Consider the following 115,343-nt stretch of genomic DNA (forward strand, 5'->3'; position numbering starts at 1 on the left):
ATGTGGCAGCAATGTCTTGAAGTACTCCGGGACGAGTTTCCGGCACAGCAGTTCAATACCTGGTTGCGTCCTTTGCAGCCAGATTTGCGTGATGGCCAATTGGTTCTTTTTGCTCCGAACCGATTTGTAATGGACTGGGTAAATGAAAAATACCTTCGCCGTATCGAAGAAATATTGAAAGAGCTGAATGGCGGCCATGCTCCCAGAGTGGGTATGAAGGTGGGTTCTGCGCCCAAAGCCGATGGTTTAGAGCGTTCCGAGCCAACAGCAACCAACGCCAGACCGTTGGTAAAAGACGATCGCGGTGAATCGGCAAACCAGCAGACTAGGCCGGCAGCGCCGGTAACCGCGCCAGCTGCTTCGCGTCCAAGAACATCGGGTACCCGTCCCGGCGCTCAGGTTGAAGGCGATATAAAGCACCAGAGCTTCCTGAACGAAACATTCACATTTCAGACCTTCGTTGAGGGCAAGTCCAACCAGTTGGCTCGCGCTGCGTCTATGCAGGTCGCAGAAAACCCTGGCGGTGCTTATAACCCACTATTTTTATACGGCGGTGTTGGCCTGGGTAAAACCCACTTGATGCACGCGGTGGGCAATGAAATTGTGCGTCGCAATCCGAATGCGAAGGTCGCCTATCTTCGTTCAGAACGTTTTGTGGCGGACATGGTAAAAGCACTGCAGTTAAACGCCATCAACGAATTTAAACGTTATTATCGCTCGGTAGATGCTCTGCTAATTGACGATATTCAGTTTTTTGCCCGAAAAGAGCGCTCTCAGGAAGAATTCTTCCACACTTTTAACGCGTTGCTTGAGGGTGGCCAACAGGTCATCGTGACCAGTGACCGATTCCCGAAAGAAATTGTGGATCTGGAAGAACGACTGAAGTCCCGCTTTGGCTGGGGTTTGACGGTGATGGTTGAACCCCCAGAGCTGGAAACACGGGTGGCGATCCTGATGAAAAAAGCTGAGCAGGTGAACGTGAAGCTCAGCAGCGAGGCGGCTTTTTTTATTGCTCAGAAAATCCGTTCCAACGTGCGCGAACTGGAAGGGGCTTTACGCCTGGTAATTGCCAACGCTCACTTCACGGGCTCGGAAATCACGCCGCCGTTTATTCGCGAAAGCCTGAAAGATTTGCTGGCACTTCATGAAAAACAGGTCAGTATTGATAATATTCAACGTACGGTCGCGGAATATTACAAAATTAAAGTGGCGGATCTGCATTCCAAGCGCCGTACACGTAATGTGACTCGTCCGCGCCAGGTGGCTATGTCATTGTCGAAAGAGCTGACGAATCACAGTTTGCCGGAGATTGGTGGTGCTTTTGGTGGCCGAGACCACACCACAGTGCTTCATGCCTGCAAAAAAATAATAGAACTGCAGGAGAGTGACCCGGGTATACGGGAAGACTACCAGAACTTTATGCGGTTATTGACCAGTTGACAGCCGCGCTACCGTGTTCTGTCTATCGGCTTTGAACCCTGACAAATTTCACCAAAAGAATGTTGAGTGCCATGAAACTGACGATCAGCCGTGAATCCCTGCTCACCCCGCTGCAAAGCATTGCCGGCGTGGTGGAAAAGAAACAGACCATGCCCGTGCTCTCCAACGTGTTGCTGGTAGCCGAGGACAACACCCTGACCCTGACCGGCACCAATATGGAAGTGGAGCTGGTAGCGCGTATCACTCCGGTTCATATAGATCAGCCTGGGCGTATAACGGTGCCGGCACGCAAGCTTGCGGATATTTGCCGCGCGTTGGGTGAGGAATCGCCCATCGAGCTGGATCAGCAAGGCGACCGCTTGCATCTGCGTTGTGGCAAAAGCCACTTTACTCTGGCGACCTTGCCGGCCGAGCATTTTCCGAATGTGGAAGACGAAGCCGAGAGTTTTCGCTTGGAGCTGCCGCAAAAAGAACTGCGGCGTATGTTTGATAGCACCGCGTTCGCCATGGCTCAGCAGGACGTTCGTTATTACTTGAACGGCTTGCTGTTGGAAGTTGCAGCAGATCACGTTCGTACCGTTGCCACCGATGGTCACCGCTTGGCGATGGCCCATCAAGATGTTGAAACCGGTTGCCCGGAGGCGCGTCAGGTGATTGTGCCGCGTAAAGGCGTGCTAGAGCTTGCGCGCTTGCTGGATGATGTGGACACACCGGTTACCCTGGTGATTGGCGATAACCACTTGCGCGCGACTGTGGGTGCTTACACGTTCACGTCCAAGCTGATCGAGGGAAAGTTCCCCGATTACAACCGGGTTATTCCCCGTGGTGGCGACAAAGTGGTGTTGGCTGACCGCATCACCCTGAAGAACACTCTGCAGCGGGCCGGTATTCTGTCCCATGAAAACATTCGCGGTGTGCGTTTGAATCTGGGCCCTAATGAACTCCAGGTGTTTGCCAACAACCCGGACCAGGAACAGGCGGAAGATGCGTTGCCGGTAGATTATCAGGGTGAAACCCTGCAAATCGGTTTCAACGTTGGCTATTTGATAGACGTCATGAACGCGTTGGATGATGACCAGGTAAAGGTCACGCTGTCGAACCCTAACAGCAGTGCGTTGATCGAGTCACAGACGGATGCCCGTTGCCTGTATGTGGTCATGCCAATGCGTTTGTAGGTTGCCGCAGGCACCCCACAAACAGTCGGGGTAGGCACTCAGCGTTATAGTTGGTGTATGCAACTTACGGATTAAAAGTGCTTCAAGGTTTTAATAACAGGAGTTCCGGGGCATGGTGACACGTTTAAAAGATGGTATAAAAGGTGTGTTTCGTATTGGCCAGACCATGAGCGTGCTCGGGCGCACTGGGTTTAACTGGGTGCGCGGTGACCGACCCCCTGCTCCGCGTTTACTGCGGCAGACCTTTGAATCCTTGGGTGCGACCTATATAAAGCTGGGGCAATTCATTGCCAGTTCACCGACTTTTTTTCCAAGAGAGTATGTGGAAGAGTTTCAGGGTTGCCTGGACAGCACCCCAAACCTGCCGTATCGGGTGATTCGAAAAATTATTGAGGAAGAGTTAGGCCGTCCGTTGGATGAGGTGTTCACCGACATAGACCCAGTAGCCCTGGCGTCGGCATCCATTGCCCAGGTGCACGTCGCGCGGTTGATCAGTGGTGAAGAAGTGGTTATTAAGGTGCAAAAACCCGGTGTACGCAATATTCTGCTCACGGACCTGAACTTTTTGTACGTATCTGCCCGAATCCTCGAAACTCTAGCTCCAAAGCTGTCGTGGACATCGTTATCCGCCATTGTTGATGAAATTCAGCGCACAATGATGGAAGAGTGCGATTTCATTAAGGAAGCCAATAACCTTGAGGTTTTCAGGCGGTTTTTACACGACACTCATAACACCGACGCCACCGTGCCGAAAGTTTATGAGCAATGTAGCTCCCGCCGCATTCTGGTAATGGAACGTTTTCACGGTGTTCCTCTGACCGATCTGGACAGTATTCGCGGATACACAGATGATCCGGAAGGAACCCTGATTACTGCCATGAACACCTGGTTTTCCAGCCTTACCCAATGTGAGTTTTTTCACGCCGATGTACACGCCGGTAATTTGATGGTGTTGCGCGACGGTCGGGTTGGGTTTATCGACTTCGGGATAGTTGGGCGTATTGCGCCCGACACCTGGCAAGCGGTGAACGATTTTATTCAGACTGTGATGGTCGGTAATTTCGATGGCATGGCCGATGCAATGATCCGCATTGGGGTTACTCGACACACGGTTGAAGCCAGTTTGCTTGCCAATGATTTGCGCACGCTTTACTCCAAAATGGATCAGATGGTGCCAGATACCGTTGCTTACACGGCGGGCCAGGCTGAAGACGACGTCAATCATCTGCTGATGGATATGGTCAAAGTAGGTGAAAATCATGGGCTGCACTTTCCGCGGGAATTTGCGCTGCTGTTGAAGCAATTTTTGTATTTTGACCGTTACGTACACATATTGGCGCCGGAAATGGATATGTTCATGGACGACCGCTTAAAGATGTTGCACTAGGGGCTTAGGCCCTTGGTTTTTTTATGGCACTGATTACACTGCAAACCGAACACTTTCGTAACCTGGCGGCAAAGCCTGTCACCTTCTCCCCTGCTTTTAACCTGATATGCGGCGCCAATGGCAGTGGTAAAACCAGTTTGCTCGAAGCCATCGGCTACCTCGGCCTGGGTCGTTCGTTTCGGGTTAGTCGCCACCAGGCTGTGGTTCAACATCAGCAGCAGCGATTTACGGTGTTTGGCGGCCTGGATGCGGGCACTCTTAATTCCAGTCTGAAGACGATACCTGAAGCCGATGCCTCAAGTTATGCGCATCGCTTGGGCATTTCCCGAGATGTTGGTCTTAAGGAGACAATTCTTAGGGTAGACGGTGAAGCCGTGCGCAATCTGTCGGCGTTAGCGCGACATCTCCCGGTATTGGTGATCGACCCGGGCGTGTTTGATATTGTGGCCGGAGGCCCGGGTAAGCGCCGGCAGTTCCTGGATTGGTCAGTGTTCCACGTGGAACCTTCTTTTGGCGGCGCTTGGCAGAAATGTCAGCGGGTAATATCACAGCGGAACCAAACGCTGAGAAATGGTAGAATAGATGAATCGTTGATGCGGGCCTGGGATGCCCAGTATGACCTGTTAAGCAACCGAGTGACGGATGACCGTCTTGCGGCGTTTGCCCTGTTTAAAGAGGCCTTCTGGTTGCTTCTCGGTGAAACCGATGCAACCTGGGCGAATCAACTTAAAATGGAGTTTTATCCTGGCTGGGATCATGCACAACCGTTGGCGGATGTGTTGATTAATCATCGGGATCAGGAACGTCGAATGGGCCACACTCTGTATGGGCCCAACCGAGCTGACATTCGTTTAAAAATACAGGGCCGGCCGGTGGCGGAAATACTGTCCCGCGGTCAGCAAAAGACATTGGTCATTTTAATGAAGATTGCCCAGGGCATGGTTTTACGTCCGTTGGGTAAGCAGGTCACGTTTTTATTGGACGACATAAACGCCGAACTGGATAGTCGACACCGGCAAATGTTGGCCGAAAAATTACGATCGCTGCAGTGTCAGGTGTTCATCACCTCTATCGAAAAGCAGACGCCCGACACCTTATGGCCGGGTACAACAACGCCGGATTTCAGAATGTTCCACGTGGAACATGGTCAGGTAACGGAAGAACATTAGCTGGCCGCCTTTTTTAATCACGCTGCGGTCATCAGCCTTCAGGAGTTTTTTTAATGAGTGAATCAACCTACAATTCCTCCAGTATCAAAGTACTCAAAGGCCTGGACGCTGTGCGCAAGCGGCCTGGCATGTACATCGGCGATACGGACGACGGCACCGGCCTGCACCACATGGTGTTCGAACTGGTAGACAACTCCATTGACGAAGCGCTAGCCGGCCACTGCACAGAAATCGGAATTCGTATTCATCCGGACGAGTCCATCAGCGTGCACGACAATGGTCGCGGTATTCCAGTTGATCTGCACGAAGGCGAAGGCATTTCTGCTGCCGAAGTTATCATGACTGTACTCCACGCCGGCGGTAAGTTTGACGACAACACCTATAAAGTGTCGGGCGGCCTTCACGGTGTGGGCGTGTCGGTTGTTAATGCTCTATCCTCAGTGTTGACGTTAACCATTCGTCGCAACGGCAAAGTATACGAGCAGACTTATAACCACGGTGTTCCAGCGGCGCCTCTGCACGAGGTCGGCAGTACTGACGCTAATGGCACCAAGGTACACTTCATTCCGTCAGAAGCTACGTTCACCAATATCAAGTTTCACTACGAAATTTTGGCAAAACGGGTACGGGAACTGGCGTTTCTGAACAGCGGTGTCCGCATTCGTCTGACCGATGAGCGCAGTGGAAAAGAAGAAATCTTTGAATATGAAGGTGGTTTGCGGGCGTTTGTAGAACACTTGAACACCAACAAAACCCCCGTCAATCGGGTGTTTCATTTTACTCATCAGCGTGAAGACGGTATTGAAGTAGAAGTGGCTATGCAGTGGAACGATGCGTTCCAGGAAAATATTTACTGTTTTACCAATAATATTCCACAGCGTGATGGCGGTACTCACCTGGTTGGATTTCGTACGGCACTGACTCGTTCATTGAATACCTACATCGAGCACGAAGGCTTGGGTAAGAAAGCCAAAGTGAGCACCTCCGGCGACGACGCCCGGGAAGGTCTGACTGCTATCATCAGTGTGAAGGTGCCAGACCCAAAGTTTTCTTCCCAAACCAAAGACAAGTTGGTGTCTTCCGAGGTGAAGACCGCTGTGGAACAGGAGCTCTATCAGAGCTTTTCAGCTTATCTTCAGGAGCAGCCCAGTGAAGCAAGGCTAATTGTCAACAAGATGATCGAGGCCGCTCGTGCCCGCGAAGCAGCACGTAAAGCCCGTGACATGACCCGCCGCAAAGGCGCTCTGGATATTGCCGGTCTGCCCGGCAAACTGGCCGACTGTCAGGAAAAGGATCCCGCTCTTTCCGAACTGTTTATAGTGGAGGGTGATTCCGCCGGCGGTAGCGCAAAGCAGGGTCGGGAACGGCGAAACCAGGCGATTCTGCCGCTGAAGGGTAAAATCCTGAACGTTGAAAAAGCCCGCTTTGACAAGATGCTGTCATCTGCAGAAGTCGGTAACCTGATTACGGCTCTGGGTTGTGGCATTGGGCGCGAAGAGTTTAACGTTGAAAAACTGCGTTATCATTCCATTATCATCATGACCGACGCCGACGTAGATGGTTCGCACATCCGCACCCTGCTGCTGACCTTCCTGTTCCGTCAGATGCGTGAAGTGATTGAGCGCGGCCACGTGTTCATTGCCATGCCACCGCTGTACAAAGTAAAGCGCGGCAAGCAAGAGCAGTATCTGAAGGATGAAAATGCCCGCGAGAGTTATTTGACCCAAACCGCATTGGAAGGCGCACAGCTGTTCGTTAACGCCGATGCGCCTGCCATCAAGGATTCTGCCCTGGAAACCATGGTGAAGGACTATCAGGCCGTGATGGCGATGATTGATCGCCTGTCGCGCGCCTACCCGTCTAAGGTGCTGGAGCAGATGCTGCACAACAACACCCTCACACCGGAACAGCTGAAAGACGAAAGCGCCGTTGCCAGCTGGGTAGGTCGCCTGGGTAGTAACCTGGAACTGGATACCCGTACTGGCACAAAGTACGTGTTCTCTGTACATCACGACACCGAGCGCGATCTGTATTTGCCCATGGTAACCGTGCATTTACACGGCATGGCTCACGAGCACGTGTTCAGCCATACGTTCTTTGAGGCGCCGTCTTACAAAGCCATCGCCCGCCTGGGTGAAACTCTGGACACTCTGGTTGAAGAAGGAGCCTTTGTTCAGCGTGGTGAGCGTAAGCAGGCTGTTTTGTCGTTTGAAGGCGCCCTCGCCTGGCTGATAAAAGAAGCCCAGCGCGGCCTGACCCTTCAGCGTTATAAGGGTCTGGGCGAGATGAACCCGGAACAACTGTGGGAAACCACCATGGACCCGGAATCTCGCCGTATGATGAAAGTGAACATTGAAGACGCTTTTGCCGCTGACCAGATGTTCACCACGCTGATGGGCGACGATGTCGAGCCGCGCCGTAACTTCATTCAGACACATGCTTTGGAAGTGACCAACCTGGATATCTGATTTTTCTAAAATTCGGGATCAAAAAAACGGCGAAGATGTAAATCTTCGCCGTTTTTTATGCTTAAAATTTACTTTATTTATCAGCCAGATGAGGCGCCATTACCTGTTCCAGTTTGTACCCGGTCAAGCGACTAATGGTGCGCCACAAGTACCAGAAAATGAGCATCATCATCACCATAGAAGGAATGGCAATCATCGGGTAGCTGACCAGCGTCATTCTCCCCAGTTCCTCGTTGAATGCTTGGGTGCCAGCGTCACTGGTCACAATCCAGCGTGCGAGCACGTAGTTCATGATCGATGAGAACAGAAAAGTAGCGGCAAAAAAGTAGCTGGCGTTCAGTAACCGGGCCTCAAACTCCGCGACTTTGCCTTTTTCTGCCAACGTTTGGTGAATCTTATCTACGTTTAGCACGTTGGGGTTGTAAAGCAATGTGCGTACCAGTGGGTAACGGGTGCGGGTAGACACCAGCACAGCCAGACCAATCACCGCAGGCACCGCGGCTTCTTTAATGGCCAGCCAGCCGGCGTCTAATTCCAGCAAGCCAATGCCGCCGGTGAGGGTCACACTGATTATCCCCAACAAGGCAATAAAGTTCTTTTTCCCATAGCGGATCAATTCAAACAGACCCCATCCCAAGGGAAACGCCAGACCAACAATCAGCGCATTTACGCTGCCCAGGTATTCATCGCCGCTGAACTTCATCAGAATAACGGAAGGAATAATGATACTGACCAGTAGGTCTATCCAGGGCCTGGGTTTGTGATCGGATACAGATTCAGTATTCGGTGACGTCATGATTATGCCTGGTTGATGAAATGGCAACGAGGCTGGCAAAGTTACGCGAGCTTCATTGGGCACTGAACGCAGTATACGAGAAATAAGGGCTGCTAGGTAAATACGCCGAGCCTGGCACGGTCGATTCAATTTCTGGTGACTAACAGACACAAAAAAGCCGGGCGCTTGGCCCGGCTTTTCAGAGAAAGCGAGTGCGGATCAGGCGCCCGCTTCCTGCAGGCAATGTTCCAAAATGGCCAAACCTTCTTCCAGTACCTCGTCTTCGATGGTAACCGGCATCAGAAAGCGCAGCGTGTTGCCGTATAAACCACAGCCAAGCACAATCAACCCTTTGGCTTTGGCGAGTTTGGTGATGGCCCCGACGAGCTCTGGCATGGGTTTGTGGGTATCTTTACTTTCTACCAATTCAAACGCGGCCATGGAGCCCAGGGTACGCACATTGTCAACGTGAACAAACTGCTCCTGCCATTGGCTGAAACGTTGGTTCAGTTTTTCGCCCAGGCGCTGACTTTTGCCCAGAATATCCTCGGTCTCGAATACTTCAAACACCGCTAGCGCAGCTGCGCAGGCTGTGGGGCTGCCGGTGTAGGTGCCACCCAGAGAGTTAGGGCCACACGAATCCATGATTTTATCGGTGCCTACAATGGCAGAAATCGGCATACCATCGGCCATGCTCTTGGCCATGGTCATCATGTCCGGTTCAACGCCTGTGTGCTCAATGGCAAACATCTTGCCGGTACGGCCAAACCCGCTTTGCACTTCATCGACAATTAATACGATGCCGTTGTCGTCGCAGATTTTGCGCAGGGCTTTCATAAAGCTGGCAGGTGCCGGGTAGAAACCACCCTCGCCCAATACCGGTTCAATAACAATGGCGGCGGTATTGTGGGCCGGAGAATCCGTTTTCATGGTCATGGCCAGGCCACGTAGAGCTTCGTCTTCGCTGACGCCGTGATAGGCCACTGGGTAGGGCGCGCGGTACACCATGCCCGGCATGGGGCCGAAGTCGGTCTGGTAGGGAGCTGCTTTGCCGTTCATCGCCATGGTCATGAAAGTACGGCCGTGATAACCGCCGTCAAAACAAATCACGTTGGTGCGACCGGTTGCTGCGCGGGCAATCTTCACCGCGTTTTCCAAGGCCTCGGCTCCGGAGTTGGCCAGCATAACTTTGGCGTGGCCGCGAACAGGTGTTACGTCGCTGAGTTTCTGTGCTAACCGCACATAACCCTCGTAGGGCATGACTGTCTGGCAAGTGTGCATCAACTTGTCCAGCTGCGCCTTTACCGCTTCCACTACTTTTGGATGGCGATGGCCAATGTTCAACACGCCAATACCACCGGCGAAGTCGATCATGCGTTTGCCATCGGCATCCCAGATTTCGGAGTTGGTGGCGTGGTCCGCAAACTGTTCGTTGGGACTTGCGGCGCCGGCTGCTACGTAGCGTTCTTTAAGGGCTTGAAGTTCTTTGTTAGTCACGTTGCTATTCTCCCTGGGTGGGTATAATTGATCGAACCTGAATTAAATGTGGCTCGATTTGTTGCAAAATTATAAGAACTACGGTAGCACAAAACAACGCTATTCTCCAGTTTGGTTGCGGAACTGGAGCTGCGCCAGGCGCTGATAGAGGCCGTTTTCCTGCATTAATTGCTGGTGGCTGCCCACCGCCAGCAAACGGCCTTGGTCAAATACGGCAATGCGGTCTGCGTCCCGCACCGTGGCGAGACGATGGGCAATCACCAGCGTGGTACGGCCGGTTGTAAGCGCCGGCATGGCCTGCTGAACCAGATTCTCGCTATGGGCGTCCAGCGCGCTGGTAGCTTCGTCCAGCAGCAGAATGGGAGCATCCGCCAATAGCGCACGGGCAATAGCCAGGCGTTGTTTCTGGCCACCGGACAGACCTAGCCCGCCATCACCCAGTCGGGTTTGGTAGCCGTCGGGTAGAGCCACGATAAACTCATGGGCGTGGGCAATGCCGGCGGCCTCTTCGACATCGGCCTGAGTCGCCTGCGGACGTGCGTAGCGAATGTTATCGGCAACTGTACCGTGGAACAGAGCAGGATTCTGTGGCACCAAGGCAAAGCAGCTGCGCAGGGCTTGCAGTGATACATCACGGGTATCCGTGCCATCAATGCGCACGCAGCCGCTGCTGGGTTGGTAAAAGTGTAGCAGCAGATCAAACAAGGTGGATTTGCCCGCCCCTGATGGCCCCACAATCGCTAACGTCTCGCCTGCCCGCACCTCTAGGCACACGTCCTGCAGGGCGGGCTGAGCAATGCGGCCCGGGTAGCTGAACGTCAGGTGTTCAAGACGTATTCCGCCTTTTACCGGCTGAGGAAACTGCTCGGGTAAATCGGCCGGGCGCTGAAACTCCGACTTGGTCTGCAATAGCTCGAATAGCCGTGCGGCTGATCCTGCCGCACGCTGCAGTTCCCCAATCACCTCACTGATGGCGCCGGCGGCAACACCTACCAATAAGCTGTAAAACACAAAGGCGGCCAGCTCGCCCGGTGTAATGCGGCCGTAAATTACATCTAAGCCACCAATCCAGATCACCACTCCTACCGCTCCCATCACCAGAGTAATGGCCATGGTGGTTAGCCAGGCGCGCTGGCGAATGCGGTCATGAGCAATATCGAAAGCGCTTTCAGACACTTCAGAAAAATGCCGGCGGTCATGGGGTTGGTGGTTAAACGCCTGCAGGGTTTTTATCTGGGTTAAATTTTCGCCCACGTAGCTGCCCACATCGGCTACCCGGTCTTGGCTCAGGCGCGATAGCTGCCGTACCCGCCGGCCGAAAATGACGATGGGTACAATTACCAGCGGAAAACCCAGCACTATTACGGACGCCAGTTTGGCGTTGGTGATAAACAACAGCAGCAAACCGCCGATCAGCATGAGCGCATTACGTAGGGCAATCGACACTGTGGAGCCAATCACTGATTGCAGCACGGTCGTATCAGCTGTAAACCGCGATTGAATTTCCAGCGCTCGGTTGCTCTCAAAAAATCCGGGGTTCAGATCAATCAGGTGATTGAACACCCGTTTACGGATATCGGCGACCACTCGCTCGCCAATCCACGACACCAGATAAAACCGGGCAAAAGAACCCGCTGCCAAGCCAAGAACCAAAACAAAAAACAGCCCCACAGCTCGTGCCAGATTGGCCGGTGACTCGGTGGCCAACCCTTGGTCCACCAGAATACGTAGCCCCTGACCTAATCCAAGGGTGATTCCCGCCGTAATAACTAGGGCGACTATCGCGCCCGCAACGGCTTTGCGATAGGGATGAATAAACCCGACAACCAGTTTCAAAGCTTCGCGATGAACGGTGTTGATAGTGCGCCTCCTGATGAGTGGGTACTGTAAACGTCTGCAGACTTACGATCTGTATTGCTAAAAGGGTTTATCATACGCCCCTCTGCTGTTTGACCATTAAGGAATCTCTGTGCGCCCCTACGCCGATAACGACTACCCCGCCAACCACAAGCCGGACTGGAAAATCATCGCCGGCCTATGGCCCTACCTGGCGGAATACCGTGGCCGGGTGATACTGGCGGTCAGCATGCTGATCATGGCGAAAATGGCCATAGTCACCACGCCGATTGCATTGAAATATATCGTCGATTATTTGGATCAAAATCGCGGCGCCGACATGGTGCTGTGGATCCCGCTAATGTTGGTGCTGGCCTATGGCGCGTTGCGTTTTGGCAGCACCCTGTTCAGCGAACTGCGTGACGCCATCTTCGCCCGTGTGGCCGAACGCGCCATGCGGCGGGTGTCGTTGCGGGTGTTTAACCACCTTCACGCTCGCGAATTAGCGTTTCATCTGGATCGCAAAACTGGCGGGCTGGCGCGGGATATAGAGCGCGGTACCAACGGCATCAGCTTCCTGCTGCGTTTCACCCTGTTCAATATTGTGCCCACCTTGTTGGAAATCGCGATGGTGGCGGGCATTCTGCTGGTGGCCTTCAACGTCAGTTACGTAATAGCGATACTGGTGTCGGTGGTGGTGTTCGTGGTTTTTTCCATTCGCGTGACCGAATGGCGTACGGCTTTTGTGCGCGAAGCCAACAACCGCGACAACCAGTCTAATTCCCGCGCCATTGACAGCCTGCTGAACTACGAAACCGTTAAATACTTTAACAACGAGCGCTTTGAAGCCGAACAATACGACGAAGATCTGGATTTGTGGGAGCAGGCGCGTCTTAAGAACCGCACGTCTATGGCGGTTTTGAATATTGGCCAGGCTTTTATTATCGGCGCTTCGATGGTGGCCATTATGGCCATGGCTGTGCGCGAAGTGGCCAGCGGGCAGATGACCCTGGGTGACTTCACCATGGTGAACGCTTATCTGATCCAGCTGTTCATTCCGCTGAACGCTCTGGGGTTTGTGTACCGTGAGATTCGCCAGTCGCTGGTGAATGTAGAGCGCCTGTTCGCTCTGCTGGGCGATAAGCCGGCGATTGAAGACGCCGCCGATGCTAAAGCATTGACCATTACCAGCGGTAAAGTGCAGTTCCGCGATGTGCGCTTCAGCTATCACCCGGAACGGCAGATTCTGAAAGGCGTAAATATCACCATACCTGCGGGCCACACCATTGCGGTGGTTGGTGCCAGCGGCGCCGGTAAATCCACCCTGGCACGGTTGTTGTTCCGGTTTTTTGATATAAACAGCGGCAGCATCACCATTGATGGGCAAGACATTCGCAACATTACCCAAGATAGCCTGCGCTCGGCGATTGGCGTTGTGCCGCAAGACACGGTTCTGTTCAATAATACTATCTACAGCAACTTGGTTTACGGCCGCCCCGGTGCCAGTGAAGCTGAGGTGCACCATGCGGCCCGCCAGGCGAACCTGGATGAGTTCATTCGCAGCCTGCCGGAGGGTTATAACACCCGGGTGGGTGAGCGCGGCCTGAAGCTTTCCGGTGGCGAAAAACAGCGGGTTGCCATTGCTCGTGTATTACTGAAAAATCCGCCGCTGCTGATTCTGGACGAAGCCACGTCATCGCTGGATTCGATCTCTGAACAAGCCATTTTGGATGCCCTTAATGCGGTGACCCAGCAGCGCACTACGTTGGTGATCGCTCACCGCCTGTCCACCGTGCGCGATGCGGATACCATTTTGGTGATGGACGAGGGCCAGATTGTGGAGAGCGGTGGGCACAGCGAATTATTGGCAAAGGATGGCTATTACGCCCGGCTGTGGTTGCAGCAACAGCATAGTGATGATGAAACATCATTAGAGAAATAAATGACAAAGAATGTGTCAGACGTCTGAGTAAGCTGACCTTCGTGTCTGAGTTCCGAAAATCGCCCACAAGTACGTCCCTGTAGGGCTCAACTGCAGCCATCCTTGGCTGCAGAAGTTTTCGGAACTCAGACACGGAGGCCGGCCGACGCATTTGCGGCGACTGAAGCTCCTCTTAATAACTTTTTCTATGTGCATGCCGGCGTCACCACCAGAGCTAAACGATCAATTTACCGAATCGCCATCAAGCACCGCACCCAATCCCGAAGCCCGCACCACTCTCTGCCCCACGCTATCGCTGAACACGCTGGCGTCACCGGTTATCAAACTGAACCAGTTCCTTGCCCGGGTAATGCCGGTGTAAATAAGTTCTCGTGTGAGCACCGGGCTTACGCGGTCCGGCAGTATCAGGCAGGTGTGGTTGAACTCCGAACCCTGGGATTTGTGTACGGTCATGGCGTACACGGTTTCCAGCTGTTGGAGCCGGCTGGGTGAAATCCAGCGGATGTCGCCGCTGCCGTCGCTGGTGGGAAAGGCCACGCGCAACACTGTCTGTGTTTGTTCGCCATCGCTTTGCGGATCTGTATCCGTGCCAGTGACCATGTTCGAGGCAACACTGAAGGTTATTCCCACGTCCCCGTTCATCAGCCCCAGGTTGTAATCGTTACCGGTAACCAGCACCGGCCGCCCGGCGTACCAGCCCTCGGCTCGAGGAATCAGCCGTTGCGCCAGCAGGTGATGGGCGATCAAGTCGTTCAGCCCTTCCACGCCCCAGGGCCCTCGGCGCAGGGCGCAGAGTATTTGAAAATCACTGAAAGCTTGCAATACCGATTTGGCCAGTTGGTCCCACTGCCCGGTTGTGCTGTTGCTGTCCAGATTGTGATCCTGCATCAGTGTTAAGTAGCGGCGGTAACCCACCGGTGGAGGAAGAGGCTGGCCGTTGCCATCAATTCGTCCTTCCCCGTTACTATTGAACGCCTGCTGGCTACCACTGACCGCATGGCCACAGATCAGCGCCTGGGTGCTCTCCAGGGATGGTTTTTTGCTGCGGCCATTCAGCCACACTACGTCCTCAAAGGTTGCGTCGCGGGCCTGCTGCAGGGTGTCGGCGCTCAGCGTGTTGGTGTTAACCGCTTCGGCGAGGTGGCGAATGCCGCTGCCTTCGGCAAATCGATAACTCTTGCGCAGCATGGCCACCGCCTGGTCCAGAGGCTGGCCGTTTGAATCCTGCAAGAACGCTGGAATGTCGGTGTCGGTGATGGTTTTCAGCCACTGCACAGTCGCTGGTAGATAGTGCCCGTCAGGCGCGCGCTGGCACAGTTCACCCAGCACCGCACCGGCGTCTACCGAGGCTAGTTGGTCTTTGTCACCTAACAGAATGAGCTGGGCGTTTGCCGGCAGTGCATCGAACACCGACGCCATCATATCCAGATCTACCATGGAGGCTTCGTCAATCACCAGAATATCCACCAACAGGGGGTTATCGCGGTTGTGGCGGAATTTGCGAGTGTCCGGACGGCTGCCAAGCAGCCGGTGCAGGGTGGTTACCTTGGTGGGTATATCCGCCAATGCGACCTGCCCCGGTAACTGTGCCAAGGGCAGCCGGCTGACAGCGCCGCCGATGGATTCGTTCAGTCGCGCCGCGGCTTTGCCTGTCGGCGCGGCCAGGCGAATGCGGTACTTTTTACCTTTCTTCCCATCCCGCCCTTCCCGCTCTGGTGACTCGCCTGCGACTGACTGCAAGGCCGCAAGCAGGTTGACCACCGTGGTGGTTTTGCCGGTGCCGGGGCCGCCGGTAATCACTGCAAAGCGGTTGCGGGCCGCCAAGGCACAGGCCAGCTTTTGGTAATCGACAGAGCTTTGGGGATTTTGCGAGTTTAAAGCGCTTTGAGAATTTTGAGAGCTTTGAGAATTTAAAGGGCCCTGCGGTTTAAACAGCACGTCCAGCGCCTGGCTCAAAGTGGCCGCCGCGGGCGATAGCGGGTCAGCCAGAGGGGACGGCTGCGCCAGGCGCTGTTGAATGCCGGCAGCAATGTACTGTTCGTAGCGCCAGAAGCGACGTAGGTACAGCCGGGTTCCACTCAGCACCAGCGGCGTGGTGTGCGAGCCATCACTGACTGCTAACGCATCGTTCAGTGCGGCAAGGCACTCCGGCACGGACACCTGTGCCAACAGGTCACTTGGCCGGGTTTGGCCAGGGTCGGTGTTTATCGGATCTGCGAAAAGCTCTTTATCAGAGCTGGCCCGGTTTGCCTTGTTCTGGCTGCTGGCGGCCGTTGCCTCTTCCGGCGGCAGTGACAATGTGGTTGCGGCATCGGCCATCAGAGTTGCAAGGTCCACGCACACGTGGCCGCGGCCCACTTGATGGGAGACCAGTGCGGCGAGGAGTAAAACCAGGGGTGCCGGTGCTTTACCCTGTTCGTCTGATAAATCCCGGATCAGCTGCGCAAAGCGAACGTCTAGCGGGCGTATCCAGCCGGCTTGTTGCCATGCGCCCAGCTGTTCTAGCAGAGCATCGGTGTGCTGTAGGGCAAGCGTGTTATCACGGAAGCTGGCGGCAACAGGTGTCGTCTCGTCCAGATCAAAGGCAAACTGGTTGTCGAAATTCCGGGTTTTGCTCATGCTGCTGCCTCCGCGGCCGTGGCTTTGCCATCAAACATGGCATCCAGTTGCTCCATCAATGCTTTCGGTGGCTTGTCGCAAAACGCCCCGGCTCCCGGCGCATGGATGCCGCGCAAAAACAGATAGACCGCACCGCCCACGTGTTGATCGTAATCGTAATCTGGCAGACGGGCTTTCAGCAGCCGGTGCAGGGCCAGCAGATAAAGTACGTATTGCAGGTCATAGCGTTTTTCCAAGATGGCTTCGCCCATGGCCTGGTTGGTGTAGGCGCTGTCGCTGTCACCCAGCACATTGGATTTATAGTCCAGCACGTAATACTGCCCGTTGTGTTCAAACACCAGATCAATAAAACCTTTCAGCATGCCATTGAAACGCCCGCCTTCCACTCGTGGGCGGTCAGCGCCATTGAGGGTATGTTGGGTAACCAGCTTGTCCAGTGCGCGGGTGCTGACGTTGCGGCTTTCAAACCAAAACTCCAGTTCCGGGCGCAGCGTTTTCAGGCTGGCCAGGCTGGTGCTGTCGCCGCTTTCACGGCTTTCACGACTATAGCCCAGCGGAAGCGGTTGGCGGATCAGCGCGAGTATCCAATGCTCCAGGGTGTCTACCCAATCGCTCCAGCCCCGTGTACTGCAGCGGCGGGTGAGCTGCTCTCGCAGCAGCGTCGGATTGTCCACAAGGTGTTGCAGGCCCTGCTGCACGCACCATTCCAGAATATCGTGCAGGAAGGTGCCGGGGCCTGCGCCCTTGGGAAAATAGTGCAGGCTGTGGCTGAGCAGAATGGCAGCGTCTTCTTCATCGCTGGTGTGCGTGCCTTCTTCGAGCAGGTTCTGGGTTTCAGCGTCTTCGAACTCGCTGGCAAACACAATGCCGGTGCCAGACAGGCCGCTGTATTCCAGGGATGAGTAGCTGGCAATCCACCAGTCTTCGCGAGCCTCGCGGGTAGACACCAATGCCGGCCCCAGGGCTGCGGGCGCGGGTTCTGAAAAACGTTCATCGGTGGCTTCCGGTAAGGATTCCACGTAGAGCTCGCCGTGGTCAGCGGCTAGTTGTTGCAGGGCGTTACCCAGCGATTGTTTGGCGGCAGGGTTACCGCTGAGCAGATACCCCAAACCGCTAAGCTGCCAGTTTTCAATTTCGGTTACGCCTACCCAGGTGGCAAACCGGGCGCGAGTCAAGGCGACGTAGAGTTTGCGGATGTCTTCGCCCAGGCGCTCTTTGTCCGCTTGTTCGACGTCATTGGGTGTGGGGTCGAACACGGTGATCAGCTGGTCGTTATCGTCGTGATAACGCACAAACGCCTGTTTTTCGTTTTCCGCGCGGTAGGCGGTGCCAAAGGGCAAAAATACCAGCGGGTATTCCAGGCCTTTGGATTTGTGAACGGTGATCACTTTTACCAGCCCGGCGTCGCTTTCCAGGCGCAGGGTGCGGTGTTCGTCTTCGTCGTCGGCGGCCCGCAGAATGGCGGTGAAGTGGTGCACCAGCGCGTGTTCGCCGTCCAGCTGCAGGCTGTCTTGTTGCAGCAGTTCGGCAATGTGCAGAATGTCGGTTAGCCGGCGCTCGCCGCCGACGCGCTGAAGCAGCCGGCCGGGTATATTAAAATCCATCAGAAAACTGCGCAGCATGGGCAGCACGCCTTGGCTTTGCCATTGCTGCTGGTAGCCCATAAAGCGCTCGATTTCGCGCTCCAAGGCCATCTCGTTGGTCAATAGCTGGTCAAGATAGGCCCAAGGCAAACCCAAGGTTGGTGTGGCCAGGGCTGCGCGTGCATAGGCCAGCTGGCGGGGTTCGGCAAACGCTTTTAGCCAGCACAGCACTTCTTTTGACTCTTGAGACGTCAATACCGAATCCCGGTCGGACAGGTACACGCTCTTTATTCCCCGCTGCCCTAGCGCATTTCGTACCGCTGCGGCTTCGTTACGGTTGTTCACCAGAATAGCGATGTCTTTGGGTTCTACCGGCTCGATGTCATTCAGATCGGTTTCCAGCGCAAAACCGGCCAAACTTTGCTGGCCTAACGTCAGCAGGCGCGCAATTTCACTGGCGCAGGTGCCGGCCACATCAAGGGTGGCGTTGCCTTTTGCCAGGCCCTTGCGATTGCCGCTTTTGTCGGTGTTTTCGCTTTCACTGGCCCATAGCGTCAAGCTGGGTTGCAGCTCGCCGTTGATGGCCCAAAGGCGCTTGGTGCCGTGGGCCTCGACAGCCTGAAATGGCAGCGCGGAGGCATCGCCTTTGCCGAACAGAAAGGCGCCTTCGGGGCTGTGTTGGTCGCCATACTCGAACACTCGGTTCACCGCCGCCACCATAGGCCGGGACGAGCGGAAGTTGCGGCCCAGTGTCCAGGTGCGGTCGTAGGCGCCGGTACGGGCGTCCAAATACGTGTAAATGTCGGCGCCGCGGAAGCCGTAAATGGCCTGTTTTGGGTCGCCGATCATCAGTAGGCAGGTATCCGGATGATTCTCTGCTACCCGGTAAATGCGGTCGAAGATTCGGTACTGAACCGGATCGGTGTCCTGAAACTCGTCTATTAGCGCGACCGGGAACTGGCGGCGAATGGTGGCCGCCAGTTGGTCACCACGGGGACCGTGTAAAGCGTCGTACAGCCGGGTGAGCAGGTCATCAAAACCCATTTCCGAGCGTTTCTGTTTTTCCGATTCCAACCGCGCCGCAATCCAATGGGTAGAGTGGCGAAGAATATCGGCCTCGGCGCTGGGCAGGTTTTCGCTGAAGGCGATCAGTTCTGCGATAACGTCAAAAGCCTGGTGATGTGGCACATCGCCATCGCCTTTGAGTTTTGTCGCAAGCACTTCTGGTGTCTGGTTCTGAAAGCCGGCTTTCTCCAGCCCGGCCGGGTAGAGTTCATCGGAGTTTACCCAATCTAGTAATGTGTCCCAGGCCGTAGTCATCGGTTTCATACTGCCGCCGTGCAGGCGTTTGCTTTTGTTCAGTGCCAGCAGCACGTCGGTTACTTCGGGCTTCCAGTCTGCCCAGGGGTGGGCTTTCAGTGTTTTTGACTGATTTTTGCGCTGGTGTGTTGTTGCCTCAATCAGCTGTTCTACATCGCCGCTAGCCGCGTCGAGGGAATCAACGGCCAAGAGCAAGTTGCGCACCGCCTTTTGCAGATGGTCCGGGGTTTTCCAGTGGTCGATAACCTCGTCCATCAGCTCCGCTGATAACGGATAGATAAACGTACGCCAGTAATCCCGCACCACTTCGTCCATCAGGCTGCTTTGGTCGGTTTCCAGGGTAAGCCGGAACAGGCTGCCGCTGTCGAATGCGTGTTCGCTGAGCATTCGGTTGCACCAGGCGTGAATGGTGGACACCGCGGCTTCGTCCATCCACTCTGCTGCCAATAGCAGTTTTTTGCGGCAGTCCGGCCAGGTGGCCGGGTCTGGATAGCTGTCATCCCGCAGCTGGTGAATCAGCGCGGTTTCTGCCGTGGACGGTGTGCTGTCGGCGACATTGGAAAACACCTCGGCGGCCTGGGTCAGGCGAATGCGAATGCGATCCCGCAGCTCTTTGGTGGCAGCGTCGGTAAAGGTCACCACCAGCAGGTTTGGCGGTACCAGGCCTGCGGCCAGGGCGCCGCCCTCCGGCTGACCGTGGCCCAGTACCAGGCGCACGTACAAAATGGCAATGGTGAAGGTTTTGCCGGTGCCTGCGCTGGCTTCAATCAGAGTGCTGCCGTTCAGGGGTAGCGCCAATGGGTCAAGATTGGGGTTTGGCTTCGCCATTAAGGGCGCTATAAAAGGTGTAGTAGCTGTCATACCTTGTCCTCAAACTGACCGGCGGCGGATTTGTCTTGCTCGGCTTCCCACAGGGGCACGTAGAGCTCGTGCAACAGGGCTTCAAATTCGCCGCTTTCCAGCAACAATTCAGCGCTTTCAAACGCGCCGCGCAAATAGCCGGTGTCGCGCTCCAGCGCGGTGGTGTAGGCCTGTTCGGCGTCGCTAATGGCGCGTTCGTGCTCACCGAGAAACTTTTTGCTTTGGTAAAAGCTGTAAATCCAGGCAAAACCGGCTTCGCAGTGCACCGGCAGCGCGCGGGTGCTGCCGTCCATCCAGCGCGCCAGTATCGCATCCAGGTGCTTGCGTGCTGTTTCTTTGGGCAGAGGCGCAAAGCGCACATTACGCTTTTCTTCTTTGCCCAGAATCAGGGTTTCAAAGGGCTGCGCTGCCATTTGCCCGGCCAGGTGAATGACCCAGTCGCGCATCAGATTGGCGTAGCGAATTTTTTTGGTATTGCCGCTGCCAGTGAGCAGGCTGGAGCCGGCGATGACCACCCGGCAGAGCTTGCCCTCTGAATTGCGGCGCAGATGGTCAATCAGATCCAGCACTTCAATCGAGCCGATGCTGTTGACCAGGCGATATTCAAACGGCAGCGGTTCGCCAACTTCCTCGGGCCATTCGGCCAGCGCGCTTTGATAACGTTCGAATAAATTTGGCAGCCGGCCAGACAGCTCGTTGCGCAGCCGGTGCTCGGTGATGCCCATGCCAAGGTCGCCGCGCCGGGCCATGCGGTCCAGAGTGGTTTCCAGATGTTGTTCCAGATCTTCTTCGTTGCTGGCTTTTAGCACGCTCTGTTCAATCAGTTCGGTGTCCAGGCGCCAGCGGTCGAGGCCGTTCAAATCAAAGTTTTCGGTGTCGGTGTCGTCGGCTTCCACGTCTTCAAAGCGCACTTGCAGGCGGCGCTGGTAAAACGTGTCTATCGGTTTTTTCAAAAAGCCGGACAGATCATTCAGGGTGATAGGTTCTTCCGGCTGCTGGTACGCCAGCGCCTGCTGTTGAGCGTCCGTCGAGACGGTGCCGTGGGCACTGCGCCATTCGTGTTCGTAGGTAAACAGGCTGCGGGCGTGTCGGGTTTGGGGAAAATAGTCTCGGCTGAACGGTTGAAGCGGGTGGCAGGTGGTCAGTGCATCCGTTATCACTACATTGGGCTGCCCTGGCAGTTGCCACAAGCCGTTCAAATGATCCTGCAATTGGCCCACCAGCACCGATGGCGGCCGTGGTGAATCGTCGCGAATGCTGCGGCCTACCCAGCTGATGTAAAACTGTTCGCGGGCGGACAGCATGGCTTCCAAAAACAGATAGCGGTCGTCTTCCCGCCGGGAACGGTCGCCTGGCCGGTAGTCTTGCGCCATCAGGTCGAAATCCACCGGTGGCCGCGAGCGTGGGTAATCACCGTCGTTCATGCCCAGCAGGCACACCGTGCGAAACGGTATGGCGCGCATGGGCATCAATGTGGCGAAGTTCACCTTGCCAGCCAAAAAACGCTGGTTCAGGCCGCCTTCATCCAGGCCATCCAGTAGCACGTCTTTTACAATGTTTAATGGTAACAGCTGTTGTTCCAGCCCCGCGGCCAGGGTGTTGTCCAGCCATTGTTCCAGCTGGCGGCGAAAGCGGTTCAGCAGCAACAAGTCATGGCTTTCTACCTTGTGGAAAAACTGTTCCAGCATGGCGGCGAACAGCGCTTCCCACTGTTGCGGTGTGCGGTTTGCCTGCAGGTCTTGCCAGAGGTTCTCCAGTCGGTAGACAAAGTCCCCAAGGCGCCCGGCCAGGCTGGCCTGCAAGCCGCCAATTTCGCCGTAGGGCTGAACGCCGGCCCAGGGTTCGTCGTCGCCCATGCCGTAACCTAAAAGCATGGAACGCAGGCCGGATTGCCAGGTGTTGCGTTCCAGATCGGCGGGCAGCTCCAGGCTTTCCCGGTGGGCACCGTGCAGGCCCCAACGAATATTGGCGCCTTCTACCCAGCGCCGCGCCAAGGGGATTTCTTCTTCGGCAATCTCGAACCGGTCACGAATGCCGGGCACTTCCAACAGGCTGATGATCTCGCTTACGCCAAAGCGGTGGCGCGGCAGCGACATCAGGGTTTCCAGAGCTATCAGCACCGGTTCGTGGTTGCGCTGGCCCTGATCGGAAATGGTGAACGGAATATGGCGCTTGCGCCCGGAGGTATAGCGGCCAAACACGGCCTGAATATGGGGCGCATACACGTTGATGTCTGGCACCATTACCATGATGTCGCGGGGGCGCAGAGTGGCGTCTGCGTTGAACGCGGCCAGCAGCTGGTCGTGCAGTATTTCCACTTCCCGTTGTGGGCTGTGGGCGTCGTGAAACACCATGGAATGGTCGTCTTGCAGATTCAGTTCGCGCTGTTCAGCGCGAATCTCCTGCAACGGGGTCAGATTGTAAATGTCGTTCTGAAGCTGATGCAGTAAGCGGATTACCTGCCCGCTACCATGCTCGAAAAAGATGTCGATTTTCTGATCCGGCGTCTGAAAGCTATGGCGGTACTCGTCGGGGTTGTCGAATTCATCCAGTAGGCGAATGTAATCCCTACCCTGTTTACCCCAGGCGGCCAACAGTGGATTGGCGTGTTGATGCAGCTGGTCAGCATCGTCTATCTGCGACAGCGTAGGGTGGCTGGCACCGCGCTTGCGCTCGGCTTTGAGCAGTTCGCGATCGCTAACAATATCGGCCCAGTAGAACCGCGAGGGATTGTGAACGCAAAGCACCACCTGACTAAAGCGGCTAAGCACGTACAGGGCCTCAAGCGCCTGGCGTGGCAACGACGATACGCCAAACACCACAATGCGTTTTGGTAAGCGGCTCGGATGGGCGGGTGCCGCAACTTGTTGGCCCTGTGTCATAAAACGGGTGTGAATCTGCGAGCGACTGGTGTGTGCTTCGGCGCCGGTGTCTTCCACCAGCTTGCGCCACAGCATTGGCTGCCAGCGGGTATCTTCCTCAATCGGTTTTTCACCATTACGAGTGCTAATCACCACATCCCGGCCCTGCTCCCAGGCCGCCAGCCAATCGGCGCGGAACACCTGGTATTGATCGAAAAGGTCCGCCACTTTTTCTGCCAGTTGAAATGCCCGCAAATCCGTGTCGCTGCCTTCTAAAAAGCGTGCCAGAGGGTTGAACGCCTCATCTGTAAGAACCAGTTCTGGTAACAGCCGGTACAATCGCCACACCAGCCGGCTTTTATCAAAGGGGGATTGCTCTGGTACGTCGCCGTCTGGCAATACAGCGCGGTAGGCCTGCCAGATAAACCGCGCCGGGAATAAAAAATCCATACCGGCGGCAATGCCCAAACCGCCTTCACTGCCATCCTCTGAGCGTTTTTCCGCCAACGCCAGTTTTAACCACTGGGCAATGCCGTTGCTTTGCACCAGAAACGTTTCGCTTTGCAGCGGCGGCAGCGGGTTTTGTTGGCAAATAAACACCACGGCCCGGCGCAGGTCTTCCAGATGGTTGGCGTGAACGGCGTGAAAACCGGGGGTAATATGTGGGTTATCACTGGTGGCATTTGTGGACGGAGCGGCCATGGTCTTCCTTGTCTGGTATGGGGTTCAATCCCGATGCGTCAGCTTAGCGTATGTGACTACAGAAGCGGACAGTCTGAAACCCTGCGCGATGGAAAATCGTCGCAAGGTAAATACCTTACTGAACGGACGATCATGAGCAGAATAGAGTGGGTCAAAAGCGCCGTAAATAAACAGTTGAACGACAGTTACGATCTGCTGGCCATGCGGCTGCTGTTCCCGCCGGAACACGTGGTTGTAAACATACAAAAGGAAATCAAGGATTTGTATGTTTATCCCGAAAGGCTTGAAAACGGTTATTGCGACGAATGGCGCGCCATTGCAACACGCGCTCTGTTCCGTAATGCCTTCGGCGAGCACTGGCGGTCAGATGAAGAAAATCTGCAGCTTTACCTGAAATATCTGCGTAGCCAGGCCATTCCGAAGTGTGTGCACCAGAACGTTGAGTTGTTCCGCATGCTCGGTGAGGCGCTGGCCATTGCCCGTTCAGACAATACCATTGCCTTTCCTGATCGGCGACGACAGGCGCTAATCAACATCATTTGGCCAGAAAAGGCCGGTCGTAAGTAAAACCGTGCTTGCACTTGGGGAGTCCGCATCACCGTTTTACCCGTATTGGTTAAAATATGGTCAATAAAGGGGTTTCAACATGGAGCAGCAACTTACCAACACTATAAAGAGCGTTGTTCTGTTTCTGATAATAAGTGTGGGGTTTGCATTTGTCTGGGCATCCCAGTCTTTTGCCAGCGATAATGACGAAGAAGTCGAAATTCAAGACACTCTCGAAATTCAAGATACGCTCAAGATTCAGGACTCTATCCTGCGCCAGATCGAAGCGTTTGCTAACAACGACGATGAGCAAGCCTGGGCCTATGCATCCGAGGGTATCAAGCGCCGCTTTGGATCGTCACAGGTGTTTGTGGATATGGTGCGCGAGGCCTATCCTGCCGTACACAATGCCACTCAGATTGAGTTCACCGAAAATGTGCCTCACGGTATTTTTCACATTCAGGTCGTAAAGCTCAAAGGCCCCGAGGGCAAATCCTGGGACGCCTACTATCGAATGGTTCAGATAGAAGGTGTGTGGAAAATTGCTGGTGTGCGCCTGCAACCGGCTGATTTAGGCATTTAAACCTTGGGCGGTTGAACTACAGGTGTTTGAAATATTGTAAAGTCTGATCGTATGTCCATAAAGAATCATCACCTGAATGACAGGCCCGCCGCGGCGAATCTTGACAACCCCCTGTACTACCTGGAAAACATGGAAACGGTGGTTGGGTGGGTGGCTCGCCATCACTCCGACCTGCTGTTGGCGCCGGAGAATACCAGGCTAAGCAAGTTCTTTGATTTGGGCCGTCCTGCCCGCGCTTTGTTGACCCGGATGGTGATGCGCAGCGGTGATCTGTTCAGAGTTGATAAACTGAATTACCCGGAGCTGGGCAGCCCTGAATCCGATGCATTGAATGAGCTGATTGCGGCGGACTGGCTGGATACTGCTCCTAGGCTGATGCTGGACGACCTGTTTCGCCTGTTCACGTTGGCCGAACTTCGCCCGGCATTTGCGCCGGTTCTGGCGCAGGCCGGTTTCGCCAAAAACCTGGCCAAAGTACAGATGCGCGAGGTGTTGCAGGGCGTTTTTTCCGATGCGCTGACCGTTGTGGGCTGGTTGGGTGATTCTGGCGCGCCGGTAGTGCGAGTGCAAACAATGGCACTGTTCGACCGCGTTCGTTTGATGTTCTTCGGCAACCTGCGCCAAAGCTGGTCGGATTTTGTGCTGGTGGAGCTGGGCCACCACCGCTATGAGCAAGTGCAATTCACCTCTGAAGCGAGAGCTTTCTCAGAGCGCAGCCAAGTGGACACTTATCTGGCCATGCACCACTGCAGGGAATGTCTGGACGCTGGGATGCCGGCTGCTGAGGTGTGGCCCCAAGTGCCGCAACCTTCCGACAATCCGTGGCTGACCAGTCGCCGCGATCGTCTCTTGTTGGAGTTGGGCCGGCAGGCGGAACGTCAGGGCGAGCGAAAATTGGCTTTGGAAGCACTGGCTGCTAGCGGTCATCGGGAAGCCCGATTGAAACAACTGCGATTGTTGGAGCGAATGAAACGTTTTGACGAAGCCTGGGCTATTGCCGCCAACTGGCAGCAGGCAGAGCTAAGCGACGCCGAGGCCCAGGGCCTGGCGCGGATTCTGAAGCGATTGGCGGCCAAAGTGAAACAGGCCGCTCCGTTGGCACCACAGCCGCCCCCGCTTCACGAGTTCACGTTGAGGCTGCCGCAAACGGGTCGCTCAGTTGAGCGGGTTGTTCGTGACCACCTGTCGAGCCCCGAAGCACCGGTGTTTTATATGGAAAATACCCTGATTAACAGTCTTTTTGGTCTGCTGTGCTGGAACACTATTTTCAAGCCGATACCCGGCGCGTTTTTTCATCCGTTTCACAGTGGCCCGGCGGACCTGCTGCGGGAAACTTTTGTCAGCCGTCGCCAGGCCGCGTTTGATCAGTGCTTTGCGGCGCTTCACGATGGAGGCTATCGCCAGAAAATGCTGGAGACTTACTCCGCCAAGCAGGGCATTACCAACCCCTTTGTGACCTGGCCTGCCCTGAACGACGAGCTGCTAACGCTGGCGCTGGACTGTATTCCAGCGTTGGATTTACACATTCTGTTTGAGCGTATTTTGCTGAATATTCGCGAACATCGCAGTGGTTTCCCCGATCTTGTCCGCTTTTACCCGGGAAACCCGCACACCAGGCCGCGATACGAAATGATTGAAGTGAAGGGCCCTGGCGATCGCCTGCAGGATCACCAGATCCGATGGCTCCAGTTTTTTGGGAGCAAGGGCATCGCCGCCAGCGTGTGTTATCTGCGCTGGGAAACCGGTGAGGCGGCGTTATGAAAGTGGCAGTTCGCACGTTGTGCGAGTTCGCTGCCCGTGAAGGTGATCTGGATTTTCGCTACACCCCGGCGCCCAGCGCCGAAGAGGGCATTGCTGGCCATCAGGCGATTCAGGCCAAGCGTGGCTACGGCTACAAAAGTGAGTACCCGGTCAGCGGCGGATGCCTGGGTCTAGCGCTGTCTGGCCGTGCCGATGTGTATAACCCGCACTCCGGACTGCTGGAAGAAATCAAAACCCACCGTGGCGACGTGTCGCGCATTCGCTCCCATCAGCGCGCGCTACACCGGGCTCAGCTGCGGGCTTACGGTGCTTTACTGTGCCGTCAGGAAAAGCGTAAAACCGTAAAGTTGGCGCTGGTGTACTTCGATATTGGCAACAACCGGGAAACGTCGATCAGCGAAACCGCCCGCGCCGACGAGCTCTGGCAAGAGCTGGAAGTGCTGTGTGATCGCTACCGGCTGTGGGCAGAAAGCGAAGCTCATCACCGGGAGCAGCGGAATATTCGCCTGTCTGGACTGCGCTTTCCGTTTGCGCAGTTTCGCCCGCGCCAACGCCAGCTTGCGGAAACCGTTTACAAAAATACTGTGAAGGGCGGCACCTTGCTGCTGGAAGCGCCAACCGGCCTGGGCAAAACTCTGGGCACTTTGTTCCCTGCACTCATGGCCATGCCGGCGGCGAATCAGGACGTGCTGTGTTACCTCACCTGCCGCAACACCGCCCGCCAGCTGGCGGTAGACGCAGTCGACCGCTTGCGGTCGGCGCAGGAAGCACCGCAAATCTGGCCGTTAAGAACCTTGGAACTGGTGTCTAAAGCCGATGCTTGCGAGTACCCAGACAAAGCCTGCCATGGCGATTCCTGCCCCTTGGCCAAAGGTTTTTTTGACCGCCTGCCAGACGCCCGTGTCGAAGCCGCTCAGGCCGATTCCACATTGACCCAGAAGGCGCTTGCAAAGATCGCCGCCGGCCATAATATTTGCCCCTACTTTCTGGCCCAGGAAATGGCGCGTTGGTGTGATCTGGTGATTGGCGATGTAAACCGGATGTTTGATCAGTCTGCCCTGATGCACGGCCTGACCCGGCAGAACCAGTGGAAAACCGCGGTGTTGGTGGACGAAGCCCACAATCTGGTGGATCGCGGCCGCGGTATGTATTCGGTGCAGCTGGATCAGCAGCGGCTTTTGAAGCTGCGTAAAACCGCGCCGAAGGTCTTGAAACCCCATCTGGACCGCACTGCCCGGGCATGGCAGGGGGTGATTCGTGACCAAGCCGAAGCCGGCACGGCGCCGGTGTTTCTGAGTACTTTGCCCGCGTCGCTGACCGGTAGCCTGCAGGGCCTGGTATCCGGGCTTACGGATTACCTGGCGGATAACGCGCCGGACCTCGCGTTGCAGGAAGTCCTGTTCGAGTCGGTTGCTTTTATGAAGCTGGCGGATTCGTTCGCCGACCATTCCCTGTGTGAATTTCGCCGCGAAGGCCGCGGCCGCGCCAGCCTGACCATTCAGAATCTGGTGCCGGCGGATTTCCTGCGTGACCGGTTTCAAACGGCGTCATCGGTATTGCTGTTTTCCGCGACCTTGAGTCCCGGCGTGTATTACCGGGATTTGCTGGGGTTGCCGGAAGACAGCTGTTTTACCTCCCTGGCCAGCCCGTTCGGCGCTGAACAGCTACAGGTGAACTTTACGCCCAGAATCAGCACCCGCCAGGCCCACCGCGAGTCGTCGGTAACGCCTATTGCCGAGCTGATCGCGCAGCAATATCGCCAGCGCCCAGGCCACTATCTGGCGTTTTTCAGCAGTTTTAAATATCTGAACGAGGTCAATGTGGCGCTGAGCAGCATCGCCGCAGATGTGCCCCAACGTTCACAGCAGCCAGGCATGAGCCCACAGCAACGCAAAGATTTTCTGGCAGGGTTCCGCGCTGAATCCGGCAGTGTGGCTTTTGCGGTTCTGGGGGGCGTGTTCAGTGAAGGTATCGATTTACCGGGGGACCAGCTGATTGGCGCCTTTGTGGCCACCCTGGGTCTGCCGCCCTTTGATGCCTGGCACGACATTTTGAAACAGCGCCTACAACAGCGCTTTGGCGCAGGTTACGACTACACCTATCTGATTCCCGGCCTGCAGAAAGTGGCGCAAGCCGCGGGACGTGTGATTCGAACGCCAGAAGACGAAGGGGTGATCTGGCTGATTGACGACCGATTTTTGCAACCGCAGATTCGCCAATTATTGCCGGGTTGGTGGTTTAACACAGAGGTCGCCAAATAGCGGCGGCCTCTGAGATTGCTAAACAGTTAGGCAGTACTTAAACGGGATTAGCCGAAGTGGTAAAAGGCCACTTTGTTGCCGTCCGGGTCTTTCGCGTAGGCGCCGTAGAACTGGTTTGGAATACGCTGCCCTGGCTCACCGTCGCAGTTTGCACCCAATTCGATGGCTTTCTGATAATAGGTATCAACTGCTTCTTTTGAGCCTGGCTGAAACGCTAGCATATTGCCGTTACCGGGGTGGTTCGGCGAACCGTCAAACGGCGTACAAACGGCCATCATGGGGGATTTCATGTCTTTACCGATAAAGGCAATGCGGCCCAAATCCAGCAGGACCTTTGCACCCATGTTACCCAGAAGATCCGTGTAGAATTTCTTGGCTTTTTCCATATCGCTGACACCTATCGTTACGTATCCAATCATGCTTTATTCTCCTGTTCTGGCTTAGCCAGGTATGTTGTCGGTGTGTCTGAAACAAGCATTACGAACGAGCGGTCTTTTTTGATCTGTCAGACCGAGCGGCGCGCCGGCTTGGCCATCCATTCGTGGCCTTTGAGCATAACATGCCAATACAGGCCCGGCAGCTGCTTGGCTTTTAGAAACCAGGCGGCTCTTGTGGCTTTGGTGCCGTCGTTTATCCAGGTCGGAAAGCTGGGTTGCAGTACCCCGCCGTAGCCAAACTCAGCCAGCACAATACGGCCGTTCTCCACGGTTAACGGGCAGGATCCATACCCGAGATAGGCCGCTGTCATGGGCCGCTTGCGCAGGCTGGAGATCAGGTTTTCGGCAACCACCGGGGCCTGTTTGCGCACAGCGGCCGCGGTTTTCGCGTTTGCCGTTCCACTCACGTCTCCCAGGCCAAAGATGTTGCTGTGGCGTTTGTGGCAAAGCGTGTCGTCTTCCAGGTCCAGCCAACCGCCGGCGTTGGCCAATGGGGATTGGCGGATAAACTCAGGAGCGCGTTGGGGCGGCACGGCGTGCAGCATGTCAAAGCCGATTTCGCGGTCTTCGGTTGTACCGTCAGCGTTTGTGCGGCGGAACGTTGCTTTGTGTGCAGGGCCGTTCACCGACACTAGATTGTTTTGGTAGTTAAGCTCAATACCGTACTTTTCAATGTAACTTTGCAGCGCTGGCACATAATCGGGAACGCCAAACAGAACCGCACCGGCGTTATGGAATTGAATGTCGATGTTGTTCAGAGCCCCGTTGCGCAGCCAGTAATCTGCTGACAAATACATGGCCTTCTGCGGCGCACCGGCACATTTGATGGGCATGGGGGGCTGGCTGAACAAAGCGCGCCCGGTTTTAAGAGTCTGGACCATTTCCCAGGTGTAGCTTGCCATGCCCTCCTGGTAGTTGGAGGTAACACCGTTTGCGCCGAGCGCTTCTTTCAGCCCGTCAATACCGGCCCAGTTCAGCTCTAATCCGGGCGCCAGCACCAAGGCCTGGTACCCGATTACAGAGCCGTCGGCCAGCGTGACCTGATTGTTCAGCTCGTCTACAGAGCGCACTGTTTGCTTGTACCATGAGGCAAACCCCGGCATAACGCTGGCCATCGGTTTTGAGGTAGTTTCCGGTTTGAAAATACCGCCACCGACCATGGTCCAACCGGGCTGATAATGGTGACTTTGCGCGGGTTCAATAATGGCGATATCCAGAGTGCCGTCTCGTTTGTGCAAGCTGGCAGCAACGGAAATGCCCGCGGCCCCGCCCCCAACAATAACCACGGTGTGCTGATTGCCCTGCTCTGCGGTGTTGGTTTGCATGCCTCGGAACCTCTTATCATTATTTGGATGGACAGATCTTCCTTGTGATATGTCAAATCTTACCAAACAATAGGTTCTATCGTTATACCTATTAAGAATACTAAAAGACTGTTCATTCTACGAACAGTCTTAAGAGGTACGGCGGTTCTTATCGAGTAAAGTGGAGGCCGGACGCTTCAGGTTTTTTTTACGGGGTTCATCAACCGTATCGTATCCGTCTTTCACTATAGTATGGATCGCGCCAAATCTTCATTTTAGAATAAGTATATAGCCATAGTATTGAACGAGATCAATAGTGACTGAAGCGGTTAGCCCAGGCATGTCCCTCGCTTTTGACGCGTGTCACTCACGTCACTAAAAGCCCCGCTATACTGATGTTAGCTTCGTTATAGTTGAACTAATTCAATTTTTTACCGGGGACGATCTATGCCTGGCTCAAGCTCTAAAGTCCGCTCGAGACTGATAATAACTCTGGCGGTTATTGCCGTGCTCGCCCTTGTCGCCTGGTACGTCGTACCAGAGAAAAACGCTCTTGCTGAGCATATCGCTTCGGGCAATGGCCGCATAGAAGCTACCCAGGTTGATATTGCCACCCGCATTCCTGGTCGCCTGCTGACCTTTTTTGCGGCCGAGGGCGATCTGATTGATGCCGGCAGCCCGGTGGCCGAAATGGACACGGCTGAAATTCAAGCCACCCTAGCCGCCGCTCAAGCCAACTTAAGCCAGGCGGTTCAGGCCGAGCGCCTGGCCGATGCCATTGTGGCCCAGCGGGAAAGTGAACGGCGCCTGGCCCGGGCCGAGCTCGGGCGGTTTGAATCTCTGGTTGCCAAGGGCCATGTGTCCCGCGAACAGTTGGACCGCGCCCGCACCACCGCAGAGACTGCAGACGCCGCATTGCAGGCGTCAAAGGCTCAGGTATTGTCAGCTCAAGCTGGCATCAACGCTGCTAAGGCCAACATCCACAAAATTGAAACCACCATTGATGACAGCCACCTGAATAGCCCGGTAGGTGGCCGCGTGCTGTATCGGCTGGCTGAACCGGGTGAAGTGCTGCCGGCTGGCGGAAAAGTGGCCACGGTGCTGGACGTAACCGACGTGTACCTCACCATTTTTCTGCCCACCACCCAGGCTGGCAAAGTGCGGGTGGGCTCCGAAGCCCGCATTGTTCTGGATGCCCTGCCCGATTTTGTCGTGCCGGCTGAGGTAAGCTTTGTGGCCGCAGAGGCCCAGTTCACGCCCAAGGCGGTGGAAACCCGCACCGAGCGCGAGAAATTGATGTTCCGGGTGCGCATTCGAATCAACCCCGAACTGCTAGACGCCTATCGCGATCGGGTGAAAACCGGCGTGCCGGGTGTTGCCTATGTTCGTCTGAATGAAAGCTTGCCTTGGCCAGAACAGCTGCAAGTAATGCTTCCTAATGGATAGGCTTCCCAGCGGCAGTTCTCTAGTCGCCAAGAAAGCTGCCAAAACCGTTGCCCAGACAAGTGCCAACCCGAGCGAAAAGGCGGTTGTGGCCCGGCTGACATCGGTAAACCACCAATACGGCACCCGCCATGCCTTGCGGGATATGAGCCTGGACCTGCCAGCCGGTTGCATGGTCGGGTTGATTGGCCCGGACGGTGTTGGCAAGTCTACCCTGCTGGGTTTGGTGGCAGGCGCCCGCCAGTTGCAGCAAGGCCAGCTTGAGGTGCTGGGTGGCGATATGGCCGATTCGCACTTTCGAAGCCAGGTAGCCCCGTGCATTGCTTATATGCCCCAAGGGCTTGGCGGCAACCTCTACCACACCCTGACGGTCGACGAGAACATCGACTTTTTTGCCGACCTGTTCGGCTTGCGCGGAAAGGCCCGCGGCGAGCAGATTGACCGCCTGTTAGACGCCACCGGCCTGCTGGAATTCCGTGACCGGCCCGCCGGCAAACTGTCTGGCGGCATGAAGCAGAAGCTGGGCCTGTGCTGCGCTTTGATCCACAACCCGGACCTGTTGATTCTGGACGAACCCACCACCGGCGTAGACCCGTTATCCCGCAAGCGGTTTTGGGATTTGATTGATACCATTCGCAGCCAGCAAGCGGGTATGAGCGTGTTGGTGGCCACCGCCTATATGGAAGAAGCCGAGCGCTACGACTGGCTGGTGGCCATGGATGACGGCGCCATACTAGCCACCGGTTCGCCCCAGGAATTAAAGCAACAAACCAAAACAGACAATCTGGACGACGCCTTTATTGCGCTGCTGCCAAAAGAGCGCCAGGAAACCGGTGGCGATGCTGCGACTACGGCTTCGGCGAGCGCGGCAACCGATAACGCCGACGTGCCTGCCATTGAAGCCCACAATCTCACCCTGCGCTTTGGCGACTTCACCGCGGTAAAAGACGTTAGCTTCACCATCCCGAAAGGCGAAATATTTGGTTTTTTAGGCTCTAACGGCTGTGGCAAAACCACCACCATGAAAATGCTCACCGGGCTGCTAACGCCGTCCGAAGGCGAGGTGTTGCTGTTTGGCGCCACTCTGGATGCCAGAGACCTGAAAACCCGCCAGCGTGTGGGCTACATGTCGCAGTCTTTCTCGCTGTACAACGAGCTGACCGTGCGCCAGAACCTGGAGCTGCACGCCAAGCTATTTCACCTGCCAGCCGAACGCATTCAGCCCAGAATGGATGAATTGACCCAAGAATTTAGTTTAGAAGACGTTATGGACCGGTTTGCTGGTGACTTGCCCCTGGGCGTGCGCCAGCGGTTGTCGCTGGCAGTAGCCGTGGTGCATTCGCCGGAACTGCTAATTTTAGACGAGCCAACCTCCGGGGTAGACCCCGGCGCCCGCAACCGCTTTTGGCAGTTGCTGCTGCGCTTGTCCCGTGAAGACGGTGTGACTATTTTTATTTCCACCCACTTTATGAACGAGGGTGAGCGCTGCGACCGAATTTCACTGATGCACGCTGGCGAAGTACTGGCCTGCGACACCCCGGCCGCACTGGCAGAGCAAGCCGGGATAGACAATCTGGAAGCCGCGTTCATGCAAACTCTTGAAGCGGTGGACAAGGAACCCGTAAGCAGCAATAGTGGAAATGTGCTGGGCGAAGACGCTAGCGACCGGCCGCGCTATCGCCGTTTCAGTTTTCAGCGCCTGATGGCCTATGGCCGCCGCGAAACCCGCGAGCTGCTGCGTGACCCTATCCGCATGGCGTTTGCGTTCATTGGATCGGCCTTGCTGATGATGATTCTGGGTTACGGCATTACCCTAGACGTGGAAGATCTGACCTTCGCGGTGCTGGACCAAGACCAGACTCCGCAAAGCCGCGATTACATCACCGCCGTATCGGGTTCTCGCTACTTCTTAGAGCAACCACCGGTGGCCACCATGGCCGAGCTGGAACAGCGGATGAAATCTGGCGAACTCAGCCTGGTTCTGGCGATACCGCCGGGCTTTGGTAAAAACCTGAAACGCGGCCGGCCTACCGAAATCGCCGTGTGGGTAGACGGCGCCATGCCTTTTCGCGGTGAGACTATACTGGGGTATATACAGGGCCTTCATTTCAGCTATCTGAAAGATCTGGCCCAGCGCACCTACGGCAGTGTGCCGGCTTTTAGCCTGGTGACCGTTGAAGCCCGCTACCGCTATAACCAGGACTTCCGCAGCCTGGACGCCATGGTGCCGGCGGTAATCCCTATATTGCTGATTTTCATACCGGCCATTCTAATGGCGCTGGGCATAGTGCGGGAAAAAGAACTGGGTTCTATTACCAACCTGTATGTAACCCCGGTGAATCGGCTCGAATTTCTGCTCGGCAAACAACTGCCCTATATCGGCTTTAGCATGGTCAGCTACGCCAGCCTGGTGGTGCTGGCGATCTTTCTGTTTGACGTGCCCATCAAAGGCGGCGTGCTTACCCTGACTTTTGGTGCACTGTTGTTTGTCACCGCCACCACCGGCCTGGGCCAGGTGATTTCGGCGTTTGCGTCTACCCAGATTGCCGCGCTGGCGGCCACCGCGATCATCACCATACTGCCCACGGTGCAGTTCTCTGGCATGACCGAGCCGGTGTCTTCTCTAGACGGCGCCGCTGCAGTCATTGGCCAGTTCTGGCCGGCCACCTGGTTCCTGCAGATCAGTCGCGGCGTGTTTACCAAGGGCCTGACCCTGGTTGATATGCAACACGCTTTCCTGGTGCTGGCGGCGTTCATCCCGGTGCTTACCCTGATGTCCGTGCTGTTACTTCGTAAACAGGGGCGCTGATGATGGAAACTCTCGGCAATATCTGGAATCTGGGTGTAAAAGAGCTGCGCAGTATCTGGCACGACAAAGTACTGCTGGCGTTTGTATTAATGGCGTTTACCTTGATGGTTTACACCGCAGGCTCTGCCGGTTCGATGGAACTGCATAACGCGCCGGTTGCGGTGGTGGATGAAGACCAGAGTGCATTGGCTGGCCACATGATCGATTCCCTGCAACCGCCCTGGTTTATGCCACCGGACCAGATTCAGTATGGCCAGATTGACGAGGTTCTGGACAAAGGCAGCCACACGTTCGTTCTGGTGATTCCCGACGGTTTCGAGCGCGACATCCGCCAGGGCCGGGTGACCAGCGTACAGTTGAATATCGACGCTACCCGCATGACCCAGGCGTTCATTGGTTCGCGCTACATCGAACAGTTGCTGACCACCGAAGTGGCGGAATTTATGCGAACCGGCAGCGCCGGCGGTGCCCTGCCCATTAATCTGGTAACCAGGGTGAGCTTTAATCCCAATCTGGATGGCACCTGGTTTGGCGGAGTGATGGAGCTGACCAACATGATCACTATGATCAGCATAATACTGACCGGCGCCGCGCTGATTCGCGAACGCGAACACGGCACCGTGGAACACCTGATGGTCATGCCCATAACGCCGTTCGAAATCATGGTCGCAAAAGTGTGGGCCAACGCCCTGGTTGTGATGCTGGCGGCCGCTCTCTCGGTAACTCTGGTGATTCAGCAGATACTGGATGTGCCGGTGCAGGGTTCAATACTGTTGTTTATGTTCGGCACCCTGATTCATCTGTTTTCCACCACCGCCATCGGCATTTTGATTGGCACCGTGGCTCGCACCATGCCCCAGTTCGGCCTGCTGCTGATACTCACCATACTGCCCCTGCAAATGCTTTCTGGCGGCATAACTCCGCGGGAAAGCATGCCCGAACTGGTGCAGAACATTATGCTGGTGGCGCCCACCACTCACTTTGTAAGCCTGGCGCAAGCCATACTGTATCGGGGCGCGGGAATGGATGTGGTGTGGCCGCAAATGCTGGCTTTGGTCGGGATTGGGGTGGTATTTTTCAGTGTGGCGCTGGCGCTGTTCAGGCGGCACTTGGCGGTTTGAAAGGGCCGCACATACAGCGCTTGCACAGGCAATCGTTGGTTTTGATGTCCAGATTCTCCGGCGGGTCTACGGCTAAGCACCAGCAAGTAGAGGGCGCCCTGCCGGCCTTTATCGCGCAGTAAGCAAGCCCGCCACAGTTCGGGCAATCGTGTGTGCTTATCTGTTGGCGTATCTGATTCAGTGTTTCAGCGTAGGGCATGGTGCTTTCCTGCTGGTGTGGCTGTATTTTACGTTTTGGCAGAAAAAACCTTGATGCGGACAAGCACGGAGACGGATTAACCCTTAATCTGTTCAAATCGCCCGGGCGGCTGAAAGCGCCAAGGCACGCGAAGAGCAGCTCCACCGATTAAACGATCAGACTGGTCCATAATAGCCGGCCACCAACGAACCATCTGATACGCTTTTTCCCAGTAACGAACTTTGCTCCAATGTTTAGCGAGGCAAAATACCGTTAATCCTGCCCGGCGAAAAGCTTGTTTTTCCAGGTCGCTTTTTTTGAATTGGTCCTGAGAAACAACCACCCAACCACCCTCAGCCTTCAAAATATTGATCCACTCAATATCGGGGGTGTCGCGAGAGAATTTTTGGCTTAAATGAATAACTGTATGACCTTCAGGCTCGGACAGCTCATGAAGAGCTCTCGCTAGCGCCGGAGGCAGGTTGTTATCCAACAAAAACTTCAAACTGCAATCCTTTGCTCAAACTGAATGGCTGCCTCCACTTCAGCTACGGGCACTTCGTAAAGCGCCGCTACACGCCTTACATCCTGCTCCTCACCGTGCCAAGCGCTGACAATGGCATCGACTGTCATGCCGCTTCCAGTGAGAACAGGTTTGCCGAAATTGCGGGCTGGGTCCAATACCACACGATTATTGCGGCTGAGGGGGTACCAGCGTTGGGCTTTATCATTGTCGTAGTCAATGCCCCGGTAGAGAGAGGCATTAATAACTTGCTTGAAGGCGTACTGTTTTTTTACCAGATCCAGAAGGCTTTCATCGCCGGTTTCCTCCAGCACGGTGACAAAAATACTGCGACCATCGGTTTGGAAACGCTTGCAGGTAAACGGATAAGGCTGGTTGTACAGTTCTCGAGCGTGAGCGGAGGCCCGACGAATGGCCTGTAAACTGACGCCATGGCGCCGGAATGCATGCACAAAGCGAATTTCCAACAAGTCGTGAAAGCTCAATGCATGCTCCGCCTTGCCCTCAAGTTGCGGCTGCCAAAGACCCGCATATTGTTTACCATCAGACGTGTAGCCGAATAGCCAACGACGGATTTGCGCTGCGGGAATACCTGTATAGGCCGCCGCTTCCGCAGGAGTGTACAGCCCCACACCTAGCAGGTTCGACTCTAACTCATTAATAATATGATGTTTTCCCACAAGTCACCTGCGTGTAACGACGAGGCTAGATACCGCTTTAAATTCTAGCATATCGTGGCGTTGCTCTCAGAATTTCGTCAGCCAGTGCCGATATTAAAACTCGCATGAAGGCGCTTGCTAATGCGCACGATAGATCTCCGCAGTGTTTGATGCGTGAGGCGATTCCCCAATACGTTGAACGTGAATAAAAACGGGAGGCCTTCCGTCAGGATGGCTTGCGCACTTGTGAGGCGTATCAGGACACAGGGCTCCACGTGACGCAAAACGAGGCCAGTGTATGGCTGGTAAAACGTGCAGAGGACGATATACAAGAGATGCCTGAGTGCCACGTCTGATCCGGCCGCTTGGATGCCTTTGCATATTCAGCCCTACGCTCAAGAAACAACTTAGTTGCCCAGCACAAACCTGGCGTTCAGCTCGCGTAGAAATTGAAAAGTATTCACGCAAGGAACGCCAAACTGGCGACAGATATTAGGTACTTTTACTTTTCGGGCGTTCGGCGCGACTGCAGATTCGTGAGTGACCACTGCGGCGCCAATCACGCTGGCTTTGGCTATAATCCACGGGTCGCCCTTAGCAAGGAAGATATCCCTATTGCCAGAATTGTAATCACCCTGCATGACAGCTTGAACGATTGATGAAAAAGCAGCTTGGGTTGCTTCATCGTCATTACTAATAAAATGTGCTGGTCGCTCACGAACCCAATCAGCAAGTTCATCTTTGCCATCTCGTAGTTCTCGTCCAATCATATTCACGCTGGCGACCAAGCCCTGCTGAAACTGCTGATCCAGCCAATCCCAGTATGCCGGGCAAATATCCATGCCGTAGTACTGATTTTTCGCCTGTATGTAGGTATTCGCGTCCAGCAAATATCTCAAATGCCCAGCTCCTCAGCAAAGCGATGTATTTTTGCAGGCTGCATTCCGCCCAAAAGCTCGCCTGCATCGCGTAACAGCATTTGGCCGCTCAGCGCTTCGCTGACGACTGCGTGAGAGAATTGCCGGCTGATCTGTGCTTTATTAGTTTTATAGTAAGTGGGCCCACCACTGCTTTCCCGCCGTCGGTAAGCCGCTTTTTGCTCGGCTATATAGTGGCTGTATTCACCTTCGGAAATAAACCCAAGTGTTAGCGCCCTTCTGGCAAGTGTCCAGGTGCTGACGTGAAAGTGGGCTTCCAGTGCAGGCAGATTGTCTTCCCAGCGGCCCACATCCTGTTGCCAAAGGCGACAAAATTCGATTTTTGGCACTAAAAATTCAGCGGCAACCGCGTTACACAAAATTTCTTCCTGGCGGTGGGTATTGGGATTACCGTCAGAGATACCGGATTGGCCGATCCATATATGACAAAGCTCATGGATCAGCGTAAACAGGCGAGCGCCGAGGGCATCGCCGTGATTTATAAATATCACCGGAGCGTATTCGTCGACAATCGCAAAGCCTCTGAACTCATCCACGTTTAAAGGGCGTGTATGGTGGCGTAGATTACTTTGGCGCATCACCATAATGCCTATGGATTCAATGCGTCCGACCAGTTCGCGATAGTAATCGTCCCATTTACCGCGTGTTGGGTGTTCTGGTACGTCAAGTAAAGCGCGCATGTCCTGAACAATGGTATCAACGCTGTCACTGGCAGAGAATCGCCCTACCATTGGATTAGGTTCAGCAAATTGTTGTTGCAGGTAGTCCCGGTACCACTCCTGCCGTTGCAGCATCAGCTTGACCAAATCCAGCAGCTCGGCACTGGGGCGCTGCACGCCTTGTCCGCCGAGCGTTCGCAGGTCCGGAATCAGCAGCTCTTCCTGCGGTGGTTCCGCTAGAAACAAATAACCAAAAGGCACGTGAGCTTTGTCAGCGTAGCGCATGGCTTGGGCGAATGTGATGGCGCGCTGGCCAGACTCCCATTCTTGTAAACGCTCTTCAGTAACAGCGCATTTTCGGGCAAATTCAGGCACACCAACGCCGGAGCGCTTGCGCGCCCAAATCAGCATATCGGTATTGATGTATGCCGTAGACATTGTGCAGCCCTGATGTGTTTGGCGAAATTATAGACGCTATAGACACAACTCTACACTGCCACATGACTGGGATGCCAACGTGATCAAAATAGATGACCGTTACTCCCTTGACCTCTAAAACAGTCGCCCGCTCGGAATAACCATTTTCGTGACGCCACGAAGATGATCATCTACCGCTAAGCCCATGCGTTGGCCTGCAGGCGCCGCCCTATGTCACGACGATACTTTTTTGTGGGTTTTTTTTACAGGCTTAATAGCCGCCCGCTCCGCTTTGATTCTTTCCAGCAGCGCCTCTGCACTGTTGTCGCCGCTGATTAGCTCGGGGTTGTCTTTGCGCCATTGCTCGGTGAGTTCGCCGCGGAAGGCTTTGGCGAGGATAGATTGGGCCAGATTGTTGACCCGCGCCAGGGCGTTGTTGGCTTGTTTTTCGATGGTGTCGGCGTAGGCGAAGAGTTGTTCTACGTGGCGGACGATTTCTGTTTGTTCAGTAACTGTTGGCAATGGTATTGGCAAGGAGTTGCAGGCTGCTTTGTTAAGATAACTAATCGTTGTCGAGGTTGATCGTGCTTCGTAAAATGTTTTGTTCGCGCGAATGCAGTAAGCAAGATATTCTGGAAGGATATAATAACTTACTTCGAAAGCATGAAGTTGCTGATTTATAACACATGGTTCCGTTATGATAGCCGACAGCCCAAGACGACCAACACACGTCATCACAACGTGCTCTTCAGGTATTATTTTAGCTTTGGAATCAATAACCTCTTGGCTACTTAGTCCGAGTTCAACACCATTATAATCAATATGAACGTCACTTTCTTTAAAATGCTGCGTTAATAACCAATGGTAGCCACCGCTAAACGACTTTGGCTTATCTCGATTCGGTACTATACAGGCACAAAGCTCACCCACTCTGATAACTGGCCATGCTTCGATGTGATTAATGATGAGGTCCAGCTCGCCATTTGTGATCTGTGATGCTCGATCTGATTTGCGTCCAAAATTACCACATGTAAAACCTTCTTCGAATAACTTATCTGCAACTTTTTTGGTGTCAATTTTAACTGGACAGTTCGTAGCCCGCCATTCCTCCGTCAACCGCCCACTAACCGCCGCAGCTAGCACGGACTGGCGGAAGCGTTTGAGGATTTTTGGGATGTGTTCGAGGCGGGCTTTGGTGTTCTCCACTTGGGCCAGCAGGGTGTCGAGTTTGTCGGCGATAATTTTTTGTTCGACGAGGGGAACCAGTATAAATGGTGCCGCCAACCCATCTTTGGTGCCCAGTCTTGGCATATTTACGCCATAACTAACTTCATTAACATAAGTCAGGAAATCTTGGGTTTTGAGCCAATGGAATAGATACCGATTAAGTACGAATGGCTCAGCATCCAAAGGAATAATTTCCGTGGTACAAACGCCGGCACTATCGGCAACGACGACTTTATTCAGATAGGGGCGCAGTTTGCCATAGAGGATATTACCTTTCTCAAACCGATTTTTTGCGCTTTTGAATGGCCGCTCTTTGGCTGTTTTCCGGCTGACTATGCGAGAGCTTTCTTTTTCAACGTCCTCAAGCTCCAGAACCCAAGTGTTATCGCTCACATCTGCGAGTATGCACTTATGGGCTTTGCCATAGGGAACGACATTGCCAAGCTGTATTTGCAGCCATTCCTTGGGTAGCCCTAGTATTGCCATTACTTTACCTCGCCCAATACTTCATGAAGAAGTACCCGTGCCCCATCTGCCTCATCCCCAGCCCCCAACTCCCGCATCAATCCATCCAGTTCCCCCAGCGCTAGCACCAACTCACTCATCGCCTCTCCCGCCAGCACGCTCGGCTCCGGCAAATTCGCCGCGTACACACTGTCGCTGTCTTTCAGCCATGAAATGTCCAGCGAGTCGCCTTTGCTGTCGGTAATCCACTGGCGCGAAAAACAGCGCCAGCGGCTGTGCAACATGCGCTCGTTCACGCCGTGGTTTTCTTCGGTGGCTTTGGTTTCCGCTGGCAGTTCGATGTTGTCGGCGTGGAAGCTCCATTCGCCTTCTGTGCGCGGGCTTTGGCCGTTGGGGTCTTCGCCATAAACGGCTTCAAAGGGTTTCAGGTGCTGCTCGCCAAAAGGCGTTCGTTTGCCGAAGCTGGGCATGTTGGTGCGCAGGTCGTACACCCACACATTTTGGGTGCAGTTCTGTTCTTGATATTTGTCTGTGGCGCTGCCTTTGGTGAAAAACAACACATTGGTTTTCACGCCCTGGGCGTAAAAGATGCCGGTGGGCAGGCGCAGTATGGTGTGCAGATTGCACTTGTGCATCAGGTCGCGGCGCACGTCGGCACCTACGCCGGCTTCAAACAGCACGTTGTCTGGCAATACAACCGCTGCACGGCCACCGGGCTTGAGATTGCGATATATGTGTTGAAGGAATACGAGTTGTTTATTGCTGGTTTTGTAAGTGAGGTCGTCACGGGTAATGCTGGCGTCGCCGCCTTTTGAGGTGCCAAACGGCGGGTTAGCCAGAATCACATCGGCTTTGGCCAAGCCCGAGCCTGTAAGGCCCAGAGCGTTGCCCAAGTGCACCACGCCTTCTTCGCTGCCCTCCAATCCGTGCAACAGGCAGTTCATCAGTGCCAGGCGGCGGGTGCCGGGCACCAGTTCTATGCCCACGTAGGCGCGGGTGGTCTGGAAGACTTTTTGTTGGTCGGTCAGATCGTACAGGTCGTCGGTTTGGTTTTTGATGTATTCGTGGGCGGTGGTCAGAAATCCTGCGGTGCCCGCGGCCGGGTCTTGGATGATTTCACCGTGCCTGGGTTTCAGGCAGCGCACCATGGAATTAATCAGCGCGCGGGGGGTGAAATACTGGCCGGCGCCGGATTTTGTTTCGTTGGCGTTTTTTTCCAGCAGGCCTTCGTAAAGGTCACCCAGGCCGTCTTTCTGGGCGCTGAACCAGTCGATCTGGTCCAGGGTTTTAATCATTTGTTCCAGGTGCCGGGGTTCGCGCAGTCGGGTTTGGGCATCGGCGTAGATGGCGCTGATGAGCGCGTCGTCATGCACCAGAGTGCCATCGCCGTCGCGGCCGGTGGACAGGCTAAGCAGGATGCGTTTGTAGTCGTTCAGCAGGTTAATGCCAGACTTACCGTTCAGGTCGCTCCAGCGGCAGCGTTCTGGCAGCGGGTGCTTTTTCAGGGTGCCGGCTTCGGTACTCTCGTGCACCATTTTCAGAAACAGCAATAACACCAGTTCGGTGACGTAATCGGAGTAGTTAATACCGTCGTCTTTTAAAACGTCGCAGAGGTTCCAGAGTTTCTGGACGATGCTGTTGTTGGTCATTGGAGCTCACTGTTTCAAGTTGGATCAGAAGTTAAATTAACGTGTCTGGTTATTTTGGTAAGGGGTGTTTATTCAGTTTGGTTCGTTAACCAGAGCCGTCTTCACAGACGTTACCGATTCATTGGATGTCTTTTCGAGAAGCGTTTTGGGGAAGAGTTGAGCATACGATTTACAGTCCGTATGGGGTCCGTTGAGAAGGGGGTGGAGCCTCCTTTTTAATGCCGTAGCGAGATCAATTCCGTCTACATTTTCACCCAAAACGTCCAGTAACGCGCCTTCCAGACAAACCGGTGCCCAGAGAATAATGCGGTAACCGTATTTTCTGGCTTTGTCGTAATCCTGTTGGCTGATCGGAATGTCTGAGTCCAGCAGAAAGAATCTGAGGTCAAAGGACCGGTGCTCATATTTTCTGGCGGCGTTGGTGATGATGTTGCCAGGTGAACCGCCGGATTGCTTTTCTATGGTTGGTTTTACGCCAGTATTGTCAGCCCGAAACTGTTGATCCATGTGTTTTATAAAGGCTTGATCGTCCGGCCCTTCCCCCACAATCAGCAGTGTGGTTTTGCTGGCTTGGCGATTCCGGTTTCGCAGTGTGCGTTTCCTTGCCATGGGGTCAAAGCTCCGGGGTGGCGCCAAGGGCCCCTGCCATATATTTTGCGTAAAGATTGTCGTCGGCGCGCAGTCCAGCCACGTCATCCAGACGCCAGGCTTCGCTGTTCTGATCGCGCTTTTCCACCAGATATACCTGATGTTTTTGCAGCAGGTTCAGCACTTCAGGCGTGTGGCAGGTGAAAATGAGTTGTGCCTGATGTGGGTTGCTGTGCTCAAACTCGAACCACTCAAGAAGGTGTGGAACCAAGTGTGGGTGTAGGTCGTTATCCAGCTCATCGATTACGGCAACTCCGCCATGCTGAAGAGTTTTCAGTATCGGGCCAAGTAACACAAAGGCGGACTGAGTCCCACTGGACTCTTCGAAGAATGGCAGCTCAAAGCTTTGCCCATTTTTAGTTTTGTGCACACCGAAGGGAACAAATATCTGCTCCTCATTGCCGTTGTCATCATGGCCTGTCAGCTTTCGTATTTCCACGTTGTTCAGGCCCAGGTCAAACTTGCTCATGGCAATGGACATCTGTTCGAGCAGCGCGGGCGCTTTCTGAAATTTTTCAGCGGCTTCTATGATGGCGCCATGCTGAAAAGGACGACGCCCTGAGCTAATAACATTCGATTCAATGGAGCTAAAAAATTCAATAAAGGGTTGTGCTTCGGATACGTCATAACTATGAGCGGCAGCTAACAGTGAGGCATTACCGCGCAGCTTTTCAGCCTGGGGCTTTGAAAAAGGAAAACCTTTCTGCTTGAAATTGTACCCATGCTCTGTTTTCTGACGTTTGAACAGATAGCTGAACTGGGAGCTGGTTTTTTCATACAGCGCTTCCGAAAGGACTTCTTTCTGGGTCAGCTCCAGTTGGTAGCGGTAATCGATACCTTTTAGCCTGAATTCCAGTTCAAAATAACTGGTTTTATCGCTGTGCAACCGGTGCGGCGCGAAAGGGATGGTGTGCTCCGGGGCTGACCCGAGAAAAGATTCAGATACAAACCAACGCAGAAATGCCAGTGGTTTAAGAAACTGGGTTTTGCCGGAACCGTTGGCCCCAACTACGGCAATGGCTTTGTTATAGCGTTCGTCTTCAACCGTTATGTCATAACCAGACGGGGTAGGCTTTTTGCCCAAACCAAAGTCTATGACTGTGTCATCAGCGAAGCTATAGAAGTTCCTGAAACTCAGATTATTTATCATATTTTCCTGAATTCAACATAATTTCGTTGATTCTGCGCTTTTGATTGGATTATATCAAGCGCGCATCGTTGTGGCATCAAGATGCTCCCAGCGTTGCTGAATTCAGTGGTAAGGCTGCAGTTCGTTGCTGTCGCTGGCCATCAGTTGCAGAAGGCGCGGGTTAAGAAACAGCTTCTCGTTGCCAGCCGTTTTTTCCTGTAACACGCCAATTTCAACGAGTTGTTTCAGGTAATTTGAGGCCGTTTGCCGTTTGGCAATGCCTTTATCAACAAGGTTGCTGATGCGGCAATAGGGCTGTTCGAAAATAGTCTGCACTAATTCGTGGCTATACAGCTTAGGCAACTGCTGTTTGACGTAATCCTCTGTTTGGGTGATCAGCCGTCGCATGGCCGCAATTTTGGCGCAGGTCCAAGTGGATACCTGCTCCACGCCCTTGAGCATGAAGATAATCCACTCCTGCCATTCTCCGGTGCGGGTAACCTGAGTCAGCAGGCGATAGTAATCGTTTTTGTGCTGAACGATGTAGCGGCTCAGGTAGAGAATGGGCAGTGTGAGTAGCTGCTGTTCGATCAGGTACAGCACATTGACGATGCGGCCTGTTCGTCCATTGCCATCGTGGAATGGGTGAATGGCTTCGAACTGGTAATGGCTGATGGCCATTTTGACCAGCGGATCCGTGTCATTGTCCGAATGCAGGTAGTTCTCCCAGTTGGTGAGCAGGTTGCGAATAACGGTCTCTCCAACGGGAGGAGTGTAGATGGTTTCACCGGTCGCCTGAGCACCAATAATGGTCCCGGGTGCTTTGCGAACATCCATGTCTACACCTTTCAGGGTGCTGCATATTTCAGTAGTGGTGCTTGAGCACAAGGGCCTCCGTTGAAGATGTATGACGCCTTCGTAAAGTGCTTTTCGGTATCGGAGTGCCTCTTTTGTGGCGGGGTCGGCTCCTTGATCTTCCTGGGAATACTGAAACAGCTTATCGGTGGTGGTAACGATGCTCTCGATCTCGGAACTGTCTTTTGCTTCTAGCAGTGACAGCAGATTTACAAGCAGCGATTGATTCGAAATAAGTTCCCCGGCCTGTTTAAGTTCAGCCAGAGCGGCCCGGGCAGGAATGCAGGCTTTTAAGATACTGAGAGTCTCCGTTGCTTCTTCGGCAGGAGGAAGAGGAGGTAACTGATTGTTAGGCAGATCCGTTCGCCAGACCATGTTCAAATTCCTTGAAAATTTCGACATAGATATGCGTTTTTGGCAGTCTATGTTTATGCGGTAAACATAGCAATTATCTATGTCGAAAAAAGCGCAAGAAATCGACACAGATTGCCGACATGTCGATGTTATATAAACACAGCCCTGTTATGCCGTGCGCTCCGGCCACATGGCGTCATTCAACTCCTCCAGCACCACGTCCAGCTGATCCCCCAGTACTTTGTCCATGCGTTTGGCGCCGCCGTCTTCGGCGAAGCGGTTGTTGACGAAGTCGCGGTCAATGATCACTTCGTGCACCAGTTGTTTGGCCAGGCGGTCCAGCCATTTGCGCTGGGCGGGGGTCCAGCTGTGGCGGGTGTAGATGTTGTCTATGGCGTGTGCCACGCGCTGTTCGAAGGGAATCAGCGCCTCGCCCAGGGCGGCACGGCGGATGTGGCCGATAATGCTGGCGGCTATGTCTTTGTTGGTCTGTTTGCGCACGGCGCTTTGCAGGTGGGCTTCGGAGTAGCCGTGGTTGTCTAGCAGCAGTTTTACTTCGCGCAGCTGCTGACGGGTGAGGTCGCGGGGTTTGTTGACGATTACGGACAGGGCCGCTGACTGGTTGAGTTGTTTGCTGATGAACTGGCTGAACTCGTCCAGGTAGTCTTCGGGGCGTTTGTGGGTGCCGTAGGTTTGGTTGCGCTCGCGGATTTCGTCTTCGTGGTGTGACAGCACCGGCATGTGTTCGCTGCCCTCCAGCATTTTCACTTCGGTTAACTGGTTTAGCAGGCCGTTGTGCTGGTTAATAAACTGCGCGGCCTGGCGCGGGCCGAGTTGTTTCAGGTGTTGGTGCAAAGATTTGGGTTCTACGCCCCAGAGCTGGTGCAGGTCGTCCAGTTTCTGTTTCAAAGCCGGGCGGTTTTCGGCTTTTTTGTCGGCTTTGCGCAGCACACGCATCAGTTTCTGGCTGAGCTGGCTTAACACCACGTCGGCCTGGGTTTCGCCTTTTTGCTCGCCAGGGCTATGCATCGCGGTTTCCAGTTTCTGCGGGTCGGTCAGCTCATCCGCAAGCTGTTCCAGGGTAATGTCGGGATTTTTCACCAAGGGCTTCATGGTGCTGACGTCTTGCAGTGCAGCGTAGATGTCCACCGGGTCGTAAATGCGGAACACGGTTTTGCCAATGTCGTCGCAGCGGCGGGTGGCGCGGCCCACCATCTGTTCGTACAGGATGCGCGAGCGCACCCGGCGCATAAACACCAGATTGCAGATTGTTGGCACGTCTATGCCGGTGGTCAGCAGGTCTACGGTAATGGCGATAGACGGATAACGTTCGTTTTTATAACGGCGAATTAGCTGATCCACTTTGTCGCTTTTGCCGGTGATTTTGGCCACCGCAGCTTGGTGGTAATCGCCGTTGTAGAGCTCTTTGAATGCGTCATCCAGCAGGCGTTTCACCATATCGGCGTGCAGGTCGGTGGCGCAGAAAATCAGGGTTTTCTCGTCGCCGAAGGGGTCCAGCTCCTGCACCAGCTGCTCGCAAATCACCCGGTTGAAGTTCTCGTTGATCACTCGGCGGTTAAAGGCGGCTACCTCGAAATTCAACTCGTCTTCCAGTTCGGTGGTGTCCACTTCGCCGGTCTGGGTGTTGATGACCTCCACCGGTTTGCCTTTTTCAAAGTGGATGCCGTTCTGGGTCAGTAGGGTTTCGTAGCGGATAGGTGGTTCGTGGTCTATCAGCCAGTCGTCGGCCACGGCTTCGCGGTAGGAATAGGTGTAAACGGGTTTGCCGAAAATGTCGCTGGTGTGTTTGGCCGGGGTTGCGGTAAGCGCGATTTTCACAGCGTCAAAATAGTCCAGCACCCGGCGGTAGCTGGAAATGTACTGGCTGGCGTCGCGGGTGGCCAGTTCGCCTTCGGTCATTTCCTGATCGAGTGTGTAACCGCGGTGGGCTTCGTCGATGATAATGCAGTCGAACTGGTCAATGGGCGGCGGCTGGTCACTCATAAAAATGCGCTTCACCATGGCCTGCACGGTGGCGACCTGAATGCGGGTTTCGGCCTCGGCCGCCATATCGCCCAGTTCGGCAACGTTGTAGATTTTGCTGAGGGTGTGGTTTTGTTCCAGCGGTGCTTCGTTGAAGGCGTCTATGGCTTGCTGGCCCAGGGCGCTGCGGTCCACCAGAAACAGAATGCGGTGGAAGCGTTCGGCTTTCAGGAAGCGGTACATCAGGCCAATAACGGTGCGGGTTTTTCCGGTGCCGGTGGCCATGGCCAGTAATGCAGAGCGCACGCCTTGGCTTAGCGCGTTTTCTGTCGCGATTATGGCTTTCTGCTGGTAGCCACGAAGTTTCAGGTAGCCGAAGGGCTCGGTTTTCAGCTGTTGTTCGGCCTGTTCCCGGTCGCGCTCCAATAAATCCAGCAGGCCGCCTGGCGTGTGAAATTTTGGCAGTGCACGGCGGGTGTTGCTGGGGTGGCGCGTATCGCGAAACCAGGTGCCACACTGCTCGGCCAGCTGCGGGATATGGGGCCGGCCGTTGCAGGAGTAAACAAAAGGCACTATGTAATGGCCGTCGTCTTCGCTGGGCCAGGCAACAGTGCGGCCGGTCAGCGCCCAGGCGCCAATCAGCGGCAGTTCTACTTTAAAGCCTTTGCTGTAGCGCTCGGCTTGGCGAATTTTGCCGGCAACGTTGGTGTTTTCTTTTTTTGCTTCAACCACGGCGATCGGCGTCAGGCCGGCGAACAGCACGTAATCGGCCCTGCCCTTGGCGCCTTGATGGCGGGTGGGCCATTCGGCGATGGCGCGGTTTACGCCAGGTTCCGGGCGCGTGCCTTTTTGGTGGGTGAGCTCCTGGCTGTCGGCTTGCCAGCCGGCTTCGTTCAGTTGTTGGTCTATTAGGATGCGGGTGAGTTCTTCGCTTAACACCAAGGTGTCGCTGGCGGCCTTTGTTTGCTTGGCCACGTGTTGGCGCTGCTGTTTGGCGCTGTTTTCACTTTGATTGGCAAGTTGCAGCTGCAGGGCGTGGATTTTTTGCTCGTATGTCTGTTGCTGCTGTTTTAGTGCGTGTTCGTGGCCCTGAGCCTGTTCCGCCAGGCCGCGGGATTCTTCATCCATCGCCAGCGCTAGCGCTTCGTATTCGGCTTTTTCCTGCTCTACCAGTTGGCTAAGCTGCTGGCTGCTGGCCAGTTCGGTGTTGGCCTGCAGTAAGTCGTGGCTGAGTTTTTCGATGCTGTTATGAAGTTGGCGCAGTTGCGCGCTGGGATCTGCGGGCGGTGCAAAAGGGCCAGGCTTAAACGCCGTGCCGGTTTTGCTGAGCGAACGGTGAAACCAGATGGCCAGTTCGCGGGCCAGCTTTAAGCCGTCCATTGCTTCTTTGTGGCGGGTGCGAAACTGATGGGTGGCCTTGTTGCCCTCAACCCGCAGGGTATGGAACAGCTCTTTAATCTGGGGTTCTAAACGAAGTTCGCGTTGCAGGCGACACAGCAAATCAGACTGGCTGGTTTGTTGGTCAAACTCGATACCGGACAGCGCAGCCAGGTGCTGGGCCAGGGCTTCGCCCAGCTGGCGCAGTTTTATCAGGGTGGTGTTGGGGTCGCTTGAGAAAGCGCGTTCGGCGGCTGTGGCAAGTTCCACAAACAAAGCGTCGTGTTCTGCCAGAAAGGCAAAGTTGCCTGACGAAGGGCTTGTTTGTGTGACTATGTCCATGTTCAACGCATTTCTCCGCGATAGCCTGAGGCCAGAACATTACCAAAGTTAACGATAGACGTTCCAATTTGATTTACTATCACGGGCTTCAATCAGTCAACAGGATGTACAGATAATGGATGTTCCGCTGAGCTGGCAGCTGGCCAAGTTGGTTATTTCGATTGGTATTGTGCTGGGGCTGTCGCTGGTGGCTGAGCGTGTGAGCGCGCGCATGGCCGGGATGCTGGCGGGCTATCCGCTGGGCACGGCCATCGCCCTGTATTTCATCGGCCTTGAGATTTCTCCGGCCTTTGCCACTGAAAGCGCGGTGCACACGCTTGCGGGGTTCTCGGCTACCCTGGCACTGAGCGGGGGCTATCTGCTGGGCGCCAGGCGCGACGGCCTGGCAGGTGTTCTCAGTGGTACAGCCCTGGGTATTCTGGCCTGGCTGTTGACCAGCCTGGTACTGACCAGTATCGACTTCAACCGAATCACCGGCACATTGACCACCTTCGTCGCCATTCTGATATTTGTTCGCCTTTATCGCCGGGTGCCTGATGTGGCGGTTGGCGCCCGCCGTAGCCTCTCATGGCCAGCGCTGGCGTTGCGTTCTGGTCTTGCTGCGGGCATCATTTTTGTGATCACGGGGCTGGCCCATGTGTTGCCCCCTGCCTGGGCCGGCGTTATGGCCGCTTTTCCGGTGACCATGTATCCCTTCCTCGTAATTCTGCACCTGACCCACGGGCGAGCCACGGTAGCCGCGGTGATCAAGCACTACCCTGCAGGCCTGGGTTCGCTTCTTTGCTACGCTTTGGTCATCTCGCTGACTTACGACAGCCTGGGCCTGAATATGGGCACACTTCTTGGTTTTGGCGTGGCGACCTTATGGCTGATGGGCTGGATGCGGGTGCAGGGCTGGCTACGCGCACGAAAAGTTGCAATGGCCGCATCAAAGTAAAGGACACAGCATTTATGTCTTTTGACACCACCGAACATAACCGCCGGCGATACTGCTTTGATGGGTTAGAGTCGGTATGGCTGTTTGGTTATGGCTCGCTTATCTACAAAGTCGACTTTCCCTTTCTGGAGCAGCGCCCGGCAGCCATTGAAGGTTGGGCTCGTCGGTTCTGGCAGGGGTCCCACGATCACCGAGGTACGCCTGATGCGCCTGGCCGCGTGGTCACCCTGATCGAAGCGCCCAACGTTTGCTGCAAAGGTATGGCTTACCGGGTCTCGCCTGACGTTTTTGCGCACCTGGATGTGCGGGAAAAAAATGGCTATCTGCGATTTGCCACTCCGATGATGTTTGCGGATGGCACTCGCGAAGATGGCTTGGTGTATATTGCCACTGAAGATAACGCCGCTTTCCTCGGCCCTGCTGACGATGCGGACATCGCCAGGCAGATCGCGGCCTCTGAAGGCCCCAGCGGTCGTAATCGTGATTATCTTCTGAACCTGGCCACCGCGTTGCGAGCACTGGGTGACGATGACCCCCATGTGTTCGCGCTTGAGAGCTACCTGCGCTGAATCGCTTCCCGTTCCCACCAGCCATAGAGCTTCGGTTTGACCCAACGGTGTTAGTCATCGCCCTATAGGAGTAATGATGAATAGCACACCCATACCCCGTTTCGGTCTCATCCTCATTGGTGACGAGCTGTTGAACGGCCGCAAGCAGGACGCCCATCTGGCCGCCATGATTACGCGGTTTGAAGAGCGCGGACTGGAGTTGTCGTGGGTGCGCACCATTGCGGATGAGGGTGAGTTGATCACCCAGACCTTGGCGCAAACCTTTGCCAGCCCGGACGTGGTGTTCAGCTTCGGCGGCATTGGTGCGACTCCAGACGATTTGACCCGCCAGTGCGCGGCCGCGGCCCTGGGGCTAGACCTTGCGCTGCATCGCGAAGCTGAGGCGGAAATCCGGTCACGGCTGGGTTCACGATTGAATTCACTGCACCTGCGCATGGGGGAGTTTCCGGTCGGCAGCCGAATTATTCCTAATCCGATCAACGGCATTCCCGGTTTCGCCATCCATCGCCATCATTTTGTGCCCGGCTTTCCCAGAATGGCCTGGCCGATGGTGGAGTGGGTGCTGGATCATGATTACATCGACTATCAGGCGGCCAATCGCACCGTGAGCCAGACCCTGGTGCTGACCGATACATCGGAAGGGCCGCTGATTCCATTGATGGAGTTACTGCTGGCGGAGTATCCGGATTTGCGCCTGGCTTGCCTGCCCCATGCGGACGGTCGGCGCGAAGTAGAGCTGAGCCTGAAGGGCGATCCTGCACGAGTGGTCGCCGGGATGAGCCGTCTGCGAGTTTTATTGCAGGAGCTGGAAGGCTGATACCGCTGCCGGAGGGGCGTCCTAAATCGTTGAACTCAAAACCACAACGCCCGCCATGTTGAATGGCGGGCGTTGTGGTTTTCAACCTGAATGGGGCTAGCCCCATTCAAAAGAGATCAACCCAACATGATGGCCGGTAAACCGGTAATCAACCAGGGGAAGATTGCCAGCAGAACACAGGCCAATATGATCAAGGCCACGAACGGAATTACCGCTTTGTACAGGTCGACAATTTCCACTCCCGGCGGTGCCACCCCCTTCAAATAGAACAAGGCGTAGCCGAATGGCGGCGTCAAGAACGAGGTTTGCAGTACCACTGCGACCATGACCACGAACCACAGCATATCCACTCCCATGGCCTCGACGATGGGCAGCATGATCGGGAAGCTGAGCAACACGATGCCGGTCCAGTCGAGAAACATGCCTAGAATGAATACTAAAAACAGCATCAGAATCAACGCTCCCGTGGTGCCGCCGGGCATGGCTAACACCAGGTCGCTGATTACGCTCATGCCGCCGCCCCGGGAGAAAACCCCGGTGAAGGCCGTGGCTCCTACCAGTACCAGCATGACCATAGTGGTGGTCTTGCTGGCATCGATTAGGGTGTTGTAGCAGGTCTTGAGTTTGCGATCCCCGAAAATCATGAACAGCAAAAAGGCAATGAATACGCCGATAGCTGAGGCTTCCGTGGCCGTTGCGATACCGGTGAACAATGCCCCTAATACGCCAAGTATCAACGCCATGGGCGGAAGAACGTACTTGAACAGCATTATGACCAGTTCTCCGGTGCTAGTCTGGGCGCGTTCTTCAGCCGGCACCTTGGGGCCGTACGAGGGCTTGAGGTGACAGATGATCAGGACGTAAAGTGCGTACATCACCCCCAAAATCAACCCCGGCACCAAGGCGCCCGCAAATAGAGCCCCTACCGACACCGGTGAGTAACTGGCCATCAGGATCAGCATGATGCTGGGCGGGATCAGTATGCCCAGGCAGCCGCTGGCCATAATAACGCCGGCACTCAGTTCCTTGTTGTAGCCATACTTGAGCATAGGCACAAGGGCGATCATGCCCATCACAGCTATCGAGGCGCCCACGATGCCGGTGGTTGCAGCCAATAGCACAGAAACTATAACCACCGTCAATGCCAGGCCGCCACGCAGATTGGCCAATAACAGGCGCATGGCATCGAACATTTTCTCGGTGACTCCCGAGTCGTTCAAAAACCTCGCCATCAATACAAATAACGGGATTGCCACCAGCACGTAATTATCCATGGCATTACCATAGATGTTGTTGATCAGCGTACCCATCACATTCAGGCCGGGCCCTACAAGGGCACCGACGACCGCCACGCCACCCAAGACAAATGCCAGGGGGTGGCCCATAAACAGGCCCACTATCAACCCGGCAAACATAACCAGGGTGAGCATTTCCGGGCTTAAATTCATGTCCGCTCCTCCCGCAGTTGTTGAATGGCCCGAATGAAGATTGCGATACCCTGCAGCAGGATCAATACCGCGGTAACGAATATGACGCCTTTAATGGGGTAAACAGGAATCGATACCATGCCATAGGTGGTTTCGCCGCGGCTGAATGAACGCATAAAGAAGCTCCAGCCTAGGCTTATCAGCATCCACATAAAAGGTGTGAAGAAAATCAAATAACCGATAACGTCTAACACTGCCTGCTTCCTGCGTGAAAGCAGCCGTTTGATCACGTCGACTTCGACGTGAACGTGATGGCGCAGCCCGTAAGCCGCCATTAACATAAAATGGGCGCCGAACAGCATCTTGGTGATGTCGAAAGCCCAATCACTGGGGCGATCGGTGAAAAAGCGCAATCCAATATCATAAAGAACGATGAGTGTGATAATCGCAATCAGTGGCGCAATGATTCGCCCGAAAACGTCATTGAGCGTATCGATCGCATTGGCAATTGCATTCATGGAGAAACTCCGCAATCAATACCAAAAAGCCGCCCCGATGCGAGGCATCGAGACGGCGGTGAATGCCTTAAAGGCAGGCTTCGATTTCTTTCAGAGAGGGCAGATTGTCGATGGTGCGGCTCATGTTGAACGGTGCGGTAAGATCACGCCAGTTAGCGTAATGCTCCATGTAGCTGATCATGGAATAGTAAACCTTGGCGTGCATCTTATCTTCACAGGCCCCGCGAACGATCACCTCATTGGTGATGTCCTGTATGCGTGCCAGGTCTTCCTCGGAGAACTGGTTGATTTCGACACCGGCTTCCTGGAACTTGATGGTGCCTTCGGTGGATCCGCGTTCGGACCAGGAAAGTGACCAGGCCAGAGTGGCGTCAGCCGCAATCTTCAGCTTCTCTTGGGTTTCTTTAGAAAGTGCGTTCCAGGCATCTTTGTTGATCATGACACCGAATACGCTGGCAGACTGGTGCCAGCCGGGTGTGGCCCAGTATTCCGCCACTTCAGCAAAGCCGGCCGCGTAGTCGACGCCCGGCGTGGAAAATTCACCGGCGTCGATCACGCCGCGCTCGATAGCCTGGTAAATCTCACCGCCGGCGAGGGTGACCTGTGAGCCGCCGAGCTCCTCCAGAACGCGCCCCTGGTCACGTCCGGAAAGACGGATGCGTTTGCCTTTGAGGTCCGCTAGGTTTTTGATGGGGGTACGACCCATGAAACCAGACTCGTTATTGGTGATCCCGTACGGCAGGTAAACCATGTTGTACTTGCCGTAAACTTCTTGGTACAGCTCGAAACCACCCCATTGTTGAATCCAGTTCAGATAATCCACGCCGTTGAACAGGCTGGTGGTGGTGGCGAGCGGCGAGAAGGCGGGGCTGCGGCCTGCCCAATAACCGGGCCAATCACCGGAGGCTTCAATGCTGCCGGTTTCGGTGGCATCAAACACTTCGGTGCCGGGCATCAAGGTGCCGCCGGCACGGAAGTTGATTTCCAACTCATCACCGATCAGCTTGTTGGCCAGCTCAACCCAATGGCGATCGATTTCGATCAGCGCCAAGTTGTCCGGCCAAGTGGTGGTCATGGTCCACTTTTCTTGGGCTTGAGCAGTAGTGGTGATGGATGCAAGAGCGATACCGGCAGTTAGACTGGCGATGGCAAATTGAATTTTTTTGTTCATGTCATATTCCCTAGTGCTTGGCTTTTGAAATTGTTGTTTTTGATTGTCGGGAAATCGAGTTTCGCAGTTGACGTAAGCTGCAAAAAAGATTTTTACAATCAGCCTTCTGCCCCGTCATGCTCAACGTTAATGAAGTTTTTATGAGAGAATTTAACTGTTAGTAAAGACTTTTTTTGCTCGATCTGGAGTAAATCATCTGCTCAGCCTCACTTTTGTTAATATTCGCAGCAATTCGCTACGCTTTGGCGTTGTTGCAAATCTAAAAATCCACTTATATTGATATAAATTTTGCCTATATAAGTGAATCATGATTGTTGACCAAGCATGCCGGCATGTCAATTAAAGCGATCCCTTCCAAACCTGCAGTCGCCGAGGACTGACGTGATCTTGCGGTAACCGAGGTTGAGAGGCGGGCGAGGATACTGAGTTCCAGATCAGGCCGTGAATCAAAATTTGTTATCGACGGGCGATGACATCTATCTCGACCAGTGCGTCCACCGCCAGTGCCGTAACACCGATGCAGGTCCGGGAAGGTAATTTCTCTTTTGGAAAATACGATGTGTAAACATCGTTCATAGGATAAAAATCGCGTTTAAATTCGGTCAGAAAAATCCGCACTGAAGCCACGTCTGAGAGGCCCATACTCATGCCCTCAAGCACCAGTATAAGGTTATCCATGACACGGCGTGTCTGCGCCTCGATGCCTTCAGGAAGCGCTGCGTTTGCATCATTAGGGTCGGTTGGCATCTGCCCGGTCAAAAACACCCATCCGTCTACTTCGGTGGCGTGACAAAACGGCCCGACGGGCGTTGGTGCCTTCTCAATCATATGAAATATGGGTGCAGTCATTTTATTTTTATCTCGCAATAGTGGGGCTGTGTACCCAGCCAGAAACGAAAAAGGGCCCACCCGAAGATGTGCCCTAAGTCGTTGAAATCATGGTCGGCGTGGCAGGATTCGAACCTGCGACCCCTTCGTCCCGAACGAAGTGCGCTACCAAGCTGCGCCACACGCCGATCAACGGCGAATATTATACGGATATGCCGTTATTTTACCAGCCTTTTCCGGATAAAAACGCATCGGTAAAGCTGCGCAAATTGTTATAAACGAACATCTGAGCAGGTGCTGGCAGTGGCCGGGTTTGCAGCTCCTGTTCGGTGTCCAGGCCGTTGCCGGTGCGCACCAAAATTGGCTGGCAGCCTGTTCGGGCGGCGGCTTCCAGGTCTTTTCGGCTATCGCCGACCATCACGGTGCCGGTCAGTGTTTTTAACTTGAAGTGGCGCTGAATTTGCTGCAGCAGACCGGGCTCAGGCTTGCGACACGCACAGTGTTCATCGGGGTGGTGGGGGCAGTAGGCAATGAAGTCTATGTGGCCGCCGGCAATTCTTAACAGGCGGCCAAGTTTGCGGTGCATGGCGTCTAGCGCATCGCGGTTGTAGTAGCCGCGGGCAATACCGGACTGGTTGGTGGCAATGGCAATCCGATGCCCTGCGCTGCACAGGCGGGCAATGGCTTTGATGCTGCCCGGAATGGGGTGCCAGTCGTCCGGCGAGCAGATGTACCCGCCTTCGTACTGGTTGATCACCCCGTCCCGGTCCAGAATGATGAGCACAGTGCTATTTCACCTCTATCCTGTTAGCTGGCGCTGGGTAGCAGGGAAATATCCGCTACCCGCAGGAACAGATTGCGCAGTCGGTTCAGCAGTGCCAAACGATTATTACGCACGGCTTCGTCGTCTGCCATCACCATCACTTCGTCGAAGAAGCAGTCCACCGGTTGGTGCAGATCGGCTAGCGAATGCAGAGCAGCTGTGTAGTCACCCTTCTCGAACAGCGGCAGCACGGTGTCGGTCTGCTGGTTAACCTGTTCGGCCAGGGCGTGTTCGGCGGCGTCTTGCAGCAGGCTGGCATCGACTGTGTCGTGCACTGTGCTATCGCTCTGCTTGGCCAGAATGTTGGACACCCGTTTGTTGGCGGCGGCCAGCGCTCCGGCCTCAGGTAGCTGGCGGAAAGCTTCTACCGCTTTTACGCGGCGGTCGAAATCCAGTGGTCGGGTGGGCCGGCGAGCATGAACGGCCAGATACACTTCAGCGCTAATGCCCTGCTCGTCATAATAGGCGCGGAAGCGTTCCAGCATGTAATCCACCACGCTGGTGGCGGGGTTTTCGGCGGGCAGGTCCGTGAACTGTTGCGCAGCCCAGTCGCAGCAGGTTTGCAGGTCTAAAGGCAACTGCCGCTCGATGATAATCCGTAGCACGCCCAAAGCAGCGCGGCGAAGGGCGAACGGGTCACGGGTGCCAGACGGTGGCTGGTTGATGCCAAACAGGCCGACCAGTGAGTCAAGCCGGTCGGCGATGGCCACGGCACAACCGGTCAGGGTGATGGGCAGGTTGTCTTTGGCAAAGCGCGGCATGTACTGCTCGTTCAGAGCGCTGGCCACGTCGGCGTGTTCGCCGTCATTGGTGGCGTAGTACTGGCCCATGATGCCTTGCAGATCGGTAAATTCCAGCACCATTTCGGTGACCAGATCGGTTTTCGCCAGCATGGCGGCACGTTCGGCCAGTGCCGGGTCGCTGCCAATGGCTTGGGCAATCTTGCCGGCCAAAGCGGCGACTCGCACAGATTTGTCGTAAACGCTGCCCAGTTTATCCTGGAATACGATGGGCTTGAGCCGGTCAATACGCTGGTCCAGGCGCTTTTTGCGGTCGGTTTCGTAGAAAAATGCTGCGTCGGACAGGCGCGGGCGAATCACCTTTTCGTTACCGGCAATCACCTGTGACGGGTCCTTGCTTTCCAGGTTGGCGACGGTGATGAAGAATGGCTGCATCTGGCCGTTGTCATCCACCAGATGAAAGTACTTCTGGTGTTCTTTCATGGAGGAAATAAGCGCTTCAGCAGGCACTTTCAGGAAGCGCTCTTCAAAGCGCCCCATCAGCGGCACCGGCCATTCGTTCAGACCGGTCACTTCGTCCAGCAGGGCTTCATCAATCACGGCAACGCAGTTCTGTTGCTGTGCCAGGGCGTTCACGCCCTTGCGAATCTGCTCCCGACGCTGGGCAAAATCAGCCAGCACGTAGCCTTCCTGACGCAGTACTACTTCGTAGTCGGCCGGGGTAGGGATGATCAACGATTTCGGGCAGTGGAAGCGGTGGCCACGGGTTTTGTTGCCGGGCTTCAGGCCCATGATCGGGTGATCAATCACCGTGCTGCCATACAGCATAACCAGCCAGTGTACCGGGCGCACAAACTCGGTGCGGTGGGCACCCCAGCGCATGCGCTTGGGAATCGGCAGCGCGGCCAGTGACTGTTCGATCAACTCTGGCATCAGCTCGGCGGTGGTCCTGCCCTGCTCTACAGTGCGGAACACCAGCCAGGCGCCTTTGTCGGTTTCCAGGGTGTCGAGCTCGTCGGGGGTAACGCCCAGCGAGGTGGCAAAACCGGTCAGTGCGCGGGTCGGGTTGCCGGCGTCGTCAAACGCGGCTTTTACGGCTGGGCCGCGCTTTTCCACCGGCTTGTCGGGTTGGGCGTGGGCCAGGTCGCGAATACGCAGGGCCAGGCGCCTTGGTGCGGCGAAAGGTTCTACCGCGCCAAATTCAATGCCGGCGGCTTGCAGGCCACTGACAATGCCTTGGGTGAACGCGTCAGACAGCGGCTTCAGGGCTTTTGGCGGCAGTTCTTCGGTGCCCAGTTCAACGAGAAAATCCTGTGTTGCCATCATCATGCCTTACCTTTTTCCTGCTGTGCCTGCTTCGCGTTTTTCGGCTTTTTACCTTTGCCGTCGGCTTTGCTGTCTGACTTGCCTTCTACCTTACCTGCGGCTTTCGCGTCGGCGGCTTCGGCCGCGGCCAATACTTCCGCACGAATGCTGTCGCTGGCCAGTGGGAAGCCGATCTTGCGGCGACTGTCGAAGTACGACTGAGCCACGGCCCGTGCCAGGGTGCGTACCCGCAGGATGTAACGCTGACGCTCGGTTACGGAAATAGCGTGGCGGGCGTCCAGCAGATTAAAGGTGTGGGAGGCTTTCAGTACTTGCTCGTAAGCAGGCAGCGGCAAGCCGGCTTCAATAAGCTTGGCACTTTCGCGCTCGTACACGTCAAAGCTGTAGAACAGGAATTCGGTGTCGGCGTATTCGAAGTTGTAGGTGGACATTTCCACCTCTTGCTGCAGGAACACGTCGCCGTAGGTCACAACGCCGTTGGGGCCTTCAGTCCACACCAGGTCGTACACGCTGTCTACGCCTTGCAGGTACATAGCAATGCGTTCAAGGCCGTAGGTCAGCTCACCAGTGACCGGGTAGCATTCCAGGCCGCCAACCTGCTGAAAGTAGGTAAATTGGGTAACTTCCATCCCGTTCAGCCAGATTTCCCAGCCTAGACCCCAGGCGCCCAGGGTGGGCGATTCCCAGTTGTCTTCCACAAAGCGGATGTCGTGAACCAGTGGGTCCAGCCCTAGTGCTCTCAACGAATCCAGGTAGAATTCCTGCAGGTTGTCTGGTGACGGCTTCAACACCACTTGAAACTGATAATAGTGCTGCAGACGGTTGGGGTTTTCGCCGTAGCGGCCATCGGTAGGTCGGCGGCTAGGTTGCACATAGGCGGCGTTCCAGCTTTCCGGGCCTATGGCGCGCAAGAACGTGGCGGGGTGAAAGGTGCCAGCGCCCACTTCCATATCCAGCGGCTGCAGAATAACGCAACCGTGCTTTGCCCAGAATGTCTGTAGCTCCAGGATCAGCCCTTGAAAGGTTTTGATGTGTGGCCTAGGGGTGTTCGTTGCCTTGTCTGTCACGACGGTTGCCTGCTGTTCGGTCTGTGTGTGGTGCCCCGGCGCCCTGTTCTGCTGATGGGCACGCTGAAAACGGGGGCATTATACGCTGGTCACGCCAGCATTTCTAAAGGCAGATCAGAAAAAGGTCAGCCCTACCTGGAACAGTTTTTCCACTTCGTTGATTCGCGACTTGTCTACCAGGAACAGGATAACGTGATCGTCTGGCTGCACGCGCAAGTGGTCGTGGGCGATCAGCACCTCGTTGTGGCGCACAATCGCTCCGATAGTCGTGCCCTGAGGCAGGTTGATTTCGTCCAGTCGCCGGCCCACCACTTTTGATGAGCGGTGGTCGCCGTGGGCAATGGCTTCAATGGCTTCGGCAGCGCCGCGGCGCAGCGAATGCACGTTCACCACGTCGCCGCGGCGAACGTGGGTGAGCAGGCTGCCGATGGTGGTTTGCTGGGGCGATATGGCAACGTCTATTTCGCCGCCCTGAATCAGATCCACATAATCCGGGTTGTTGATCAGGGTGAGTACTTTGCGAGCGCCCAGGCGTTTGGCCAACAAGGAAGCCATGATGTTGGCTTCATCGTCATTGGTGACGGCGCAGAACACGTCGGTGTTCTCGATGTTTTCTTCCAGCAGTATGTCTTTGTCGGCGGCGTTGCCTTCCAGTACCACGGTTTTGCGCAGGTTTTCCGACAGCATGATGCAGCGCTCGTGGTTGCGCTCCAGCAATTTTACCTGATAACGGCTTTCCAGGGTTTGCGCCAGGCGCTGGCCGATGTTGCCGCCACCGCAGATGAAAATGCGCTTGTAGGGTTTTTCCAGCGGTTGCAGTTCGCTCATCACCGAGCGGATGTGGTTGGCGTCGGCAATGAAGAACACTTCGTCGCCGTCTTCAATCACCGTATCGCCCTTGGGCATGATGGCGCGGTCTTTGCGGAAGATAGCGGCTACCCGGGTTTCAATGCGCGGCATGTGGGTGCGCAGGTAACCCAGTTCCTGGCCCACCAGCGGCCCGCCTTTGATGGCGCGAATAGCCACCAGCCTGGTGCGGCCTTTGGAGAACTCCAGCACCTGCAGGGCGCCGGGATTTTCAATAAGCCGGGTAATGTGGCGGGTAACCAGCTGTTCCGGGCTGATCAATACGTCAATCGGGAAGCCGTTGGAGTTTTCATTGTCTTTGCCGGAAAACAGTTCCTGATAGGCAAGATAGGAGGCGGCTCGTACCCGACAGATTTTTGTCGGTGTCTTGAACATGATGCTGGCAATCTGGCAGGCCACCATGTTGGTTTCATCGCTGTTGGTGACCGCGATCAACATGTCGGCGTCTTCGGCGTTGGCCTGCTTCAGTACTGACGGATACGAGGCCCTGCCCTGCACCGTGCGGATGTCGAGTCGGTCCTGCAATTCGCGCAGGCGCGCGCCATCGCTGTCTATTATGGTGATGTCATTGGCTTCGTTGGCGAGGTTTTCCGCCAGTGAAGCACCGACTTGTCCGGCCCCAAGAATCAGAATGTTCATTGTGCAGGTTTCTCCAGAACGGCGTAGAAAAAGCCATCGTGCCCGTCGTTCAGTGGCAGTAATTGGCGCCCGGCGGGCATGGAGCGGCCCCACAGAGCCTCAATCGTAATCAGTTCAGCGTCGGTCTGCTGTTTGCAGAAACGCTGCACAATGCGGTGGTTTTCCTGTGAAAATACCGAGCAGGTGGCGTATACAAGGCGCCCGCCCGGTTGCAGTATGCGCCACATGGCAGCCAACAGGCCCAGCTGGATTTGCGCCAACGGAACTACGTCGGATTCCCGCCGTAGTAATTTTATGTCTGGGTGGCGGCGAATCACGCCGCTGGCGCTGCAGGGTACGTCCAGCAATATGCGGTCAAACGGCTGGCCGTCCCACCATTGATCAATATCGGCAGCGTCGGCTTGCAGCAGGCTGGCGTGCAGATCCAGTCGGTCGAGATTTTCTTGCACTCGCGGCAAGCGCTGCGCGGACTCGTCAACAGCGACGACTTCGGCTGCCTGGGGGCAGCTTTCCAGTATGGCGCAGGTTTTGCCACCGGGGGCGGCGCAGGCGTCCAGAATGCGCTGGCCCGGGGCCAGGTCCAGCAGGGTAGTGCACAGCTGGGCAGCTTCGTCTTGCACGCTGACGGCGCCTTCGGCGAACCACGGCAGGGTGTCCACCGGTACCGGCCGTGCCAATTGAATGCCGTGTGGCGCAAAGCGCGTGGCGCTGGCGTTAATGCCGGCGTCTAGCAGCAGTTGCAGATATTCGTCGCGGCTGAAACGCAGCGCATTTACCCGCAGTGTCATTGGCGCCTGGGTGTTGTTGGCATCAACAATGGCCTGCCAGTCATCGGGCCAGTTGTGGCGCAGTTTTTCGATCATCCAGCCGGGGTGGCTGTAACGGCTTGTATCTTTGGCAGTCGCCGGGGCCCCTTCACGTTCGGCGCTGCGCAGTACGCCGTTCACCAGGCCGGTCAGGTGGGGTTTGTCCATGGCGCGGCAGGCTTCTACGGTCTCGTTCAGCACCGCATAAGTGGCCTGCTGGCTGAAACGCAGCTGGAACAGCGCTACCAGCATCAGGTGGTGCACCACCCGGTCGTGGCTTTTCAAGGGCTTCTTCATGCGCCCCTGAAGCTCGTCATCAAGCCGGTGAAACCAGCGGCAGGTGCCGTAACACAAAGCCTGAAGCTGCGGCCGCAGATTCAGTGGCAGGCGCAGCAGCGAAGGCGGTAAGCACTGCGACAACGACTGGCCCTGCTCTACCGACAGCAGAACCTCGGCAGCAATGGCACGTATAGGGGCGTGTGATTGCATGTTATTGCAGCTCCTGGCCGGGCAGTAGAATCTGTTTGCCACCGTTTATCAGGTCGTTCACGCTTTGCGCCCGGGCGCCGGGCAACTGCACCTGGCTGATTCTTAAAATACCACCCTCGCCACAAGCAATATCAATCCCTTCGCGCTGGCGAGCCAGCACGGTACCGGGGTTGGTTTTGTCGCCGCTCCGTTCCTGTTTATGTTCCTGGGCCAGGTGCAAGCGAATGCGTTGGTCGCCCAGATCGGTAAAGGTGCCAGGCCAGGGATTAAACGCGCGAATGAGCCGTTCAATGCTCAGGGCATTGCCGTGCCAGTCAATCTGGCCTTCCTGCTTCGCCAGTTTGTGGGCGTAACAGGCTTGTTCGTTCTGTTGTGCTTGCGGCTGCAGCGTGCCCTGCTCCAGCGATTGCAGCGCGGTTACAATGGCCTCGCCGCCCAGTTCCGCCAGCCGGTCGTGTAGGCTGCCGCCGGTGTCTTCACGCTGAATGGGTGTAGACACTTTCAACAGCATAGCGCCTGTGTCCAGGCCTTCATCCATCTGCATGATAGTAATGCCGCTTTCATCGTCGCCTGCTGCGATAGCACGCTGAATGGGCGCCGCGCCGCGCCAGCGCGGTAGCAACGATGCGTGAATATTCAAGCAGCCGTGAACCGGTATCGACAGCACAGAAGCGGGCAAAATCAAGCCGTAGGCGGCAACAATTATCACGTCTGGCTTTAAGTCGGCCAGCTGCTGGCGGGCGCCTTCCATTTTGAAGTTGTCGGGTTGAAAAACCGCGATGCCGGCATTCAGCGCCGCCTGTTTCACCGGCCCCGGGAGCAGTTTTCGGCCACGGCCTGCTGGCCGGTCTGGCTGGCTATACACGCCCACCACGCTGTATTTGGCGGCAAGTAGGGCTTTCAGGGCAGTGGCGGCGAAATCAGGGGTTCCGGCAAAAACAATACGCACAGTGTTTGGCTCTCTGTTGGACTTTTCGTCGAATTCTTAGTCGGATTCTCTGATCCATTCAATACGAAAAGACCGGGCACAAAGGCCCGGTCATCAGTTTTATGGCTGTTGTGGCACCAAGACCACCTTGGTAAATGCTGGCTCAGGCACTCGTTTTAAGCGCTCTCTAAGCACTCTTCTTCTGCAACTTTTCCAGCTTCTTGCGGATGCGTGTACGCTTTAGCGAACTCAAGTAATCCACAAACAATTTGCCGTTCAGGTGATCCATCTCGTGCTGGATGCACACCGCCAACAGCCCGCGGGCTTCTATTTCAAAAGCTTCGCCATTGCGATCCAGAGCTTTAATGAAGCAATGTTCAATGCGCTCAACATCTTCATAAAATCCTGGTACCGACAGGCAGCCTTCCTGCATGGCTTCCAGATCGCCGTCGAGTATCTCAATTTTAGGGTTGATGAAGACCCTGGGTTCGCTGTTGTCCTCCGACAGATCCATCACGATGATCTGCTGGTGCACGTTTACCTGGCTGGCCGCTAGGCCGATGCCGGGCGCATCGTACATGGTCTCGAACATGTCGTCGATTAGGGTTCGAATCTCGTCAGTTACGGTGATAACCGGCTTGGCGAGGGTTCGCAGACGTGGGTCCGGGTATTCAAGAATGTCTAAAATCATAGTGCGTTACTTTTGTAAATGCCTGCTTTGGACAGTGAATGCCAACATTCGTTCGCGTACAAAGGATGTCTGAAATGCGACCTTGTACTGCGCTTTTCAACCCCGAGGTGTTTATGATGCGGGACATACTTACCCGGCCGGGGCATTTGCGTGTTGGCTCTATGACCGTATTATCTAACAATTTGGCGATTGAGTACAAACTGATCAGTCAATTGAGAAAAACTATGGAAGATGCCTGTACGGGTGGGCAAACGTTAAAAGACCCCGGCGGTGAGCAGATAACACTGCAATTAACCGAGCTTCTTCTATAGTAACGGGAATAACAACAGATTAAGCTGAAAATAGCGGGCGAAAGCCAGCCGGACTTCGGGCGCCAGCCGACCGAATTTAAGCATCAAGGCACGGGATCAAGGACTTAAACGATGAGGAAACTGCTGTACGCTCTGGCCGCTACAACGCTGCTGTTTACCGCTTGGGCCCAAGCAGCACCGGAGCTGCGGTCGGATCATCCCGAACGTTATACCGTTGTTAAGGGCGATACCCTGTGGGATATTTCCGCCCGCTTTTTGAACAACCCCTGGTACTGGCCAGAAATCTGGCAGGTAAACCCCCAGGTAGCCAACCCTCATTTAATTTATCCCGGTGACCGCTTGGCGTTGGTGTACATTGATGGCCAGCCAAAAATCATGAAAATGGCCAACGGTGACGGTGTGATCAAACTGTCTCCGCAAGTGCGCTCCGAAGCCATTGATACGCCGATCCCGGCCATACCGCTGGACGCCATTGCCAGCTTTTTAACCGATACCCGCATTGTGACCCCGGAACAGATAGCGGCTGCGCCTTACGTGCTGGAAGGTGAGGACAGCCGAATTGTTACCGGCGCTGGCGATCGCGTTTACGCTCGCGGCCAGAAGCCTGCGAACACGGTGGGCGTTTTTCGCCGTGGTAAGGAATTTGTCGATCCGAAAACCGGTGAATTTCTGGGTCTTGAAGCCCGCAGTATTGGCACCGCCAAGGTTACTGCCACCAACGGTGATGTGTTGACGCTGCTGCTGAGCCAGTCCAACGAGGAAATTCGCATTGGTGACCGTTTGCTGGTGAATGCCAGCCGGCCCCTTTCTACCAGCTTTGTGCCCACCGCGCCGGCGAAACTCGTAAGCGGGCAGATGATGGCGGTAGATGGTGGCGTTAACCAGATTGGCCAGTACGATGTTGTTGCTATCAATCTGGGCCTGCGGGAAGGCATAGAGCCGGGCAACGTTATGGCCGTGCTGCAAAGCGGCAATCTGGTGCGCGATCCGGTCACTGGGGAAACCATTGAGCTGCCGTCTGAACGCGCCGGTCTGCTGATGGTGTTCCAAGCTTACGAAAAAATGAGCTACGGTCTTATGCTGCAAGCCAGCCGGCCGCTGGCGGTGGGTGATCAGGTAACCAACCCTTGATAACTCGATAAAAACCCGAGCCGGGCATGGAATGCCCGGCTTTTTTCTGCGCGCAAGGAAGATGCCCGTGCCCCAGGTACCCCTGTTTTCGTTCGATACGCCGCCCGGCACCGACCTGACTGACTCCGCTGTTGACCAGATATGTGATGACAGCCCGGAGCGGGCCCGGCAATGGCTGTTTCTGAGCCAACTGCCGGGTTTTGGCCTAAGAGTGCGGCGCCGGTTAGCGGCGCACGTTCCGCAACTGCCCGATCTGCTGAATATGGACAGCGCCAGCCATAAAGCTATGGGCCTGCCAGCAGAGGCTTGTGAAGCCCTTGCTGCCTGGCGCCGTGATGATCCTGCACACCCGGCACTGGTGGCCTTACGAGTTATAGAAAACGCCTGTGAGCGGAATGGTATTGGCCTTGTGCACTGGCAGTCGTCGGCCTATCCGTTACCGCTGCGCCACATTCATAACCCGCCTTTATTATTGTACATTCGTGGCGACACCAGCCTGCTCGGCCGTGACCAACTGGCGATTATTGGCAGCCGCCACGCCACTCGTGCCGGGCTGGACCACGCCCGGGGCTTTGCTGCAGCGCTTGGCGAGTGCAATCTGTTGGTTAGCAGCGGCCTGGCGCTGGGTATCGATGGTGCTGCCCACGCCGGTGCGCTGGACGCCGGCCATCCTACCTTGGCGGTGATTGGCAGCGGGCTTGATAAAATCTATCCGCGCCAACATCAGCGTCTGGGGGAGCGGGTGATTGCCAATGGTCTGCTGGTGTCCGAGTACCCGCCGGGCACCCAGGCCCGCCCCGCACATTTCCCCCAGCGTAATCGCATCATCAGCGGCTTGAGCCGGGGTGTTCTGGTGGTAGAGGCAGGTTTCAAGAGCGGCTCACTGATTACCGCCCGGCTGGCTTTAGAGCAGGGCCGCGACGTGTTCGCCATACCGGGGTCGGTACACAGCCCGGTAGCCCGTGGTTGTCACCAGCTGATTCGGCAGGGCGCTACGCTGGTAGAAAGCGTGGCCGACATTCTGCAGGAACTGGGGGGCTGGTGGAGTGAGCCGACCACACCGGGGGCAAATACAAACAGCGTCCAAAATGCTGTCACCGAGGGCCTGGACAGCCGTGAAATCGCCGTGCTGGAGGCTTTAGGGTATGATTCGCAATCAACCGATGTACTGGGTTCGCGTACCGGTCTGAGCGCTGATCAACTGATGCAGTCCCTGCTTTTATTAGAACTTCAGGGCTTAGCCACAGCGGCGCCCGGCGGATATGTCCGTATTGCCTGAACCCGGTGCCAACAGTGATTTATTCAGGCTCGACTCCCCTATGGCAACAGACCACCCGCTGACCGACTGGCAATTACACTGCGCTCGCCGCACTCTGCACCAAGGCGGTGTGCTCGCCTATCCAACGGAAGCCGTTTGGGGTCTCGGCTGTGACCCTTGGGATCAGGTTGCGGTGCAACGCATTCTGGATCTGAAACAGCGCCCCGTGCGCAAAGGCATGATTCTGGTGGCGGCTTCTGTCGAACAGATTGCTTTTTTGCTGGACCCTCTAGCGCAAGACCTTCAGCAGCGAGCGCGACAGCATTGGCCTGGTCCCGTTACCTGCCTGTTACCCGATGTGCACCAGCAGGTGCCCGAATGGGTACGCGGCGAGCACAGCTCCATTGCGGTAAGAGTGAGTGCGCATCCGGTGGTAAAAGCCCTATGCAACGCTGTAGGCAGCCCGCTGGTTTCCACCTCGTGCAACCCCGCGGGCCGCGCCCCGGCCCGTTCACCCTGGCAGGTTCAAGGCTATTTTCACGGCCAGCTGGACTGGATGGTGCCCGGTGCGCTGGGTGGAAATCGCCAACCCAGCCGTATAATTGATATCGTTACCGGCCAGCAGCTACGTTAGGAGAAAACATGCCACAGCAACCAGACCCGCAGGCGGTTAAACACTATTTGTTACAGCTGCAAGACACCATTTGCCAGCGCTTGGCTGCGGCCGACGCTGGCGGTGAATTTATTCACGACGCCTGGGATCGCCCGGAAGGCGGTGGCGGTATCAGCCGGGTGATCGGCGGCGGCAAGGTGTTTGAAAAAGGCGGTGTGAACTTTTCCCACGTGATGGGCAATACCATGCCACCTTCGGCGACGGCCCACCGCCCTCACCTGGCAGGCGCGCCTTGGCAGGCGATGGGTGTGTCACTGGTGATGCATCCCCATAACCCCCACGTGCCGACCTCCCACGCCAACGTGCGTTTTTTTATCGCTACGCCGGAAAACGCCGAACCGGTGTACTGGTTTGGCGGCGGCTATGATTTAACCCCCTATTACGGCGTTAACGAAGACTGCGAGCACTGGCACCGCACCGCTGCGAACGCCTGTGCGCCCTTTGGCGATGACGTGTACCCGCGTTACAAGCATTGGTGCGACGAGTACTTTTTTCTGAAACACCGCAACGAGCCCCGCGGCGTAGGCGGGCTGTTTTTTGACGATTACAATACCGGTGACTTCGCCCGCGATTTCGAATTTATGCGCGCCATCGGCGACAGTTACCTTGACGCTTATGAACCCATTGTACAGGCCCGCAAAAATCAGTCCTACAGCGACGCTCAGCGTCAGTTTCAGCTCTATCGCCGTGGCCGCTACGTCGAGTTCAACCTGGTGTACGACCGCGGCACCCTGTTCGGGTTGCAGTCCGGCGGCCGCACCGAATCCATTCTGATGTCGCTGCCGCCTCTGGTACGCTGGGATTATAACCAGACGCCGGTACCCGGCAGTGAAGAAGCGCGCCTGCTGGAGCACTTTCTGACCGGCCGTGACTGGCTCACAGCTTCTTGAAGGGGCAACGATGAAAAATGATCTGTATGCGGTGATTGGCCACCCCATTAGCCATAGTAAGTCGCCGCGGATTCACAGCCTGTTTGCCAGCCAGACTGGCGAAGCGCTTGAGTACACGGCGATTCAGGCGCCGCTAGATGGTTTTGAAAACACCGTAATCGAGTTCTTTGCACGGGGCGGCAAAGGCCTGAACGTGACTGTACCGTTTAAGGAAGCGGCCTGGCAGATGGCTGGCCGACACAGCGCCCGCGCGCTCACGGCCGGCGCGGCCAACACTCTATACCAGGACAACGGCGTGTTGGTGGCCGACAACACCGACGGCGCAGGCTTGGTACAAGACTTGCTGTACAATCACCAAATAGCATTAAAGGGCGCCCGTGTTTTGATATTGGGTGCTGGTGGCGCGGTACGCGGTGTTCTAGCGCCGCTGTTACTTGAACAGCCGCACACGCTGGTGATTGCTAACCGTACGCCGGCCAAAGCGCAGAACTTGGTCACGCTGTTTGCTGATGCTGCCGGTATTACCCTGTTGGATTGCAAAGCGTTCGACAGTATTGCCGGCGATTTTGATGTCATCATCAACGGCACCAGCGCTAGCCTGCAGGGCGATTTACCGCCGTTGTCTGTAGAGCTGATCGGCGCTGGTACGGTGATTTACGACATGATGTATGCGGCCACAAATACCACGTTTAACCAGTGGGCTCTGGATAACGGAGCAAAGCGCGTGTATGACGGCCTGGGCATGCTGGTAGAGCAAGCGGCCGAGGCATTTGAAGTATGGCGCGGGGTGCGGCCGCAAACTGCTCCGGTTATTGCCAGCCTGCGCACCCCTACCTCAGGCTAAACCAGGCGCAAATCAAGCGAAGCAACTGATCAACACGAAGGTTAACGCATGGACATACTAACACTGGTAGGACTGATTGCCGGAGTGCTGGTAGTTGTATTGGCCATGCTGGCTAACGCCTCCCTGCTCACCTTTCTTAACCTGCCCGGGTTGGCTATTGTGCTGGGCGGTACCTTTGCGGTAACGCTGATAAAGTTCCGCCTGAGTTCGGTGATGGGCGCTATTCGTCTTGCGTCACGCGCCGCCTTTATGGACCGTGTGGAGCGCCCCGACGAGCTGATTCGCGAAGTGGGTGCGTTGGCGATGGTGGTGCGTAAAGAAGGCATTTTGGGCCTTGAAAACCACCCGACCAGCAACGTGTTTCTGCAAAAAGCCATCAATCTGTGTGTTGATGGCCACTCGCCAGAACTGGTGGAAGAAGCCTTGCACCACGAAATCCAGCAAAGTTCTGAACGTTATGAGGTTGCGGAAAGAGTGTTCCGTGGCATCGGCGAATCGGCTCCGGCCATAGGCATGCTTGGTACCCTGGTAGGTTTGGTGCAAATGCTCAATACCCTTGATGACCCTTCCTCTATTGGCCCGGCCATGGCAATTGCCTTGCTAACCACTCTTTACGGCGCTTTTATTGCCCAGCTGATCGCCTTGCCGCTGGCGGATAAATTGCAGTTAAAAGCCGAAGACGAAATGCGCAACCAACTTCTGATTACCACGTCAATTCAAAAAATTCTGCAGGGTGAAAATCCGCGGGTAATGACGGAGTTGCTATCGTCGTTCCTGAGCCCCGAGCAGCGCGTTAGTCTGAAACGCGAGCAGGGGGCCTGAGCCTTGGCCCGCCCGGCTCTTGCAACCCTATCCAAGCGTAAAAAAGCAGGCGCCGCCGGTGCGCCCGCGTGGATTGTGACTTTTGCCGACCTTGCCACTTTGCTGCTGACGTTTTTCATATTGTTATTGTCGTTCGCCGAAATGGATATTGAAAAATACAAAGCGATGGCCGGCTCGTTGTCGGTTGCGTTCGGTTCAGGCAACCTGATCGCGGACGGTGGTGGCAGCTTACCGATCAAAATTTCTAACGAGAACAGCAGCTTGGATTCAGACAAACAGTTGCAGGCTGAGCCTGAATTGATCGACGAGCGCGTGACCAACGACCGCGTTACTCCGGTGTCTGACGGCGTCATTACTTTGGCTAGCAGTTTGATTCAGGAACTGGAAAACGAAGTGGCTAGCGGCGCCTTGAGCATCAACTACGACCAGCGCCAGGTGACTATACGTTTCTCTGACGACGCCACATTCCTGTCGGGCGACGCCACCATCAAGAAGGATATGTTGCCCATTATCGAGCGGGTAGTGGACGTGTTGAAAAATTGCCGTGGCGATGTGGTGGTGGCCGGCTATACAGACGACAGGCCCATCGCCAGCAGCCGTTACCGTTCCAACTGGGATCTTTCAGCGGCGCGGGCGGTGTCGGTGGTACATGAGTTGGTTCTGAACCGTGATGTGCCGGCCGATCGGGTGATGGCCGCCGGCCGTGCTGAAACCAACCCGCTGGTGCCCAACAACAGCCCGGAAAACCGTGCCGTGAACCGGCGAGTGGAAATTGCTGTCCGCGATCCGGTGTGCAACGCCGACATCCTCACGGAACAACTTCCAGCGGAAATTGTTCCGTGAGGGCGAGAGCGGGCATCGGCACTTTGCGCTTCAATTCCTACACATTTCTATTTTCAGGCGCTTCTATTTTTATCAGTACGGGTAATCCCCAACTTCAGCCAGATACTCGTTTTTGAGCTTTACATAATTGCTGGCGGTGTACGCAAAAAAGCTGCGTTCTTTATCGGTTAACGCCCTTGCCTGCTTACACGGCGAACCTACATAAAGATAACCGGATTCCAAACGCTTGCCTGGGGGTACCAGGCAGCCCGCTCCGATAATCACCTCGTCTTCCACCACCGCACCGTCCATGATGATACAGCCCATGCCCACCAGCACTCGGCTGCCCACGGTACAGCCATGCAGCAGTGCCTTGTGGCCGATGGTAACGTCGTCACCAATAATCAGCGGCCAACCGCCGGGGTTGAAATCACTGGCGTGAGTGATGTGCAGCACAGAGCCGTCTTGAACACTGCAGCGCGCGCCAATGCGGATTTTGTGCATGTCGCCACGCACAACCGTCATCGGCCAAATCGAACAATCTTCGCTGGTAATCACATCGCCAATCACGAGTGCGCTGGGGTCTACCCAGGTGCGTTCGCCAAATTGTGGCGTGCTACCCTTGTGAGAACGTACATTCACCATTACATAGTCCTTTAGGTGTCTTTTTTTCTGGGATACTCCCCGCATTATCGGAGTCACCTGAAATTACTCGACATTTGAACCGCTGAGAAGGGGAACCATGAATAATCCACTACTGACCAATGATCTGCTGCCGAAATTTGAACACGTGCGCACTGAGCATATGGGAGAAGCAATCGACCAAATTATCAGTGAAAATCACATGAAAATTAACAGCCTGGCGCAGAATGAAGAACCCGACTGGGACACTCTGGTGCAGCCCATGCAGTCGCTTGAGAATAAATTGAGCAACGCTTGGTCGGTCATCTCACACCTGAACGCGGTGATGAACAATGACGACCTGCGCAAAGTGTACAAAAACTGCCTGGAAAAGCTCACCGAATACAGCACCGAGCTGAGCCAGAATGCGGTTTTGTGCGAGGCCTACAAAAAGCTGGCCGCCCGCGATGATTTCAGCAAACTCAGCGAAGCCCAGCAAAAAGCAGTGAAAAACACCTTGCGGGACTTTCACTTGGGCGGCGTTGATCTGCCCGATGATCAGAAAAAGCGCTACGCCGATCTAACCCGCGAGCTTTCGGAGCTGTCCAACAGCTTCAGCGACAACGTTCTGGACGCCACCCAGCATTGGTTCAAGCAAATCACCGATAAAAGCGAGCTGGCCGGCGTGCCAAACAGTGCGCTGGAAGGCGCCCAAGCGGCGGCCAAGCAAAAAGATCTGGATGGTTATGTCATCACTCTGGATTTTCCCAGCTTCCACCCGATAATGACTTACTGCGACAACCGTGAACTGCGCCGTGAAGTGTATGAAGCCTTTGTTACCCGCGCTTCCGATATGGGGCCAGACGCAGGCACTTGGGACAACACCCCGGTAATGGCAGAAATACTCAAACGCCGCCACGCCCTGGCACAATTACTGGGCTTTAATAACTTTGCCGAGCGCTCTCTTGTCACAAAAATGGCCCGTGATACTGACGAGGTGTTGGGCTTTTTGACGGAGCTGGCGAACAAAGCCAAGCCGGTGGCCGAGCAGGAATTCGCCGAACTCAAGGCTTTTGCAAAAGATGAGCATGGTTTAAACGACTTACAGGCCTGGGACATAGGCTACTACAGCGAAAAATTGCGCCAGCAGCGCTACGATATTTCCCCGGAAGCCCTGCGCCCCTGGTTTCCGGTGGATAACGTGGTGCCTGGTTTGTTCCGCGTGACAGAAAAGCTGTTCGATATCCAGATTGAAGCCAAGCCAGAGGTAGAAACCTGGCACGAAGACGCCACCGCCTACTGCATCAGCCGTAACGGCGAGCCCATTGCCTGGTTCTATCTAGATCTGTTTGCCCGCCAAGGCAAGCGTGGCGGCGCCTGGATGGCGGATTGCCGGGTACGCTGGCGCAACCTGCGCGGCACCCTGCAGCTGCCGGTGGCTTTCCTGACCTGCAACTTCACCCCACCGGTGAACGGCAAGCCGTCGTTGCTGACTCACGATGAAGTCACCACCCTGTTCCACGAATTCGGCCACGGCCTGCATCACATGTTGACCCAGGTGGAGGTAATGGACGTATCGGGTATTAATGGTGTGGCGTGGGACGCGGTCGAACTGCCGAGTCAGTTCCTCGAAAACTGGTGCTGGAACCCGGAATCGCTGGCGTTGATTGCTGCCCACCACGAAACCGGTGAGCCGTTGCCGCAGGATATGTTGGAAAAGCTGTTAGCCGCGAAGAACTTCCAGTCGGGCATGGGGTTGGTGCGTCAGCTTGAATTTTCGCTGTTTGATTTCCGTCTGCACGCCGAGTTCGTCGACACCGCGCCAACGAATCCGCTGGATGTGCACCGTCAGGTGCGCGATGAAATAGCGGTTATTGAGTCGCCGGCGTTCAATCGCTTCCCCAATTCGTTTTCCCACATCTTCGCCGGTGGCTACGCAGCTGGTTATTACAGCTACAAATGGGCCGAAGTGCTGGCCGCGGACGCGTTTTCGTTGTTCGAGCAAAACGGCATTTTTGATCCGCAAACCGGCAAGTCGTTCTTGCAAAATATTCTGGAGAAAGGTGGTTCACAAGAACCCATGGAGTTGTTCAAGGCCTTCCGCGGCCGCGAACCCGAGGTAGACGCACTGTTGCAGCAAACCGGCATCAGCCCGCAAGTCGCCTGACTCCATTTGCCATAGGCAACCCGCCCCGCCGGCCAAGGCCGGCAGGGGACATCTAACATGGAGTTATCCAATGCCAAGCCCGAAACGTTTCATCGCCGGAGCCGTTTGCCCCCGCTGTGCGGAGATGGACAAAATCACCATGTACACCGACGACGCCGGTGAGCAAATCCGCGAATGCGTGGTTTGCGGTTTCACCGATGGCACGTCTGACATAGAAGCTCCGGCTGCCCCGGAACTGCAAACCCGCGTGAACAAGCGCAAAAACGAAGACGACCATACGGTTAAGCAGGTGGTGTTTTTCAAAGGTGGGGATTAGGTGACTAAGCACACGCTTACGGAGCCTGATACTGCGTGGAGGGTCGAGGGTGCGGGGTGTCTTTTCTTCTGGGAAAAACAACTCGCTGCGCTCAGACATATTTTTCCCGACAGAAAAGATACCCCACACCCTTCCCATTGGACTGTAGAGATAGGCTGACAAATAACACAGCCAGTTTTTTTGCAAAGGGACGGATTTCAAATCCGTCCCTAGGTTCCCCAAGTTCAAAGGGACAGATTTTAAATCTGTCCCTAATCTTTCAAACTTTAAAGAACCATCGCGGCAACCCACCCAAAACCAAGCAACGGCAAGTTGAAGTGCAAGAACGTGGGCACCACTGAATCCCAGATGTGATTGTGCTGGCCGTCGGCATTCAGGCCGGCGGTGGGCCCCAGTGTCGAGTCAGAAGCTGGCGAACCCGCGTCACCCAAGGCACCGGCAGTGCCAACCAGAGCTATGATCGCCATAGAGCTGAAACCCATTTCCAGCGCCATCGGCACATACAGCGCCGCAATGATGGGAATGGTGGAGAAGGACGAACCAATACCGAGGGTAATCATCAATCCCACTAATAGCATCAACAGGGCCGCGAGGGCTTTGTTGGCGCCGATGATGTCGACCGAGCTTTGTACCAGGGTGGTAATTTCGCCGGTTTCGCGCATGACTTCGGCAAAGCCGGAGGCGGCGATCATGATAAAACCGATCATCGCCAGCATTTTCATGCCTTCGGTGAACAGGTCGTCAGCTTCTTTCCACTTCACCACGCCGGACAGGTTGAACAGCAGAAAACCTGCCAAGGCGCCCAGAATCATGGAGCCTAGCCACAACTGCACCACAAAAGTGACCACGATGGCGGCTAACGCCATCACCAGTGTCATGGGTTTGTAGGTGGTGGTGACTTTTTCGGTGCGAGTTATGGCGTTCAGGTTGTAGTTGCGTTCGCCGCGATAGGTAATAAAAATAGCCACCAGCAGGCCGCAGAGCATACCCAGGGCAGGTAAAGCCATGGCTTTCATGACGCTCAGACCTTCGACATCGCCACCATTGGCGCTGATTTTGGCCATCAGGATTTCGTTCAGATAAATACCGCCAAAACCTACGGGTATGAACATGTACGGGGTAATCAGGCCGAAGGTAAGTGCGCAGGCCACCATGCGGCGGTCCATTTTTAGCTTGGCCATGACATACAGCAGGGGCGGAACCACCAGCGGAATAAACGCAATGTGAATTGGCAGGATGTTCTGGGACGACAGCGCAATGGCCACCAGAATGGCGATGATCATGAAGCGCACGCTGTTCACTGCAGCGCTGCTACCTTCGCTTTGCCCGACTTTGGCGAGAATTTTTTCCGCCAGTAAGTTGGCCAGGCCGGATTTGCCGATGGCTACCGCGAAGGCGCCCAGAACGGCGTACGACAGCGCCACTTTGGCGCCCCCGCCCAGGCCATTGTTAAAGGCATCAATGGTGTCATTTAGAGACATTCCTGCGATCAGTCCGCCGGAAACAGCGCCTACAATCAGGGCAACAACAACGTGAATGCGGGCCAAGCTTAATACAAGCATGATCAGCACCGCAGCAACAACGGCATTCATGGCAAACTCCGGGTACGCGTAATGGGCTATCAGGCCTTCTTGCGAAAGCTGAGATTATAAAAACGCGGTAATGTGCAGTAATTTGCCAGCTTAGTCAAAGGGCTTGTGTAACGTTTAGGGCTGGTCGATACGAGCAAAACGCGGAAGCTGCTCCCCTGCAACGTTTACAGTTTCGCGGAACATGCTGAGTGGGCGAACCCAAAGGCTGTAATCGCCGTAGAGGCAGCGGTAGACCACCAGTTTTTCCTCGGTCTCGCTGTGACGGGCAATGCCGATCACTTCGTAATCTTTGCCCTTGTAGTGCCGATAGCGGCCCGGAAGGATATCTATTTTTTTTTCAGTCATGCGGATGTCGTGCCTCGTTTTCGTTGCACTTGTCTTTGTAGTCCTTTTTGTGACTTTTTTTCACTGCGGGCTTTCAAAGGTTCCGGATATCCGGGTACATCGGTAGCAGTTTTTTAATCAGCCGGTTCTGCGCCGCTGTTGGCACATCGTTTTCTTCCATAGCGAGAATAAGGTTCTCTGCCAGGGCATTAAACTGGGTGTTTGTAATGCCCATGGCCGCGTGGGATTCACGCATCTCGCGCCCAGAATACTGGCATGGGCCGCCGCTGAGCTCACACAACTGGTCTGTCAGGTTGCGATGAAACTGCGCAACGTTTATGCCTTTGAACTGATGACTAATTCGCGTGTCATCCACGATGAGATACAGCAGATCTTCCACCACATCTGCAATGCCTGCGCGCTCGCCTAACTGAAGATAGAGGCTGTTGTCGGGTTCGCGTTGAAAGCTTTGGCAGCCCGTTAGAACAAGGCTGGCCAGAACAACAAGAGCGGCGAAGTGGGTCTTCATTGTGCCTAAGCGCATGATCAGAAACTCCCCTGCAGAGATAAATAAACACCCTGCTGGTTTTTTAGGGTTGCGACATCACCCAGATTAACGAACGCTGCCGTCACGGCCAGTCTACGGTCCGGTACCCAGGCAATAAACAGGTCCCACCAGTCGTCTTCGCGGGCAAAGCTCAGATTATCCGGCTTCTGACGGTACTCGGCGCCCAGCAGCCATTGCCGGTTAATAAAGACGCCGGCGCCGGCTTCGGCCATAAACTCATAGCTATTATTGAGGTCGCCGCCGAAACCCAGCAGTCCGCCCTGGTTGGCACGGGTTCCACGCACGGTGGCGTTTACCAGCAGGTTGCGGCCAAACACGGCGGCAAAAAACAGTTTCGAACCGGCAAAATAGACGTCGGTGCCGCTGTCGTCCCGTGCACCGATGGCTTCCGGTACCGTGAAATCGCGCTGCCGCTTATGTTGTACGCCTGCAGACCACTGGCCCCAAGGACTATAGAGAGCGTCTCCCGTCAGCCGTACTTTCACTCCAAAAATATCCTGATTGAGTTCATTCTGTTTCAGGCTGCTTAGATCCAGGGTCTGCCGAGCGAATGTAACTTCAATCCGATTGTTCCAGTTCAAACCGGCACCAACAACCGCGAGCGTGTAGTCATCCACCTCGGCGCGACTTACGGCCACAGTTCCACCCCATTCTTCATCACTAGCGTAGCTTCCAAGCAAAGCCCAAGGCACTAACCCGCCGCCGGCGCTGCCTTCTATAGTAGTGACGCCACCGGTTGCCCAAAGGCGGCTGCCAACATCCGCAAAGGCCAGGGGTGTTGCAAGAATCCCCAGCGTCAGCAAAGGCGCCCAGACTGCAGCGCCCAGTGTGTTGGAAAAACGAGTCATGGTGAATGCTCCGGCGTTGTTTTGCTCAGTTCCTGCTGGCGCTCTGCAAGGGTCGCAACCGTCTGCGCAAGGTCACCTGCAGAAACCGGGCGGCTTAAATAGAAACCTTGGCCGATGTCGCAACCCCAGGCCTGAAGTAATTTCCAGGTTTCCAGATTTTCGATACCTTCGGCAACTACCTTCAGCCCAAGCCCGTGGGCCATATCAATGGTGGATTTTACAATCAGTTGGTCCTGAGGCTCGGAATTCAGCCTGAGCACAAAGGACTTGTCTATTTTCAGTTCTTGAACGGGTAGCTTGCGCAGCTGTGATAGCGAGGAATAGCCGGTGCCAAAGTCGTCAATGGAAAGAGTTACGCCTAGGTTACGCAGGCGGTTCAGTGTCGCCATGGCTTCTTCCGGGTCCTCCATCAACGCGCCCTCTGTTACTTCCAGAGTGATGCGCTCCATGTTGTGGTGCCAGTCGCTAAAAATTCGGGCTACGCGATCGGTCAGCGCGGGCCAGGTCAGGTCCAATGCCGAAAGGTTGATTGCTACGCCGACATCCAGGCCCGCGTCGAACCAGGCGCGGGCGTCGTTGGCCACCCTCTGCAGGATATGATCCGTTAGATCATTGATCTGCCCCGACTGCTCTGCAAGAAAGATGAATTCTTCCGGTGATATAAAGCCCAACTCCGGGTGTATCCAGCGCACCAGAGCCTCCACTTGCAGTAGCTGCCCGGTGCCGTTGTCCAGCTTGGGTTGGTAGTTCATGTGCAGGCCATTGTTGCGAACAGCACTGTGCAGGTCAGAAACCAGTTTCAGCTCACGTAGATGGTCTTCATCCCGCCCACGCTCGTACCGTGTGACCGCAACGCCCTGCCGGAAGGCGTGTTCGAAGGTCAGGTTTACGCGCCTTCTCAGCTCGCTGGTATTGCTGGCGTCTGCGGGCAATTGCATGGTTATCAGATGAGTGCGCAGGGAAAACGGGGTATTTTCAATATTCCGCGGCGCTTCTACGGTGTCATGCAGAGCTTGCGCTCGCAGATCCAGCGCTTCCGGGCCGAGCTGTGGAATCAATGTCAGGAACTCTCCGCCCCCCGTGCGAGCAATTATGCCGGCATCGGGAAGTTCATCACGCAGCCGTTGTGAGAGGCCAAGCAGGACTTTGTCGCCGAATGCCAAACCGAGCGTATCGTTGATGTCCGATAGGTCGCTCACGCGCAGGCCGATCAGGCTGCAGGGTTTACCGACGTCAAAGCTATCTTTGGCCGATTGCATCAAAGCGTTGCGGTTGCCTAGCCCGGTGACTTCGTCATGGGTTGCGGCATGGCGGATTTCCCCTTCGCGCCGGATAAGCCGGGCCAAAGTGTCACGAAGCGTATCCCTGAGCTGCCTCAGCTCGCCGCCAGTGCGGATATCAGGAGCCGGAGGGTTGTCTCCGTGGCCCACTGCCCGGGCATAATCGGCAAGTTGTAATACTGGCCGGCCGAGATGCCTGGCGGTAAGGAGTGCCAGTAATATCGCCAGTGCCATGATGACAGTGACCAGCAGGGCTATTTCCAAGGCTCGGCTGTAGTAGTTTTGCCGGCTCGCTTCCCGGCTGGTCAGAAGAACCGCTTCGAATGAAATTTGCCCGAAACCTCCCAAATCCAGTATGCGGGTGAAGTAGCGATCGCTTTTGATAAAGTTCTGGTTACTCTCAGATCTGTTCAGTGCGGGGTCTTCGGTACTGTCGATATCGGAGGACGTAGCAAAGTTGATGAAACCGCCAGGGCCGTTCGGGCTCGCTCGGAAAATAACCGAACTGCCACTTAGCCGGGTGATGATGTTTGCCAGTTCCTGATCCAGTTCGAAACCGGCAACCAGCCATGCTCTTAATCCAGGCGCTTCTATGGGAATGACTAGCATCTCATAGCCACGCTGATCAATAGTCAGCAGTGAACGGGCAACACCGCTTTTACGCGCCGTAGCCAGCTGCATTTCGTTGATGTCGGGCGCCTTTTGGGTCAGCGTAGAGGCCAGTAGCTGCCCTTGGCTGTTCAGCAGCAACGCAAAATCCGCGTCTACGCGCCCGCTGTGGTTTTCAAGGGCGCTGTTTAGAGTTGCCGGATCGCCGCTGGCAATGGCAGAGCGAAAACCAAAGTCACGGACGACGACATTCAGACGGGAAAGCTCAAGATCAGTGCGGCGTTCAAGCACCTCGGTGGTAAGGCGCTCGGCGATCGTGAGCTGTTCCAGGGCGCGGCGATTTTCGTCTTCAAACAGGTACACCATCATCAGCGCACCGATCAGCAGGCTTACCAGAGCAACCAGCGCAACCATGGCCGTAACCAGGCGACCGCGAAATCCTATGCGGCTAGTCAGCCCGCCCATCAAAGGTTCTGAAATCGCTTTTGAAGATTATTCATCGGGCCTTCGAGGCTTGGCTCGGGCGTAAGCTCAATGCTGACGGTTTCGATACCGGCGCTTGTCAGGCTGGCGGCCGTAATTTCCCGAATCACCGGCTTGGTATTGTCTGGCAGGCGTGGGTGCCAGATATTCAGGTTTAGCGAGCCGGGTATCTGAGCGTCGCCGAAGTCCAGCGCGATCGTTACCTCGCCCTGCTCATTGGTTTGGCCTATTGAACGGGTGTTAGCCACGACAATAAAAGCCTGCATATAGTCGTGAATATTACAGCCAAGCTCTACAATTCCGGGCTGGTCAAACAACACCGGCGCTTCGGGCCTATTAGCATAGAGCTCAAGATTGAAGGTTTTTGCCGGCGAAAAAGAATAGACGTGATGCTGGGTGTTGTCTTGATTGGGGAAGTCCACGCTAGAGCCTACAGGCAGAATCAACACGTGGGGATGAAACATTCGGTCTTTCTGAGACACTGCTGACCGCACAGGAGATGGCTTGCTGCCGTCATTCATATACACCACAGCGCCAGCGACCGGACCAGTGCCGTCAGCAAGCTGAACCCCGACCGTCAACTCATCTGCCAGTAAAGAAGCCGGCAGAAGGCAACAGGCTAGCAGCAAAACGGTTTGATTTTTCATTTTGGCTATGAACCTTCCGGTTGGGCAAAATCTTTCGATGGAGCAGAACCTGCCAGGCGGGGTCAGGCGGGGTCAGGTACGGCCAGGTTCGCCCATGAACTTGTATACCCGCAGATTAGCACGAGTTGCTTCCATATCGACAAGCTCACCAGTCTTTACCTTTAAAGTGGTAATGGCGGTCGGATTTCAGTGAAGCTTCAGCACACACGAAATCCCTCTTTGGCACTCAGTTGCGGACGGTATAACGGCCGGAGCCGAAGAAAAAAACCGCCGCCGCACTCATCAGAAAGAAAAACTGCAGTTCTAGCTGTAATCCGCCGTTGCTACTGAGCATCATTAATTGGTGGCTGTGCACCAAGGCCAGGGCCACCAACATGTTTGCGACAATCAGCAGGGCGCCTATGCGGGTATGAAAACCCAGAATAATCATCAGCGGGGCAAGAACTTCGCCAATAATCACGCCCCAGGCAAGGAACGCCGGAAGGTTGTGGCTGACTAACTGGGCTTCAATAAAGCCCACGCCATTCATCAGTTTATCCACGCCGTGAAACAGCAGCAGACCGCCCAGGGTGAGGCGGATAATCAGTTTTCCAAGATCGGTATTGGCAAGCATGGTTTTGGTCCCGAGGCAGGTAAAAAACAGCGCACAGCTTAACCGCTTCGGCGTCAGGCGCAAGCTAGTGAATGTCATATAACAAATGTTAAAGGTAGCAGAGGCTAGCGCCGGCGACGATTGCCCAGAGTAAAGCGGATGTGATTACGCACTAGCAGGTTTTCCCAATACTGTCGCATTGAGTCCCAGGCTGCGTTGTTGGCCTGTGCCACAAACGGGTCCAAGTTAAGATCATAGTAGTCCGGGCTGCCCGCAATCTGCCGCACGGTGATGGCTACGGCATCGTCCAACTCATTGGCGAACGGCTCACCAATGAGTTCGTGTACCAGCAGATTAGCCCGCGTGGCCTCCAGATCCACCAGTTGGCTGCGGCGGAAACTGTGGTTGTTGTCGTACATGTCTTCCATCAGGCGGTGGCACAGATAGGCGCTGATTAAAAGCCCGTCAAGGCCTATATAGTGGCTAAGAAGCACCGACGGGTTGGTGAAAAAACGGACGGCAGCGTCTAGAAAGGGCGTGAATAGCCCTTCGTGGCCGGCGTCGCGGGCACAGGTGTCAACCGCGTGAATCAGCCGCGGGGCCGTTTCGATGTATTCCACCGAAAACTGGAACAGACAGCTAGTCGGTGCTCGACTGTTAAAGCTGATGCACGTTGGTAGCGCCTGGGCACGCAGCTGCAGGTGGCGCAAAAAAGCGCCTGAGCGGGCTTCCCTGCACCTTGCAGTGTCAATGATGTCCAGGACTGCTTTCGGAGTCATGTGTACGGTTGCCGGTGTCGATACGTAAAAGGATCGCAAGGCGCCTCCCGTTCATGTCACGGGTATATGGGTTGTGTAGGCAAATGGCCTGGTTAGGCGCACGGTGAAGCCTGTGATGTGAATAAAGTGTAGACGACTATTTCAGCCTTGCCGGCCAGGGCGTCAACAATTTAATCTGGCTGCGGGCAGCTGTTATGGGCCTTCGTTACTACGAAACCAGCGCCCCTGACGATTAAAATGCAGGTATACCAATCCCATACTCAAAGCTCGTGCCAGCATCAGGCTGATCATCGCAAACCACAACCCGTGATTCCCCCAGCCGGTGGTCAGCCACCACACTGGCAAATACACGCCCAGGGCGGCAAATAGCATGGTGTTCTGCATGGCTCGGGTTTGGGTGGCACCAATGAAAACGCCGTCAAATAGAAACCCCCACACCGCGGTGAAAGGCAGCAGCCACACCCAGGGCAGATACTGCCAGGCGTTAATTTGCACGGCTTCGATGTTGGTTAATAATCCGATCAACGCCTGCCCGCCCAGCACAAAAAGCGCTGTCAGGAGTAAGGCTCCCCAAATCGACCAGCGCAGGGCAGTGTCGAATACCCGCTTGAACTGGCGCCGGTTGCCACGGCCGACGGCCTCGCCGATCAGAGCTTCAGCGGCATTTGCAAAGCCATCCAGAGCGTTGGAAATAACCAGCAGAAAAGTAAACAGTACCGCGTTGGCGGCCAGAATAGCGTCGCCCTGGCGCGCGCCTTGAGCGGTAAAAAAGGCAAACGCCAGCAGCAAGGCGATGGTGCGCACCATAATAAAACGGTTTACCTGAAGTATGCGCCGGTAGTCTGCAAGAGTGCCGATCAGCGCGCGCGTCATGCGCTGGCCTTCGGGCATGCGCCGTAACACAATCGCCAAACCAATCAGCGCCGCGCTGTATTCCGCGATCACCGTAGCCATGGCGACACCGCGGCTGTTCCAGCCGAACCCGGTCACAAACAGCACATCTAGCACCAGATTCACGCCATTGGCCACCACCAGCATGATCATTGGGCCGCGGGAATACTGTGTGCCAATCAGCCAGCCCACCAAAGTGTACTGGCACAGCACCGCCGGCGCGCTCCAGATGCGTATGGCGGCGTATTCGGAGGCAAGTTCCAGCACGCCGGCGCTGGGGTTCATCAGCGCCAGGCCTGTGTGTATCAGTGGCTGTTGAAAAGTAATTAGCACCAGACCGATGGCCACCGCCAGCAACAGCGAGCGCACCAGCAGTGCCACCTGCCCGTGTTCGTCACGTTTGCCCCAGGCCTGAGCTGCCAAACCGGTGGTGCCCATTCGCATAAAGCCGAAGGTCCAGTACAGAATGCTGAACAGGTTGGCGCCTACAGCCACGGCGCCAAGATATTGCGGATCTGGCAGGTGCCCCAGCACGGCGGTGTCTACCAGACCAAGCATCGGCACGGTAAGATTGGTGAGCATCAACGGCCACGCCAACGCCCATAATCGGCGATCCAGGCGGGTTAAACGGTACAAGGGCGTCATAAACGGCTATCCAAAATAGTCACGGCGGTAAAGCGCTGGAATCATAACATTGTTGAATTTCAGCTGTTTGTTAGCCTTTTTGTCATCTATTATGCCTATAATAGAGTTCGAGATATTTGAAAGCAGTCTTTTACCCGACAATAATAATCTATGTGGAGACGCAATATGCGTGCGCACGCAAATCGGGCTTTGGCCCTATGCGGCTTGGCTCTGTTCCCGGTGATGTCCATGGCGGACTGGACCATGAACATGAGCCCCGGTGTTACCCAGACTAGCAACGACATTTACGGTTTACACATGACCATTCTGTGGATTTGTGTTGTTATCGGTGTTGTAGTGTTCGGCGTCATGTTCTGGTCGATCTTCGCCCATCGTAAGTCTCGCGGTCACAAACCCGCGAACTTCCACGAGAACACCACGGTGGAAGTGCTTTGGACCATCATTCCTTTGGTTATCCTTGTGGCTATGGCGATTCCGGCCACCGTTACGCTGATTGATATGTATGACACCACCGAAGCCGATGTGGACATCAAGATCACCGGTTATCAGTGGAAGTGGAAATACGATTACCTGGACGACGAGTTCGGTTATTTCTCCAGTTTGAGCACCCCCCGCGACCAGATTAATAACCGCCAGGCCAAAGGTGAAAATTACCTGCTGGAAGTCGATAAACCGCTGGTGGTGCCGGTCGGCCAGAAAGTGCGGTTATTGATGACTGCAAACGATGTAATTCACTCTTGGTGGGTGCCAGAGTTCGGGCTGAAAAAAGACGCGATTCCCGGTTTTATCAACGAAGCCTGGATTCGGGTGGACACGCCGGGCACCTATCGTGGTCAGTGCACCGAGTTGTGCGGTAAAGACCACGGCTTTATGCCCATTGTTGTAGAAGCGGTGCCGCAGGCCGAATACCAGATCTGGGTTGGTGAGCAGCGCGCTGCGGCCGAGAAAGAAAAAGAGCTGACTCAGAAAGAATGGACCATGGCTGATCTGATGGAGCGCGGTGAGCAAAGCTATCAAAGTGCTTGTGCAGCCTGCCATCAGGCCGATGGCAGCGGCTTGCCGCCGTCATTTCCGGCTTTGCGTGGCAGTGCTATCGCCGTCGGTGACATAGCTGGCCATATCGATATTGTAGTCAACGGCAAGCGCGGTACCGCCATGCAAGCCTTTGGCGAGCAGCTCAACGAGGTCGATATTGCGGCGATTATCACCTATGAGCGTAACGCCTGGGGTAACAACGTGGGCGACATGGTGACGCCCAAAGAAATTTTTGATTACAAAAGCCAGCAACAACAGTGACCTGTTGGCAGCGCCAAGCTGCCAACCCAGGCCCCTACAAGAATAAAACGGCGGTTACGGGAGATATTATGAGTACGGTTGCAGACGCTCACACCCCAGAGCACACCTCAGAGCACACGCACGAACATCACGGTCCGGCTAAAGGTTGGACTCGTTGGCTGTTCACGACCAACCACAAAGATATCGGGACCATGTACCTGATATTCAGTTTTGGTATGTTCCTGTTGGGCGGCACCATGGCCATGGTCATCCGCGCCGAACTGTTCCAGCCCGGGCTACAAATCGTACAGCCGGAATTTTTCAACCAGATGACCACCATGCACGGCCTTATTATGGTGTTTGGTGCGGTGATGCCGGCCTTTGTGGGTCTGGCTAACTGGATGATACCGCTGATGATTGGCGCACCGGACATGGCCTTGCCGCGGATGAACAACTGGAGCTTTTGGCTGTTGCCCTGCGCCTTCCTGATTCTGGTCTCTACTTTGTTTATGGACGGCGGCGGCCCCAACTTCGGCTGGACCTTCTACGCGCCGCTGTCGACCACTTATGGCCCACCCAGCACGACCTTCTTTATATTTGCGCTGCACATTGCCGGTGCTTCGTCGATCATGGGTGCCATCAACGTGATTGCCACCATTCTGAACATGCGTGCGCCGGGCATGACCCTGATGAAAATGCCAATGTTTGTATGGACTTGGCTGATTACCGCGTTTCTTTTGCTGGCGGTTATGCCGGTGCTGGCAGGTGTTCTAACCATGATGCTGATGGACATCAACTTCGGTACCAGTTTCTTTGACGCCTCTGGCGGCGGCGATCCGGTGCTGTTCCAGCACATATTCTGGTTCTTCGGGCACCCCGAGGTGTACATCATGATTTTGCCGGCGTTCGGCGCCGTTTCACACATAATCCCGGCGTTTTCCCGCAAGCCGCTGTTTGGCTATGCGTCTATGGTGTACGCGGTGGGCGCCATTGCACTGCTGTCGTTCCTGGTATGGGCTCACCACATGTTTACAGTGGGTATTCCCGTCGCCGGCCAATTGTTCTTCATGTACGCCACATTGCTGATCGCGGTGCCCACCGGGGTTAAGGTGTTTAACTGGGTAGCAACCATGTTCCGCGGCTCGCTGACGTTCGAGGCGCCGATGCTGTTCGCTATTGCGTTCGTTATTCTGTTCAGTGTGGGCGGGTTTTCCGGGCTTATGTTGGCCATTGCTCCGGCCGATTTCCAGTATCACGACACCTACTTTGTGGTGGCGCATTTCCATTACGTGCTGGTACCCGGTGCAATCTTTGGCATTTTTGCGTCTGCGTACTTCTGGCTGCCCAAGTGGACCGGCTACATGTATGACGAAACCCTGGCCAAAACCCATTTCTGGCTGTCGTTTGTGGGTATGAATCTGGCATTTTTCCCCATGCACTTTCTAGGATTGGCGGGTATGCCGCGGCGGATTCCAGATTACGCCCTGCAATTTGCCGATTTCAACATGGTGTCCAGCATTGGTGCGTTCCTGTTCGGGGCTACCCAGCTTCTGTTCCTGTTCATTGTAGTAAAATGCGCCCGCGGCAGCGGTGAGCCAGCGGCGGCCAAGCCTTGGGACGGCGCGGAGGGCTTGGAATGGACGGTGCCCTCACCTGCGCCCTATCACACCTTCTCCACACCACCGGAGGTGCATTAATCATGTCGGAACACCAAGAGTATTACGTACCGGAACAAAGCAAGTGGCCGATTATTGCTACTTTCGGATTGGGTACGACGCTGTTCGGTGCGGCGACCATTATGGTCGATGGCGGTCAGGGTGCCAGCACCAGTAGCGGGTGGATGATCTTTGCGGTCGGCCTGTCATTGATGACCTATATGATTTTTGGCTGGTTTGGCAACGTGGTGCGTGAAAGCCGCGCTGGCCTCTATAGCCCGCAAATGGACCGGTCTTTCCGCTGGGGCATGAGTTGGTTCATTTTTTCTGAAATCATGTTTTTTGCGGCGTTTTTTGGCGCCTTGTTTTACGCTCGGGTGTTTGCCGTTCCCTGGTTAGGGGGCGAGGGTGATCGCGGTAGCTCAAATATGCTGTGGGAAGGGTTTCAGGCGACCTGGCCGCTGATTAACACACCCGACCCCAGTTTGTATCCAGCGCCTAAGGGCATTATAGGGCCTTGGGGCTTACCGCTGATGAACACCATTTTACTGGTGAGCTCGTCATTTACTATTACCGTTGCCCATCATGCGTTAAAAGCCGATAACCGTAAAAAACTGAAGCTGTGGCTTGGCGCCACTATTATTCTGGCGCTGGTATTTGTGGGTTTGCAGGCAGAAGAATACATGCATGCCTATCAGGAGCTGAATCTGACCCTGCAGTCCGGGATTTATGGCAGTACCTTCTTTATGCTGACCGGGTTCCACGGCGCTCACGTGATTTTGGGCACCATCATGCTGACTGTAATGTTAATTCGCATCATCAAAGGTCATTTCAGCGCCGACAACCACTTCGGGTTCGAAGCGGCGGCCTGGTACTGGCATTTTGTCGACGTGGTGTGGATGATGTTGTTTGTCTTTGTGTATGTGATCTGACACCGCTCATTAGTGGTTACAGTGTTGCGGTCGGGGCTGCAGTCAGGGTGTGGGATTCAGCGTCAGGCCGCCTTGCCAGAGCGACAGCAGAATGACCAGCAGCAACAGCACGCTCAGGGCAACGCGCAGCGCTAGAGAGTTAATGACGCGATTGGTTTTTCCCCCGTCGCGGATCAGAAAAAACAGGCCGCTGAACAGGCTGGCGATCACCGCCAGTAACAGGACAACAATGAATATTTTTAACATGCACGGGTCCGTTGGGTTATCGGGTCTATATATTATAGCAAGGTATGAGTAATTCACGGCGTTACTGGCACTGGGATTGGCGTCTTATGCTGTTTAGCGGGCTGTTTTTACCGCTGTTGCTGGTTTTGGGGATATGGCAATTGCAGCGTGCCGAGTTTAAGCAGCAACAGCAGGGTCAGTGGCAACAGCAGATGTCCGAACTGGCTTGGCCGCAGCTGGTAGAGCAGGGCCTGGATGCAGGTAGGCCCGTGAAGCTTAACGGATCATACGGCGATACCACCTGGCTGCTGGACAACCGCACCCGCGATGGCATGGCCGGATACGAGGTGTTAACGGTGTTTTATCCACTCCAAGGGCCGGCGCTGGTGGTCAATCGCGGCTGGGTAATTGCTCCCCGTACCCGTCAGCAATTGCCGGATTCCTCGGTAACGCAGGAACAGGTGGAGATTTCTGGACGCTTGGCAGATTTTCCTCAACCACCTGTGCTTGCGGCCTCTGAAGCAAGCAGCGGTTGGCCAAGACGCGTACAAAGTTTGCCGCCGGAGATAGCACAAGATGCGGTGCCGGAATTGCCCAGATTGATCTTGCGCCTAGCAGACCAGAACCAGCCGGGCGCTTTACGGGCTGACTGGGCGCCAGACCGAATGGCCATTGCGACCCACTACGGTTACGCAACCCAATGGTTTGCTTTGGCGCTAATGCTAACTGTATTGACGATAGTGGCGAGTTACCGTAAAACCGCAGACTAGCCACACAGTCGTCCTGTAATAATCTTAATAACAGACCTATAACAGCCGTGACCCGTTCAGGAGCCAATAATGACAACAACGGTGGCCCAGCAGACTTCCCAGACAGCTTCGCCCAAGCCCATGAGTCCGAAGCAAATACGCAAAGGGCGTCGCATGGCGCTGCTACTTATGGCGGTGGGTTTTGGCCCGATTATTCTGGCCAGCGCGATGTTCTATGGCGGCTGGCTCAATCCGGCTGAGCACACCAACAACGGTGCTCTGGTGACGCCCCTTGTTCCGCTCAGCAGTTTGCAGTTGCAAACCGCGCAGGGCACGCCGTTGGCAGCCCGTTTCGGCCCCACGCAAACCAGCGCCACGTGGTTGCTGCTGGTGGTGGCCGACAACTGCACCGAGGTTTGCCAACAACTGCTGTACACCACCCGCCAAACCAACATTGCGCTTGGTAAATACGCCACACGGGTCAGCCGTGGCGCGGCCCTGACAAGCCTGCCACCGGCTCTGGCCCAGCGCTGGCCGGCAGACTTTGAGCGTATGGAGCGTTTTACGCCATTGCCGGCACAAACTCCCGTATGGCCGCCCGGCGTGGAGCCCTCCCAGGCGCCACAACTGCTGCTGGTAGACCCGTTAGGCAATATCATGATGCGCTACCCGGCAAGCGTGCCGGGGGGTGATGTTTTGGACGACCTGAAACATCTGCTGAAAATTTCGCGAATCGGCTAAGGCGGGTGATGATGACGAAGAATTACGCCGGGAATGCCGAATCCATAAAGATATACCGCCTGATGTTGCGGCTGGCAGTACTGGCCGTGGGACTGGCCGTGGTAGTGATCATGCTTGGCGCCTGGACCCGGCTGGTACACGCCGGCCTGGGGTGCCCGGACTGGCCTGGTTGCTACGGTTTTCTGACGGTACCGCAAGGCGAAAGCAGCATTGCCATTGCTAACGCGCGCTTTCCGGAAACGCCGGTGGATGTGGCCAAGGGCTGGCCCGAGATGATTCACCGCTATGCTGCCGGAACACTGGGTATTCTGGTGTTTACACTGGCCGCATACGCGGTACGCCAGCGCAAACTGAATGTCCCAGTAAAGCTGCCCCTGTTTATAGCCGGTTTTATTGTGCTGCAAGGCGCGTTTGGCATGTGGACCGTCACCCTGAAATTGTGGCCCCAGGTGGTGGCTTTGCATTTGCTAGGAGGCTTTACCACCCTGAGTTTGCTAGCGCTGCTGGTGTTAAGACTACGCAGCCGTGTTCGGGGTGGGTCGGCGCAAACAGCCGTGTTGAAGTCTGCCCGTTCGGGCTCGCGGCTTCGCCCCTGGCTTTATGGTGGGTTGCTGCTGGTGATTATGCAGATTGCGTTGGGTGCTTGGACAGCCGCCAACTACGCCGCCGTGGCCTGTACTGATTTACCCACCTGCGGTGGCCAGTGGTGGCCGCAGGGAATGGATTTTGCCCACGGCTTTGACATAACCCAGCACGTTGGGCCCAATTATCTGGGAGGCCAGCTTAACGCTGATGGACGGGTGGCTATTCATGTCAGCCATCGCCTGGGCGCCGCTGTTGTGCTGGTTTATTTCAGCGTGCTACTGGCGCTGCTGTGGGCCCGGCGCCGGCGCAATGGCCTAGGTCAGTCAGTAGCTGTGGTAGCGGTTGTTCTGCTGGCACAGATTGCGCTGGGCCTGGCTAATGTGATTCTCTACATTCCGTTGGCGGTCGCCGTGGCCCATAACGCCACCGGTGCGTTGTTGTTACTTAGCGTGATCCAGCTGATCTGGCATCAACGTCAGTTGTCCCAGGGCTTGCCGGCACCGCTTTCGGGTGTTAAAGGCAATAAAAACAATTTGATGAACTCAGGAAAGCATCAGGAGATAACGGCATGAGTGAGCAAGCGAACGTCTTGCCGGTACCGACCAACGCTATTGGCAACCCCGTCGACAACTCTTTGGGCAATTCGGCAGGTAACCATACCGCTGCGCACTGGCGTGACTATCTGGAGCTGACCAAGCCCAAAGTCGTCGCGATGATGATTCTCACGTCGGTCATTGGCATGCTGCTGGCGGTTTCCGGTCTGCCGTCTTTGCAGGTTCTGGTGTTTGGCAACGCTGGCATTGCGTTACTGGCCGGAGCGGCTGCGGTGATTAACCACGTGGTGGACCAGAAAGTGGACATTGTTATGGCGCGTACTCACAAGCGTCCGGTAGCCACAGGGCGGATTTCTGCTGCTGAAGGACTGTTATTCGCAGGCGTATTGGCGCTGAGCGGCATGGCAATATTGATGTTGTTGGTGAACAGCCTGACAGCTTGGCTGACATTAGCGTCGCTGGTGGGTTACGCCGGCGTGTATACGCTGTTTCTGAAACGGGCCACGCCGCAGAATATTGTGATTGGCGGGCTAGCCGGCGCCATGCCGCCGCTGCTGGGTTGGACCGCGGTAACCGGGCAGGTAGACGGCCACGCGCTGCTACTGGTGCTGATTATTTTCGCCTGGACACCACCACATTTCTGGGCATTGGCGATTCACCGTAAGGAAGAGTACGCCAAGGCCCGCATCCCCATGCTGCCGGTGACCCACGGTAATTACTACACGGAACTGCACATCCTGCTGTACACTATTATTCTGCTTGCGGTTAGCCTACTACCGTTTGTGACTGGAATGTCCGGTATGATTTATCTGGTCGGCGCCCTTGTGCTTGGCTCGCGCTTTTTGCAGTATGCGATACGCTTGCTGCGCGATGACGATCGGCGCGTAGCGCTGGACACCTTCAAATATTCCATCACCTATTTGATGGCACTGTTTGTCGTGTTACTGGTTGATCACTACGCCTTTATCTGACGCTTAAATATGGAGCCCCGATGACCCGCCAGATTCGCAAAACGTTAATCCTGCTGGTACTGGCGGTGGTGGCTGTATTCGGCCTTTCGATAGCGCGGTATCAGCTGGCGGAGCCAGCACCGGTCGAACAGCCACCGGACTTGGCCAGCGCCAATATCTATGTGTACGAGCAGCCGCGGCCAGTGATTGAATTTGAACTCACCGATGAAAACGGCCAGACCGTTACCCGTGAAAATCTCCGCGGCCATTGGACCTTTGCTTTTGTAGGCTACACCAACTGTCCGGACATCTGTCCGGTAGCCATGGCGGCCCTGCGCCAGACCAACAAGTTGCTGCCTGCGACCTTGCCCCAGCCCCGTTACCTGCTGATCAGTGCCGACCCAGAACACGACACGCCTGAAGTTCTAAAAAATTATACTGGCTTCTTTGGTGAAAATTTCCACGGTTACAGTGGTGATATAGACATAACCCGCGCCCTGGCGACCAGTTTGGGAGCGGTGTTTGTGCAGCGTGAGACAGAGGATGGTTTACTGGTGGATCACAGCGGCCATTTTGCACTGATCGGCCCCTCGGCCGAAGTGGTGGCGCTTATTCAGCCGCCCCATAAACCGCAGCAACTAGCCGATGGCTTCGAGCAGATCTACCGCTGGGCAGATCGCCGGCGTTAGACAAACAGCTCTGCTTATTAATTCAGTCCTGCTTCAACGTTTTTTATAATCACAAGTAACTCACATGACTCAAAAAACGGCCCCTTCCGCGCTTCACTCGTCGCCGGCTACTCCTCGCGAACTTTTTACCGCACTGGCCGCCGGTGCGGTGCTTCTTCTAGTGGTGCACGCCCTTGGGCGCTTCATGTACACGCCACTTTTACCGTATTTGGTGAATGACGGCCTGTTTTCCGCGGCAGACGGTGCGGCCGTGGCCACCTGGAATTATATGGGCTATCTGATGGGTGCCGTACTGGCCATCCGCTGGCACCGCATTGACCATATTCGCCGTATTTTGCCGCTGGCCGTAGTGGTGCACATTGTCACCAGTTTGCTGGTGGCGGTTGAAACCGATCTGACGGCTATTTCCACGACCCGCTGGCTTAACGGCGTTGCCAATGGTGTGGTGTTTGTGCAGGCACCAGCGCTTATTCTGGAGTGGCTGGTGTTGCGTAACCGAGCAAGCCTTAGCGGGCTGGTGTATTTTGGCGTGGGTTTTGGCCTGCTGCTGTCCGCAGGTGTGGTCAGCGGCACAGCGGACTGGCTGGAAGGCCCGGAACGCTGGTGGCCGGCGGCTATTATCTCTGTTCCGCTGGCGGCCTGGGGCACCTGGAAGCTGATGCAGCTAGATGTGCCGATGCATCCACCGGTGGCTATCAACAATATCGGTGAAGCTCTCAGCACCCGGCTGTTCGACCGTGCAAGTACGCCACTGTTCGTGGCTTACGCCGGCGCTGGCCTGGGTTATATTCTGCCGATGACGTTTCTGCCGCTGCTGGCCAATGTCGAGCTGCAACCGGGTCATTGGTTACAGGACGGCAGCTGGTTGCTGGTGGCATTGTGCACCATTCCGGCACCGTGGATCTGGAACCGTCTGGGTGCGGTTATCGGCGATATTTTGGCGCTGAAGATTAACTTCGCCATTCAGTTGGCGGGTGTTCTCGCGGCGGTGGTGATTCCGGGTGCACTGGGGTTGATTCTATGTGCCATCCTGGTGGGCGTTACTTTCCTTGGTACGGTATTGCTGACCCAGCGCATTGGACGAGCACTGCATCCGCACCAGGGGCCACGCCTGTCTGCGGCGATGGTGGCCTTGTATGGCTTTACCCAAATGGTTGGCCCCTGGTTGACCAAACAGTGGCTGGATGCCGGTGGCACTCTGGCGTCGGCATTCGGTATAGGGGTAGGGGCGCTGGCATTTGGACTTGTGTTTCTGTTTTTCGTGCCGCGGCCTAATGAGTGGCATTCTCGTGCGGTGTGAGGTTTTTGCCGGTAGAGCGTAGCCTGTTGGTTGCGGTGGATTGATCGCGGCGGCGGGGAATGTTTTTTCTTGGAAATGGAACTCGCTGCGCTCAGACACCCATTTCCGGCGAAAAAAATTCCCCACCACCCCGCTCTATGTAACAAAGTCGATATCGTTATGGAAAAGACTAAAGTGGTTTTTGGCTCATAGCTCATAGCTCATAGTAATCGTTAGCGGCTGGTGATCAAGCCTACTGATTCAGGCAATTCTTTACCGAATTAACCGAAGTCTCGTCATGCTAAGCTTTCGGCTTATCACCGGGTTCCGCAGGGTGTGGGGGTGAATTTGAATTTTTGGCCGGACAAAGGTGTCTGAGCGCAGCGAGTTCTTTTCCGGCCTAAAATTCAAATTTGCTCCCGCGCCAACTCCCAATTCGGCAGACTAAGCCCAGCCCAGCCCAGCGAACCGAACTCAACTAAAAAGCCGAAGCAACGTGCCCCCAATAGAACACATCCTCCCCCAGCTAAAACAAACCTTGGAAACCAATACCACTGCTTTGCTGCAGGCGCCACCGGGCGCTGGCAAAACCACCCGTGTGCCGCTGGCGTTGCTGGATGCACCCTGGCGTCAGGGGCGGCGGATTTTAATGTTGGAACCGCGGCGGCTGGCGGCTCGTTCGGCGGCGCGGTATATGGCCGGGCAGTTGGGAGAGCAAGCCGGGCAGACGGTGGGCTATCGCACGCGCCTGGATACCCGGGTGTCGGCGGCTACCGTGATTGAAGTGGTGACCGAGGGCATTCTTACCCGTTTGATTCAGAGCGACCCGCTGCTGGAAGACTATGCTGCGGTGCTGTTTGATGAGTTTCACGAGCGTTCGTTACAGGCCGACCTGGGGCTGGCTCTGGTGCGAGAATCCCAGCAGGTGCTGCGGGAGGACTTGAGGGTGTTGGTGATGTCGGCCACGCTGGATACGGCGCCCATTGCCCGTTTTCTGGGCGATGTACCGGTTCTGAGTAGCGAAGGGCGGGCGTTTCCAGTGGAAGTTTTGTATCGGCCTGCCGCGTCGCCGCAACGCCCGCCGCGTATGGTGGAGCAAGTGACGGGGGTGGTGCTTGAGGCCTTGGCTCAGCAGCCGGGCTCGGTGCTGGTGTTTTTGCCTGGCGCGGGTGAAATCCGGAGGGTGGCGCAAGCACTGGCGGGGCAGGTGGCGTCGGATGTGGTGATTGCGCCATTGTTTGGCAATTTGCAGGCGGCGGAGCAGGATCGTGCGATTGCTCCGGCAGCTGAGGGCACCCGCAAGGTGGTGCTGGCCACGGCGATTGCCGAGACCAGTTTAACCATTGAAGGCGTGCGGGTGGTGGTTGATAGCGGTCAGCAGCGGCGGGCGGTGTTTGATCCCGGAAGTGGCATGACGCGGTTGGTGACAGGCCGTCTATCAAAAGCGTCGGCAGAGCAACGTAAAGGCCGCGCCGGGCGAACCCAGCCCGGGGTGTGCTATCGCCTGTGGAGCGAGTCTGAGCAGTATGGTCTGGCAGATTTTACCCCGCCGGAGATTCGCGAAGCGGATCTGGCGCCGCTGGTTTTGGAGTTGGCCCAGTGGGGCGCGCGGTCGCCCGATCAGCTGCAGTGGGTTGAGCCGCCGCCGGCGGCGCATTGGCAGCAGGCGGTTGAATTGCTGCAATTGCTGGATATGCTGGGCGAAGACTGCGCCATTACTAGCCACGGTAAGGCGGCGCGGGCACTGGGCGTTCACCCGCGGTTGGCGCACATGGTACTGCTGGGCCGTTCATTGGGGCTAGGTTCCTTGGCGTCAGAATTAGCGGCACTGCTGGAAGACCGGGATCTGCTGGGGCCGGGTGCTGGCGCCGACATGCACGAGCGCGTGTGGGTACTGCATGGTGAGCGTGGCCACGCACGGGTGGATCCGGCGCGCATTCAGGCGGTCCGAAAGCAGGCCAGGCGCCTGGAACCCGCAACGTCATCGGCACACCATGCCTCTTCGGTGGCGCCCACTGCGACAGAGGTGGGGCGTTTGCTGGCGCTGGCTTATCCGGACCGTATAGCCCGCCGCCGGCCCGGTGATGCGCCCCGTTACCAGCTTAGTAATGGAAAGGGTGCGCTGCTGCGCGACGACGATGCCCTGGCCCGTTACGACTGGCTGGTGGCGGCGGATCTGGACGGTAAGGCCCGCGAAGCGCAAATTTACCTGGCGGCGCCGGTGGATTTGGCAACTCTGGAAAGTGACCTTGCCGCGCACATTCAGCAACGTGACGAAGCCGAGTGGGATGATCGGCGCGGCACCGTGGTTGCGCGCCAGGTGCGCCGCTTGGGTGCCTTGCTGCTGGCCGAAAAACCGCTGGCGAAACCGCCTGCAGAACTGATGCAGCAGGGCTTACTGGCCGCGGTGCGGCGCAAAGGGCTGGATAGCCTGCCCTGGACCGCCGGCGCCAGGCAGTGGCAAGCGCGGGTCGAGCTGCTGGCATTGCATTTCCCCGAAGACTGGCCGGATGTCAGTGACACAGCGCTGATGGATTCGCTGGAGCACTGGCTGGCGCCCTACCTGATGGGCCTGAGCCGTTGGGCCGAACTGCAAAAGCTGAATGTGCACGGCGCACTGAACGGCTTGCTGAATTACGCCGAGCAGCAACGCCTGAACGAGTTGGCGCCGACTGCGTTGACGATTCCAACCGGTAGTTTGGTGACGCTTGATTACACCGCGGAAAACGGCCCGGTGCTGGCGGCCAAGTTGCAGGCGCTGTTTGGCTGGACGCGCACGCCCACCGTCGCCGGTGGTCAGGTGCCGGTGTTAATACACCTGTTATCGCCTGCTCAGCGGCCGCTGGCGGTCACGGCGGATCTGGCCAGCTTCTGGACCAATGTGTATCCACAGGTGCGCAAAGACACTCGTGGGCGCTACCCCAAACATCCTTGGCCGGAAGATCCGCTGACCGCCGTGGCTCAGCAGGGCGTGAAACGTAAAGCTTAGCGCTTGATCGCATTTGGTTATTTGCTGGCCGACCAGCCTGAGCGTCAAATTACCTATACCGATAGTGCTTGCCAGCGGGTAAAAAACGCTTAAAATTCGAGCATTTCAACCTGTGTGAAACCCTCATGCACTGTGTCTCGTTTGATATTTTCCGCACTCTTGGTTTTCCCGATACCACCGTACTCAAGCCGGATCAGTTTTTGCGCCATAAAGAATTGCTGCGCGACGCAGACTGGGTACTGTTTCCGGAGTATTGGCAGCTGAACGCTCTGGTGCATGGCCTGAAATGTCGGGTGTTTCCCAGTATTGCCAGCTACCGCATTGGCCACGACAAGGTGGAAATGACCCGGGCGTTTCAGGCTGTTGCACCTGAGCACACGCCTTGGACGTTGATTGCCGCCAATGGCCCACAGGAGCGTGAACAGATATGGCAGGACATGGCCTTGCCCTTTGTCGCCAAGCTGCCAAAAGCGAGCATGGGCGAAGGTGTGTGGCTGATTGAAAACCGGGCCGATTGGCAGCGCTACTGCGACCGTACCGACGTGCTCTATGCCCAGGAATATCTTCCCTTGGAGCGAGACGCACGGGTGGTGATAGTGGGCGACAAAGTCGTCACCGCGTACTGGCGCACTCAGGCGGACCAGGGTTTTTACAACAACGTGGCTCGCGGCGGGCGTATCGATTACAGCCCGGTGCCGGCGGTGGTGACTGATCTGGCCCTACGCTTGGCGCGGGAGCTGGAGGTAGACCACGCCGGGTTTGATATTGCGCTGGTGGAAGGTTACCCCTTTGTACTGGAATTCAATCGCCTGTTTGGTAATCAGGGTTTGGGTCAGGGCACTGATTTGCAGGACGCGATATTGGCGTACCTGCACCAGTGCAACGAGCCCCGTAACCCGGAAGAGCCGATGATGCCCGATCCGGTATGGCCAGTGGCGGTTTGAATCGTAGCGCAGTCACTGCGCAGGTGCCGCTCGGCGCCCGTGCCTATTGCGCTAAGAATTGCTGCTACAGGTTTTTGTAGCGGTTGATGTCTAAAACACCTGCTTGTAAGGGCTTGTGTTCCCGCTGCCACTCGGTAACGTCGTGTAGAAGCTCCCAGAATCGAGGATGGGTACGGCGCACGCCCCAAGCATCTACTACCCGGTCAAAGCGCCCTTGCTGATCCAGTTTCAGGGTCTTCAGACGATTTTTGAACAGCGCCAGCTGGGATGCCGGTACGTCAAACATGAAATTCGGGTAGCTGCCAATCTGGCCCGGGTAAATGGTGAGTTTGTCGTTCTTTGGCTGGTAGCGCCAGTCTTCAGCGAACAGAAAGGCCACGCTGGTGTGGTCGCGGTCGCGGATCAGTGTGTACAGGGTGCGTTCGCCCTGTTCGTTATACACTCGCAGAAAGGTCACTTCGGGAAGATAGCGCAGCCCCGGCAGGAATTCTGCTCGGGTGGCGGCCAGCTCCGACAGAATTTGGTCAGACTGACGAATCCAGTCGGGTTTATCATCCCGGCCGCATTCGCTAGCGCCACAGCGATTAATGGGGTCGTTACGTTCAGCGTTCAGGTCGCTGAACTTCAGCAGCAAACGCGCGCCCAGTTCGGCGTTGAAGGCGCCTGTGGCAAAGGGCACTTGTGTTGGAATGGTGTCATCCATTTTGGCGTAGCTGTAACTCAGCTTCAGCGAGCCCGCCCCCTGATACCAGCTTTCCAGAACCCGGTTACGTTCACCGGGGGGTATTAACCGCAGATAATTCTGTTCGCCGCCGTTGCGGATCAGGTCGAAATACAGGCGGGTCTGGGCCTGATGGGCTACGCTGCCAAACACGTCAAAGTTCACCGCCAGTTCGTAATAGGTACGTTCAAACAGCGGGTAGTCCATCCACCAGCTGGTTAGCGGTACCTGGCCGATCAGCCCACGTTGTACCGAGGCGTTGTCGTGGTGGCGAAAAATGGTCAGCAGGGCGTTGGTGTTATCGCCGTCGCCGTCCCAGATGTGGTCAAGGGACGCGCCCGCCGGGTAAAGCATTTGGTAAGCCACATTGCGTTGTTCATGATAACGGTTGCGCTTGTCTTTGTAGTGGCTCCAGTTGTCGCCCATGTCTAGCAGGGCGCTGTCTTGCCCCGGCAGTGCCAGCAGCGGCGTAACCGCGTCACGGTACTCCGGATTGGTGATGAATAAATCGTGTTCGGGATCCTGAAACACTGTCCAGAATTGGTCGCGAATCACATCGGTGGCAACCTGGCCACGACACACCGGTCCGCGAATAAACGTGCGGGTGAAGTACTCGGCGTTATCCAGCATGAACTGGTAGCGGGCTTTGGCAGGAATGGCCGCGAAAGTGGTAAACGGATTGGCGCGGTCAGCGGCGCTGTAACCGGGTAGCGCTTTTACCTGCCAGTCGCCGCTTTCAAACAGTTCGCGGCTGCGTGCCAACAGCTCATCGCCGAAGGCAAAGGTGATATGGCGTTTGTGCACAATGCTGCCGCCTATGGGTTGCAAACGGTAGTAAAGCGGACCGTCTGGCGCATCGTTGGGCCGGCGGGTGGCGATGATGTCGATAGGCTCGCCCGGGGCCGTATACGAACGCACCAGTTCAAAAAAACGGGTGTCGCGGCCTGCATCCTCAAAATATAAATGCGCCAGATAAAGATGCTCGTACATCCAGCGGGTGATGAGCTGCTGGTGTTTATCATCGGCATTGAGCCAGTTTTCCCAGCGTTGGATCTGCTTTTGCTCGGCGGCGTTGATTTCGGTAATCAGCGGGCTGATGGCGCCGCCCTGTTGCAGCCAGCCGGCAAGGGTGGCGTATTCGTCATCACTCAGACTGGTCATGCCCAGAGGCATACCTTCATAGGGGTGATCGTCAGCGTAGTCACCGAAATCGCCGTTGCTGGTGCATTGGTTTGTGCGGGCCAGGCCCAGTTCTATGTCATCTGGCAATTTGCTGTTGGGAGCAAACTCATACTGCTTGCCCAGGCGAATCATGTTTTCAAACAGGCTGGCGGTTTGCTCGCCGCGGGCCAGCACTGAATAGAAGCCCAGATCACGTCATTCCTGCTCGTTTTGGGCGTCTATACCCAGGCGTGTGGGTGCTTGGTTTTCCAGGCGTGCGCCGTTATAGACCGGGTTTGGATTGGCGCCGCGAATCAGGCCGTCGGAATACTCCATTTTCAGCTGGCAGGGTGCGTCAAAGCAGCTGTGGCAGGCCAGGCATTTGGTTTCCAGAATCGGCCTTACATCGTTGTTAAAACTGACCGGTTGCTGGGTGGGCGTTGGCAGGGCTTGCTTGCCACTGGGCGGAATGGAGTTATCGGCGCAGCCTGCCAGTAACAATAAAAAGGTAAGCCCGGCGGCCAGCAATCGCACCATTGGTAATTCCTGTCTGATGGATTCTGAAGAGTGTTTAAAAGACTGTTTGACACAGTGTTTAGAGGTCATTTAAACGATGTTTAACGGCGGGTTTTCATTGTAGGGTTTAAATTATAAAGGGTTCAACGGCGCTGTGCCACGCCGGCGCCGCTGGAAGATGCTGCCGGCGGCTGGCATTTTGACTATTTTGTACAACAGTGCGATTCTCGCAAGGTCTGTTTTATGTGTAGATATGCTGATATGCGGACCTTAAAAAAAGCCCGATGATCGCGCTAATCAACGGGCTCTGCCGCCAAGGCGCAGAGCCTTTTTTCTACTGAATACCCTGTGGAGGGACACACCACCCATGACCGAGTTATCCAACGCCCGTATTACCGACTACTACACCGAAAGCACGTTCAACCGCATTCGGCAGTTTGCCGAAGGTAAAGAAACACCGTTTGTAGTGATTGATACCGCCACTATCGATTATCACTATGACGAACTGGTTGAGGGTTTCCCTTATGCACAGGTTTATTACGCGGTAAAAGCCAATCCGGCTCCGCAGGTACTGACTCTGCTGCGCGATAAAGGTGCCAGCTTTGACATCGCTTCGGTGTACGAGCTGGAACAGGTAATGGCGCTGGGTGTGACTGCTGAACGCATCAGTTTTGGCAATACCATCAAAAAAGCCAAAGATGTACGCACATTTTACGAGAAAGGCGTGCGCATGTTTGCCACCGATTCGGAAGCGGATCTGCGCAATATTGCCGAGGCTGCACCGGGCTCAAAAATCTACGTGCGGATTTTGACTGAAGGCACGTTAACCGCCGACTGGCCGTTGTCCCGTAAATTTGGCTGCCAGCAAGATATGGCCATGGACCTGCTGATTCTGGCTCGTGACCTGGGTCTGGTACCCTACGGTGTGTCGTTCCACGTGGGCTCGCAGCAGCGTGAAATTGGCGCCTGGGATGCAGCGCTGGGCACAGTAAAGGTGATTTTCGAGCGTTTGAAGGAAGAAGACGGTATTGAACTGAAAATGATCAATATGGGGGGTGGTTTCCCTGCCAATTACATTACCCGCGCCAATGACGTGAAAGTGTACGCAGAGGAAATTGGTCGTTTTCTGCGCGAAGACTTTGGCGACGAATTGCCGGAGATTATTATTGAGCCGGGCCGTTCGCTGATTTCTAACGCCGGTGTACTGGTGAGCGAGGTGGTGCTGATTTCCCGGAAATCCAGCACTGCCATGCACCGCTGGGTGTATACAGACGTGGGCAAGTTTTCCGGACTGATTGAAACTCTGGACGAGGCTATCAAGTTTCCGATCTGGACTGAAAAAGACGGCGAAGGTGAAGATTGCGTGATTGCCGGGCCAACTTGCGACAGTGCCGACATCATGTATGAAGACCACAAGTATCCGCTGCCGCTGAGTCTGGCGATTGGTGACCGGATGTACTGGTTCTCGACCGGCGCCTACACCACCACCTACAGCGCGGTGGGGTTCAACGGCTTTCCGCCGCTGAAAGATTACTACATTTAAAGACGGGTGATTTAGTCGGGCAAGAACAGCTGCCCGGCTGACAGATTTCAGACGACAAGGTCGCATTACAAAAACGGGGCCAGACAGGCCCCGTTTTTTATGAGCTGCGCTCCAGCTTCAGGTTGAACGCGATGGGCAGTACCAGAACGCCGTAGGCGATCATCACCCAGAAGGCGTGGCGGATGTCGCCACTGGCGTCTGACACCAAACCGCCGATCATTGGCACCACAAAGGCCACGGTGTAGCCCACCAGAAAGTTACCTGCTGACAGGCGCCCGGTTTCGGCCGAGGATACCAACAATGGCGGCACGGCCACCATCAAGATCAGCAGAAGCCCGGCGGTGAAACTCATAAACGTAGCACTCAGAATGCCGAGCCAGCCCGGCATTAGCACAGCGCCGCCAGCCCCTAGCAGGCTCAGAATCAACATCAGTATCAGAGGGCTTTTGCGCCCCACCCAAAAACGCGCCATTTTCAGCATTAGAATAGACGCTATCACTTGCGCAAAGTTGTACCAGAATAGGGCATCGGTCAGCTGGTCCAGTTCACCGCGCTGCTCCAGCAGGTTGCTCATATACGCGTTGAAACCGAAAAACAACGAGCTGGATACGCCCAGCAGCAGGCCAATCCGCAGCGTCAGCGGATTACTCCAATCTGGCAGCCAGGCCACTTTGCGGGTGGGCCGAGCCAGATCGCGCTTGGGCAAAAACAGCGCTGCCGCCACCAGCAGAGCGGGCAGCGACCAGGCAATCAAGGTGGCGCGCCAGCTCTCGCCTACCAGCGGCATAACCACCGGTAGGGTTATCCCTGCGCCGATGAATTCACCCATCAGCATGCCGTTCATGTAAATTGCCGCGCCCATGGCCATATGGTGGGGTGCCAGCCAACGCGGCAGCAGCGCCGGCAGTGCCGGTTGCATCATGGCAATACCCAAGCCCATAACGGCACCTGCAACCATTAATAAAGTGGTGTCCGGCGCCAGGCCACGGGCGGCAGAGCCTATGGTCATGATTAGAATGGCCAGCGCCAGGGTATTGCGCGGGCCGATGCGGGAAATAGCCAGGGAACCGGGCATGGCGCCGATGGCCAGCATCAGAATAGGTAAGGTAGTCAATGCGCCGGTCAGAGTTTGCGACAGCGACAGTTCGTCGGCAATGTACGGTGCTAAAGGTGGCGCAACCAGAATGGGTATGCGCAGGTAGGCACCGGCCAGCCAAAGTAAAACCGCCACCGGAAGCAGGGTAACTGCCGGTGGCGGTAAGGTGCTGCTGTGTTCAACAGCAGCGGGTGTCGAGTTAGTCTTCACTGGTATCCGGCAGGTAGGCACCGTCTTCGTCGTGTACTTCTTGTCCGGTGACCGGCGGGTTGAAGGCGCAGATCAGGCGCATGTCTTCGGTTCCACCAAACAGGATGTGCTTGTCGTGCTTGTCTAAAGCGTAAAGTGTGCCATCAGTAATTTTGTGGTTTTCACCGGTGGCAACGTCGGTGATGGAACCATTGCCAGCTACGCAATAAACCGCTTCCAGGTGATGCTTGTACCAGAATGTATGTTCGGAGCCGGCTTTGATGATGGTTTCATGGAATGAGAAGCCCATACCGTCTTTTTTTAGCAGCAAACGACGGCTGGTCCATTGCTGGGCGCTGACTTCGCGTTCGGTGCCAATAATGTCCTTAACTCGTACAATTTTCATTAGTATTCCTCACGTTAGAGTAGCGCGGCCGGGTACTTATCGGAGCGCGCTGTTATGGAATAGCCCTATAGTATAAACACCCCTGTCATATACTTTTCAACTCCCAGTCGTTGTATGCCTTCATAGCGTGGATAATCACCTGCCCCAGTTTGTGCTGATCACTAGAGTCTGCGGCCTTACCTTTGCGGGCTTTTTCCAGAGCCCGATGCAAGATGTTGCGATCCGGTTTTGACAAGCCTTCCAGCCAGTGGCTGTCGGTGGTACCAAGCGCGAGCGGCGCCCGGCCAGCATGGTTTCGGTGGCTTACATGCCACCAGTGATTCAGCGCCCTGCCAAACACCACGTAGCCAAACTGGGTGTCTGGCACCGGGCCGAAGCTGGCGGTTTTTACACCGTCGCGCAGGGGGCCTATCTTCAGTGTAGGCAATGGTAGGCGGTCGCCGTAAAAATAACTGCCAGCGGCGCCGATTATGCCGCCGATCAGGGCTCCGGTGCCAAATGACGCACCTAATGTTAGGGCATCAATACCAATACCCCCGATAGCACCAGCACCGAAACCGGCCCCCGCCAGGTAGCCTTTGTTCACGCCCCAGAGCTGGCGACTGTCTTCGGAAAACAGGTCGTGTTCACTTTGCCATTCCAGCTCGGCTTCCTGGCGCTGCAGCTGGCCGTGTTGATAAAGCTGCTGGATATCGCCCCGCAGTTGCTGTTCACGCTGGCGCTGATGCTGATACCAGTTCTTGCGAAGCTCGGAGGCAAGGGCGTCTTTGTTCTGGCTGGAGGCACTGGCAGCCAGATCTTCCGCCAAACTGCGGCTGTGGCGGTAACCCATCATCTGCTGCAGGGTTTGCGCAATCAGCGTGGCGGCGTGTTGCCTGCGTTGCTGGCGCTGCCGGTCCAGAAATCCGGTCGCGGTTTCCAGGGGTTTTTCCCAGGCGGGTTCGAGCTGGCCGAAAGCTTTTAAAAGGCTTAGATGTTGCTCGAACGGTGCGCGAACTGCATCGAACTTGCGTACAACCTGAAAGAATTGCCCCAGTGCAGCCTGCCAGGTGTCGCCGTAGTCTTCGTCACCAATGCTGTTGATCAGTGCCAGGCTGGGGCGCCCGGTCCAGCGTAATATGGTCATCTCTGCTTCGTGCTGAGGGCTGTATGGCACCGAACCGTCCACCACGTAAATAATGCCGGCGCCCTCGATTAATGGCGCCAATAGTTCGCATTCGTCGCTGAACTGCGAATTACCGCGATGCTGGGTAACAAACGCGGCTACCGTGGCAGCTCGGTCTGATGCTGAAACGCTGTGGGCTTCCAGCCACTCCAGTACCCGTCGCGGGCGTTGAAAGCCCGGGGTGTCCACCAAGGTGTAAAGCACTTGGCCGTCTACCTGTAACGGGTAGGCGTGGCTGCGGCGGGTGGTACCAGGTTCCAGGGCAATGGCGATGGCGTCATTTTGAGACAGCGTCGCCACGATCGAGGATTTGCCTTTGTTAGGGTGGCCCACCACTGCAAATACCGGAGCCTGGCTCATGAGGGCGACAATCCTGTGCTAATAGCGATATCTCCGACTGTAACAAAACCTGGCGGGCAGCGTTCTGCAAAACGTAACCAAGGTTGTAGCTGGCGGTTTGTAGCAGTTGTGGGTGGCTCCCGGGTTTCGGCCGCCAATGGCAGCAAATAAACTCGGCTGCCGGCAGGCCAGCTCTGGCGCGCGCTGGTCAAAAAGTCCAGCAGCTCTCCCGTGGGCGGCTCCCAGCTACTCACCAGCATAAGGGCGGTGACTGCATCGCTGTTGACAGACAGCTGGGCAATTGCCTGCTGATCTTGGCTGAGGCTGGCCAGGCCGCCAACATTGAGCGCCGGGCCTGGGCAAATAGCGGCCAGAGCCGCAGGCAGTGTTTGTTTGTCAGTGACGGTGCCCGCGCCGGCCCAGCTCAGCAGCAGAGCTTTTTCCGGAAGCGGCTGCAACAGGGTATTGTGCCGCGTGTTGGGCAGGTCGTTTGCGTCATTATGTCCGGCGCCGGTATCCAGCACCGGTGTTGCCATGCGTTCGCGCAGGGCGTTCAGCCCCGGGTGGCGCAGCAACAATTTGCGCGCACGCCAATGCACCAGTGCGCTTGCTAACAGGCGCAGCAGCAGGCGTGGCAACACAACCCATACCAACCACAGCATGCTGATAAACGGCCACCACTGGCCCCAGCGTGCCGGTGTGAGCAAGGTGTTTGTGCCGGCGCGAAAAAACCGGGTGGCTTCCACCAGTGCCAGATCTGGTACCGCAGCTGGCCACAACCATGCCCAAGGGGTAGCCAGGGCGCTGGTAAGTTGGTGATAACCGCTGGCGGCGGTATTCAGGGTGGTGCTCCAACCGAACGCCAGGTCTTGAATCACCACCATCGCTAATAGGGTCAGTAAAGCCGTCACCGCAAAACTGAGCCCGCCGCCCTGGGCAGCCCGCGCCATAAGAGCGGGCTGCAGTGGCTGCAAGGCCGGGCGGGGAGCAGGCATAAAGCGGTTCAGCAGTGGTCGCCAGGGTTGCCAGCCCATCACCGACTGCAGGCTGGTCAGCAGCGCCAACAGTAGTTGCAGAGCCACAAAACCAATAATCACGGTAACGTTAATGCGCTGGCCACCGTCGTAAAACAATAGGCCGGCCATGGTGACAATACCCAGCACCGCGCCCAGCGCAATAAAGCCGCTGTTAATCTGCCGCCAGCGTTGCTCTGTGGCATGGCCGGCGTCTGCCATTTGCCCGCTGCTGTTGTCAAAACGCCCGAGCCAGGCCAGCCAGTGTGCTGGGTCACTTGGGCTGTTGTGCTCTTCGCAGTTCAGCGCAAACTTGCGGTCGCGGCGATGAATAAAGCCTGATGCTTGCTGGGAATCCCGCTGAATTTGGGCGTCGAAATCCATTAACAGGCGAAGAGGCTGTTTGTTGATGGACGTCTTGGTTATTAACGGCTTTGCCGCTGACTGCTTTACCATGGAATAACCCGTTGGTGAATTCGGCGCTTCCTGCTTTGGTGCTAGGATATAGCCAAGGCCGCCATCGACCAACCCCAACGAGGTTCCATGCCCCACCATTTGATGAATTTACGTCACGTGCCCGACGACGAAGCAGACGACATTCGTGATCTGTTCGAGCACGAACACGTTCGCTATTACGAAACGCCGCCCAGTTTTTGGGGCATCAGTATGGGCGGTTTCTGGGTGCACGATGACGACGAAGCCGAGCGGGCGCGACAATTACTTGCAGGCTACCAGCGACAACGCCAAAGCCAGCAGCAGTTGGAATGGCAGCAACGTGTTGCACGTGGCGAAGCCGGCTATGGCAGTATGCTGCGGCGACACCCACTGCGCATGCTGGTAGCCATTATTGCGTTAGGGGTGATTGTAGGCGTTAGCTTGCTGCCCTACTTGCGAATGGGTTAATGCTTAATAGAGAGGTTGAACACGTCATTGGCTGGCTCTGGGCATCTGCTGGCGCGTTAAAAAACGCAGACCCTGTTCTACCGCATTGCCCCCGGTTAGAAAGCTGGTGATGTGGCCACGCAAATGCAGCTTTAGCAAGCCGCTGCTGACGCCGTTGGCCAATAAAGCCTGATGAAAACTTTCAGCCTGGGAAAACGGTACCAGTGAATCCATGCCTCCGTGGAACAGAAAAAACGGGGGTGTTTGCGGGGTTATGTGAGTGATGGGCGAAGCAATGCGATAGGTTTCGGGTATTTGCTGTTTGTCGGCACCCAGAAACTGAAACAGCAACTTGCCCGAATCAAAGCTGGTCAAGTCCGCTGGTATGCCGCCGGCGACCACCGCTTGAAGCCGTGTGTTTGCGCCGCCGTAAGGCTGATTAAGATTGCTGTCACTGCTGGCAACCACAGCCAGTAGCGCAATCAGGTGCGCACCGGATGAAAACCCGAAACCGCTGACCCGCTGGGTATCCAGACCGTAGCGCGAGCCATTAGTGGCCAGCCACTGACGGGCTACCTGCAGGTCATGCAACTGGGCGGGAAAAGTGAATTCGGGGGCAAACCGGTAAGCAATATTGAACACCGCAAAGCCGTGGCCGGCGAGTTCTTCAGCAATCCAAACCATATCCGCTGGCGAACGGCTGTTCCAACCGCCCCCGTGCACCATCAATACCACCGGGCTAAGGCCACTTTGTTGGGGCAAATATAAATCGCCGCTTAACGCCTGAGGCCAGTTTTCGGGGGTGTATACCAAACCTTCCACCACGTCATATTCGGTGGTTTTCGGCTCTGGTCCGATCAGGTTTTCCACGCTGGAGTAATGGCTACAGCCTGGCAGTGAAGCCAGTGCCGTTAGCAGGAAAATGGATGCACCCAGTATTTTTCCGGGATAACTGGCGGCGTGAGGCATGGCGTAAAAACTCCTTTCCGTAAAATAGTCAATCTGGTGCGAGCCATGGCCCGATACTTTGTTTAATACGTTATTTCAGTGTAATAGGCCATTGTGCAGGCACCATCGGGTCAGTTTGCTCCCCGCGAAAGGCGGCCATATAATCCTTCAGTGCATTTGGCACCCGAGTTTTCACCACGCACGACACGAACCCCGGCGGTACCTGCTCAATGACACAACCGTTTAGATGCAAGAACAAAAGCGGTCTGACGAGGGAGCTGATAGAAGCCCTGATTCCGATGTTTGAACAAGCCAGCGCTGGCGCGATTGCCATAGACCGAAGCGCCCGTATTACCTGGATCAACAGCAGCTATTCCGAGCTTATGGGCCTGGGCGATCCAGCCAGTGCTGTTGGCCATCCGGTACGGCAGTTGATTCCTCAGACGCGTATGCCTGAAGTGCTGGAGTCCGGAAAGCCGTTGTTGCTGGATATTATGGAGCACCAAAAACAGCAGCTGGTGGTGACGCGCTTGCCATTTTTTGACGATGCCGACGAGATTGTTGGTGTGATTGCCTTTGTGCTTTACGACGATCTTCAGCCACTGACACCTCTGGTCAGCAAGTACCGTCGCTTACATCAAGATTTGGCCGCCGCACGCAAGGCGCTGGCTCAAAATGCCCGAACTACCCGCTACAGCCTAGGTGATTTTGTCGGCGCCAGCCCGGGTGCGCTGGAGGTGAAACGTCGTGCCCGCCTGGCCGCGGGGCGCGAAATGCCGGTATTGTTGCTGGGCGAAACCGGCACCGGCAAGGAGGTTCTGGCCCAGGCGATTCACGCCGCCTCTGACCGCGCCGGGAAACCGTTTGTAGGCGTTAACGTAGCGGCCATTCCCGATAATCTACTGGAGGCCGAGTTTTTTGGTGTAGCACCCGGGGCCTTTACAGGCGCCGATCGCAAGCTGCGTGAAGGCAAGTTCCAGCACGCCGACGGTGGCACTCTTTTTCTGGACGAAGTAGGTGATATGCCGCTGGCATTGCAAGCCAAGCTGTTGCGAGCCTTGCAGGAGGGGGAAGTAGAGCCGTTGGGCTCAAACAAGGTCAGCTCTATAGACGTTCGCGTGATCGCCGCAACGAGCCGTGATCTTGTCGCCATGATTGCCGAAGGCGTCTTCCGATCGGATCTTTACTACCGTTTAAACGTGTTCGAAATTCCGATTCCACCATTGCGCCATCGGCTAGCAGACCTCGGCGTATTGTGTGAAGCGTTGTTGGAAGATATCTGCCGCGGTCAGGAACACCAGAGCGAAATGACGGATGCTGCTCTTGGCGTGTTGGCGGGCTACGACTGGCCTGGCAATATCCGCGAATTGCGTAACGTACTGGAGCGTGCACTGACCATGGGCGAAGCGGGTGTTCTGGATGCGGTAGCGATCGGCAAGATGCTGCCGCGCAGCGTAATGCCCGTGGCGGCACACCTGGCCGCGCAGCCTGTACAGCCCTTGGCACAGACATTGGCCGCCGCCGAAGCCCGCGCTATTGAACAGGCGCTCGTGGCAAGCGCGGGCAACCGCAGTAAAGCGGCACGACTTCTGGGCATTTCCCGCTCCGTGCTGTACGACAAGTTGGGCAAGATGTCCTGAATTCCGGACGCCTGTATGGTTATCCGAACAACTACGTACAAGAAATCCTTAAAACTGTTGTTTTTTTCGGACACTTTAAGTATCTGTTTGTCTAAATAAATAGTAACATATTGAATAATATGATTTTTATTTATCTGGCACGGGGAGTGCTAGAGCGGCTTGGCACGAAGAATAAAAGACAAAAATAAAAGGAATCTGAGTATGTCTATCAAGCAAAAGCTGTCTTCCCTCAGTTATGGTGTTGCTGTCGCGGCCGTTATTTCCGGCTCACTGGTCAGTAGTCAGGCTCTGGCCGCCGAAAAAGTGCGTTGGCAGGTGCCTTTGGCGTTTCCATCCCATCTGATCGGCCTGACCACGCCGGTGAAGTACCTGTCGGAAACCCTCAAAGAAGTCACCAGTGGTGATGTCCAGTTGCGCTACTACGAGCCCGGCGAGCTGGTACCGCCGTTTGAAATCATGGACGCCGTTAGCAACGGCAAGTACCCCGCCGGTTATACCTGGGTTGGCTACGACCAGGGCACCATTCCGGCCCTGCCGTTATATTCCGGTGCACCTTTTAACATGGAGCCGCCTGCTTATCTGGCTTGGTACTACCAGGGCGACGGCCGCGAACTGCTGGAAGAAATCTACGCCGAGCGCAACATTCACCCCATGCTGTGCAGCATCATCGGGCCTGAAGGCGCCGGCTGGTTTGCCAAGCCGATTGAATCTCTGGAAGACTTCAACGGCCTGAAAATCCGCTTTGCCGGTATCGGTGGTAAGGTTCTGGAAAAGCTGGGCGCCTCGGTGACCATGGTTCCTGGTGGCGAGATCTACCAAGCTCTAGAGCGTAAGATTATTGATGCTTCGGAATTTTCCCAGCCGGCCATCGACAAGATGCTAGGCCTGGACCAGGTGATCAAGAATTACATCATGCCTGGCTGGCACCAGACTCTGACCACGTCGCATCTGTTGGTGAATATGGACACCTGGAAAGGTCTAAAGCCGGAAACCCGCGCGCTGATCGAAATGGGTTGTCGTTCGGCTACCCTTACCGGCTTTGCCGAAAGCGAATGGGCACAACCGACCGCCTTGCGTGATTACCAAAAAGAAGGCGTAAACGCCATCACTCTGCCAGAGCCCGTCCTGCGTGAGCTGCAAAAAGTGACCAATGAAGTGCTGGATGAAATTGCTGCGGGAGACGACATGTTTAACCGTGTGCTAACCAGTCAACGTAACTTCATGGAACACCACTCCATCTGGCACAACAAGGGCTACCTGGCCCGTGATTTCTATAATTACGACTGAGCTCCAGGTGTAAACCGGCGGGCAACAACATGGTTGCCCGCCGCTATGTTCTGACTCTGCAAACACCGAGGTGACCGTGACGCAACCCAATGTACCCGGGGAAGCTGGATCAGCCCTGCCTATTCGTAAGGAATTACCTTTCAATGCCCTGTCTGTACGTCTGGATAGGCTGGTAGTGGCGGTTGGCCGGCTAGCTTCCTATCTCTGGCTGGTGGTGATGGGCGTTATTCTAACCAGCGTGTTTTCGCGCTATGTGTTGGCGCAAGGCTCCATTGCGCTGGAAGAAATGTCCTGGCACCTGTTTGGCGCCGCTACCATGCTCACCCTGGGTTACGCCGCTGTGCGTAATGATCACGTTCGGGTAGACGTGTTACACGAACACTTTTCACTGCGCACCCAGGCCTGGATTGACCTGTTAGGCATTGTGCTACTGGCGCTTCCCATTCTGTATCTGATGATACACACGATGGTGCCCACGGCATGGACAGCCTGGGTCTATCAGGAGCGCTCGCAGGCGCCCAGCGGCCTGCCTTATCGTTTTATATTCAAAAGCATTTTACCCCTCGGAATCGCGTTGGTGATGATCGCGCTGTTTTCCCGCGCCTTGCGTTGCAGCACATTGCTGTTTGGTTTTCCGCGGGCGACCGCATTGCCAGACGCAGATCGCGCCAGCCCGGGCCATTCCAGCCCCTGATTTCAAAGCCTGATCCCGGCCCCTAATTCAAGAGTCTCGATTATGAGTGTGGACGTTGTTCTGGTTATCGCCATGTTTGCCAGTTTTATGGGGCTTTTGCTACTGGGGTTCCCGGTGGCCTGGTCACTGGCTGGCACTGGTCTAATATTTGGCATTGTTGGCCATGTACTTGTGACCTATTTTGATTCGCCGTTGTGGTTTACCTGGCAGGGCACTATTGGCGTTCTGGACGCTCGCATATACGGCATTGTGGCCAATGAGTTAATGGTGGCGCTGCCGTTGTTTATATTCATGGGCATTATGCTGGACCGGTCTGGTATTGCTGAACGGCTGATGCACAGCTTGGTGAAAGTATTGGGTCCGTTACGCGGTGGTTACGCCATCACGGTGGTTATTGTAGGTGTGCTGCTGGCGGCGTCTACCGGCATTGTCGGCGCTTCGGTGGTGTTGCTAGGTATGTTGTCACTGGGCCCAATGATGCAGGCCAACTACAACAAGTCGCTGGCGGTAGGCACTGTCTGTTCCGTCGGTACGCTGGGCATTCTGATGCCACCGAGCATCATGCTGGTGCTGATGGCTGACCGCCTGGGCACCTCTGAGGCGTCGGTTGGCAAGCTGTTTATGGGCGCGCTGATTCCCGGCGTGATGCTGGCCGGGATGTATATTTTGTACATCCTGATTATCTCGTTTGTAAAAAAAGACATGGCACCGGCGCCGGCCAACCGCGAACCACTCACTCCCCGGGCTCTGCTGGATGTGGCAAAAGCAGTGCTACCACCGATGACCCTGATTCTTGCAGTGTTAGGCTCGATCTTTGCTGGCATTGCCACCACCACCGAAGCTTCGGCCGTGGGCGCCGGCGGCGCCATGCTGATGGCCTTTGTCAGCAAGCGCCTGGACATGGCTACCCTGAAAGATTCGCTGTACCAGACCAGTCGTACCTCGGCGTTTATCTTCGGCATCTTTATCGGTGCGACTGTGTTTGCATCGGTACTGCGGGGTTTGGGCGGCGATGAAGTGATCGAAGGCGCCATAACCGGTTTGCCGTTTGGGACCACCGGGGTGCTGCTAACGGTTCTGTTTGTGACCTTCCTGCTGGGTTTCTTCCTCGACTGGGTAGAAATTACCCTGATCATTCTGCCGCTGGTTGCGCCGGTATTGTTCAAGATGGGCGTCGATCCTGTGTGGTTCGCCATCCTGTTCGCCCTGTGTTTACAAACTTCGTTCCTGACGCCGCCGGTGGGCTTCTCTCTGTTTTATATCAAAGGCGTATGTCCGCCCGAAATCACCACTCGCGACATCTATCTGGGTGTATTGCCCTTTATTTTTCTGCAACTACTGGCTATAGCTTTGGTGTTCTGGTTTGAGCCGTTGGCAACCTGGTTGCCCAACGAAGTGTATGGTGGGCCTTGAGCCGCGCCGGTTATGTTTCGATACCTTGCGTCAATAACTTTCATCTAAAGGAGGAAGCGCCATGCGCCTGCACAATCGCATTGCCCTGATTACCGGTGCTGGCCGTGGTATTGGCCGCGCCATCGCTGAACACTATGCCCGCGAAGGCGCCCGAGTAGCCGTGGCTGATCTTGATTACGACACGGCACAGGAAGTGGCTGAAATCATTAACAACGCTGGTGGAAGTGCGATGGCGCTGGCCATGGATGTCACCGACGAACAGGCGGTGGAGCAGGGTGTAAACTCTGTAGTAGAAGCTTGGGGTGGCCTGGACATTGTGCTGGCCAACGCCGGCATACAACACATTGCGCCACTGGATCAGCTGAGCTTTAATGATTGGCGTCGGGTGATGAGTGTGCATCTGGACGGCGCCTTTCTGCTGACCCGGTCAGCTCTGCAAACCATGTACGCCAAAGGTGGCGGTACAATCCTGTATATGGGCTCGGTACACTCGTTGGAGGCGTCACCGCTGAAAGCGCCTTATGTAGCGGCCAAACACGGCATGCTTGGGCTGTGCCGCGCGGTGGCCAAAGAAGGCGCTGAACACGGTGTGCGCAGTAATATTATTTGCCCCGGCTTTGTGCGCACGCCGTTGGTCGATAAACAAATCCCCGAGCAAGCGCAGGCATTGGGTATGTCTGAAGAAGATGTGATCGCCAAGGTGATGCTGAAAAATACGGTAGACGGCGAGTTCACTACCCTTGCGGACGTATCGGAGCTGGCGGTGCACCTGGCGGCTTTCCCGTCAGCGGCGCTCACGGGGCAATCTATTGTGGTCAGCCACGGCTGGCATATGCAGTAAGAAAACGGAGCAATGGATGAATAACAACGAACAATCCCCGGTCGTCTGGTCTCCTTCTGACACGGTCCTCAACGACAGCCAGATGGGGCGCTTTCAGCACTGGTTGGAAGAACTCGGTTACGGACCCTTCGCAGATTATCACGCTCTTCACCAGTGGTCGGTGACTGATCTGGACGGCTTCTGGAAAGCCGTCTGGGATTACTGCGGACTGATCAGCCACACGCCCGCGCAACAGGTATTGGGTAAGCGTGAGATGCCCGGAGCTGAATGGTTTCCCGGCATGACCCTCAACTTCGCCGCCAATTTGCTGCGCCACGCCGAAGGCGAACAGGCGAACAGCGAAGCCATTGTTGCCTACTGCGAAACCCGCCCGGTCTTGCGTCGCACTTACACGGAATTACGCGCCGACGTGGGCGCGTTAGAAGCCTATTTGTGCAGCCAAGGCATTGCGAAAGGCGACCGGGTTGCCGGTATCGTCACCAACGGTTACGAAGCCATCGTAGGCATGCTGGCCGCCACCAGCATGGGTGCGGTGTGGAGTTCAGCGTCACCGGACTTTGGCATTGGCGCCATTCTGGACCGATTTGGCCAGATTGAACCAACCGCGTTGATTGCCGTAAATGGCTACGGTTACGGCGGCAAAGTGTTCCCGCGTCAGCAGGAATTCGCCCAATTGATTAGCGGCTTGCCCTCGTTGAAATGTGTGGTCAGTGTGCCGCAGTTACCAGACGCATCGGCCATTGAAGGCCCCTTAGTCAGCGACTGGCAGCAGGCCCTTGCGGCCGGCGCTGGCAAGCGGCCGTCTTTCATCCCGGTGGCACCAGATCATCCGGTGTATATCCTGTATTCCTCAGGCACCACCGGCAAACCTAAGTGCATCGTACACGGCACTGTGGGCCTACTGGTCAACCACGCGAAAGAGTTGATGTTGCACGGCGATGTCGGTAGTGGCGACCGCTTCATGTACTTCACCACCTGTGGCTGGATGATGTGGAACTGGCAGGCATCCGCCCTGCTGACCGGCGCGGCGGTGATCACCGTAGACGGCTCGCCGGGCTACCCCAGCCTGAACATGCTGTGGCAAACCGTAGCCGATGAAAAAGTCACCCATTTCGGCACCAGCGCCCGCTTTTTGGCCGGTTGTCGCAAAGACAGCATGACCCCCGCTAAAGATTTGGATTTAAGCGCACTCAGAATTGTGTTCTCCACCGGCTCGCCGTTGTTGCCAGAAGACTATGACTGGATGTACAGCGACGGCGCCCCGAATGCCCTGTTAGGCTCCATCGCCGGTGGCACCGACATCTGCGGCTGCTTTGTAGGCTCCACACCCTTACTGCCCGTACGCCGCGGCGAAATACAATGTCGCCTTTTGGGCGTAGATGCCGCCGCCTTTGACGACAACGGCCAATCCGTAAGCTCCGGCCGCGGTGAACTGGTGTGCCGCCAGCCCCTGCCGTCTATGCCCGTCAGTTTCTGGGACGACCCAGGCGGCGAACGCTATCGTAACGCCTACTTCGACACGTTCGCCGATTCTGCGCCCGGCGTGTGGGCCCACGGCGACTTCATCGAATTCACCGAACACGGCGGCGCCATCATCTACGGCCGCTCTGACGCCACTCTAAACCCCGGTGGCGTTCGCATCGGCACCGCAGAAATCTATCGGCAAGTAGAAACGGAAGCTGCCATAAAAGACAGCCTGGTGGTTGGCCGACAGATCGAAGGCGACGTAGAAGTGGTGTTGCTGGTGGTTCTGGCCGACGGCGAAACCCTGAACGAAGAACTGCTCAAACGCCTGAAAACCCAAATCCGCAAAGGCGCCAGCCCCCGTCATGTTCCTCGCCATATCATCCCGGTGCCAGACATCCCCCACACCCGCAGCGGCAAAAAAGTAGAACTCGCCGTAGCACGCCTGATCAACGGTTCTGCCCGCATCGACAACCGCGACGCACTGGCCAATCCGGAAGCGCTGGATGCTATTCAGGCGTGTTTGCAGGAAGCGGGGTTGCTGCCGAAGGCAGAGTAAGTGGTTTTGCCCCCAGTCTGACGGCTTGTCCGTAAGACTGGGGTTTGGCTCTTTTCAGTGCGACCCCACTCAAGATCAAAATGTACGAATGTTTCGTAAATTCCCACCCATTCCAGCCGCCACCAACGATTGCAGTCCGCACATAATTCGTTCTTATACTAAGATCTTAGCCGCAATTCCCAAAAAAATGTTATCGTAGTAGGTCTAATAAAAGCCACCAACCAGTCACAGCCAGAGCCAGAGGTGCCCAGCACAGCTGGCGGCCGTGGCCGTCCTGAATCCACCCTTTATAGCTCGAGGACGAACATGACAGAGTCAATCACCAAAATTATCTACACACTGACCGACGAAGCGCCAGCGCTTGCCACCCGGTCACTGTTGCCAATCCTGGAAACCTACGCCAAGCCAGCCGGCATTCATTTTGAAACCAGCGACATCTCATTGGCGGCCCGTATTCTGGCCAACTTCCCGGATTACCTCGCAGAAGACCAGCGAGTGCCCGATGCCCTGGCCGAACTGGGTGAATACACCAAAGACCCCAACGCCAACATCATCAAACTGCCGAACATTTCCGCCTCTATTCCCCAGCTGCGCTCCGCCATCAAAGAGCTGAACAAGCAGGGTTATAAAGTCCCGGAATACAAAGAAAACCCGCAGACCGACGAAGAAAAAGACGCCACCACCCGCTATAACAAAGTACTGGGCAGCGCTGTAAACCCGGTGTTGCGTGAAGGCAACTCCGACCGCCGTGCTCCTGCCGCGGTAAAGGCCTTTGCCCGCAAATACCCGCATTCCATGGGTGAGTGGAGCCCGGCATCACGCACCCACGTAGCGCACATG

Annotated in this window: 91 protein-coding genes, 1 tRNA gene and 1 pseudogene (1 of these 93 running past the window's edge); 46 read left to right on the forward strand and 47 right to left on the reverse strand. The window is 55.7% G+C overall.

Annotation, left to right across the window (positions count from 1 at the left end; translation table 11 throughout):
• From dnaA to gyrB, 5 genes are all read left to right on the forward strand, one after another.
• Entirely contained in the window at nucleotides 1-1,440 is a 1,440-nt protein-coding gene (dnaA, locus tag MIH19_RS00005; protein WP_249006953.1) for a chromosomal replication initiator protein DnaA, read from the forward strand.
• 71 nt (nucleotides 1,441-1,511) lie between these two features.
• A complete protein-coding gene (gene dnaN, locus MIH19_RS00010; RefSeq protein ID WP_249006954.1) occupies nucleotides 1,512-2,615 on the forward strand; it encodes a DNA polymerase III subunit beta in 1,104 nt (367 codons plus the stop codon).
• A gap of 112 nt (nucleotides 2,616-2,727) precedes the next feature.
• On the forward strand, nucleotides 2,728-4,002 hold the full coding sequence (locus MIH19_RS00015) for an AarF/ABC1/UbiB kinase family protein (RefSeq protein WP_249006955.1): 1,275 nt from the start codon (nucleotides 2,728-2,730) through the stop codon (nucleotides 4,000-4,002).
• 23 nt (nucleotides 4,003-4,025) lie between these two features.
• Complete coding sequence (recF, locus tag MIH19_RS00020) at nucleotides 4,026-5,171, forward strand: DNA replication/repair protein RecF (RefSeq protein ID WP_249006956.1); 1,146 nt, start codon at nucleotides 4,026-4,028, stop codon at nucleotides 5,169-5,171.
• 53 nt (nucleotides 5,172-5,224) lie between these two features.
• Nucleotides 5,225-7,639, forward strand: coding sequence for a DNA topoisomerase (ATP-hydrolyzing) subunit B (gene gyrB / locus MIH19_RS00025; RefSeq protein ID WP_249006957.1), 2,415 nt, complete (start codon nucleotides 5,225-5,227; stop codon nucleotides 7,637-7,639).
• A 73-nt stretch (nucleotides 7,640-7,712) separates the two neighbouring features.
• Here gyrB and MIH19_RS00030 read toward each other — a convergent pair whose 3' ends face one another.
• From MIH19_RS00030 to MIH19_RS00040, 3 genes are all read right to left on the reverse strand, one after another.
• Nucleotides 7,713-8,435 carry a VC0807 family protein gene (locus tag MIH19_RS00030; protein WP_249006958.1) on the reverse strand — a complete coding sequence of 241 codons (723 nt, stop codon included), beginning with the start codon at nucleotides 8,433-8,435 and terminating at the stop codon, nucleotides 7,713-7,715.
• 198 nt (nucleotides 8,436-8,633) lie between these two features.
• Nucleotides 8,634-9,911 carry a 4-aminobutyrate--2-oxoglutarate transaminase gene (gene gabT, locus MIH19_RS00035; protein WP_249006959.1) on the reverse strand — a complete coding sequence of 426 codons (1,278 nt, stop codon included), beginning with the start codon at nucleotides 9,909-9,911 and terminating at the stop codon, nucleotides 8,634-8,636.
• A 99-nt stretch (nucleotides 9,912-10,010) separates the two neighbouring features.
• Nucleotides 10,011-11,747, reverse strand: coding sequence for an ABC transporter transmembrane domain-containing protein (locus MIH19_RS00040; protein WP_249006960.1), 1,737 nt, complete (start codon nucleotides 11,745-11,747; stop codon nucleotides 10,011-10,013).
• A gap of 133 nt (nucleotides 11,748-11,880) precedes the next feature.
• On the opposite strand from MIH19_RS00040, the gene MIH19_RS00045 reads away from it, so the two are divergent.
• A complete protein-coding gene (locus MIH19_RS00045; RefSeq protein WP_249006961.1) occupies nucleotides 11,881-13,689 on the forward strand; it encodes an ABC transporter ATP-binding protein/permease in 1,809 nt (602 codons plus the stop codon).
• Between the two features lie 222 nt (nucleotides 13,690-13,911).
• Here the strand turns inward: MIH19_RS00045 and recD are convergent, their stop codons facing one another.
• Genes recD through recC form a run of 3 tightly spaced genes read right to left on the reverse strand, consistent with a single transcriptional unit; the run spans nucleotide 13,912 to nucleotide 23,635 of the window.
• Complete coding sequence (gene recD / locus MIH19_RS00050; RefSeq protein WP_249006962.1) at nucleotides 13,912-16,308, reverse strand: exodeoxyribonuclease V subunit alpha; 2,397 nt, start codon at nucleotides 16,306-16,308, stop codon at nucleotides 13,912-13,914.
• Entirely contained in the window at nucleotides 16,305-20,072 is a 3,768-nt protein-coding gene (recB, locus tag MIH19_RS00055; RefSeq protein ID WP_249006963.1) for an exodeoxyribonuclease V subunit beta, read from the reverse strand. Before recB ends, recD begins: the two co-directional genes overlap by 4 nt.
• Nucleotides 20,069-23,635: an exodeoxyribonuclease V subunit gamma gene (gene recC, locus MIH19_RS00060; RefSeq protein WP_249006964.1), complete on the reverse strand. Its 3,567-nt coding sequence runs from the start codon at nucleotides 23,633-23,635 to the stop codon at nucleotides 20,069-20,071. The genes recB and recC overlap by 4 nt, the downstream gene beginning before the upstream one ends.
• Between recC and MIH19_RS00065 the strand changes: the two genes are divergently transcribed.
• From MIH19_RS00065 to MIH19_RS00080, 4 genes are all read left to right on the forward strand, one after another.
• Nucleotides 23,594-24,202, forward strand: coding sequence for a hypothetical protein (locus MIH19_RS00065; protein ID WP_249006965.1), 609 nt, complete (start codon nucleotides 23,594-23,596; stop codon nucleotides 24,200-24,202). The genes recC and MIH19_RS00065 overlap by 42 nt on opposite strands.
• Nucleotides 24,203-24,281: 79 nt before the next feature.
• Nucleotides 24,282-24,764: a DUF4864 domain-containing protein gene (locus tag MIH19_RS00070; RefSeq protein ID WP_249006966.1), complete on the forward strand. Its 483-nt coding sequence runs from the start codon at nucleotides 24,282-24,284 to the stop codon at nucleotides 24,762-24,764.
• Between the two features lie 51 nt (nucleotides 24,765-24,815).
• Nucleotides 24,816-26,525 carry a VRR-NUC domain-containing protein gene (locus MIH19_RS00075; RefSeq protein ID WP_249006967.1) on the forward strand — a complete coding sequence of 570 codons (1,710 nt, stop codon included), beginning with the start codon at nucleotides 24,816-24,818 and terminating at the stop codon, nucleotides 26,523-26,525.
• The gene (locus MIH19_RS00080; RefSeq protein WP_249006968.1) at nucleotides 26,522-28,786 is read left to right on the forward strand and encodes an ATP-dependent DNA helicase; all 2,265 of its coding nucleotides are present in this window, start codon (nucleotides 26,522-26,524) and stop codon (nucleotides 28,784-28,786) included. Before MIH19_RS00075 ends, MIH19_RS00080 begins: the two co-directional genes overlap by 4 nt.
• Before the next feature lie 47 nt (nucleotides 28,787-28,833).
• Here the strand turns inward: MIH19_RS00080 and MIH19_RS00085 are convergent, their stop codons facing one another.
• Together MIH19_RS00085 and MIH19_RS00090 are read right to left on the reverse strand one after the other, a co-directional pair.
• Nucleotides 28,834-29,205 carry a VOC family protein gene (locus tag MIH19_RS00085; RefSeq protein ID WP_249006969.1) on the reverse strand — a complete coding sequence of 124 codons (372 nt, stop codon included), beginning with the start codon at nucleotides 29,203-29,205 and terminating at the stop codon, nucleotides 28,834-28,836.
• Nucleotides 29,206-29,291: 86 nt separating this feature from the next.
• The gene (locus tag MIH19_RS00090; RefSeq protein ID WP_249006970.1) at nucleotides 29,292-30,548 is read right to left on the reverse strand and encodes an FAD/NAD(P)-binding oxidoreductase; all 1,257 of its coding nucleotides are present in this window, start codon (nucleotides 30,546-30,548) and stop codon (nucleotides 29,292-29,294) included.
• A gap of 426 nt (nucleotides 30,549-30,974) precedes the next feature.
• On the opposite strand from MIH19_RS00090, the gene MIH19_RS00095 reads away from it, so the two are divergent.
• The 3 genes from MIH19_RS00095 to MIH19_RS00105 are packed head-to-tail and all read left to right on the forward strand — an operon-like array spanning nucleotide 30,975 to nucleotide 35,900.
• Nucleotides 30,975-31,973, forward strand: coding sequence for an HlyD family efflux transporter periplasmic adaptor subunit (locus tag MIH19_RS00095; RefSeq protein WP_249006971.1), 999 nt, complete (start codon nucleotides 30,975-30,977; stop codon nucleotides 31,971-31,973).
• The gene (gene rbbA, locus MIH19_RS00100; RefSeq protein ID WP_249006972.1) at nucleotides 31,966-34,779 is read left to right on the forward strand and encodes a ribosome-associated ATPase/putative transporter RbbA; all 2,814 of its coding nucleotides are present in this window, start codon (nucleotides 31,966-31,968) and stop codon (nucleotides 34,777-34,779) included. The genes MIH19_RS00095 and rbbA overlap by 8 nt, the downstream gene beginning before the upstream one ends.
• 2 nt (nucleotides 34,780-34,781) lie before the next feature.
• On the forward strand, nucleotides 34,782-35,900 hold the full coding sequence (locus MIH19_RS00105) for an ABC transporter permease (RefSeq protein ID WP_249009070.1): 1,119 nt from the start codon (nucleotides 34,782-34,784) through the stop codon (nucleotides 35,898-35,900).
• 275 nt (nucleotides 35,901-36,175) lie between these two features.
• On the opposite strand, the gene MIH19_RS00110 is transcribed toward MIH19_RS00105, so the two are convergent.
• From MIH19_RS00110 to hsdR, 10 genes are all read right to left on the reverse strand, one after another.
• Nucleotides 36,176-36,583 (reverse strand): hypothetical protein, encoded by a 408-nt coding sequence (locus MIH19_RS00110; protein WP_249006973.1) that lies wholly within the window; start codon nucleotides 36,581-36,583, stop codon nucleotides 36,176-36,178.
• Nucleotides 36,580-37,281, reverse strand: a complete 702-nt coding sequence (locus MIH19_RS00115; protein ID WP_249006974.1) for a DUF433 domain-containing protein — start codon at nucleotides 37,279-37,281, stop codon at nucleotides 36,580-36,582. The genes MIH19_RS00110 and MIH19_RS00115 overlap by 4 nt, the downstream gene beginning before the upstream one ends.
• Nucleotides 37,282-37,667: 386 nt before the next feature.
• Nucleotides 37,668-38,159 (reverse strand): DUF4411 family protein, encoded by a 492-nt coding sequence (locus MIH19_RS00120; protein WP_249006975.1) that lies wholly within the window; start codon nucleotides 38,157-38,159, stop codon nucleotides 37,668-37,670.
• Nucleotides 38,156-39,295: an XRE family transcriptional regulator gene (locus MIH19_RS00125; RefSeq protein WP_249006976.1), complete on the reverse strand. Its 1,140-nt coding sequence runs from the start codon at nucleotides 39,293-39,295 to the stop codon at nucleotides 38,156-38,158. Before MIH19_RS00125 ends, MIH19_RS00120 begins: the two co-directional genes overlap by 4 nt.
• Nucleotides 39,296-39,508: 213 nt before the next feature.
• Nucleotides 39,509-40,987, reverse strand: a complete 1,479-nt coding sequence (locus MIH19_RS00130) for a restriction endonuclease subunit S (protein WP_249006977.1) — start codon at nucleotides 40,985-40,987, stop codon at nucleotides 39,509-39,511.
• Entirely contained in the window at nucleotides 40,987-42,615 is a 1,629-nt protein-coding gene (locus MIH19_RS00135) for an N-6 DNA methylase (RefSeq protein WP_249006978.1), read from the reverse strand. Before MIH19_RS00135 ends, MIH19_RS00130 begins: the two co-directional genes overlap by 1 nt.
• Before the next feature lie 72 nt (nucleotides 42,616-42,687).
• Nucleotides 42,688-43,311 (reverse strand): hypothetical protein, encoded by a 624-nt coding sequence (locus MIH19_RS00140; protein WP_249006979.1) that lies wholly within the window; start codon nucleotides 43,309-43,311, stop codon nucleotides 42,688-42,690.
• Nucleotides 43,229-44,413: an ATP-binding protein gene (locus tag MIH19_RS00145; RefSeq protein WP_249006980.1), complete on the reverse strand. Its 1,185-nt coding sequence runs from the start codon at nucleotides 44,411-44,413 to the stop codon at nucleotides 43,229-43,231. Before MIH19_RS00145 ends, MIH19_RS00140 begins: the two co-directional genes overlap by 83 nt.
• A gap of 102 nt (nucleotides 44,414-44,515) precedes the next feature.
• Nucleotides 44,516-45,622 (reverse strand): protein adenylyltransferase Fic, encoded by a 1,107-nt coding sequence (locus MIH19_RS00150; protein ID WP_249006981.1) that lies wholly within the window; start codon nucleotides 45,620-45,622, stop codon nucleotides 44,516-44,518.
• Nucleotides 45,623-45,769: 147 nt separating this feature from the next.
• The gene (hsdR, locus tag MIH19_RS00155) at nucleotides 45,770-49,303 is read right to left on the reverse strand and encodes a type I restriction-modification system endonuclease (RefSeq protein ID WP_249006982.1); all 3,534 of its coding nucleotides are present in this window, start codon (nucleotides 49,301-49,303) and stop codon (nucleotides 45,770-45,772) included.
• Between the two features lie 115 nt (nucleotides 49,304-49,418).
• Between hsdR and MIH19_RS00160 the strand changes: the two genes are divergently transcribed.
• The 3 genes from MIH19_RS00160 to MIH19_RS00170 all read left to right on the forward strand — a co-directional run bounded on the left by MIH19_RS00160 (nucleotide 49,419) and on the right by MIH19_RS00170 (nucleotide 51,626).
• The gene (locus MIH19_RS00160; protein ID WP_249006983.1) at nucleotides 49,419-50,240 is read left to right on the forward strand and encodes a hypothetical protein; all 822 of its coding nucleotides are present in this window, start codon (nucleotides 49,419-49,421) and stop codon (nucleotides 50,238-50,240) included.
• 14 nt (nucleotides 50,241-50,254) lie between these two features.
• On the forward strand, nucleotides 50,255-50,809 hold the full coding sequence (locus MIH19_RS00165; RefSeq protein WP_249006984.1) for a gamma-glutamylcyclotransferase: 555 nt from the start codon (nucleotides 50,255-50,257) through the stop codon (nucleotides 50,807-50,809).
• A 76-nt stretch (nucleotides 50,810-50,885) separates the two neighbouring features.
• Nucleotides 50,886-51,626, forward strand: coding sequence for a molybdopterin-binding protein (locus MIH19_RS00170; RefSeq protein WP_249006985.1), 741 nt, complete (start codon nucleotides 50,886-50,888; stop codon nucleotides 51,624-51,626).
• A gap of 116 nt (nucleotides 51,627-51,742) precedes the next feature.
• Here the strand turns inward: MIH19_RS00170 and MIH19_RS00175 are convergent, their stop codons facing one another.
• From MIH19_RS00175 to def, 12 genes are all read right to left on the reverse strand, one after another.
• Nucleotides 51,743-53,074, reverse strand: a complete 1,332-nt coding sequence (locus MIH19_RS00175) for a TRAP transporter large permease subunit (RefSeq protein WP_249006986.1) — start codon at nucleotides 53,072-53,074, stop codon at nucleotides 51,743-51,745.
• Nucleotides 53,071-53,571: a TRAP transporter small permease subunit gene (locus tag MIH19_RS00180; protein WP_249006987.1), complete on the reverse strand. Its 501-nt coding sequence runs from the start codon at nucleotides 53,569-53,571 to the stop codon at nucleotides 53,071-53,073. Before MIH19_RS00180 ends, MIH19_RS00175 begins: the two co-directional genes overlap by 4 nt.
• A 67-nt stretch (nucleotides 53,572-53,638) precedes the next feature.
• Nucleotides 53,639-54,742, reverse strand: coding sequence for a TRAP transporter substrate-binding protein DctP (dctP, locus tag MIH19_RS00185; RefSeq protein ID WP_249006988.1), 1,104 nt, complete (start codon nucleotides 54,740-54,742; stop codon nucleotides 53,639-53,641).
• Between the two features lie 456 nt (nucleotides 54,743-55,198).
• A complete protein-coding gene (locus tag MIH19_RS00190) occupies nucleotides 55,199-55,591 on the reverse strand; it encodes a RidA family protein (RefSeq protein WP_249006989.1) in 393 nt (130 codons plus the stop codon).
• A gap of 90 nt (nucleotides 55,592-55,681) precedes the next feature.
• Nucleotides 55,682-55,758 (reverse strand) — tRNA-Pro (locus MIH19_RS00195).
• Between the two features lie 35 nt (nucleotides 55,759-55,793).
• The gene (gmhB, locus tag MIH19_RS00200; RefSeq protein ID WP_249006990.1) at nucleotides 55,794-56,354 is read right to left on the reverse strand and encodes a D-glycero-beta-D-manno-heptose 1,7-bisphosphate 7-phosphatase; all 561 of its coding nucleotides are present in this window, start codon (nucleotides 56,352-56,354) and stop codon (nucleotides 55,794-55,796) included.
• 23 nt (nucleotides 56,355-56,377) lie between these two features.
• Complete coding sequence (gene glyS / locus MIH19_RS00205) at nucleotides 56,378-58,456, reverse strand: glycine--tRNA ligase subunit beta (protein WP_249009071.1); 2,079 nt, start codon at nucleotides 58,454-58,456, stop codon at nucleotides 56,378-56,380.
• A 2-nt stretch (nucleotides 58,457-58,458) separates the two neighbouring features.
• On the reverse strand, nucleotides 58,459-59,526 hold the full coding sequence (glyQ, locus tag MIH19_RS00210) for a glycine--tRNA ligase subunit alpha (RefSeq protein WP_249006991.1): 1,068 nt from the start codon (nucleotides 59,524-59,526) through the stop codon (nucleotides 58,459-58,461).
• 114 nt (nucleotides 59,527-59,640) lie between these two features.
• Nucleotides 59,641-61,032: a Trk system potassium transporter TrkA gene (trkA, locus tag MIH19_RS00215; protein WP_249006992.1), complete on the reverse strand. Its 1,392-nt coding sequence runs from the start codon at nucleotides 61,030-61,032 to the stop codon at nucleotides 59,641-59,643.
• Nucleotides 61,029-62,327 carry a 16S rRNA (cytosine(967)-C(5))-methyltransferase RsmB gene (rsmB, locus tag MIH19_RS00220; protein WP_249006993.1) on the reverse strand — a complete coding sequence of 433 codons (1,299 nt, stop codon included), beginning with the start codon at nucleotides 62,325-62,327 and terminating at the stop codon, nucleotides 61,029-61,031. The genes trkA and rsmB overlap by 4 nt, the downstream gene beginning before the upstream one ends.
• 1 nt (nucleotide 62,328) lies before the next feature.
• Nucleotides 62,329-63,276, reverse strand: coding sequence for a methionyl-tRNA formyltransferase (fmt, locus tag MIH19_RS00225; protein WP_249006994.1), 948 nt, complete (start codon nucleotides 63,274-63,276; stop codon nucleotides 62,329-62,331).
• A 166-nt stretch (nucleotides 63,277-63,442) separates the two neighbouring features.
• The gene (gene def, locus MIH19_RS00230; protein ID WP_249006995.1) at nucleotides 63,443-63,946 is read right to left on the reverse strand and encodes a peptide deformylase; all 504 of its coding nucleotides are present in this window, start codon (nucleotides 63,944-63,946) and stop codon (nucleotides 63,443-63,445) included.
• Nucleotides 63,947-64,020: 74 nt separating this feature from the next.
• Between def and MIH19_RS00235 the strand changes: the two genes are divergently transcribed.
• The 8 genes from MIH19_RS00235 (at nucleotide 64,021) to MIH19_RS00270 (ending at nucleotide 70,718) form a co-directional block, all read left to right on the forward strand.
• Entirely contained in the window at nucleotides 64,021-64,257 is a 237-nt protein-coding gene (locus MIH19_RS00235) for a hypothetical protein (protein WP_249006996.1), read from the forward strand.
• Nucleotides 64,258-64,368: 111 nt separating this feature from the next.
• Nucleotides 64,369-65,388, forward strand: coding sequence for a LysM domain-containing protein (locus tag MIH19_RS00240; RefSeq protein WP_249006997.1), 1,020 nt, complete (start codon nucleotides 64,369-64,371; stop codon nucleotides 65,386-65,388).
• A 67-nt stretch (nucleotides 65,389-65,455) separates the two neighbouring features.
• A complete protein-coding gene (gene dprA, locus MIH19_RS00245) occupies nucleotides 65,456-66,667 on the forward strand; it encodes a DNA-processing protein DprA (RefSeq protein WP_249006998.1) in 1,212 nt (403 codons plus the stop codon).
• A gap of 40 nt (nucleotides 66,668-66,707) precedes the next feature.
• Nucleotides 66,708-67,280, forward strand: coding sequence for an L-threonylcarbamoyladenylate synthase (locus MIH19_RS00250; RefSeq protein WP_249009072.1), 573 nt, complete (start codon nucleotides 66,708-66,710; stop codon nucleotides 67,278-67,280).
• Nucleotides 67,281-67,288: 8 nt separating this feature from the next.
• Nucleotides 67,289-68,209 carry an oxygen-dependent coproporphyrinogen oxidase gene (gene hemF, locus MIH19_RS00255; RefSeq protein WP_249006999.1) on the forward strand — a complete coding sequence of 307 codons (921 nt, stop codon included), beginning with the start codon at nucleotides 67,289-67,291 and terminating at the stop codon, nucleotides 68,207-68,209.
• Between the two features lie 10 nt (nucleotides 68,210-68,219).
• On the forward strand, nucleotides 68,220-69,053 hold the full coding sequence (aroE, locus tag MIH19_RS00260; protein WP_249007000.1) for a shikimate dehydrogenase: 834 nt from the start codon (nucleotides 68,220-68,222) through the stop codon (nucleotides 69,051-69,053).
• Nucleotides 69,054-69,101: 48 nt separating this feature from the next.
• Nucleotides 69,102-69,875, forward strand: a complete 774-nt coding sequence (locus tag MIH19_RS00265; RefSeq protein WP_249007001.1) for a MotA/TolQ/ExbB proton channel family protein — start codon at nucleotides 69,102-69,104, stop codon at nucleotides 69,873-69,875.
• Between the two features lie 3 nt (nucleotides 69,876-69,878).
• Nucleotides 69,879-70,718: a flagellar motor protein MotB gene (locus MIH19_RS00270; RefSeq protein ID WP_249007002.1), complete on the forward strand. Its 840-nt coding sequence runs from the start codon at nucleotides 69,879-69,881 to the stop codon at nucleotides 70,716-70,718.
• A 72-nt stretch (nucleotides 70,719-70,790) separates the two neighbouring features.
• Here MIH19_RS00270 and MIH19_RS00275 read toward each other — a convergent pair whose 3' ends face one another.
• The gene (locus tag MIH19_RS00275) at nucleotides 70,791-71,342 is read right to left on the reverse strand and encodes a gamma carbonic anhydrase family protein (protein ID WP_249007003.1); all 552 of its coding nucleotides are present in this window, start codon (nucleotides 71,340-71,342) and stop codon (nucleotides 70,791-70,793) included.
• A 97-nt stretch (nucleotides 71,343-71,439) separates the two neighbouring features.
• On the opposite strand from MIH19_RS00275, the gene prlC reads away from it, so the two are divergent.
• Both prlC and MIH19_RS00285 read left to right on the forward strand, forming a co-directional pair.
• A complete protein-coding gene (gene prlC / locus MIH19_RS00280) occupies nucleotides 71,440-73,485 on the forward strand; it encodes an oligopeptidase A (protein WP_249007004.1) in 2,046 nt (681 codons plus the stop codon).
• Between the two features lie 70 nt (nucleotides 73,486-73,555).
• Nucleotides 73,556-73,801 carry a YheV family putative zinc ribbon protein gene (locus MIH19_RS00285; protein WP_249007005.1) on the forward strand — a complete coding sequence of 82 codons (246 nt, stop codon included), beginning with the start codon at nucleotides 73,556-73,558 and terminating at the stop codon, nucleotides 73,799-73,801.
• Between the two features lie 266 nt (nucleotides 73,802-74,067).
• On the opposite strand, the gene MIH19_RS00290 is transcribed toward MIH19_RS00285, so the two are convergent.
• The 9 genes from MIH19_RS00290 to MIH19_RS00330 all read right to left on the reverse strand — a co-directional run bounded on the left by MIH19_RS00290 (nucleotide 74,068) and on the right by MIH19_RS00330 (nucleotide 83,059).
• Nucleotides 74,068-75,393 (reverse strand): Na+/H+ antiporter family protein, encoded by a 1,326-nt coding sequence (locus MIH19_RS00290; RefSeq protein ID WP_249007006.1) that lies wholly within the window; start codon nucleotides 75,391-75,393, stop codon nucleotides 74,068-74,070.
• A 114-nt stretch (nucleotides 75,394-75,507) separates the two neighbouring features.
• Nucleotides 75,508-75,738, reverse strand: coding sequence for a DUF1653 domain-containing protein (locus MIH19_RS00295; protein WP_249007007.1), 231 nt, complete (start codon nucleotides 75,736-75,738; stop codon nucleotides 75,508-75,510).
• Nucleotides 75,739-75,811: 73 nt separating this feature from the next.
• Nucleotides 75,812-76,261: a group 1 truncated hemoglobin gene (locus MIH19_RS00300; RefSeq protein ID WP_249007008.1), complete on the reverse strand. Its 450-nt coding sequence runs from the start codon at nucleotides 76,259-76,261 to the stop codon at nucleotides 75,812-75,814.
• A 2-nt stretch (nucleotides 76,262-76,263) separates the two neighbouring features.
• A complete protein-coding gene (locus MIH19_RS00305; protein WP_249007009.1) occupies nucleotides 76,264-77,133 on the reverse strand; it encodes a DUF3034 family protein in 870 nt (289 codons plus the stop codon).
• A complete protein-coding gene (locus tag MIH19_RS00310; protein WP_249007010.1) occupies nucleotides 77,130-79,487 on the reverse strand; it encodes an EAL domain-containing protein in 2,358 nt (785 codons plus the stop codon). Before MIH19_RS00310 ends, MIH19_RS00305 begins: the two co-directional genes overlap by 4 nt.
• Nucleotides 79,487-80,152, reverse strand: coding sequence for a methylamine utilization protein (locus MIH19_RS00315; protein WP_249007011.1), 666 nt, complete (start codon nucleotides 80,150-80,152; stop codon nucleotides 79,487-79,489). The genes MIH19_RS00310 and MIH19_RS00315 overlap by 1 nt, the downstream gene beginning before the upstream one ends.
• 226 nt (nucleotides 80,153-80,378) lie before the next feature.
• Nucleotides 80,379-80,765: a DoxX family protein gene (locus tag MIH19_RS00320; protein WP_249007012.1), complete on the reverse strand. Its 387-nt coding sequence runs from the start codon at nucleotides 80,763-80,765 to the stop codon at nucleotides 80,379-80,381.
• A 104-nt stretch (nucleotides 80,766-80,869) separates the two neighbouring features.
• Nucleotides 80,870-81,523: a hypothetical protein gene (locus MIH19_RS00325; RefSeq protein ID WP_249007013.1), complete on the reverse strand. Its 654-nt coding sequence runs from the start codon at nucleotides 81,521-81,523 to the stop codon at nucleotides 80,870-80,872.
• Between the two features lie 192 nt (nucleotides 81,524-81,715).
• Nucleotides 81,716-83,059, reverse strand: a complete 1,344-nt coding sequence (locus MIH19_RS00330; protein WP_249007014.1) for an MATE family efflux transporter — start codon at nucleotides 83,057-83,059, stop codon at nucleotides 81,716-81,718.
• A 165-nt stretch (nucleotides 83,060-83,224) separates the two neighbouring features.
• On the opposite strand from MIH19_RS00330, the gene coxB reads away from it, so the two are divergent.
• The 3 genes from coxB (at nucleotide 83,225) to MIH19_RS00345 (ending at nucleotide 86,921) form a co-directional block, all read left to right on the forward strand.
• Nucleotides 83,225-84,355 (forward strand): cytochrome c oxidase subunit II, encoded by a 1,131-nt coding sequence (gene coxB, locus MIH19_RS00335; protein ID WP_249007015.1) that lies wholly within the window; start codon nucleotides 83,225-83,227, stop codon nucleotides 84,353-84,355.
• A gap of 68 nt (nucleotides 84,356-84,423) precedes the next feature.
• A complete protein-coding gene (gene ctaD, locus MIH19_RS00340) occupies nucleotides 84,424-86,031 on the forward strand; it encodes a cytochrome c oxidase subunit I (protein ID WP_249007016.1) in 1,608 nt (535 codons plus the stop codon).
• Nucleotides 86,032-86,033: 2 nt separating this feature from the next.
• Nucleotides 86,034-86,921 (forward strand): cytochrome c oxidase subunit 3, encoded by an 888-nt coding sequence (locus MIH19_RS00345; protein ID WP_249007017.1) that lies wholly within the window; start codon nucleotides 86,034-86,036, stop codon nucleotides 86,919-86,921.
• 42 nt (nucleotides 86,922-86,963) lie between these two features.
• Here the strand turns inward: MIH19_RS00345 and MIH19_RS00350 are convergent, their stop codons facing one another.
• Nucleotides 86,964-87,167, reverse strand: coding sequence for a twin transmembrane helix small protein (locus MIH19_RS00350; RefSeq protein WP_249007018.1), 204 nt, complete (start codon nucleotides 87,165-87,167; stop codon nucleotides 86,964-86,966).
• A gap of 44 nt (nucleotides 87,168-87,211) precedes the next feature.
• Between MIH19_RS00350 and MIH19_RS00355 the strand changes: the two genes are divergently transcribed.
• The 8 genes from MIH19_RS00355 (at nucleotide 87,212) to MIH19_RS00390 (ending at nucleotide 96,626) form a co-directional block, all read left to right on the forward strand.
• Nucleotides 87,212-87,916, forward strand: coding sequence for an SURF1 family protein (locus tag MIH19_RS00355; RefSeq protein ID WP_283164080.1), 705 nt, complete (start codon nucleotides 87,212-87,214; stop codon nucleotides 87,914-87,916).
• Nucleotides 87,917-87,985: 69 nt separating this feature from the next.
• Nucleotides 87,986-88,636, forward strand: a complete 651-nt coding sequence (locus MIH19_RS00360; RefSeq protein ID WP_249007019.1) for a hypothetical protein — start codon at nucleotides 87,986-87,988, stop codon at nucleotides 88,634-88,636.
• Between the two features lie 11 nt (nucleotides 88,637-88,647).
• Nucleotides 88,648-89,793, forward strand: a complete 1,146-nt coding sequence (locus MIH19_RS00365) for a COX15/CtaA family protein (RefSeq protein WP_249009074.1) — start codon at nucleotides 88,648-88,650, stop codon at nucleotides 89,791-89,793.
• Nucleotides 89,790-90,746: a heme o synthase gene (gene cyoE, locus MIH19_RS00370; protein ID WP_249007020.1), complete on the forward strand. Its 957-nt coding sequence runs from the start codon at nucleotides 89,790-89,792 to the stop codon at nucleotides 90,744-90,746. Before MIH19_RS00365 ends, cyoE begins: the two co-directional genes overlap by 4 nt.
• Before the next feature lie 20 nt (nucleotides 90,747-90,766).
• Complete coding sequence (locus tag MIH19_RS00375; protein ID WP_249007021.1) at nucleotides 90,767-91,414, forward strand: SCO family protein; 648 nt, start codon at nucleotides 90,767-90,769, stop codon at nucleotides 91,412-91,414.
• A 64-nt stretch (nucleotides 91,415-91,478) separates the two neighbouring features.
• Entirely contained in the window at nucleotides 91,479-92,714 is a 1,236-nt protein-coding gene (locus MIH19_RS00380) for a YbfB/YjiJ family MFS transporter (RefSeq protein WP_249007022.1), read from the forward strand.
• Nucleotides 92,715-93,189: 475 nt separating this feature from the next.
• On the forward strand, nucleotides 93,190-95,682 hold the full coding sequence (gene hrpB / locus MIH19_RS00385; RefSeq protein ID WP_249007023.1) for an ATP-dependent helicase HrpB: 2,493 nt from the start codon (nucleotides 93,190-93,192) through the stop codon (nucleotides 95,680-95,682).
• 125 nt (nucleotides 95,683-95,807) lie between these two features.
• Entirely contained in the window at nucleotides 95,808-96,626 is an 819-nt protein-coding gene (locus tag MIH19_RS00390; RefSeq protein ID WP_249007024.1) for a hypothetical protein, read from the forward strand.
• A gap of 64 nt (nucleotides 96,627-96,690) precedes the next feature.
• Here the strand turns inward: MIH19_RS00390 and MIH19_RS00395 are convergent.
• Nucleotides 96,691-99,045, reverse strand: a pseudogene (locus MIH19_RS00395) (fatty acid cis/trans isomerase).
• A gap of 346 nt (nucleotides 99,046-99,391) precedes the next feature.
• Here MIH19_RS00395 and MIH19_RS00400 point away from each other — a divergent pair.
• Complete coding sequence (locus MIH19_RS00400; protein WP_249007025.1) at nucleotides 99,392-100,567, forward strand: type III PLP-dependent enzyme; 1,176 nt, start codon at nucleotides 99,392-99,394, stop codon at nucleotides 100,565-100,567.
• 97 nt (nucleotides 100,568-100,664) lie between these two features.
• Here MIH19_RS00400 and MIH19_RS00405 read toward each other — a convergent pair whose 3' ends face one another.
• From MIH19_RS00405 to MIH19_RS00420, 4 genes are all read right to left on the reverse strand, one after another.
• The gene (locus MIH19_RS00405; RefSeq protein WP_249007026.1) at nucleotides 100,665-101,873 is read right to left on the reverse strand and encodes an MFS transporter; all 1,209 of its coding nucleotides are present in this window, start codon (nucleotides 101,871-101,873) and stop codon (nucleotides 100,665-100,667) included.
• The gene (locus MIH19_RS00410; protein ID WP_249007027.1) at nucleotides 101,863-102,258 is read right to left on the reverse strand and encodes an ectoine synthase; all 396 of its coding nucleotides are present in this window, start codon (nucleotides 102,256-102,258) and stop codon (nucleotides 101,863-101,865) included. Before MIH19_RS00410 ends, MIH19_RS00405 begins: the two co-directional genes overlap by 11 nt.
• Nucleotides 102,259-102,343: 85 nt before the next feature.
• Nucleotides 102,344-103,783, reverse strand: coding sequence for a GTPase/DUF3482 domain-containing protein (locus MIH19_RS00415; protein ID WP_249007028.1), 1,440 nt, complete (start codon nucleotides 103,781-103,783; stop codon nucleotides 102,344-102,346).
• Nucleotides 103,780-105,231 carry a DUF2868 domain-containing protein gene (locus MIH19_RS00420; protein WP_249007029.1) on the reverse strand — a complete coding sequence of 484 codons (1,452 nt, stop codon included), beginning with the start codon at nucleotides 105,229-105,231 and terminating at the stop codon, nucleotides 103,780-103,782. The genes MIH19_RS00415 and MIH19_RS00420 overlap by 4 nt, the downstream gene beginning before the upstream one ends.
• An 87-nt stretch (nucleotides 105,232-105,318) precedes the next feature.
• On the opposite strand from MIH19_RS00420, the gene MIH19_RS00425 reads away from it, so the two are divergent.
• A complete protein-coding gene (locus MIH19_RS00425) occupies nucleotides 105,319-105,678 on the forward strand; it encodes a DUF6164 family protein (RefSeq protein ID WP_249007030.1) in 360 nt (119 codons plus the stop codon).
• A 24-nt stretch (nucleotides 105,679-105,702) separates the two neighbouring features.
• Here MIH19_RS00425 and MIH19_RS00430 read toward each other — a convergent pair whose 3' ends face one another.
• Nucleotides 105,703-106,626 (reverse strand): alpha/beta hydrolase, encoded by a 924-nt coding sequence (locus tag MIH19_RS00430; protein ID WP_249007031.1) that lies wholly within the window; start codon nucleotides 106,624-106,626, stop codon nucleotides 105,703-105,705.
• A gap of 209 nt (nucleotides 106,627-106,835) precedes the next feature.
• Here MIH19_RS00430 and MIH19_RS00435 point away from each other — a divergent pair, with 209 nt between their 5' ends.
• From MIH19_RS00435 to MIH19_RS00465, 7 genes are all read left to right on the forward strand, one after another.
• On the forward strand, nucleotides 106,836-108,245 hold the full coding sequence (locus MIH19_RS00435; RefSeq protein WP_249007032.1) for a sigma 54-interacting transcriptional regulator: 1,410 nt from the start codon (nucleotides 106,836-106,838) through the stop codon (nucleotides 108,243-108,245).
• Nucleotides 108,246-108,446: 201 nt separating this feature from the next.
• Nucleotides 108,447-109,532 carry a TRAP transporter substrate-binding protein gene (locus tag MIH19_RS00440; protein ID WP_249007033.1) on the forward strand — a complete coding sequence of 362 codons (1,086 nt, stop codon included), beginning with the start codon at nucleotides 108,447-108,449 and terminating at the stop codon, nucleotides 109,530-109,532.
• A 76-nt stretch (nucleotides 109,533-109,608) separates the two neighbouring features.
• On the forward strand, nucleotides 109,609-110,226 hold the full coding sequence (locus MIH19_RS00445; protein WP_249007034.1) for a TRAP transporter small permease subunit: 618 nt from the start codon (nucleotides 109,609-109,611) through the stop codon (nucleotides 110,224-110,226).
• Between the two features lie 42 nt (nucleotides 110,227-110,268).
• Nucleotides 110,269-111,639 carry a TRAP transporter large permease subunit gene (locus tag MIH19_RS00450; RefSeq protein WP_249007035.1) on the forward strand — a complete coding sequence of 457 codons (1,371 nt, stop codon included), beginning with the start codon at nucleotides 110,269-110,271 and terminating at the stop codon, nucleotides 111,637-111,639.
• A gap of 61 nt (nucleotides 111,640-111,700) precedes the next feature.
• Nucleotides 111,701-112,480 carry a 3-hydroxybutyrate dehydrogenase gene (locus tag MIH19_RS00455; protein ID WP_249007036.1) on the forward strand — a complete coding sequence of 260 codons (780 nt, stop codon included), beginning with the start codon at nucleotides 111,701-111,703 and terminating at the stop codon, nucleotides 112,478-112,480.
• Nucleotides 112,481-112,496: 16 nt separating this feature from the next.
• On the forward strand, nucleotides 112,497-114,503 hold the full coding sequence (locus MIH19_RS00460) for an acetoacetate--CoA ligase (protein ID WP_249007037.1): 2,007 nt from the start codon (nucleotides 112,497-112,499) through the stop codon (nucleotides 114,501-114,503).
• Nucleotides 114,504-114,809: 306 nt separating this feature from the next.
• Nucleotides 114,810-115,343: the 5' portion of an NADP-dependent isocitrate dehydrogenase gene (locus tag MIH19_RS00465; RefSeq protein ID WP_249007038.1), read on the forward strand. The gene runs 1,707 nt beyond the window's last position; the window shows 534 of its 2,241 coding nt (coding positions 1-534); the start codon lies at nucleotides 114,810-114,812; the stop codon falls past the right edge of the window.

This window comes from Marinobacter sp. M1C (genome assembly GCF_023314135.1).
Taxonomy (GTDB): domain Bacteria; phylum Pseudomonadota; class Gammaproteobacteria; order Pseudomonadales; family Oleiphilaceae; genus Marinobacter.

Coding starts and splice junctions, on each gene's coding strand:
- MIH19_RS00415 (WP_249007028.1), bottom strand. CDS start 103,783: ATGAGCCAGGCTCCGGTATTTGCAGTGGTGGGCCACCCTAACAAAGGC.
- prlC (WP_249007004.1), top strand. CDS start 71,440: ATGAATAATCCACTACTGACCAATGATCTGCTGCCGAAATTTGAACAC.
- MIH19_RS00460 (WP_249007037.1), top strand. CDS start 112,497: ATGAATAACAACGAACAATCCCCGGTCGTCTGGTCTCCTTCTGACACG.
- MIH19_RS00125 (WP_249006976.1), bottom strand. CDS start 39,295: ATGTCTACGGCATACATCAATACCGATATGCTGATTTGGGCGCGCAAG.
- MIH19_RS00400 (WP_249007025.1), top strand. CDS start 99,392: ATGACCGAGTTATCCAACGCCCGTATTACCGACTACTACACCGAAAGC.
- MIH19_RS00375 (WP_249007021.1), top strand. CDS start 90,767: ATGACCCGCCAGATTCGCAAAACGTTAATCCTGCTGGTACTGGCGGTG.
- dnaA (WP_249006953.1), top strand. CDS start 1: ATGTGGCAGCAATGTCTTGAAGTACTCCGGGACGAGTTTCCGGCACAG.
- MIH19_RS00240 (WP_249006997.1), top strand. CDS start 64,369: ATGAGGAAACTGCTGTACGCTCTGGCCGCTACAACGCTGCTGTTTACC.
- MIH19_RS00320 (WP_249007012.1), bottom strand. CDS start 80,765: ATGCTTGCCAATACCGATCTTGGAAAACTGATTATCCGCCTCACCCTG.
- dnaN (WP_249006954.1), top strand. CDS start 1,512: ATGAAACTGACGATCAGCCGTGAATCCCTGCTCACCCCGCTGCAAAGC.
- MIH19_RS00310 (WP_249007010.1), bottom strand. CDS start 79,487: ATGGGCGGGCTGACTAGCCGCATAGGATTTCGCGGTCGCCTGGTTACG.
- MIH19_RS00135 (WP_249006978.1), bottom strand. CDS start 42,615: ATGACCAACAACAGCATCGTCCAGAAACTCTGGAACCTCTGCGACGTT.
- rsmB (WP_249006993.1), bottom strand. CDS start 62,327: ATGCAATCACACGCCCCTATACGTGCCATTGCTGCCGAGGTTCTGCTG.
- MIH19_RS00355 (WP_283164080.1), top strand. CDS start 87,212: ATGAGTAATTCACGGCGTTACTGGCACTGGGATTGGCGTCTTATGCTG.
- MIH19_RS00390 (WP_249007024.1), top strand. CDS start 95,808: ATGCACTGTGTCTCGTTTGATATTTTCCGCACTCTTGGTTTTCCCGAT.
- MIH19_RS00425 (WP_249007030.1), top strand. CDS start 105,319: ATGCCCCACCATTTGATGAATTTACGTCACGTGCCCGACGACGAAGCA.
- MIH19_RS00070 (WP_249006966.1), top strand. CDS start 24,282: ATGGAGCAGCAACTTACCAACACTATAAAGAGCGTTGTTCTGTTTCTG.
- MIH19_RS00275 (WP_249007003.1), bottom strand. CDS start 71,342: ATGGTGAATGTACGTTCTCACAAGGGTAGCACGCCACAATTTGGCGAA.
- rbbA (WP_249006972.1), top strand. CDS start 31,966: ATGGATAGGCTTCCCAGCGGCAGTTCTCTAGTCGCCAAGAAAGCTGCC.
- MIH19_RS00145 (WP_249006980.1), bottom strand. CDS start 44,413: ATGATAAATAATCTGAGTTTCAGGAACTTCTATAGCTTCGCTGATGAC.
- def (WP_249006995.1), bottom strand. CDS start 63,946: ATGATTTTAGACATTCTTGAATACCCGGACCCACGTCTGCGAACCCTC.
- MIH19_RS00180 (WP_249006987.1), bottom strand. CDS start 53,571: ATGAATGCAATTGCCAATGCGATCGATACGCTCAATGACGTTTTCGGG.
- MIH19_RS00085 (WP_249006969.1), bottom strand. CDS start 29,205: ATGATTGGATACGTAACGATAGGTGTCAGCGATATGGAAAAAGCCAAG.
- MIH19_RS00295 (WP_249007007.1), bottom strand. CDS start 75,738: ATGACTGAAAAAAAAATAGATATCCTTCCGGGCCGCTATCGGCACTAC.
- MIH19_RS00285 (WP_249007005.1), top strand. CDS start 73,556: ATGCCAAGCCCGAAACGTTTCATCGCCGGAGCCGTTTGCCCCCGCTGT.
- MIH19_RS00160 (WP_249006983.1), top strand. CDS start 49,419: ATGGATGTTCCGCTGAGCTGGCAGCTGGCCAAGTTGGTTATTTCGATT.
- aroE (WP_249007000.1), top strand. CDS start 68,220: ATGAAAAATGATCTGTATGCGGTGATTGGCCACCCCATTAGCCATAGT.
- recD (WP_249006962.1), bottom strand. CDS start 16,308: ATGAGCAAAACCCGGAATTTCGACAACCAGTTTGCCTTTGATCTGGAC.
- MIH19_RS00175 (WP_249006986.1), bottom strand. CDS start 53,074: ATGAATTTAAGCCCGGAAATGCTCACCCTGGTTATGTTTGCCGGGTTG.
- MIH19_RS00090 (WP_249006970.1), bottom strand. CDS start 30,548: ATGCAAACCAACACCGCAGAGCAGGGCAATCAGCACACCGTGGTTATT.
- MIH19_RS00345 (WP_249007017.1), top strand. CDS start 86,034: ATGTCGGAACACCAAGAGTATTACGTACCGGAACAAAGCAAGTGGCCG.
- trkA (WP_249006992.1), bottom strand. CDS start 61,032: ATGAACATTCTGATTCTTGGGGCCGGACAAGTCGGTGCTTCACTGGCG.
- MIH19_RS00170 (WP_249006985.1), top strand. CDS start 50,886: ATGAATAGCACACCCATACCCCGTTTCGGTCTCATCCTCATTGGTGAC.
- coxB (WP_249007015.1), top strand. CDS start 83,225: ATGCGTGCGCACGCAAATCGGGCTTTGGCCCTATGCGGCTTGGCTCTG.
- MIH19_RS00300 (WP_249007008.1), bottom strand. CDS start 76,261: ATGCGCTTAGGCACAATGAAGACCCACTTCGCCGCTCTTGTTGTTCTG.
- cyoE (WP_249007020.1), top strand. CDS start 89,790: ATGAGTGAGCAAGCGAACGTCTTGCCGGTACCGACCAACGCTATTGGC.
- hemF (WP_249006999.1), top strand. CDS start 67,289: ATGCCACAGCAACCAGACCCGCAGGCGGTTAAACACTATTTGTTACAG.
- MIH19_RS00075 (WP_249006967.1), top strand. CDS start 24,816: ATGTCCATAAAGAATCATCACCTGAATGACAGGCCCGCCGCGGCGAAT.
- MIH19_RS00325 (WP_249007013.1), bottom strand. CDS start 81,523: ATGACTCCGAAAGCAGTCCTGGACATCATTGACACTGCAAGGTGCAGG.
- MIH19_RS00305 (WP_249007009.1), bottom strand. CDS start 77,133: ATGACTCGTTTTTCCAACACACTGGGCGCTGCAGTCTGGGCGCCTTTG.
- recC (WP_249006964.1), bottom strand. CDS start 23,635: ATGGCCGCTCCGTCCACAAATGCCACCAGTGATAACCCACATATTACC.
- MIH19_RS00290 (WP_249007006.1), bottom strand. CDS start 75,393: ATGAATGCCGTTGTTGCTGCGGTGCTGATCATGCTTGTATTAAGCTTG.
- ctaD (WP_249007016.1), top strand. CDS start 84,424: ATGAGTACGGTTGCAGACGCTCACACCCCAGAGCACACCTCAGAGCAC.
- MIH19_RS00455 (WP_249007036.1), top strand. CDS start 111,701: ATGCGCCTGCACAATCGCATTGCCCTGATTACCGGTGCTGGCCGTGGT.
- MIH19_RS00165 (WP_249006984.1), top strand. CDS start 50,255: ATGTCTTTTGACACCACCGAACATAACCGCCGGCGATACTGCTTTGAT.
- MIH19_RS00440 (WP_249007033.1), top strand. CDS start 108,447: ATGTCTATCAAGCAAAAGCTGTCTTCCCTCAGTTATGGTGTTGCTGTC.
- dctP (WP_249006988.1), bottom strand. CDS start 54,742: ATGAACAAAAAAATTCAATTTGCCATCGCCAGTCTAACTGCCGGTATC.
- MIH19_RS00150 (WP_249006981.1), bottom strand. CDS start 45,622: ATGGTCTGGCGAACGGATCTGCCTAACAATCAGTTACCTCCTCTTCCT.
- MIH19_RS00435 (WP_249007032.1), top strand. CDS start 106,836: ATGACACAACCGTTTAGATGCAAGAACAAAAGCGGTCTGACGAGGGAG.
- MIH19_RS00030 (WP_249006958.1), bottom strand. CDS start 8,435: ATGACGTCACCGAATACTGAATCTGTATCCGATCACAAACCCAGGCCC.
- glyS (WP_249009071.1), bottom strand. CDS start 58,456: ATGGCAACACAGGATTTTCTCGTTGAACTGGGCACCGAAGAACTGCCG.
- MIH19_RS00430 (WP_249007031.1), bottom strand. CDS start 106,626: ATGCCTCACGCCGCCAGTTATCCCGGAAAAATACTGGGTGCATCCATT.
- recF (WP_249006956.1), top strand. CDS start 4,026: ATGGCACTGATTACACTGCAAACCGAACACTTTCGTAACCTGGCGGCA.
- MIH19_RS00380 (WP_249007022.1), top strand. CDS start 91,479: ATGACTCAAAAAACGGCCCCTTCCGCGCTTCACTCGTCGCCGGCTACT.
- hsdR (WP_249006982.1), bottom strand. CDS start 49,303: ATGGACATAGTCACACAAACAAGCCCTTCGTCAGGCAACTTTGCCTTT.
- MIH19_RS00095 (WP_249006971.1), top strand. CDS start 30,975: ATGCCTGGCTCAAGCTCTAAAGTCCGCTCGAGACTGATAATAACTCTG.
- MIH19_RS00420 (WP_249007029.1), bottom strand. CDS start 105,231: ATGGTAAAGCAGTCAGCGGCAAAGCCGTTAATAACCAAGACGTCCATC.
- MIH19_RS00410 (WP_249007027.1), bottom strand. CDS start 102,258: ATGAAAATTGTACGAGTTAAGGACATTATTGGCACCGAACGCGAAGTC.
- recB (WP_249006963.1), bottom strand. CDS start 20,072: ATGACAGCTACTACACCTTTTATAGCGCCCTTAATGGCGAAGCCAAAC.
- MIH19_RS00105 (WP_249009070.1), top strand. CDS start 34,782: ATGGAAACTCTCGGCAATATCTGGAATCTGGGTGTAAAAGAGCTGCGC.
- MIH19_RS00140 (WP_249006979.1), bottom strand. CDS start 43,311: ATGACGTGGCTGGACTGCGCGCCGACGACAATCTTTACGCAAAATATA.
- MIH19_RS00450 (WP_249007035.1), top strand. CDS start 110,269: ATGAGTGTGGACGTTGTTCTGGTTATCGCCATGTTTGCCAGTTTTATG.
- MIH19_RS00080 (WP_249006968.1), top strand. CDS start 26,522: ATGAAAGTGGCAGTTCGCACGTTGTGCGAGTTCGCTGCCCGTGAAGGT.
- MIH19_RS00365 (WP_249009074.1), top strand. CDS start 88,648: ATGACGAAGAATTACGCCGGGAATGCCGAATCCATAAAGATATACCGC.
- MIH19_RS00350 (WP_249007018.1), bottom strand. CDS start 87,167: ATGTTAAAAATATTCATTGTTGTCCTGTTACTGGCGGTGATCGCCAGC.
- MIH19_RS00015 (WP_249006955.1), top strand. CDS start 2,728: ATGGTGACACGTTTAAAAGATGGTATAAAAGGTGTGTTTCGTATTGGC.
- MIH19_RS00250 (WP_249009072.1), top strand. CDS start 66,708: ATGGCAACAGACCACCCGCTGACCGACTGGCAATTACACTGCGCTCGC.
- MIH19_RS00065 (WP_249006965.1), top strand. CDS start 23,594: ATGTGGGTTATCACTGGTGGCATTTGTGGACGGAGCGGCCATGGTCTT.
- MIH19_RS00235 (WP_249006996.1), top strand. CDS start 64,021: ATGCGACCTTGTACTGCGCTTTTCAACCCCGAGGTGTTTATGATGCGG.
- MIH19_RS00315 (WP_249007011.1), bottom strand. CDS start 80,152: ATGAAAAATCAAACCGTTTTGCTGCTAGCCTGTTGCCTTCTGCCGGCT.
- MIH19_RS00190 (WP_249006989.1), bottom strand. CDS start 55,591: ATGACTGCACCCATATTTCATATGATTGAGAAGGCACCAACGCCCGTC.
- MIH19_RS00360 (WP_249007019.1), top strand. CDS start 87,986: ATGACAACAACGGTGGCCCAGCAGACTTCCCAGACAGCTTCGCCCAAG.
- MIH19_RS00130 (WP_249006977.1), bottom strand. CDS start 40,987: ATGGCAATACTAGGGCTACCCAAGGAATGGCTGCAAATACAGCTTGGC.
- gyrB (WP_249006957.1), top strand. CDS start 5,225: ATGAGTGAATCAACCTACAATTCCTCCAGTATCAAAGTACTCAAAGGC.
- MIH19_RS00265 (WP_249007001.1), top strand. CDS start 69,102: ATGGACATACTAACACTGGTAGGACTGATTGCCGGAGTGCTGGTAGTT.
- MIH19_RS00330 (WP_249007014.1), bottom strand. CDS start 83,059: ATGACGCCCTTGTACCGTTTAACCCGCCTGGATCGCCGATTATGGGCG.